This is a genomic window from Rhizobium sp. BK098, from assembly GCF_014193155.1.
In the GTDB taxonomy this organism is placed as follows: domain Bacteria; phylum Pseudomonadota; class Alphaproteobacteria; order Rhizobiales; family Rhizobiaceae; genus Rhizobium.
In genome coordinates this window covers 1-112,030 of sequence record NZ_JACHYY010000010.1, presented here as the reverse complement: position 1 = coordinate 112,030, position 112,030 = coordinate 1, and the positions used below count along the sequence as shown (strand labels likewise).

Below are 112,030 nucleotides of genomic sequence, written 5' to 3'. Positions count from 1 at the left end.
TCCGATAGTGTTCGAGAGCGATCTCGACGATCTCCTGGCGGCTTGGCTCGCGATGACCGGCCAACACGCCCGCATGCCACGGGCGGCCCTGGCAGCCACGGCCGATCATGACGGCATCGGCACCGGAGCGGCGCAAAATTTCCTTGGCGTCCTCAGCCGTTTCGACATCGCCATTGGCAACAAGCGGGATGGAGACAACATCGCGCACGGCGCGGATGGCATCCCAATCCGCCCTGCCCTCATAGAACTGCATGCGCGTACGACCGTGAATGGTGACGAGCTGGATGCCGGCCTCTTCGGCCCGGCGCGCGATATAGGGCGCATTGATGGAATTCTTGTCCCAGCCGAGCCGCATCTTCAGCGTGACGGGAATGTTCACCGCACGGACCGTCGCTTCGATCAATGTCAGCGCATGATCCGGATCGCGCATCAGTGCCGAGCCGGAATAGCCGCCAATCACCTTCTTGGCGGGGCAGCCCATATTGATATCGATGATATCGGCGCCATTGTCCGTGGCGATCTTTGCAGCCTCGGCCATCCAATGCGCCTCGCGGCCGGCAAGCTGCACCATATGCGGCTTCAACCCCGCGCTTCTCAGGCGCGCCCAGGATTCAGCCGTATCCTGCACGAGCTCGCGGCTTGCGACCATTTCGGTAACGACCAGACCGGCGCCATAGCGCAAGGCAAGCTGCCGGAAAGGCAGATCGGTCACGCCCGACATCGGTGCCAGGATCACACGATTCCGGATGGATACGGAACCGATGGAAAATGGGGCTGCAAGCTTGGAAGACAGCAAATGATTATCTTTCGGGCACACCATACGTCTGCACTATTTTTAGACACGCTTTGAAAGTTTGCCAAGGGGTTTCGAAGAATCCCGATATTTTTTGGGCAGATGCTGGAAAATACTCAGTTGAGGCGATAGACCCTGCTTGAGCAGGGTCCCGTTTTGGCGATCTATTTAGCATGTGCTTGTTCAAAAGAAAGCTCTACGCTTTTCAAAGCCATGCCGAGACGGAGCCTTTCATCTTCGGGGATTTATGACGCAAATGCATTCAAAGCAACCGTTGTCGGTGGGAATCGTCATCGTGGCCGCCGGGCGCGGCGAACGGGCGGGTTCTCCGGAAGAAGGCCCCAAGCAATATCGTCCGATCGGCGGCAGAGCGGTTATTGCGCATACGCTTGAAAGATTCGTGACATGGCCGCAGGCATCGAAAATCGTCGTCGTCGCCCATCGCGACGATGAGAAGCTGCTGCGTGCGGCTCTGGAACAGGTTTCAGGCCTGCCTGAGATCAAGATCGCCTTCGGTGGGGCGACTCGCCAGCAGTCCGTGCTTGCCGGGCTGCGCGCTTTGAAAGACAGCGGCGTCACGCATGTGATGATCCACGATGCCGTACGCCCCTTCTTCGATCATGATCTGCTGGATCGTGTCGCCGCAGCGCTTGCAGACGGTGCGCCGGGCGTGCTGCCAGCTATACCCATCACAGACACGCTGAAGCGCGGCAATGCCGATGGACTAGTCGTCGATACGATTCCCCGCACCGGGTTGCACGCCGCGCAGACGCCGCAATCCTTCCGTTTCGCCGATATTCTCGACGCCCATGAAAAAGCCGCTGCCGATGGCAGAACCGATTTCACGGACGATGCGGCAATCGCGGAATGGTGTAACCTACCGGTGACACTCGCGATCGGCAGCGCCGACAACGTAAAACTGACAATCAAAAGGGATATTGCCATGGCCGATGAAAAGCTCAGCGCCGGTCTGCTGCCTGATGTGCGCACCGGCAACGGCTATGACGTCCACCAGCTGGAGCCGGGCGATGGCGTCACCCTTTGCGGCGTCTTCATTCCCCACGACCAGAAGCTGAAGGGGCACTCGGACGCCGATGTCGCCCTGCATGCCCTGACGGACGCGCTGCTCGCCACCTGCGGCGCCGGCGATATCGGCGATCATTTCCCGCCCTCCGATCCGCAATGGGAGGGCGCTCCGTCGCGCATCTTTATCGAGCATGCGGCAAAGATCGTGCGCGAACGCGGCGGCACCATCATGAATGCGGATGTCTCGCTGATCGCCGAGGCGCCGAAGGTCGGGCCGCATCGCGACACCATGCGCGCGAGGCTTTCCGAATTTCTGGGCATCAGCATCGATCGCTGCTCGGTTAAGGCGACGACAAACGAGAAGATCGGCTTCGTCGGCCGCCGCGAAGGCATAGCGGCCATCGCGACCGCCACCGTCGTCTATCGCGGAGGCAAGGCATAATGCATTTTCCCGATGAGATTATCGCGCTCGCGCAAACGATCGTGACGGATTTCACAGCAAAAAGCTGGATGGTCGCGACAGCCGAATCCTGCACCGGCGGGCTGATCGCCGGCGCTCTGACGGAAATTCCCGGCTCATCCGCCGTCCTCGATCGCGGCTTCGTCACCTACACCAACACTGCCAAGATGGAGATGCTCGGCGTTCAGGAGCAGACACTTACGCAGTTCGGCGCGGTTTCAAAGGAAACGGCGCTGCAGATGGTCCATGGCGCCCTCTTCCGCTCCCGGGCTGATTTCGCCGTAGCGGTTACGGGTATCGCCGGCCCCGGCGGCGGTTCGGCAGAAAAGCCGGTCGGGCTCGTCCACCTCGCCGCCAAGGCTCGCAGCGGCGCGCTCCTCCATCACGAAATGCGCTATGGCGACATCGGCCGCGACAAGGTTCGGCTCGCTACGTTGAAGACGGCGCTGGAGATGCTAGTCACACTCGCTCAATGACCGGGCACGGCTTCAAGCATAGATTTTGTTCGCGCGCGTCTCAAAGGCATCCGTGAACATGCGGAAAGCCCGATCGAACATCGATCCCATCAAGGCACCAAGGATGCGGCTCTTGAACTCGTAATCGATAAAGAAATCGATGCTGCAGCCGCCGTTTTCAGAGGGTGCAAAGCGCCAGCGATTATCGAGATACTTGAACGGTCCGTCGATGTATTTCACGTCGATCGCGCGCTCCGCTTTGTTCAGCAGCACCTGTGTGGTGAACGTCTCGCGGATGGCCTTATAGCCGACCGTCATATCGGCAACGAGCAGGCTCTTGCCGTCACGCTCCTTGCGGCTGCGGATCGTGAGCGCCTCGCAAAGCGGCAGGAATTCCGGATAGCGCTCCACATCGGCGACGAGGTCGAACATCTGGTCTGGCGAATGCGGAACGGGGCGATGGGTTTCGAATTGAGGCATGAGCCGCAATTAAGCAGGACGGCCAAGAAGATCAAGGAGCTGACGCATTTCGCCGCGGGATTTCAGCTGCAAAACAGGCACATCGGGGCCATGCTGTGCTAGGCCAGCCAACACACGCGGCGTGAATTTTTCTTCAAATGTCCAGATGAAGCGCAGGAACTCCCAATCGATTTTTTCTGTGCAGCCAGGCGCCATCTCCGGTCGCGTGCGGCCCATCCATTTAATCCAGCGAGAAACGGCACCCCAGATGCATAGTAAGCGAGGCATCCTCACCCATATGACCAAGTCCGTGCGTGGCAGACGCACATCGAATGTCGAGGGATTGGTCCCGTCCATGATCCATCGCTCGCCCTGCACTTTGGCAACGATGATGGCGCGCTGCTCGGCCTTGTCGCGCTCAACCCAGCCTGGCAGCCACAAAACGTCGCGATCGATCGAGACATAGGCAAGGCCGACGTGTGTGGCGATCTTCTGCGACAGGGTCGACTTGCCGCCGCCGGAGCAGCCCATGACGAGGATTCGGTTCGCCTTTTTGACAAGCGCAGCCGCCTCTTCGATATTAACGACACGGACAAGCGCTTGCGGCGCGACGATCTGCTCCACGATTCGGCTCCATATTCGATCTTGACGGGCGCCGGTACGGGCAACAAACGGCTGGCGTGCTTCCTAAATCAAGCGGATGACGATCCTGTGGCAGAGCACGCGAAAACCGTGGTAAGGATCCCTTGGCCAGATCGAGGAGCAGCGCAATGGCGATGGTGCGGTACATAGTAGAGGATGTGGAAGCGGCAGCGGCATTCTATCTGAAGCATTTCGGCTTTACGCTAAAACAACAGTTCGGACCGGCAATGGCGATTCTGACACGGGATGACCTCACATTGTGGCTTGCAGGCCCGATGGCGTCGGCTTCCCGCCCAATGCCGGATGGCCGCAAACCTGAACCGGGCGGCTGGAACCGGTTCGTGCTTGAGATTCAGGAAGAATTGCCCACACTCGTTTCCACTCTGCGCGAACATGGTGTTCATTTCCGCAACGACATCATAGAGGGACCAGGCGGACGACAAATCCTGTGCGAGGATCCGTCCGGGAATGCGATCGAACTATTCGAACCAAAAGGCTCCTGATATCTCCGCGTCGCCGCCCCTGGGGACAAAGAGGCTACTTTTTTCCTATTCCGCTGCCAGCAGCAGCTTCTTTTCGCGGGCAGCACGCAGACGCGCGAAATCGTCGCCGGCGTGATGCGACGAGCGCGTCAGCGGGCTGGAAGCGACCATCAGGAAGCCCTTGGTGTAAGCCACGGTTTCGTAGGACTTGAATTCTTCCGGCGTCACGAAGCTCATCACCTGATGATGCTTGCGCGTCGGCTGCAGATATTGGCCGATTGTCAGGAAGTCGACATCGGCGGTGCGCAGATCATCCATCAGCTGCAGCACTTCATTGCGCTCCTCGCCGAGGCCCACCATGATGCCCGACTTGGTGAACATGGTCGGGTCCAGTTCCTTGACCCGCTGCAGCAGGCGGACGGAGTGGAAGTAGCGCGCGCCGGGGCGAACCGTCAGATAATTGCCGGGCACGGTTTCCAGATTGTGGTTGAAGACGTCGGGCTTGGCAGCGACGACGCGCTCCAGGGCGCCCGGCTTCTTCAGGAAGTCCGGCGTCAAGATTTCGATCGTGGTCGAGGGCGAAGCGGCGCGGATCGCCCAGATGACTTTCTCGAAATGCTCGGCGCCGCCATCTTCCAGGTCGTCGCGGTCGACCGAGGTGATGACGACGTGGCTGAGGCCCATCTGCTTGACGGCCTTGGCGACGTTTTCCGGCTCCGCCATGTCGAGCGCGTTCGGCTTGCCGGTCGCGACGTTGCAGAAGGCGCAGGCGCGGGTACAGATCTCGCCCATGATCATGAAGGTGGCGTGCTTCTTGTCCCAGCATTCGCCGATATTCGGGCAGCCGGCTTCCTCGCAGACCGTGACGAGCTTGTGCTCCTTCACGATCGAGCGGGTTTCGGCATAGCCCTTCGATGTCGGCGCCTTCACGCGGATCCAGTCCGGCTTGCGCATGACTTCCGTATCCGGCCGATGCGCCTTCTCCGGGTGTCGCACGCGCTTGGCGTCCGGGTTGATCGTGTCGAGAATGGTGACCATGAAACGTCTACTTTCCGCCGCTTGAAATGCGGCCCTTCATCGCCGAGCGAATTTGGCGAGGAATATCAGAATGCATGCACCGATGAAACCGGTGATGAAAAAGCCAAGCCGGCCGCCGGGTACGCCGACATGCAGGGCCACCATCAGCGCCGCAGCCACGACCGAGCCGGCAATGCCGAGGATGATGTTCAGGATGACGCCATAGCGTGCGTCCATCAGCTTGCCCGCGAGCCAGCCCGCAAGACCGCCGATGATGATCAGACCCAGCCAACCTACGCTTTCCATCAAACCCTCTTTTCGGGCGCCCTTCAGGACAGTCCTGCCGGGCGTCGCATTGCGTCTTAACGATGATGCTCTAGACGATCAATCTCGCCAACAGCACCACAATGATCGCACCGACCGTGGCATGGATGATCTCCACGACAAGCGCATTTTCAATGCCGAGCGATATCCCGAAATAACGGAAGAGGAAACCGCCCACGAAAGCCCCGATCACACCGCTCACCAGGCAACCGATGAGCCCACCGCCTCCAACGATCAGGCTCGCGAGGAAACCCGCGACCAACCCGATGAGAAGAAAGACGATCCAACCTTCCGCCGTTATAGACATGTTGATTTCCTTTCCTGTTTTCCACCCCCTGGATAAAGGGCATGGCAGGAAATTATCAAGCGTTCAGCACCCGGCCATAGGCATCCAGCACGGCTTCCTTCATCGTTTCCGAAACGGTCGGATGCGGGAAGATCGTATGCATCAACTCTTCTTCGGTCGTCTCCAGGTTCATGGCGACGACGAAACCCTGGATGAGTTCGGTGACCTCGGCGCCAACCATATGTGCGCCCAGAAGCTCACCGGTCTTCTTGTCGAAGATGACCTTGCAGAGACCCTGGTCTTCACCAAGCGCGATCGCCTTGCCGTTGGCGACGAAGGAGAAGCGGCCGACGCGGATATCGCGGCCGAGTTCCTTGGCCTTGGCTTCGGTCAGGCCGACGGAAGCAACCTGCGGCTGGCAATAGGTGCAGCCCGGCACCTTGCTCTTGTCGGTCGGGTGAACATTCGGCAGGCCGGCGATCTTCTCGATGCAGACGACGCCCTCATGCTCGGCCTTGTGCGCCAGCATCGGAGGACCGGCAACGTCGCCGATCGCGTAGATGCCCGGCACGTTGGTCTTGCCGTAGCCATCGATGACGACGCAGCCGCGGTCGGTCTTCACGCCGAGCGCCTCGAGGCCGAGGTTCTCAATGTTGCCCTGGACACCGACGGCCGAGATCATACGGTCGGCAACGATCTGCTGCACCTTGCCGTCTTCGGTTTCGACATGGGCAGTGATCGAGTTGGCAGCCTTATCGACCTTCGTGACCTTCGCCTTGGTGAAGATCTTCAGGCCGCGCTTTTCCAGCTGCTTGCGGGCAATGCCGGAGATTTCGGCATCCTCGACCGGCATGATGGTCGGCATGACTTCAACGACGGTGACGTCGACGCCCATCGAGCGATAGAAGCTTGCAAATTCAATGCCGATGGCGCCCGAACCCATGACGAGCAGCGACTTCGGCAGGAAATCCGGCTTCAGCGCTTCGAAATAGGTCCAGATCAGCTTGCCGTCCGGCTCGATGCCTGGCAGCGCGCGCGGACGGGCTCCGGTCGCGACGATGATATGCTTGGCGGTGTAGGTGCCCTCGCCCTTGACGTTCTTCGGCACCGGATGCTGCGGCTCGACGACCGGCTTGGTCGACTTGCCGACAACGATCTCGCCCGGCTTGGTGATCTTGGCTTCGCCCCAGATGACGTCGACCTTGTTCTTCTTCATCAGGAAGCCGACGCCGGTGTTGAGCCGAGCGGAAACGCCACGCGAACGGGCGACCACGGCCTTCACATCCGCGCTTACCTTGCCTTCGAGAACGAGGCCGTAATCCTTCAGATGGTTGGAATGATCGAGAATTTCGGCCGAACGAAGCAGCGCCTTGGTGGGTATGCAGCCCCAGTTGAGGCAGATGCCGCCCAGGTGCTCGCGCTCGACGATCGCGGTCTTCAGGCCAAGCTGGCCGGCGCGCACGGCGGCGACATAACCGCCCGGACCGGAGCCGATGATAATGACGTCGTAATTCTCAGCCATGTGTTTCCTGCCTTATTGCTGGCGGCGGATCGGAGCCGGCGCCTTGAATCTATCAGAGACCGAGCATCATCCGCACGATCGGCTCGAGGCCGCGACCGAGCGCCCGGGTGTTTTCCGCATCGAGATGAACGCCATCGAGCGGCGTGGTCACAGCGACCGTATTAGCGTCGAAGAAGCCGCATCCGAGTTCGTCCGCCAGATCGCTATAGAGCGTCGGCAGCTTGCTCGATTCCTTGACTGCGCCGAGAAAGCTGGCCGCAAAAGCGGCATTGGCAGTCTCAGTGATTGCCGGCGGGGCGACGACGAGGATATCGGGCACCTCGTAGTCGAACCCCCAGGCATGATTGCGCACCAGCTGGACCAAGCGACCAATGCCCTGCAGAGCGGCAAAGGCCGAACCGGCAACGACGGGCTTCATGTCGTTAGTGCCGAGCATGATGATAACGAGATCAAGGGGATTGTGGGTCTGCAGGATCGTCGGCAGTATCCTCGCACCGTTGCGGTCGCAATCGGCGAGATGATCGTCGAAAGCGGTCGTGCGGCCGTTCAATCCTTCCGGGATCACGCGCACCTGGTTGCCGAGCGCCTTTTGCAGCACGCTCGGCCACCGATCTTCATAGGCATGACGGCCGACCGTTTCGGCACTGTAGCCCCATGTCAGCGAGTCGCCGTAACACAGAACAGTCTTGGTCATTCATGCCTCCGTGTCACAACAAGGCTCAGACGAGCATCCCCATCGGATTTTCGATGTAGCCCTTGAAGGCTGCCAGGAGCTCAGCACCGAGCGCACCGTCGACGGCGCGGTGGTCGGTCGACAGCGTGACGGTCATCACGTTGGCAATCACCATCTCGCCCTTCTTGACAATGACGCGCTGCTCGCCCGCGCCGACGGCCAGGATGGTTGCATGCGGCGGGTTGACGACGGCGGCGAAGTTCTTGACGCCCATCATGCCCATGTTCGACACGGCGGTGGTGCCGCCCTGATACTCCTCGGGCTTCAGCTTGCGCTCCTTGGCGCGCTTGCCGTAGTCCTTCATCTCGTTGGAGATGGTGGAGAGCGTCTTCTGCTCGGCGCTGCGGATGATCGGGGTGATCAAGCCGCCCGGAATGGAGACGGCAACGCCGACATCGGCATGCTTGTGCTTGACCATGGCGCTGTCGGTCCAGGAGACATTGGCATCCGGAACATCGCGCAACGCCAGCGCCAGGGCCTTGATGACCATGTCGTTGACCGAGAGCTTGTAGGCCGGAACACCATCCTTCGACTTCGGAGCGGAATCGTTGAGCTGCGTGCGGAGCGCCAGCAGCGCGTCGAGTTCGCAATCGACCGAAACGTAGAAGTGCGGGATCGTCTGCTTGGATTCCTGCAGGCGCTTTGCAATCGTCTTGCGCATGCCGTCGTGCGGCACGAGCTCGTAGGAGCCCTGCTCGAACAGCTTGAGCACGGCGTCGTCGGACATGCCCTTCGCAGCGGCCGGAGCAGCAGCGGCAGCCGGCTGAGCAGCCGATGCTGTTGCAGGAGCAGCCTTGGCGGTGCCGCCGGAAACGGCAGCTTCGATATCCTTCTTGACCACGCGACCATGCGGGCCGGTGCCGGAAACCGCAGTCACATCGATGCCGGCTTCCTTGGCAAGACGGCGTGCAAGCGGAGACGCGAAGGTGCGATGACCATCGTTTGCTGCTGGAGCCGATGCAACGGGTGCAGGTGCAGCCGCAGGAGCCGAAACGCTTGCCGGAGCCGGAGCTGCCGCAGGTGCGGCTTCCGCCTTCGGAGCTTCCTTGGCTGCCGGAGCAGCAGCGGCACTAGCGCCGGATGCTGCAGCCGCGACATCCTCGCCATCGGCAGCGATCACGGCGATCAGGGCATTGACCTTCACGCCTTCGGTGCCGGCAGGAACGACGATCTTGGCGACCGTGCCCTCATCGACAGCCTCGACTTCCATCGTTGCCTTGTCAGTCTCGATCTCGGCGATGACATCGCCGGACTTGATCTTGTCGCCTTCCTTGACCAGCCACTTGGCGAGGTTGCCCTCTTCCATGGTCGGCGAGAGGGCAGGCATGGTGATGTTGATAGGCATCGATGAGCCCTCCCCTTACTTGTAGCAAACGGCCTTCACCGCATCGACCACTTCGGCGACGCTCGGAAGCGCCAGCTTTTCGAGGTTGGCGGCGTATGGCATGGGTACGTCCTTGCCAGCGATCGTCAGGATCGGCGCATCGAGATAATCGAAGGCCTGCTGCATGACGCGGGTGGCGATTTCCGTGCCGACGGAGGACTGCGGATAGCCTTCCTCGACGGTGACCAGGCGACCGGTCTTCTTGACCGATTCGATGATCGTCGGAAGATCCATCGGACGGATGGTGCGCAGGTCGATGAGTTCGACATCGATGCCCTGGGCTTCCAGCTCGGCGACGGCCTTCGTGGCATAGGTCATGCCGATGCCGAAAGAGACGACCGTCACGTCCTTGCCAGGACGATGAATGCGGGCCTTACCGATCGGCAGAACGAAGTTATCGAGCTTCGGCACATCGAAATGCTGACCGTAGAGGATTTCATTCTCAAGGAAAATGACCGGGTTCGGATCGCGGATCGCAGCCTTGAGTAGCCCCTTGGCGTCGGCTGCCGTGTAGGGCATGACGACCTTGAGGCCCGGAATGTGGCTGTACCAGGCGGCATAGTCCTGGCTGTGCTGAGCGCCGACGCGGGCAGCAGCACCGTTCGGGCCGCGGAAGACGATCGGAGCGCCCATCTGGCCACCGGACATGTACAGCGTCTTGGCGGCGGAATTGATGATCTGGTCGATCGCCTGCATGGCGAAGTTGAAGGTCATGAACTCGACAATCGGGCGGAGGCCGGCCATAGCTGCGCCGACGCCGATACCGGCAAAGCCGTGCTCGGTGATCGGGGTATCGATCACGCGGCGGGCGCCGAACTCCTGCAGCAGGCCCTGGGTCACCTTGTAGGCACCCTGATATTCGGCGACTTCTTCACCCATGACGAAGACGTCTAGGTTGGCGCGCATTTCTTCGGCCATCGCATCGCGCAGCGCTTCACGCACTGTCATCGACACCATTTCCGTGCCGGCCGGAATTTCCGGATCAGCCGCAGCGGCAACCTTCGGCTGGGCCGGGACCGGCGCAGCGGCCGTCGCCGGAGCGACGGCAGGCGCCTCGGTCTTTGCCGGCTCGGCAGCAGGTGCAGCCTTTGCGGACGAAATAGCGTCTGCGGATTCACCGTCCTGCAAGAGGATGGCGATCTTGGTGTTGACCTTGACGCCTTCGGTGCCGGCGTCGATCAGCAGCTTGCCGATCGTGCCTTCGTCGACCGCTTCCACTTCCATGGTGGCCTTGTCGGTTTCGATTTCGGCAATGACGTCACCGGAAACGACCTTGTCGCCTTCCTTCTTGAGCCATTTCGAAAGGGTACCCTCTTCCATAGTCGGAGAAAGGGCGGGCATGAGAATGTCGATGGGCATAGTGTCCCTCCCCGATTTAGAGCAGAATGTCGGTGTAGAGCTCGGATGCATCCGGCTCCGGATCGTTCTGGGCGAAATCGGCGCTGTCTGCGACGATGTCGCGGACATCCTTGTCGATATCCTTCAGATCGTCCTCGGTCGCCCAGCCCTTTTCGAGCAAGCGAATACGGACCTGCTCGATCGGATCGTGCTCGGAGCGCATCTTCTGCACTTCATCCTTGGAACGGTACTTCGCCGGGTCGGACATGGAGTGACCGCGGTAGCGGTAGGTCAGCATTTCCAGAATGATCGGACCCTTGCCGGAGCGGCAATGCGCAACGGCTTCGTCAGCCGCAGCCTTGACGGCGCGAACGTCCATACCATCGACCTGAATACCGGGAATGCCGAAGGAGGCGCCACGCTTGGAGAAATCAGCCTGGGCTGTGGCGCGAGCGGTCGAGGTGCCCATGGCGTAGCGGTTGTTTTCGATCACGAAGATCACGGGCAGCTTCCAGAGCTGCGCCATGTTGAAGCTTTCGTAGACCTGGCCCTGGTTGGCGGCACCGTCACCGAAATAGGCGACGCTGACATTGTCATTGCCGCGATACCAGTTGGCAAAGCCAAGGCCGGTGCCGAGCGAGACCTGTGCGCCGACGATGCCATGACCGCCGTAGAAGTTCTTTTCCTTGGAGAACATGTGCATGGAGCCGCCCTTCCCTCGGGAATAGCCGCCCTGGCGTCCGGTGAGCTCGGCCATGACGCCGCGCGCGCTCATGCCGGTCGCCAGCATATGGCCATGGTCGCGATAGCCGGTAATGACCTGATCGCCATCCTTCAGCGCCAGCTGCATGCCGACGACTACTGCTTCCTGACCGATGTAAAGGTGACAGAAGCCGCCGATGAAGCCCATGCCGTAAAGCTGGCCGGCCTTTTCTTCGAAGCGGCGGATCAGGAGCATCTCACGATAAGCCTTGAGCTCTGCATCACGATCGAAATCTGCGATCGGGCCGCCATTGGTTTCCTTGGCAGGCCTTGATGCTGTTTTACGGCTGGAAACGGTCGCGTTCTTTCGCGGCGCCATTCAACCCTCCCTGTGTGAGTAGCCTCGTTTTTTGGTGAGGCGTAACATAGGGAAGATTGCCCGCCACAGCAATGCTATAATTGCATGGCTCATATTCATTGCAAGTTATTGATATAACTCACAAAAATGCAATTAACCGGAATTCGGTTAATTGTGGCTATTTATTGAAGATGACGATCTCGTTCGCCTTGGAATAGGTCAACTGGTAGCGCGCATATTGATCGAGCATATCCTTATCCAGAGAGCCATCACTCAACAGCGCGACCTCCTTTTCAAGGTGCTCGCGCCTGGCGACAAGATCAGCCAACTCCTTGGCACGGTCGACGCGGCGCTGCTCGAAAACCTCAGTCGCCTTCAGGCCGTAATCGCCATGAATGCAATGATAACCGAAGTAGCTCACAAAAGCGATGGTGATGGCGGGAAGGATGAGACGGCCGAACCTTCTCTTCTTATGATACTTTGTCCACATACTCGCTCGTCACGCTCTGGCTTTGCGCGATCTCCTCAAAGCCCGTTCGGCCCAAACAAGATCACATGAAATCAAATACCTGCAGCCAAGATAACCGGCAGAGATTAACTGTCCGTTGACTCTAACTGCCAGGACCAACAAAAAACCGCGCCCGAAGGCGCGGTTCGATCCAAGCAAACAATCTGGCCGCAGACCCGTGCGGATCCAAGGCTTCGGATATCAGCCACGAAGGATGGAGCGGCCGGCATATTTTGCCTGCGGGCCAAGCGCTTCCTCGATACGGATGAGCTGGTTGTACTTGGCAAGACGGTCCGAACGCGACAGCGAGCCGGTCTTGATCTGGCCGCAGTTGGTGGCGACAGCGAGATCGGCGATCGTGGAATCTTCCGTTTCGCCGGAGCGGTGCGACATGACGGCGGTGTAGTTCGCCTTGTGCGCAGTTTCCACGGCGTCCAGGGTCTCGGTCAGCGAGCCGATCTGGTTGACCTTGACGAGGATCGAGTTGGCTACCCCCATGCCGATGCCATCGCGCAGGCGGGCAGAGTTGGTGACGAACAGGTCGTCGCCAACGAGCTGGGTCTTCTTGCCGATGAGGTCGGTCAGCGTCTTCCAGCCTTCCCAATCGTCTTCAGCCATGCCGTCTTCGATCGAAACGATCGGGTATTTGGCTGCGAGTTCGGCGAGATATTCAGCCATGGCGCCGGATTCCAGCGTGCGACCTTCGCCTTCGAGAACGTACTTGCCGTCCTTGAAGAATTCGGTCGAGGCGCAATCGAGACCGAGAGCGATTTCTTCGCCCGGCTTGTAGCCGGCCTTCTCGATCGACTTCATGATGAAGTCGAGAGCTGCCGGGGCGCTGGAAAGGCCCGGTGCGAAACCACCTTCGTCACCGACGTTGGTGTTGTGGCCCTGCGATGCCAGTTCCTTCTTCAGAACGTGGAAGACTTCCGAACCCATGCGGACGGCTTCGCGGATCGAGTCAGCGCCAATCGGCAGGATCATGAATTCCTGGAAGTCGATCGGGTTGTCGGCGTGGGCGCCACCGTTGATGATGTTCATCATCGGGACTGGCAGCAGGCGGGCGTGAGCGCCGCCGACATAACGGTAGAGCGGCAGGTTGGCGCTCTGGGCAGCAGCCTTGGCAACGGCGAGCGAGACGCCGAGGATGGCGTTGGCACCGAGGCGCGACTTGTTCGGCGTGCCGTCGAGCTCGATCATGATGTTGTCGAGCTGGATCTGGTTTTCGGCATCCATGCCGCCGATCGCGTCGAAGATTTCCGAATTGACGGCTTCGACGGCCTTCTCGACACCCTTGCCATGGTAGCGCTTGCCGCCATCGCGAAGCTCGACAGCTTCATGCGCGCCGGTCGACGCACCCGACGGAACCGCCGCGCGGCCCATGCTGCCATCTTCGAGGTAGACATCGACTTCGACAGTCGGATTGCCACGGCTGTCGAGAATCTCGCGGGCGATAATGTCGGTGATTGCGGTCATGATAGCTCCCTGCTCGCTGGTTTATAAATCGATTTAAATCGTCTTAGTCGAAGGCGCGGAAATTTCAATGGCGATCCGCGCCGCGATTTGGCACTCCTGCAGGCCCGTAACGCAAGTTCATGTCAGCCTGTTGAATGCCGGCTACGTTTCAGGCCTTGGCGATGGCGTCGAAGGCCAGCAGCTTCTCCAGAAGCCGCGGCATATCCTTCAGATAGACCATGTTCGGGCCATCGGATGGTGCATTGTCCGGATCCTCATGCGTCTCGACAAAAACGCCTGCGACACCGACGGCAACGGCGGCGCGCGCCAGCGTCTCGACGAACCGACGATCGCCGCCGGTCGAACCGCCCTGTCCGCCTGGCTGCTGCACGGAATGGGTCGCGTCGAAGATGACGGGCGCGCCCATCGCCGCCATGATCGGCAGCGAGCGCATGTCGGAAACAAGCGTATTGTAGCCAAAGGAGGCGCCGCGCTCGCAAAGAAGAATATTCGGATTGCCGCTTTCGTTCAGCTTGGCAAGCACGTTCTTCATATCCCATGGCGCCAGGAACTGGCCTTTCTTGACGTTGACCACGCGGCCGGTCTTGGCAGCGGCAACCAAAAGGTCTGTCTGGCGCGACAGGAAAGCCGGGATCTGCAGGATATCAACCGTCTTGGAAACGATGGCGCACTGCTCTTCCGTGTGGATGTCGGTCAGGACCGGGAAGCCATATTCCTTCTTCAGGTCTTCAAAAACCTCCAGCGCCTTTTCCAGCCCGATGCCGCGCTTGCCCGACAGCGATGTGCGGTTCGCTTTGTCGAAGGAGGACTTGTAGACGAGGCCGATGCCCAGCTTGCCGCAAAGTTCCTTCAAAACGCCGGCGACCATGAAAGCATGGTCGCGGCTTTCCATCTGGCAGGGACCGGCGATCAGCGACAGCTTTGCAGTATTGGAAAAAAGGACCTTGGAGGCACCCTCGCCGACGGTGACTTCGGAATTTGTGCTCATTTTATCTCCTCAAAGGCGAACAATGCGCCCTGACCGGGCGCCAACCTCGCCAATAGACGATTGTTCTTACGCGTATAGGTGACGCCGTTAGCAGTGAAATGCGACGATGTCACGGAAAGATCGCGCGTTTTGAAAAGGATTGCCCGCGCCCTGAGCCCCGGATCATTCGTGCGAACAGGCAGATCATAGAATGCCTCCATTCCTTCCGGGGTCAAAATCTCGAGATCGGCATTGGCAGTCCTGATCGTCAGGCCAAAGGAATGCTCCATGATGCGTGGGTCGCCGACAACCTCTTCGAAGAAACCGCGATAGACCGCCGGCTTCGGCGCGCAAAGCGCTACCCGCGCGATACCAGTCACGCCGTTCTCGTGACGCTCGAGCGCGCTGCGATCAGCCGGCAGCGGATTGATGCGCTGACAGCAGAAAGCGAGAAAATCCGGCGCGCGCAGATCGGCGGCAAAGGCAAGACGAAAGCCTGCCGTGGTTTCTGTTCCATCCGGCATCTTCATCGGACGCGAGAAATCCAGCATTCGCCCCGCCGAAATCGCCGCCGCGTTGAAACGCTTATCATCCGCCACCGCATCATCCGTACCGAATACCACGGCCGAAAAGCCATCATCCCCCACCCGGAAACGATAAGCCTGATCGCGCGCGACGAAAACATTGCCATCTACGATGCTCTTCTCGCATTGCTCCGGAGATGCGACGCCCAGAGGTTCGAGATAGGTTTTATCGGCAAGGAAGACGCAGGCATTCTGAGTGCCAAAGGGATGGCGCGCATCTGGAGCCACCGTGAAACCGAGCTTGCCTAGGCGTTCGCGCGCCAGAGCGATATTGACGGTCGGCAGCACGAGATGATCCAGCGGATGCGGAGACGAAATCATGGCTTCTCCTGTTTGCTTGCGGAAGCAGATTTGCGCCCATCCCCCAAGCAATTCAAGATGGGAGGATGGAACATCCCGAAGCACACGACATGGATTGAAGGCGATCTCGCAAACGTGATTGCTGATTCTCTCCCATAGCCGGCTTATGCAGTAGTGTGGCACTTTGATCCAAATGCTGGGCGCACGGACTGAACGACAAGGCCCTGGAAGCGAACAGAGCGGCATTTCTCATATTTTTCCATGGGTTAACGCAAGTATGGCGCCTCGATGTTCCGATCCGATCTATTCGCAAATGGTAATTATTTAACTGACCCCACAAGGCTTTACCGAAATTTAAGCACTTGCGGAACACATATGGAACATATAGTGTCCGTTCTGGATTTGTTTCACGGCTTTTCTTGATTCTGAGGTTCCAAGACGATGTTGACGCGCAAGCAGCAGGAACTGCTTCTCTTCATTCACGAACGCATGAAGGAATCCGGTGTTCCGCCATCCTTCGACGAGATGAAGGATGCACTGGATCTGGCATCCAAATCCGGCATTCACCGCCTGATCACGGCGCTGGAGGAGCGAGGTTTCATCCGCAGGCTGCCGAACCGGGCCAGAGCGCTCGAAGTCATCAAGCTTCCCGACGCCTATAATCCGAGCCTGCAACAGCGCCGCGGTTTTTCGCCCAGCGTCATCGAGGGCAGCCTCGGCAAGCCACAGCCCGTTGCCCCGCCCGCTCCGTCGAAAGTGGCAAATGACGATCACAACGGCTCGGCGTCCGTACCCGTGATGGGTCGCATCGCAGCCGGCGTTCCGATCTCCGCCATCCAGAACAATACGCACGACATTACCGTTCCCGCCGACATGCTCGGCTCCGGCGAACATTATGCGCTTGAAGTTCGAGGAGATTCGATGATCGACGCCGGAATTTTCGACGGCGATACGGTCATTATCCGCAATTCGACCACGGCCAATCCCGGCGATATCGTCGTTGCACTCGTCGACGATGAAGAAGCTACCTTGAAGCGCTTCCGTCGCAAGGGTGCCTCCATCGCGCTGGAAGCCGCGAACCCAGCCTATGAAACCCGCATCTTCGGGCCGGATCGCGTCAAGGTTCAGGGCAAGCTCGTCGGCCTTATTCGTCGCTATCACTGACCGGTGAATTGTCCAGAACTGGTGGTGCCTTTGCAATTGGCGCGTCGAATTTGTCGGTGCGCCAATCATAGGTTCGATGCCTGGTCCATGGGCGCTGCGGGTTGTTGAATGCGGCTGAGATGATGGGCTTGTCTACGGAAAGCACCATTTCGATGGAGCCGGTTTTGCGCAATGTCGCACCGGTTATGAGCGTTGCTCCGGAGCGGCAGTGGTCCAGCCGCAGCCGGATTGGCGTCACAACAATGTTCCCGGTGTCGCAAGCCGCGGGCAGATAGGCCGCGTTCTCGATGGTGACCAATATCGCGCCGTTTTCGAGCATGGCGACACACCATGCTCCCTTCTGACAGGCAAAGCTGCCTTGCATGGTGCGGTCTAAAGCTTCTTCCATTGCGGTGCGGACCGCCTTCTGCTCGTCATTGCTTAATCGCTTATGCCGATCCGTCTTGCTGATCTGCGGAAGCCGGCTATCGGTCGGGAGCATGGTCGGCGGTTGATGTTCGGCTGCGACTAGCGCTTTCTGCCATTGCTCGAAGATGAAGGCCTGCGGTCTCTCGCGATTGGTGGCGAGGATATCATCCTGGCGCAAGGCAACGAGAATGCCATCTTCCGCGATCATCAGATCCGGCTTCGGCACACCAGAGCCGAACGCGGCCACACCGACAGATGACAGCAGCAGCAACAGGCCCATATGGCGAAGCCGGGTCCGCAGCATGCTCATGATCAGGAAGCCGGCGATGAAAGTCGGCATCAGCCAGCCGGGCTGGCGGCCGAAGGTAATGTCACCTCCCCACCCAGCCACCGTTTTTGCAATAGCGATCACAAGCTCCAGTCCCTCACCGGTGACTTTCCAGAACGGTCCATCGATTCCGAAAGGCATCAGCAGCATCGCCATCATACCGAAGGGCATGACGATGAAAGAGACGACGGGCATGGCCGCAAGATTGGCAGCAAGTCCATATGTCGCCAACCGGTGAAAATGCTCGATCGAGAAAATGGCCGTCGACGCACCGCCGATGAACGAGGTCGACATCACACCTCCAAAGAAGCGCGTGACGAACAGTAGCGGACTTAACAGACGGATGCGCGGCAGGATGTTTTCGCGATGCCGCCGTCGTTTCCAGAGCGAATAGCCTGATACCAGCGCCAGCGTAGCGGCGTAAGACATCTGGAAACTCGGACCGAGTACCTGAGACGGTGACAAGACTAGGATGACGATGGCTGAGAGCGCCACATTGCGCAAGCTGATGGATGGCCTGTCGAAAAGTACGGCCACCAGCATGATCGCCATCATGATGAAGGCGCGTTCGGCGGAGACGCCGAATCCGGAAATGAGGTAATAGGCCGTTACCGTTAGAAGCGCGCCGAAGGCTGCGAACTTCTTCGTCGGCCAAGCCTGGACGACGCCGGGAAACAGGCTGAACAAATAGCGCAGACCGACATAGAAGATGCCAGCCGACAACGCCATGTTGAGACCGGAAATTGCGATGATGTGGGTCAGGCCGGCAATTCTCAGAGCCTCGGTCGTATCCTTCGAGATCGCACGTCTCTCATCGGTGACAAGCGCTGCCGCAAAGGCGCCGGTATCTCCGGGCAAGGTTTGCCTGATGCGGTCGCCTATGCTGTTGCGCAGGCCAGCGAGCCAGATATCGGCCGCATCCAGTAGCGAGCCGGCAACATTGTCACCGGATGGCGATAATAATTCCGGCGTTCCGTAGGCAAAGCCATTCGCGCCGATGCCGTTGAAATAGGAGCTGAAGGCAAAATCGTTGAGACCCGTCAATGCCGGTCCGGCCGGAGGCGTCAGGCGCGCCCTGCCCCGGATTCGATCCCCCAGATCGAACGGCTCCGCCTGCTTGCGCACGAAGACCGTAACCCGCTGCGGCGCGCGACGGATAGAGGGTTTTTCCGTTGCCTCGACGCGGACGATATAGCGCCAGCGCCCATTGTCATAGGATTCCCGTCGCTCGATCTGCCCGGTCACGGTCGTCGTCACGGCCGAGTCGAGCATGACGGTGGAAACCCGCCAACTTTCCCACTGCGCGAGCGCCATGCCCAGGCAGATGAGCATACCGGCGAAAAGCGTGTGATGAAGCAGCCTGCCCGCATCGCGCTTTAGCAAAAAACCCAAAGCAAACAGAACGAGGCCTGCGAGAAACGCCTGCGGAGGCGGATCGACTTGCGCCTCGAACCAGATAATCGCACCCAAACCCATATAGATCGGCGCGAAAAGAACAGCACGGCCATGGGCCGCGTCCTCCGCAATCAAGCCGAGAACAGCGGTTCCAAGACGCTTCGGGACACGCAGCAAACGCGACGTCAGCGGCGCCTGATCCTGTGTTCGTTCCCATTGTTGCGCTTTGGCGCGGAGGGTAATGGTGGCGGAAAAGGCATGAGGTTGCGGAGACGCGGTGACGTCCCTGCTCTCTTCCTGCTGGTCGGATGCCTCGAAATTAGGCACTCGCTGACTGCCCCCGCGCCAAATTACAGCTTCTGCGCGATTTGTGCCGTCACCATCCAGTGAATTCAACTGAAATCGGCGGGAACAAAGCTCAATTGGACCGGTATCCCGGCGTAGCATACGAAAGGACGCTTCTGCAGTGCCCAAAAGTTGATACTGCATTGCACAATTTGGCGTTAGGATAACTTGGCATTAGGCTCTGGATCATATAGCTAGTCGGTAGTCGCTTAACCTTTTGGCGCTTTTTATGGCGTCAATCCCGCCAAATCTTGGAGGATCAGCATGACGGAACAAAGCGCGAAACTAACTTGGGGTGAAAAGACGGTGGACCTGCCGGTCAAGACCGGAACCATCGGCCCGAGTGTCATTGATATTGGTGCCCTTTACAAGAACACCTCCACTTTCACTTACGATCCTGGTTTCACCTCCACCGCATCGTGCGAGTCGAGCATCACCTATATCGATGGCGACGAAGGCGTTCTGCTGCACCGCGGCTATCCGATCGATCAGCTGGCCGAACACGGCGATTTCCTCGAAGTCTGCTACCTCCTTCTCTACGGCGAACTGCCGACAGCAGCGCAGAAGAAGGACTTCGACTATCGTGTGACCCACCACACGATGGTGCACGAGCAGATGTCGCGCTTCTTCACCGGCTTCCGCCGCGACGCGCATCCGATGGCCGTCATGTGCGGCTGTGTCGGCGCGCTCTCCGCCTTCTATCACGACTCGACCGACATCACCGATCCGCACCAGCGCATGGTCGCAAGCCTGCGCATGATCGCCAAGATGCCGACGCTTGCCGCCATGGCCTATAAGTACCATATCGGCCAGCCCTTCGTTTATCCGAAGAATGACCTCGACTATGCGTCGAACTTCCTGCGCATGTGCTTTGCCGTTCCGTGCGAAGAATATGTCGTCAACCCGGTGCTTGCCCGCGCCATGGACCGCATCTTCATCCTGCATGCAGATCACGAGCAGAACGCCTCGACTTCGACGGTTCGCCTGGCTGGTTCTTCCGGTGCCAATCCGTTTGCCTGTATCGCAGCAGGCATCGCCTGCCTCTGGGGACCGGCTCACGGCGGCGCCAACGAAGCGGCCCTGAACATGCTGAACGAAATCGGCACGGTCGACCGCATTCCGGAATTCATCGCCCGCGCCAAGGACAAGAACGACCCGTTCCGCCTGATGGGCTTCGGTCACCGCGTCTACAAGAACTACGACCCGCGTGCCAAGATCATGCAGAAGACGGCGCACGAAGTTCTCGGCGAACTCGGCATCAAGGACGATCCGCTGCTCGACATCGCGATCGAGCTGGAGCGCATTGCTTTGACGGACGAATATTTCATCGAGAAGAAGCTGTACCCGAACGTCGACTTCTATTCCGGCATCACGCTGAAGGCTCTCGGCTTCCCCACCACCATGTTCACCGTTCTCTTCGCTCTTGCCCGCACCGTCGGCTGGATCGCCCAGTGGAACGAAATGATCGAAGATCCGCATCAGCGCATCGGCCGTCCGCGCCAGCTCTACACCGGTGCTCCGCTGCGCGAATATGTGCCTGTTTCCAAGCGCTAAGCTTCGGTATTGAAACAAAAAACCGGTCAGAGATGACCGGTTTTTTTATGGGCTAGAACATCCAGAACAATCTGCGCCGCCTTATCGCCGGGCGGCTCATCGGTCTGCATTCGCTCCCAGACCAGATCGTAACCCGCCAACATCGCCGTACGCTCCGGCGTCTCGCTCGCCAGCCGCTCCATATAGCGGGCCAGCATGCCCGGCCGCAGAACATCATTGATGAGCTCCGGCAGTACAGCATAGTCGGCGATGAGGTTCGGCAAGGCGGCCGTCCAGATCTTGATCCGCGACAGCACGAATTTCGCCAGCCATTCGGTCTTATAGGTCGAAACCACCGGAACCCCGGCTAGGCCCAATTCCAGGATCACGGTTCCGGAGGCGGCCATGGCAGCATCGGCCCCAGCAAAGGCGCTCCACTTGGCATCCTGACCGACAAAGATATCCGGCTTGACCTGCCATTTTTCGGTCAGCGAACGAACCAACGCCTCCTGCTTCGGCACTGTCGGCAGCAGAAAACGAAGATTATTATTTCTCCGGCTAATCTCTTCGATAGCCTGCTCAAAAACCGGGAGTAGCTGTCGAATCTCCGATGCACGCGATCCAGGCAGAAGCAGGATCGTCTTTTGGGCATCGGGGCCTGCCAGACCGCGCAAGGCGCGCTGACGGCGAGTTTCCAGCAGATTAGCATCGACCGTCAGGCGGTGGCCGACATACGTAGTTGCCGGACCGCCCAGGCGCTCCATGGCAGCAGGCTCGAACGGCAATACGGCCAGTACATGGTCGACGTAAGCGAGCATCTTCTGCGCGCGATATTCCTTCCATGCCCAGACGCTGGGGCAGACGTAATCGATGATTGGCAGGTCGGGCAGTGCCTTGCGCACACGCTTGGCAACGCGATGGGTGAAATCGGGGCTATCGATGATCAGAAGCACATCGGGCTTTGCGGCAACGATCGCATCTGCCGTCTGTCGGATGCGGGCCAGTAGCTTTGGCAGCCGCTTGATGACCTGAATGAAGCCCATGATCGAGAGCTCGGAGTAATCGAAGAGCGAGCGCAGACCTTGCGCCTCCAGCGCCTCGCCACCGACGCCCACCAGCTCGACCGCACCACCGTGACGCCGCTTCAGGGCCGCGACGAGATCGCCACCCAAGAGATCGCCGGAGACTTCTCCGGCAACGACGGCAAGCTTCAAAGGCGCCGCGCTCACATGAAGCCCTCGGCGCTGAGGCCGCGATCGATGCCGCAGACGAAAATGCCGGCCTCGTCGGCAGCGGCAATTACCGCTTGCCGGTCGAGGATCAGCGCTCTGCCGGCTTCGACGGCGATGCCGGCCAGTCCAGCCTTCTTGGCATTCGATACCGTAGACACGCCGATCGACGGCAGATCAGCCCGGATATCCTGCTGCAGCTTGCAGAGTTTGACGAGCACGCCACGACGGCGCGTCGAGATGCGTCCGGCCGCACGCAGTTCGGCAACTCGCTCGATCATCCTGTCAGTACCCTCGGCGCCCTCGAGCGCGACAACGCGGCCTCCGACGCTGACAGCGCCCTGTCCGACATCCAAAAGCCCCAGCGCATCCGCGGCCCTTGCGCCCTGGGCAATATCGCGCAGATCCTCTTTCGCCGGCGAGAATTTTCCAAGTGGCCCCGTCGCCGCCAAAAGATCCGGCGCAATTTCATGCGCACCCACGACGCGAACGCCGCCGGCCTCAATCAGTCGTATGACCATCTGCAGAACGGCATTGTCCCCTCCCGAAAGAAGAGTGCGGATGGTGGAGGGTAATTCCTTGATGACGCGCCAGGTCGGATGCACCTGACGCCACGAAGGACGTCGTGCAACACCGCCCGACATGACAACACGATCGACACCGTGCCGGCGGAACATTGCCTCGAGACCGGCAAAATTGCCGACGCCAAGATTGGCATGATCGAAGGCAGACCAGTCGCGGTCCGCTTCGTCAGTCAAAGCAATAATGACAGGATTCTCTCCGGCGTGGCGGGCGGCATCGGCGACGTAAACCGGCAAAAGCCCACTGCCGGCGATGATCGCCAGTCTGCCCTTGCCGTTTTCGCTGGCCGAAACCACCCTCAGCTCTTGCCGCGATTCGGCGATGAAAGCGCACGGTCGCTTTCGGCAGCAATGAAATCGAGAATTTCCATCACTTCCTTGCAATCGGCATATTCTTCGCGGATAGCCGCTGCATTGTCGCGAATGGATCCTTCGCCTTCGAAGATGCTCTTGTAGGCGCGGCGAACGCGGTGAATGACGGCGCGATCTATCCCTGCGCGGCTCATCCCGACGACATTCAATCCTGACAACACGCCAGGATTGCCGTTCAACATGCCATAAGGGATGACATCGTAGCTGGCTGCCGTAAGCCCCCCAATGAAGGCTTGCCTGCCGATACGCGTGAACTGATGCACAGCACAACCACCACCGAGGATTGCACGGTCTTCAATGGTGACGTGTCCTGCCAGCATCACATTGTTCGACATGATGACATTGTTACCGACGCGGCAATCATGTGCGACGTGCGAATTGGCGAGAAAGAGGTTGTTGTTGCCGACGATCGTCCTGCCGCCGTAATCGGCCGTACCGGTGTTAATCGTCACGCCTTCGCGGATCGTGCAGTTCTCACCGACATCAAGCGTCGTCTCTTCGCCGTGATGGTGGACGCTCTGCGGATCACCGCCCACAACGGCCATCGGAAAGATCTTCGTTCCCTTACCGATCGTCGTGCGGCCAGTCACGACTGCATTATTGAGCAACTGAATATCGTCGTGCAGAACGACTTTGGGACCGACATAGCAGAGCGGGCCGACAACAACATTCTCGCCGACGACCGCGCCGTCCTCGACAACCGCCAGCTTATGAATGCGGGCGCTCTTTGCGATGCTGCTCATGCCTGTTCTTGATCCTTCCGTACGATCATCGCACCGATATCAGCCTCGGCCACCAGAGAACCGTCGACCTTGGCATCGCAATGGAACTTCCAGATGGTGCCACGCTGCTTCTGTTTGACGACGTGGAACTCGACGCGGTCGCCCGGAACAACCGGCCTGCGGAAGCGGGCGTTGTCGATCGTCATGAAGTAGACGAGGTTGCCGCCGATGCCATCCTTGCGGGCGCAGATCGCACCCGCAGTCTGCGCCATACCCTCGATGAGCAATACGCCCGGCATGATCGGAGAACCGGGAAAATGCCCCGTGAACTGCGGCTCGTTGGCCGTCACGTTCTTGATGCCGATCGCGGAATTATCGCTGTCGATCTCAATGATCTTGTCGACCATCAAGAAGGGATAGCGATGCGGCAAAAGCTTCATAATTTCCAGAACGTCAGCCGACGACAACGACGCCTTGGCTTCCTCAGTCATGCTCCGCACTCCCGTCTTTCTTGTCTCTGGCTCCTGACCGCTTTGCGATCTCCGCCGATTCCCTTAGAAAATCCCATAGCGGCCGCGCCGGAAGGCCCGCATAACGCTCGCCCGCCGGGATGCTGTTCATCACACCGCTCTTGGCGCCGATCTGCACGCCGTCGCCGATGTGGATATGCCCATTGAGGCCCGCCTGGCCGCCGATCTGCACGCCATCGCCGATCACCGTGCTGCCGGCAATACCGACCTGACTGACGATAGCGCAATGACGGCCAATGCGGACGTTATGTCCGATCTGGACCTGATTGTCGATCTTCGTGCCTTCGCCGATCACGGTATCATCCATGGTGCCGCGATCGATCGTGGTATTGGCGCCGATCTCGACATTATCCTGGATGATGACGCGGCCGATCTGCACGATCTTGACCATGCCACGCGGTCCCGGCGCATAGCCAAAACCGTCCTGACCGATGCGCGTGCCATTGTGGACGATGACGCCGTTGCCGAGATAGGCGCAGAGCACGCTCGCACCGCCGCCGATGCTGCAATTGCGCCCGATTTTGACACCCGGCCCGATGAGAGCGTTAGGGCCGATATAAGTCCCCTCGCCGATCTCTGCACCCGGGCCAATAATTACACCCGGCTCGATGCCGACATTGGCCTCCAGCTTAGCGGTCGCATCGATCGTCGCGGCGGGCGAAATCGTCGTCGGATTCGCGGTAAACGTAACCGGCCTCATGGCTTGCGGATGCAGCAATGCACCGGCAATGGCGAAATCCGTATGCGGCTTCTTCGACAGAAGTACCGGGATGTGATCGGGGACGAAAGATCTCAGCGCCGGAAGGCAAATGATCGCCGAAGCCTTGCAGGTCTCCAGCTCACCACGATTCTTTCGGGAAAGGATATAACAAATGTCACCTTCGCCTGCCCGGTAGACGGGAGCGATAGATCTGATGACGACCTCCGAAGAGGTCGCATCAGCCAGTTCCGCCCCAAGATGCTCAGCCAGCTGTTTCAAGCTGACGCCACCATGGGGCGGGAAAAAACCAGTATGTTCCATAAGCACCAGCTCCAGAACGGTGTTCAAGCCCGCAGTTCTGGACTGCCGATATCAGAACTGGTTGGCGATGCCAAACCGGAAATTCTCAGTCTTGTCGTAATCTTCCTTCAAGACCGGCACCGCATAGTCAACGCGGATGACACCGAACGGCGACGACCAGATCAGACCGGCACCGAGCGATGCGCGGATCGAGCTGTCGTTATGAAGGGTATCGCCGAAGAGATTCGCCTTGTTGCCGTAGAGCGTGCCCGCATCAGCGAAGGCTGCGATACGCAGACCGATATCCTGAGGAACACCCGGCATTGGCATGCTCGCTTCAGCCGAAGCCGTGAAGTAAGTCGTGCCACCAAGCGGATCGCCATGCGACGAACGCGGACCGATACCAGCATTCTCGAAGCCGCGGATTTCGCGGCCGCCGAGCGTGAACTGATCGAAGACGTTCAGCTTGCCATTCGTCGGCATCACGTAGCCGGCACCCACCGTCAGCGAGCCGATGATATCGGCTTCGTCGCTGATCATCTGGTAGTAACGAGCCTTACCGCTCAGCTTGTAGAAGTCGGAGTCGCCGCCGAGACCCGCAAATTCATGCGTGAACTTGGCGATGATGCCCTCACGCGGGAGGTTCTGATCGTCCAACGTATTGTAGGTGAAGGTCTGCGAAACCGTCGACTGCACCCACGGACCGTTCTCGACGAGATTGAGATACGGAGCCGAAAGATTGTTCTGCCAATCGTTCGTACCGTCGTAGGTCAAGCGCTTGTAGTTGTAGCGCAGCGTCGTTGCCAGGTTCTCGGTGATCGGCGCGGTGACGCGCAGCGAGAAGCCTTCTTCCGAATAGTCGTAGTAATCGTCGCTCGACGTCTGGTTCTTGAAGATATCGAAACCGGCAGCCAGACGATAACCGAGGAAATAAGGCTCGGTGAACGAGATGTTGTAGGTACGATTGCCTTCCGTGCCGGCACCTGCGGCGAGACGGATGTACTGACCGCGACCGAGGAAGTTCTTTTCTTCGACCGAGGCTTCGAGAAGCAGGCCGCCATTGTTGCCGACAGCGTAACCGGCGCCGATACCGAAGGAGCCGGTCGGCTGATCTTCAACATTGACGATAACAACGACGCGGTCCGGAGCGCTGCCCTGAGCCGTCGAGATATCGACCTTGGTAAAGTAGCCGAGCGCATCAAGACGACGCTTGGCGCGCGTGATCATTTCCTGGTTGAAAGCATCGCCTTCGTTCAGGTCGAACTCGCGGCGGATGACGTAATCGCGCGTGCGCGTGTTGCCGCGGATTTCGATACGTTCGACATAGGCGCGCTCACCCTGGTCGACGAGATATTCGATGCCGATGGTATGACCAGACAGATCACGGTTGCCGCGCGGCGTGATGCGGGCGAACGGATAGCCGGCAGCCGCGACGCGCTTGGAAATGTTCTCGATCGAAGTCTGAATATCCTTGGCGCTGTAGACATCGCCCTTGTGGGTGATGACAAGGCCCTTCAGCTCGTCGGCATTGATGCCCTCGACGGTCGAGATGACGTTTATGTCGCCGTAGGTGTAACGCGGGCCTTCATCGACGTTGAAATTCAGTGTGTATTCGTTGTTCTGCTCATTCAGCGTCGCATCGGCACTGACGACGCGAAAGTCGGCATAACCATGATTGTAGTAGAACTGACGCAGCTGATCCTGATCGCCCTGCAGGCGCTCGGGGCTGTAGACGTCCTTACGCGTCAGGAACGAGAGGAAGTTGCTCTTCTTCGTGCCGATGACCGAAGCAAGGCGACCGCTGCCATAGGCCTGGTTGCCCGAGAAATTGATCTTGTCGATCTTGGTACGCTCGCCTTCGTTGATGACGAAGGCCACGTTCAGACGGCCCGGCGCGACCTCGGCGGTCTGCGTGGTCACCTGCACATCGTTACGACCGATGGATGCATAGGCATCCTTGATGGTCTTGACGTCAGCCTGAACGGTCGCCTCGTTATACGGGCCTGCAGCATGCGTCTGGACGATGCCCTGAAGCTTGTCGTCCTTGATCTTGCGGTTGCCGTTGAAGACCACAGCGTTGATGAGCTTGTTTTCGCTGACCGATACAACCAGCGCGCTACCCGAAACGGTAATGTGGACATCGGAGAAATATCCGGTGGCATAGAGCTGCTTCACCGAAGCATCAATGTCACTGGCGGAGAAGCTCTTGCCGGGCTTGATCGTGATATTATCCCGGACGGCCGTCTCGCCGACGCGCCCAGCACCGCGAACGTCAACCCGCTGAATAACAGCTGCCTCAGCGACAGAAGCAGAGGCAAGGGTGATCACACCAGCGCCGGACGCAACAACACCTGCAGACAGCGCTACCGCCGACACTGCGTTCAAAAATTTTGAACCAGCCTTCATTTCACTTCTTACCTTTTTTCAATCGTCCCCAGCCTCGAGCGAACCCGATTCCGGCCACGTGTGTCGTTTTACCCGCTTTTGACATACAAGCAAGGGAGCACGTTAATTTCTGTTTACTTCATTTCAAACCGTGGCCCATTCGCCACTACCGCTTTGAAACATCGTAAATAAATCGTAATTTTCCTCTCGTCGCCCCACTAGCCTATTCGGGAACTAATATCGTTCCAGGTCGCAAACACCATGAGCGAGAGCACCATCGCAAATCCAATCCGGAAAGCGATATCCTGCGCCCGTGCACCCAGAGGTTTTCCCCTTACGGCTTCAATCGCATAGAACATCAGATGGCCGCCATCAAGTACCGGGACCGGCATCAAATTTAATAACCCTATTGAAACAGAAAGTATGGCGGCGAATTGGAGCACCGCGGCAAAACCCAGGGTTGCCATCTGCCCCGAAAGTTGCGCAACCCGAATAGGTCCCCCGAGCTGATCGGCCTTCATGTACCCGCCGATGACGTTGCCGAGATATTCAAAGGTACCGGAAACGATACTGCCGGTCTGTTTCACCCCTTCGGAAAGCGCCCGCAGCGGCCCATAAGCCTCGTAACGCAGCTTGATCGGCTTCTGTCCGTCGCCGATCCCGATCGTGGCAATCTCCGTCCGAGCGCCGAAGACATCGGTCTCCTCCGACTTTTTCGGCGTCACGGCCACTTCGCGTGTCTGGCCGTTGCGCTCCACCGAGAGCGTGATGGGTTTGTCGGCATGAGCTGCAGCGTAACGCTGCACCTCACCGATGGAGCCGATCGCTCGTCCATCCACAGAAAGAATGCGGTCACTGAGCTCCAAGCCTGCCGCCTGGGCCGGGCTGTCAGCACCGATCGACGCAATCAACGGATCGATCGGCGCGATGCCGATGCTGCCGACATCCTTCTTATTGCCGGATGCATCCGTATCCGGCAATGTTTCGGGCGTCATCGTGAAATCGCGGATCACGCCATTACGCTGAACTGTCAGCACGACGCTCTTGCCAGGGTGCTCGGCGATGTAGCGGCCGATATCGTAATAGGTGGCAGCATTATTGCCATCAACGGCAATCAAGTGGTCTCCCGCCTGCACGCCGGCCTTTGCCGCCGGTCCACCCGGCTCCACCGCAGTGACGACCGGATCGACCAGCGCAATGCCGATGCGACCCATTTCCATCTTGTTGCCGAACTGATCCGTGTCCTCCACCAGCTTCGGCACGATTCGGAAATCGCGATTCTGACCGTCGCGGTCGACAGTCAGTACGATAGTACGGCCCGGGCGCAGGCCGACATAGCGCTGCACTTCATCGAAAGTCGTCACTTTGTTGCCATCGACAGCGATCAGGCGGTCGCCTGGTTCAATGCCAGCCTCCGCGGCCGCGCCGTCACGCGTCACCATTGCAACGACAGGATCAGCGACCGTGCGGCCGTAGACGCTGAAAAGAACGGCAAAGATCACAATTGCGAGCAGGAAATTGGCAATCGGGCCCGCTGCCACGGTTGCGGCCCGCTTCCAGAGCTTGGCGCCGGCGAAGGATTGAGCGCGCTCCTCCTCCGTCATCGCCGAGAGCTGATCCACATCGGTCTTGCTGGAGGCATCCTCATCACCGAAGAATCGCACATAACCGCCGAGCGGAATAAGGGAAAGCTTCCAGCGGGTGCCGTGCCTGTCGGTAAATCCGGCAATCTCCGGCCCGAAGCCGATCGAAAAAGCCATAATGCGGATGCCCGACCAACGGCCCACCAGGTAATGGCCCATTTCGTGCACAAAAACGAGCAGCGACAGCACAAAAACAAACGTAATGACGTTGTTCGTCAAGAAACCGATGAAGCCAGCCGCGCTACCCATGCAACGATCCTGTTCGTGTTAGAGTGGTTCAAGCTTTCACGGAAGCTCCGAACCACTCCATCTTTCTGTTTTCTCGCAATTCCGGACGGAAAACCGCTGAGCGATTTTCCTGGAATTGCTCTGGTATCAGACCCCGAGCAGAACGCCGCCCAATGAAAAGGTCTCGCCGCCCATTGTCAGCGATATTACGATAGCCAACAAAAACGCCGCAAAACAAGCAAAAATTAGTCCATCGACCCGATCCATGACGCCGCCATGTCCGGGAATCAGATGGCTGGAGTCTTTCACGCCAAACTTGCGCTTGATGAATGACTCGAATAGGTCGCCGATCTGGCTGCAGACCGAAAGCACCAGGGCAAGGACGGGGATCCACAGGTCTTCAGCTGAAAAGAAGCTCCAGACGACAGCGGCTCCCGCAACGACGGCTGCGACGGCGCCTCCGATTGCGCCCGACCATGTTTTACCCGGCGATATGCGTGGCGCAAGCTTCGGCCCGCCGATAGCGCGGCCAACGAAATAGGCAAAGATATCGGTCGCCCATACCACGGCAAAGATAAACAGCATCAGCACGAAGCCGCGAAAATCGTCATCGCGAATCTCGGCAAGGGCAATCGCCGTCAGTCCGGAATAGAATATGCCGCCCGGCAGCCACCAGCTCTTGCCGCGCGCCGCGACCATGATCGCCGTGACAGCGACGAAGGCAGCAAGAACCTCTATGGAATAGACGGATTCGCTCAACACGGTCGCGCCGGCGATCAATACGAGCCCAAGCCAGCCGAGCGCGTTTCCCTGAGGATCGCGGCCATGCAGATCCGATATCGTCGACCATTCATAATAGACGAGCAGCCCGATTACGGCAGCCAGCAGGCGAAAGCCTGTGCCGCCATACCAGGTAGCAGCAAGAACGACGACAGCGAGAATAATGCCAGAGATAATGCGCAGCCTGAGTTCGCGGCTCATCAGGACCCCACGGCCGCCGCCTGCTTGGCGGAAAGGCCGCCAAAACGCCGGTCGCGCGCAGCATATTTCTCCAGCGCCGAGAAGAAGAGCTCGCGGCTGAAATCGGGCCAATAATCCGGCACGAACATGAATTCCGAATAAGCAGCCTGCCAGAGCAGGAAATTCGAGAGCCGCTCCTCGCCGCTCGTGCGGATAATGAGATCCGGATCAGGAATACCTGCCGTGTCGAGACGGGCATCGACCAGGTCCGCAGTGATGTCCTGCGGGCGCAGCCTTCCGGCTTCGACATCCTTGGCAAGACTTACGAAGGCACGCGTGATTTCGTCGCGCGAGCCATAGTTGAAGGCAATGACCAGCGTCAGGGCCGTATTGTTCCTGGTGGTCTCCTCCGCCTCGAGCAGCAGGGGCAGGATATCGCCACGCAGACCGGTACGATCGCCGATGACGCGGATACGTACGTTCTGGCGATGAAGTTCGGCAAGGTCCCGACGGATGAAGGCCTTGAGAAGGCCAAGGAGATCACTCACCTCCGCCTCGGGCCTGCGCCAATTCTCCGAAGAGAAGGCAAACAGCGTCAGATATTTTATGCCGATGTCGCCCGCCGCCCGCACCGTCTCTCGAACCGCCTCCACGCCCTTGCGATGACCCATGGTGCGCGGCAGGCCGCGCGCATTGGCCCAGCGACCGTTGCCATCCATAATAATGGCAACGTGTTCAGGTACGGCAGACAACGTAGGAGCTGACATATGAGTCCGGTTTCGTTCAGCGGAAAGATGCTATGGTCTGGTAATCTAGGGCGCGGTCGCGGCTTTCAATATTGCGAAAAGCTCGACACTCCCCAGCGTACGATCAGACGTGCATGATTTCCTTTTCCTTGTCGGCTAGCAAGCGGTCGATTTCCGAAATCGTCTCATCCGTCATTTTCTGCACACGTTCGGACAACGAGCGGCTCTCGTCCTGACCGATTACGCCGTCTTTTTCGGCCTTTTTGAGGCCATCCATGCCATCGCGACGCACGTGGCGAATCGCTACCTTCGCCTTTTCCGCATATTCATGGGCGACCTTCACCAGCGAACGGCGCCGCTCTTCGTTGAGTTCCGGCAGCGGGATGCGCAGGTTCTGGCCATCGACGATCGGATTGAGGCCGAGATTGGATTCGCGAATGGCTCGCTCGGCGGCGCTGACCATCGACTTGTCCCATACCGACACGGTCAGCATGCGCGGCTCCGGCACGGTGATGTTGGCCACCTGGTTCAGCGGCATGCGCGAGCCATAAGCTTCGATCGTCACAGGATCGAGAATGTTGGCGGATGCACGCCCGGTGCGCAGTGAGGCGATATCGCTCTTGAATGCCGCAATGGCGCCATCCATACGGCGCTTCAGTTCCTTGAGATCGCTGGCTTCACTCATGTCTATGCTCCCCTGTAATGAGGCGACACCGGGGCTGACCCGACGTCACAGGAATATCAATTGTCTGATACGATGGTCTTGTGGCCGCCGCCGGTCAAGATTTCCGCGAAACCGCCCTTCTCATGAATGGAGAAGACGACGATTGGAATGGAATTTTCGCGTGCAAGCGCAACGGCTGCAACATCCATGACCGCCAGCCCCTTTTCGAGCACCTGGCTATGGGTCAGATGATCGAAGCGCTCGGCATCGGGGAACTTCTTCGGATCGGCGGAATAAATGCCATCGACCTGAGTTCCCTTGAAGATCGCTTGGGCGCCCATTTCGGCGGCACGCAGCGCTGCGGCAGAATCGGTTGTGAAGAAGGGATTGCCGGTACCGCCGGCGAAGATCACCACGCGGCCGAGCGAGAGGTGGTAAAGCGTGGCGCGCTGCGAGAAGCTCTCGCAGATTTCCGGCATGGAGATGGCCGAGAGCACGACGGTATCGATATCAAGCTTGCGCAGCGAGGTCGCCAGGGCCAATGCATTGATGACCGTGCCGAGCATGCCCATGTGGTCCCCGGTCACCCGGTCCCCACCCTTGGAAGCCACGGCTACCCCGCGGAAGATGTTGCCGCCGCCGACGACGACACCGACCTCGACACCCATTTCGCGCGCCTGCGCAATGTCGCCGGCAATCCGGTCCGCGACGGTGACATCGATACCGAACCCCTGACTGCCCATCAGAGCTTCACCGGAGGCCTTGAGCAACACGCGCTTGTAGATCGGCTGGGACATCGTAGCTCCTTGAAGTGATCACCGGGGAATGATTGTGAAAGCCGGATACACGAAGGGCACCGCGTTGTCACGCGATGCCCTGACGTTTTCCCTGATATGGTTTCACCAAACCGGGATATGTCTCTTTTCGATCGGGCTTTTCCGCACGTCTTCAAACTGCGGAAAAGTCGTATCGTTTTGTTTCCTTACGCATTCCGAACGGAAAACCGCTAGGCACTTTTCCTGGAAATGCTCAGATCAGCCCTTGGCGACAGCTGCAACTTCTGCGGCGAAGTCGCTTTCTTCCTTCTCGACGCCTTCGCCGAGTAGCAGACGGGCCATGCCGGTGATTTCGATCGAGGCGCCGGCGGTCTTTTCAGCTTCCTTGAGGGCAGCACCGACCGTCAGGTCCGGATTGATGACGAAAGCCTGCGAGAGAAGAGCGACTTCCTCGAAGAACTTACGCATGCGGCCCTCGACCATCTTTTCGATGATGGCTTCCGGCTTGCCGGATTCGCGGGACTGTTCGATGAAGACGTTGCGTTCGCGCTCGGCGACGGCGGCATCGACTTCTTCGGCACGGATAGCCAGCGGGTTGGTAGCAGCAATGTGCATCGCAATCTGACGGCCGATCGACGTCAGAACGGCCTTGTCACCGACCGACTTCAGGGCGACGAGAACGCCGAGCTTGCCGATACCGTCACCGGCAGCGTTATGGATGTAGGTCGCCACGACGCCGTGCTCGACTTCCAGCTTGGCGGCACGACGCAGCGTCATGTTCTCGCCGATGGTTGCGATCGCGTCCTTGATGGCGTCGGCGACCGGCTTGCCTGATGCGGGATAGGTCGCAGCCGAAATAGCTTCAACCGTGCCGTCGGTGGACAGCGCAACTTCGGCGATACCGCGAGCGAGGTCCTGGAAGGCATCGTTGCGGGCAACGAAGTCCGTTTCGGAGTTGAGCTCGACAACAACGGCCTTGTGACCGGCGCCGGCAATGGCGATCAGGCCTTCAGCGGCGGTGCGGCCGGACTTCTTGTCGGCCTTGGAGATGCCCTTGGCGCGCAGCCAGTCGATCGCGGCTTCGATATCGCCGTTCGTCTCGGTCAGCGCCTTCTTGCAGTCCATCATGCCTGCGCCAGACTTTTCGCGCAGTTCTTTCACCAGTGCAGCCGTAATCTCGGTCATAAGCTTCCTCTTGTCGGTTCATACGGTGCGGCGAAGGGCGTCAAGCCGAAGCGGCACCGATTTGAGGGACGAAATGTACCCGTAAGTATGACAGCGTTATGAAGCAGCGTCATACTGTGGAATTCTTGATTGGAACATGCCTGGATTTTCCGTCCAGGCGAGCTGTTACCAAAAACGCGATAAGGCCGCTCGAACTTGTTAAGTCGCAAACGGCCTTATCCCGGATGTCATTGCGCTTGGGCGGACAGTTTATTGTCCGCCTCTTGGCGCGATCAGGCTTCGGTGCCGTCCGCCAGGGTCGGCTCGACCGGAGCTTCTTCGGAAGCGCCGAGGTCACGGCCCGATGCGCTCTGCTGGCGAGCGATACCGTCGATGGCAGCGCGCGAGATCAGGTCGCAGTAAAGAGCGATGGCGCGCGAGGCGTCGTCGTTGCCCGGGATCGGATAATCGATCAGGTCCGGATCGCAGTTCGAGTCGATGATTGCGACGACCGGGATGCCGAGGCGCTTGGCTTCGTCGATCGCGATCTTTTCCTTGTTGGTGTCGATGATGAACATCAGGTCCGGCGTGCCGCCCATGTCCTTGATACCGCCGAGGGCCTTGTCGAGCTTTTCGCGCTCGCGCTCAAGGTTCAGACGCTCCTTCTTGGTGAAGCCCTGGGCTTCGCCGGAGAGGATTTCGTCGAGCTTGCGCAGACGCTGGATCGAGTTGGAGATCGTCTTCCAGTTGGTCATCATGCCGCCGAGCCAGCGGGCGTTGACGTAGTACTGAGCCGAACGCTTTGCGCTGTCAGCGATCAGTTCGGACGCCTGACGCTTGGTGCCGACGAACAGGACGCGGCCGCCACGGGCAACGGTGTCGCTGACAACCTGCAGAGCGCGGCTCAGCAACGGAACCGTCTGGGCAAGGTCGATGATGTGGATGTTGTTACGATCGCCGAAAATGTACGGCTTCATCTTCGGGTTCCAGCGGTGCGTCTGGTGGCCGAAGTGAACACCTGCTTCAAGAAGCTGGCGCATAGAAAAATCGGGCAATGCCATGCCTTTGTATCCTTTTCCGGTTGAACCTCCGCAAGGCGAACAGCACCCTCTTCGAGAATGCCACCGGGCGGAACAATCCGGATTTCTCCCGGACAATCCCATGCCTTACGTGTGGAATGCGGGTGCCCATACATTCGATTCGCGTGGAATGCAAGGCTTGAGGCTCAAAATAGCCGATTCTTATCTTAATCCATCCCGCAGTGGGCTACTGGCAGGCCTTCGTACCGAGAACTTCAAGCTTTGTGAGCTTACCGGTCAGCACGAAGTCACCATAATCCATGGTGAGGTCGCGCGTGATGCCGTTCTCGTAGAGTTTAAAGGACATACGGTAGACGGGCACGGCGTCGCCTGTGGACTTTTCGTTGAAATAAGCCACGGTCACCGGCCAGAAAGGTGTCTTGGAGAAGGCGCCAGCCTTGTCAGCATCGGGATCATCGGTGGCCGGCGTCTGCTCCTTGCCGACGACGGTGGTGGCGATCAGCGGCTTGTCGCCGTCGTCCGAACCATCGAAGACCTGCGCCTCGAAGAAATTCTTGCCGAGCTTCGCGTTATGGATGATGTCGAGCATATGCTCCGTCGGGAAACGGCTCTCGATGATCTGGACCTGCTTGTTGTGCGGCTGCGTGAGGTCCACCTTGATGCCCTTCTGGTCGTCACTTGCGGCGCCGCGCACATCCTTGTCGAGCTGGCTGTCGGTATAGGATTTGGTTTCGAAGCGGAACAAGCGCTTGCCGAGATCCTCGAAGGTCGTCGTCTGCTGGTCGCTGACGCGCGTTGAGTCACCCGTATCGATCTTCGTCACGAAGCGGAAATTAGTGGTGAATCCGGTACAATCCGAGCCTTCAAACTCATAGACCATCCGGCCGACCATGCCGGAAATGCCGGAGCGATCAGAAGCATCCTTCAGTTCGAGCTCGTAGACGGCGCGATGCGCGATCAGCCCGCTTGGACCGGCCGCATGGGCTGCCGAAGCCCCTAGGGACAGAATGCTCAGGCCCGAAAAAACGGTAGCAGCAAGACTCGAGCGGAACATTCATTATCTCCTGTTGGACTCGCACGCGATGTTATAAGAACGCTTTCGGCTGAAACGAGGCTGCCGATCCTAAGTGACCGAATTTAGTCTTGATGCCGGATTTTTGAAGTTTTTACAACAAAACGGGAGATGAATAATGTCCGACGCTATTGAGGGCCGCCTGCAGGAACTCGGCATCGTTCTGCCGCAGGCTGCAGCACCGGCCGCCAATTACGTTCCCTATGTCATCAGCGGCAATCTTCTCTATCTATCGGGCCAGCTGCCGATGGAAAACGGCAAGATCGGCGTGACGGGCCATCTCGGCAAGGATGTCGATGTAGCCGGCGGGCAGCGGGCGGCAGAGCTCTGCGCCATCAATCTTCTCGCCCAGGCGAAAGCTGCCCTTGGCGGTGATCTCGGCCGGATCAAGCGGCTGATCAAGCTCAATGGCTTCGTTGCCTCGACGCCCGATTTCGTCGAACAACACCTTGTGATCAACGGCGCGTCCAATCTTCTGGCAAACGTACTGGGCGAAGCCGGCAAGCATGCCCGCGCCGCCGTCGGCATGGCCGCCCTGCCGCTCAATGCCGCCGTTGAAATCGATGCCATTCTGGAAATTGCATAATGAGCAAGCTTGCCTGGCTGACCGAGCGCCCCGTCGCTCACCGCGGCTATCATGACATGAACAAAGAAGTCTGGGAGAACACGCTTTCCGCCTTCAATCGCGCTATCGAAGCCGGCTTTGCCATCGAGTGCGATCTCCACTACGCCTCGGACGGCGTTCCCGTGGTCTTCCATGACGACGACCTCCAGCGCGTCTGCAACCTGCCGGGTGAAGTGCGAGAGCGCACCTCGGCGGAGCTCGGCCTGCTTTCTATCGGCGGTACCAAGGACAAGATCCCGACGCTGAAGCAACTCCTGCAGCTCTGCGGCGGCAAGGTGCCGCTCGTGCTTGAGCTGAAAGGACGCGAGGGCGATGACGAAGGCTTTGCGGAATCCGTTCTCGAAGTGCTCGAAGGCTATAAAGGCCATGTGGCCCTGATGAGTTTCGACCATTGGCTGCTCAAGGACCTCAAGGCGCTGGAAGCACCCTACCCTGTGGGACTGACGGCCGAAGGAAACAAGCCTGAGACGTTTTTTCAGCATGACGAAGCCATGCATCTTGGGCTAGACTTCATTTCGTATTTCTACGGCCACTTGCCGAACCCCTTTGTTACGGCGCAACGCCAGCGCGGTATTCCGGTCATCACCTGGACCGTGCGCGACGAAGCGGCCCGCAAACATACATTTGCCAACGCAGACCAGATGACCTTCGAAGGTTTTGATCCGCGCCTGGCCCCGTAAATCGGCATCGATTGAAGGAGAGGCTTTGCGCATACCCAAATTGCCGCTGCGCCGACAGCACGCCCATCGGGCGGATGGCGCAGCGCTGAGAGCCCCTCCCTTCCTTCCAAGCGCAAGAGTTTGATGACAGACGAATTATCCATTCGAGTCGAACGATCCTTCAAGAATATCGCCCCGGAAAGCTGGTCGAAGCTCGCCGGAGCGTCCAGAACCGGCAGCGTCCTGTCCTACAATCCATTTGTTTCGCACGCCTTCCTCTCATCGCTGGAGGAGTCCGGTTCCGCGACCGACAAGACCGGCTGGCTCGGCAGTCATCTGCTGCTCGAAACCGACGGCGGCGAATTGCTTGGTGCCGTCGCGGGCTACCTGAAGAGCCATAGCCAGGGCGAATATGTCTTCGACCACGGCTGGGCCGATGCCTTCGAACGGGCCGGCGGCCGCTATTATCCGAAGCTGCAGTGCTCCATTCCCTTCACGCCCGCCACGGGACCGCGGCTGCTCGTCGCTGAGGGGCAGGACCGAAGCGTGCTGCAGCCGGCGCTTGCCGAAAGTCTGAAAGAGGTCACCCGGCAGCTCGGCGTTTCCTCGGCGCACATCACCTTCCTGCCGGAAGACGAGATTTCTGTTTTCGAAACCGACGGTTATCTGCATCGCACCGACCAGCAGTTCCATTTCATCAACGAGGGCTATGCCAATCACGACGCGTTCCTGGAGACGCTGGCATCGCGTAAGCGGAAGGCGTTGAAGAAGGAACGGCGCGCGGCGGTCGAGCATGGCATCACCATCGACTGGCTGACCGGCAGCGATCTGACCGAAGGCATATGGGACCAGTTCTTCGCCTTCTATATGGATACCGGCAGCCGCAAATGGGGCCGCCCCTATCTCACCCGGAAATTCTATTCGCTGATCGGCGAGCGCATGTCTGACGATATCCTGCTCGTCATGGCGAAGCGCGAAGGACGCTATATCGCCGGCGCCATCAACTTCATCGGCGGCGAAACGCTTTACGGCCGCCACTGGGGCTGCATCGAGGATCATCCCTTTCTGCATTTCGAAGTCTGCTATCATCAGGCGATCGATTTTGCGCTGAGTAAAGGCTTGAAGCGCGTGGAAGCCGGGGCGCAGGGCGAACACAAGTTGGCGCGCGGCTATCTTCCCGTCATCACGCATTCCGCGCACTATATCGGTCATCAGGGCCTGCGACGCGCCGTTGCGGACTATCTGAAGCATGAGCGGGAACAAGTGGAGGAGATGAGCGAAATCCTCACCGAGCACAGCCCCTTCCGCAAAGGTGAACGGCAGGATATCTAACCGTTCGGCATAAACACAAACGCAAGACGAGGAGACACTGGATGACCAGCCCCGCCTATGACGACAACAATATCTTCGCAAAGATCCTGAAAGGCGAGATCCCTTCCTACCGCGTCTACGAGGATGAGCATACAGTAGCCTTCATGGATGTGATGCCGCAGTCGCCGGGCCATACGCTTGTCGTGCCGAAGGTGCCCTCCCGCAATATTTTCGATGCCGAACCGGCTGCATTGCAGCAGGCTATCACCGTGGTACAGAAGATCGCCGTCGCCGTTCGGGAAGCCTTCGACGCGGACGGCGTCTATATCGCGCAGTTCAACGAGCCCCCCGCGGGGCAAACCGTCTTCCATCTGCATTTCCACGTTATTCCGCGCATTGAGGGTGTCGCGCTGAAGCCGCATTCGGGCAAGATGGAGGATGGCGCCGTGCTGGCGGAAAACGCTAGAAAGATCATCGAAGCGCTGGCTTGATGCGCTGAGCTCCTCAAGTCCTCTCTGAGATTTTTCTTATAACCATATAAAAACGGCTGCATTATTTCTAACGCAGCCGTTTCATTTTTTCAAATCACCGATCGGCGACTACTTACTTACGCGGAACCTTCGGAACAGTGCCACCGCCCTTGCGCGGTGACTTGCCTTCGGACTCGCCGCTTTCACCTGATGTCGCAGCTTTAGCCGAGCGGCGGCTATCGGCTGCCGTCGCAGCCTTACCGACGCGGCTTCTGGCCTTGACTGTCGTGTCGCCGTCATCCTCTTCCACCTCGGCCGGCACATCGCCCACTTCGGCTTCCGGCTTCGGCCGGATCGGAGCGGTGTCGGCGATCGCCTCGAGCAGGATGCCGGTCGAGCCGTCTTCCTTCTTGCCGACCGTGACGGTGACGACGCCGCCCTTCTTCAGCTTGCCGAAGAGGATTTCGTTCGCCAGCGGCTTCTTGATGTTTTCCTGGATGACGCGCGCCAGCGGACGGGCGCCCATCTTGTCGTCGTAACCCTTCTCGGACAGCCATGCGATTGCGTCCTCATGCAGGTCGAAGGTAACGTTCCGTTCGGAAAGCTGCGCTTCCAGCTGCATGATGAACTTCTGCACGACCTTGTGGATAACGGTCGTCGGCAGCGGTGCGAAGGGAATGACCGCATCCAGACGATTGCGGAATTCCGGGGTGAACAGGCGGTTGAGAGCCTCTTCATCCTCGCCGGTCCGCTTGGACGAACCGAAGCCGATCGCAGCCTTGGCCATTTCCGAAGCGCCCGCATTGGTCGTCATGATAAGGATGACGTTGCGGAAGTCGATCTTCTTGCCGTTGTGGTCGGTCAGCGCGCCGTGGTCCATGACCTGCAGCAGGATATTGAAGATATCCGGATGCGCCTTCTCGATTTCGTCGAGCAGAACCACGCTGTGCGGATGCTGATCGACGCCGTCGGTCAGGAGTCCGCCCTGGTCGAAGCCGACATAGCCGGGAGGTGCACCAAGCAGACGGGAAACCGTATGGCGCTCCATATATTCAGACATGTCGAAACGCAGCAGTTCGACGCCGAGCGAGGAAGCAAGCTGCTTGGCGACTTCCGTCTTGCCGACGCCGGTGGGGCCGGAGAAGACATAGCAGCCGATCGGCTTGTTCGGTTCGCGCAGGCCGGCACGTGCCAGCTTGATCGAAGTTGAAAGTGCTTCGATCGCCGTATCCTGGCCGTAGACGACCGAACGCAGTTCCTGCTCGAGGTTGGCGAGAACCATCTCGTCATCCTTGGAAACCGTCTTCGGCGGAATGCGGGCCATGGTGGCGATCGTCACCTCGATCTCGCGCTCGGTGATCAGCTTGCGACGCTTCGAGGGCGGCAACAGCATTTGCGCGGCGCCGGTTTCATCGATGACGTCGATCGCCTTGTCCGGCAGCTTGCGGTCGGAGATATAGCGGGCCGACAACTCGACTGCCGACTTGATGGCGTCGTTCGAGTAGCGCAAGTGGTGATACTCTTCGAAATAGGGCTTCAGGCCCTTCATGATTTCGATGGCATCCTCGATGCTCGGCTCGTTGACGTCGATCTTCTGGAAGCGGCGGACGAGAGCCCGGTCCTTCTCGAAGAACTGACGGTATTCCTTATAGGTGGTCGAGCCGATGCAACGGATCGCGCCAGAGGAAAGAGCAGGCTTCAGCAGGTTCGACGCATCCATCGCGCCACCGGAGGTGGCGCCTGCACCGATAACGGTGTGGATTTCGTCGATGAACAGCACGGCACCCGGATACTCTTCGAGTTCCTTGACGACCTGCTTCAGGCGTTCTTCGAAATCGCCGCGATAACGGGTGCCGGCAAGCAGCGTGCCCATATCCAGCGAAAAGATCGTGGCATCGGCCAGAGCTTCAGGCACCTTGCCTTCTACGATCCGCTTGGCAAGACCTTCGGCAATGGCCGTCTTGCCGACGCCGGGATCGCCGACATAGAGCGGGTTGTTCTTCGAGCGGCGGCACAGCACCTGGATGGTGCGGTTGACCTCAGAGTGGCGGCCGATCAGCGGATCGATCTTGCCGCTCTTGGCCTTCTCATTGAGGTTGACGCAGTAGGCCTTCAGCGCATCCTGCTGCTTCTTGCCGTTGCCCTCCTCCTGCTCGCCGCGGGAGGTCGGCTTGCTCTCGGATTCGCTTTCCTCGGCGCCGCGCGGCGTGCGGGTCTGGGAGGAACCCGGGCGCTTGCCGATGCCGTGAGAGATGTAGTTGACCGCGTCGTAGCGGGTCATTTCCTGCTCCTGCAGGAAAAAGGCAGCATGGCTTTCCCGCTCCGCGAAAATCGCGACGAGAACATTGGCGCCCGTCACTTCCTCGCGGCCGGAAGATTGCACATGGATCACGGCGCGCTGGATGACGCGCTGGAAGCCGGAGGTCGGCTTCGAGTCCTCATCATAGCCCGTGACCAGGTTGGAGAGTTCATTATCGACGTATTCAGTCAGAGTCTTACGGAGCGCGTCGAGATCAACATTGCACGCGCCCATGACAGCTGCGGCATCGGCGTCGTCTACCAGCGCCAAAAGCAGATGTTCCAGCGTGGCATACTCGTGATGCCGCTCGTTCGCGTAGGTCAGTGCCTGATGCAGCGCCTTCTCAAGACTAGGCGAAAATGTTGGCACGTTCAGATCCTCACTTCTTTTCCATAACACATTGCAGCGGATGCTGGTGCTGCCGGGCAAAATCCATCACCTGGCTCACCTTCGTTTCGGCTACTTCATATGTATATATCCCGCACTCACCCACGCCATGGTTGTGGACATGAAGCATGATACGGGTGGCGCCTTCGAGATCCTTTTGGAAGAAACGCTCCAGGATATGGATCACGAAGTCCATGGGCGTATAGTCGTCATTCAGAAGCAGCACGCGGTACAGGTTCGGTTTTTTGGTTTTGGGCTTGGTGCGTGTAATCACCGAGGTCCCACGGTTTCCGTTGTCCCCGTTCCTTTCGCTGTTGTTTTGCATCCGGATCGGCTCAGCGATCATTTCATTCATTCCTCAAATCATCCGGCAGAAGCTATCGCATTCCGACTTGGCACTGGGGGGTTGGGTTCTTCACTTGGTCGGGCCGGATATCCGAACCTCTAACTTAGTTCATATTGGCGGGATTTTAAGCCCCTTGCAGGACACTGCAATCATAATTCGCTGACAAAGCGGGCTGCGGTCAAAAAAGTCGCTGCATATCTTCGCCTTTGGTTCGATGCACCAAAACGCAAAAGACCGGCCGCGCATCGCGCAGCCGGCCTTTTCGGAAATTTTGCCTTTCGGCGAAAGCTTAAGCGGCGGTCGCCGTAGCTGCTGCCTTGCTGGCAGCCTTCGTTGCAGCCGCGACGGGCGCCTCGTAGGGCTTGTAGGCGTTCTTGGCGAGATCGGCATACATTTCACCGAGCTTGGTGGCTTCGGCAACGAAATTTTCGTAGGAGGACTTCACATAGCTGCTCTGCAGTTCGAAGGCAGCTTCGAAGCTCTTGACGCCGGCGAGCGTTTCGAAGTGCGCAACACCATCCTGGAAAGACTTCTTGGAGTATTCAGCAGCTTCGGCGGCGATCGCCTGAAAACCCTTGGTGACATCGGAATAGCTCTTCAGCGCCGTGTCCATGGCTTCCTTGCCCTTCTTGTTGGCTTCATCGAAATTGAACATGCTTCTCCGTCCCTTGTTGGCCGACCGGTGGCCGGTTTACAGGGGTAAAACTTAAATGCAATGCACAAATAGTCAAGTAGTCTTGTGCGTCGCAATAACCCCTTTTAGTTGTATTTTAGATAACACCCTAATGCCGCTAGTGATGAGTGCAGCGCATCATTTTGTTTTTTCTAAAATATATCATCGGGTCTGCAACCACAGGCTTTGATTAAAATATTGGCATTTGGTCAGAAAGAAGCCGCAAGAGATCAAAACGGTGGCGGAATGATCAAATCGACAACTGCCAAAGAAAAAGGCCGCATTTCAATGAAATACGGCCCGAATACTCGATTACTATACGAGATCGATGGAATCAGAGATCGACGTCCAAAATGGCCATCGAGAAGTTATAGGAGCGGTCGCCATCTTCATCGTCGATATAGACGACACCCAGAAACTCTTCGCCGAGATAGACTTCCGCAGAATCGTTCTTGCGCGGGCGGGCCTTCACCACGACCTGAGGGTTGAACGTGCGCTTGAAATAGGCGTCGAGCTTCTTAATTTCTTCAGGCTTCACAATGCTTCTCCGTGAGGATCTCGGTTGGCCGCTTCTTGCATAGGAAAAGCGGCGGTGTAAAGACCGGAACCGCGCATACCCCCTCAGCGGCAGCACAAGCCTCCGAAAGTCACACGGGATTTTTCTAGATTCCCGCGCCCATGATCTGATCCACGACCAATTGCTCGGCCAACAGCTGGTCCATCGAGCGTGAAGGTTCCGAACACCCTGCTTCTCCGACCACCTTGGCCGGAACGCCGGCAACGGTGGTCTTGGCGGGCACTTCCTTGAGCACCACCGAGCCTGCGGCGATACGTGAGCAATGGCCGATCTGGATATTGCCGAGAATCTTGGCGCCCGCACCGATGAGGACGCCATGGGCGATCTTCGGATGGCGGTCGCTGCCCTCCTTGCCGGTGCCGCCGAGCGTGACCCCGTGCAGGATGGAGACGTTGTCGCCGATCACGGCCGTCTCGCCGACGACAAGACCGGTCGCGTGATCGAGGAAGATGCCCTTGCCGATGCGCGCGGCGGGATTGATATCTGTCTGGAAGACGCTGGAGGAACGGCTCTGCAGATAGAGCGCGAAATCGCGGCGGCCGCGATTATACAGCCAGTGCGCAAGGCGATGCGTCTGCAGCGCATGGAAACCCTTGAAATAGAGCACCGGCTCCAGGAACCGCAGGCAGGCAGGGTCGCGATCATAGACGGCCTGGATATCGACGCGCAGAATCGATCCCCACTCCGGCCAGTCTGCCAGCATTTCCTCGAAGGTCTGCCGCAGGAGGATGGCCTGCAGGTCCGGATGGTCGAGCCGCTCGCAAATGCGATAGATAACGCATTCTTCCAGCGAACGATGGTTGATGATCGTCGAATAGAGGAAGGCAGCAAGGAGCGGATCCTTTTCGGCAGCGGCGCGTGCTTCCTCGCGCATGCTGTCCCAGATCGGGTCCATGACCTTCACTGCGCCCAAGCCCTCTACCTGGCGAATATCCATTGCTGCGACCATTGGCGGTCTCCCGATTTTCTGTCAGGGGTGCATTATATAGAATAAAAGCCACACAAGACAAATGGGTTGGTCGCATATGATTTTCGAGCATGACTTTGCCGGCGGTCTCATTCGCGCGACATGCAGCGATGGCATAGGCATGATCGCGATCAGCAACCCCGACAGAAAGAATGCGGTGACGGCCGCCATGTGGCGTGCGATCCCGCAAGCAGCGCGCATTCTGACCGATGAAGCCCATGCGCATGTGATTGTTCTGCGCGGCACGGGCGCGGATTTTTCAGCCGGTGCCGATATCAGCGAATTCGACAGCGTTCGCAAGAATTCCGAGACCGCGGTCGCCTATGAAGCGCTGAACAGCCGGGCTTTCGAGGCTATCCGTCACTGCCGCGTACCGACGATCGCCGCAATCCGCGGCATCTGCTATGGCGGCGGCTTCGGGCTCGCGGCCGCCTGCGATCTGCGGATCGCCGAAAAAGGCGCGCGGTTTTCCGTTCCCGCCGCTCGCCTCGGCATCGCCTATCCCGCCGACGCCGTGCAGGATATCGTCAACGCGCTCGGGCAGCAGATGGCGAAGGTTGCCTTGTTTACCGGTGCCTCCATGTCGAGCGAGAAGATGGCTGCCGTCGGCTTTCTTCTGGAGGAAGTCGAGGCAAGCGTATTCGATCAGGAAGTATCCGCCCTCACCCATGCGATTGCGGCCAATGCGCCGATCGCGCTGCACGCTTCGAAACTCGCGATCCGGGCCGTCATCGAGCAGGATGGCGACCTGTTGCGCGAGGCGGAAGTAATCGGCGCCGAGACTTTTGACAGCGCCGATTACGCCGAGGGCCGTGCCGCCTTTGCCGAGCGGCGGAAGCCGCATTTCACCGGCAAGTGACCTGAAACCTAGCGCTTGTCCAGGCGCTGATAGAATTCCAGAACCGCAGCCTTGAAGACCTTGTCGCCGACGGCGAGCATATGATCGCGGTTCGGAATGTCTATGGCCTCGGCATTCGGCATCAGTGCAGCCAACTCCTGCCCGGAGCCGGCAATATCGTCCTTGGTGCCGACGGCGATCAATGTCGGCGCCTCGATCTTCGCCACATCGTCCCGTGAAACCAGATCGCGCGAGCCCTGGATGCAGGCGGCCAGCGCCTGACGGTCGCTTTTCGTCTGTTCGGCAAAAGCACGGAACATGCGCCCGCGCGCATGGGTGACATCATCGAGCGACGGCGCCACCAGCGCATCCGCAATCGGATCCCAATCGCCGACGCCCTCGACCATGCCGATACCGAGGCCGCCGAGAACCAGTGAGCGGACACGATCCGGATGAGCGATCGCCATGAAGGCAGAAACGCGCGCGCCCATGGAATAACCCATGACATGCGCCTCTGAAACGTCCAGATGATCGAGGAGTGCCACGGCATCCTCTGCCATGATCCAAGGGTGATAGACATCGACATCGTAAGGTTTGTCGCTCGAACCGTGACCGCGATTGTCGATGGCGATGACGCGACAACCCGCCTCGCCGAGCGTCTTCAGCCAGCCGGGATTGACCCAATTGGTAATCGCCGTGGAGGCGAAGCCGTGGATCAGCAGCACCGGCGGGCCGTTCGGATCTCCTTCGTCGAAAAAGGCGAGCTTCAATCCATCTCGGACAAAGTGGAGCATCTTGGGAGCATTCAAATTCATGGCTTCGTCTTTATAAAAATTAGGTCCTCTTGGCGGCGGACCATATTTTATCGGCGATATCAAATGAACCCTGCGCTTGCGAAAATCTCTGCATCAAGCCGGACTTTCGCACTACACAATCGGGAAGAAGGATTATAAAGAGGGGCTACCAAGTCTGGCGCAACATTCATGCCGCTCACGGCAAGACGCATTCGGAGATCATCATGGCCGGCCACAATATTCCCCATTTCCAGAACGACGGCGGACATCGCGTCATCGAAATCGGCGTGAAGGAATTCATGTGCACCGGCGCTTCGGTTCCCTATGATCATCCGCACATCTTCATCGATCTCGGAGATGAGAACGAGAAGGTTTGCTCCTACTGCTCGACGCTCTATCGCTACAATCCGTCGCTGAAGGCGGATCAGACCAATCCGGCCGGCTGCGTCTTCCATTTCAAGGCTGCCTGACGCCATAGCGTCCGATCGGACACAAGAAATGCCGATCAAAGCAGCCGCAATCATCGGCGCCGGAATAGCTGGATTGACGGCGGCGCTGGCGTTGGCGCGACATGGCATTGCCTCCGACATTTTCGAACAGGCAGAGGTGCTGACCGAGGTTGGCGCCGGCCTGCAGATTTCGCCAAATGCCTCCCGCATTCTCGATACGCTCGGCGTTCTCGACAAGCTTCGATCCGTCTGGCTGGAGCCGGAGGAAGTCCGGCTCGTGTCCGGCTCATCCCTGCGTCCCGTTGCATTGGTTCCCTGTGGAAAATTTGCAAGAGAGCGATGGGGTGCGCCCTATGGGACCGCGCATCGGGCGACCCTGCAAAAGGCGCTTCTGGATGCGGTGACGGGCAATACCCTATGCAGGCTGCATCTCGGCCGGCACATCGACATCAAAAACAAGCTGGCGCTGGAAGAGATCGCCGGAAAGAAGTTCGATCTCGTCATCGGTGCCGACGGCGTCTGGTCGAAGGCGCATGCGATGGTGCCAGGCGCGCCCTCGCCGCTCTTTTCGGGCAATATTGCCTGGCGTTTCTCTATTCCTGAGGCGGCCGCCCCTTCCGTCCTGAGCAAGACAAGCGTTACGGCCTTCCTCGGGCCATCGAGCCATCTCGTCTGCTATCCCATTCGGGAAAATGCCGCCTTCAATATTGTCGCGATCGTCTCCGGCAGCGGCACCAGCCGCGATTGGGGCGTAGCCGGCAACAGAACGCAGCGTGAGCAGATGCTGCGCGGCTTTTCCGGCTGGAACAGAACGATCCTGCAAATGCTCGAAGCCCGGGAGCAGGCCAGCTTCTGGCCGCTCTACGAGATGAAGGCGGGCCGATGGCATAATGGCAGCGACACTATTCTGATCGGGGACGCCGCGCATGCGATGATGCCGTTTGCGGCCCAGGGTGCGGCCATGGCAATAGAGGACGCCTTCGAGCTTGCCGGCATGCTTTCGGGACGCGAGCCCGCGGAAGCTTTCGAGCTCTACGAGAGGCATCGAGCCCCGCGGATATCCCGTCTGCGCCAGCGCGCCGCCTTCAACCAGTTTGCCTATCACGCACGCGGCCCCATCCGTCTGGCGCGCGATCTCGTCCTCTCGCTGCGCCCGCCGCAAAGTCTCGCGGCGGACATGGATTGGATCTACGGCTATCGCGCCATCGGCTGATCAGACCTGCCGGACGGCAGCAAAGCCGTTTTCGATATCCGCCTTGATGTCGGCGACGTCTTCCAGGCCGATTTGCAGCCTGATAACAGGCCCCTCCGTCGGAGCCTTGGTCACGCGCCGGTCACTGAGGTTGACCTGCAGTGCAAGGCTCTCGAAGCCGCCCCAGGAATAGCCGAGACCGAAAATGCGCAGAGCATCCAGGAAGGCATGCGCCTTCACCTTGAATTTTTGCGGATCGTCGACGGCCAGAACGAAAGAGAAAATTCCACTCGCTCCCTTGAAATCGCGCTTCCACAAGTCGTGGCCCGGGAAGCTCGGCAGGGCCGGATGCAGCACGCGCGCAACTTCTTCCCTGCCCTCGAGCCATTGTGCGATCGCAAGCGCGCTTTCCTGATGACGCTCCAGACGCAGGCCCATGGTACGCAAGCCGCGCAGGACCTGATAAGCATCGTCAGGCGCGCCGCAGAGACCGAGCTGCCCATGCGCGGCGATCAATTGCTTCCAATGCGCTTCATTGGCCGAAACGGTTCCCATCAAGATATCGGAGTGGCCGGCCGGATATTTCGTCACGGCATGAATGGAAACGTCGACGCCATGGTCGAGCGGCTTGAAATAGAGCGGCGTCGCCCAGGTATTGTCCATGGTGACGACGCAGCCATGACGATGAGCCGCCGCCGAAATAGCCGGAATATCCTGCATTTCGAAGGTGTTGGAGCCCGGCGCTTCAGTATGGACCAGCCTGGTGTTCGGCTTGATCAGCTGTTCGATGCCGGCACCCACCATAGGATCGTAGTATTCGACCTCGATACCGAGGCGCTTCAGCATCGTATCGCAGAAGAATCGCGTGGGGCCGTAGACCGAATCGACGATCAAGGCATGATCGCCGGCAGACAGATAAGCGAGAAACGTCACCGTCACCGCTGCAAGCCCGGAGGGAACGATTACCGTTCCGGCGGAGCCTTCCAGCGCATTCATCGCCTCGCAAAGCGCATCCGTGGTCGGCGTTCCACGCGTACCGTAGGTGTATTTCTGGTCATGCGTCTCCATCACGCGCGCATTGGGAAACAACACCGTCGAAGCATGCACCACGGGCGGATTGACGAATCCATGGAAATCGAATGGCGAATTGCCGATGTGGGACAAACGCGTGTTGATGCCGGCGTTCTGCAGGAAGTTGTCTTTGTCTTTCATGTCCGGATATGCCTTTGGCGCTGCGAGAAAGTGGATTTGTGGCGACCAAGCCTCGCCTGGTCAACCCCGATGCTTCCATCCGTTCACGTTATTCGAAGGCTAAAATAACAAAAATTGCAGAGAGGACCGCATTTTCGTGCAGATTTTTGGCAAAACGCCGCTCATTTTGACGCCAAATGCCCAGTTTTCGGCCGGGGCGGGCGAAAATGCCGAATAAATCCGCAATAATTAGGGCGATCTCTTGACCGCTACACCTTTTACGACTGTGATAGCGCCACTCGCTCCGGGAAGGAAGGAACGTGGTTCCCAAGGGACCTGCTTCGGAGGCGATACTCTTTTAATTATAAAACAAATAGACAAAGGTAGGGAAAATGAAAAAGTTTGCTCTCTCCGTATTCCTCGGAGCCGCAGCATTGGCTTACACCGCGTCCGGTGCGTCGGCTTCGACGCTGAGCGACGTAAAGGCCAAGGGCTTCGTCCAGTGCGGCGTGAATACCGGCCTTCTCGGCTTTGCACAGCCTGATGCGGCCGGTAACTGGGCCGGTTTTGACATCGACTTCTGCAAGGCTGTCGCTTCCGCTGTCTTTGGCGATCCGACCAAGGTGAAGTACACGCCTCTCAGCGCCAAGGACCGCTTCACCGCGCTGCAGTCCGGCGAAATCGACGTACTTTCCCGTAACACCACCTGGACCATTAACCGCGACACCGCGCTCGGCCTCAAATTCCGTCCGGTCACCTATTATGACGGCCAGGGTTTCATGGTTCGCAAGGAGCTGAACGTAAAATCGGCGCTCGAACTTTCCGGCGCGGCAGTTTGCGTCCAGTCCGGCACGACGACCGAGCTGAACCTGGCAGACTATTTCAAGACCAACAACCTGCAATACAATCCGGTCGTCTTCGACAAGCTCGAAGAAGTCAACACCGCCTATGATTCCGGTCGTTGCGATGTCTACACGACCGACCAGTCCGGTCTCTACGCTCTGCGCCTGACCTTGAAGAACCCGGACGACAACGTCGTTCTGCCGGAAATCATCTCCAAGGAGCCGCTCGGCCCGGCCGTTCGCCAGGGCGACGACCAATGGTTCAACATTGTCAGCTGGACGGCCTATGCGCTCGTGAACGCCGAAGAATTCGGCATCACCCAGAAGAACGTCGACGAGATGAAGAACTCGGCTAATCCGGACATCAAGCGCTTTCTGGGCGCAGAACAGGGTTCGACAATCGGCACCGACCTCGGCCTGACCAACGACTGGGCCTATAACATCATCAAGGGCGTCGGCAATTACGGCGAAGTCTTCGACCGCAACATCGGCGCAGGCAGCCCGCTGAAGATCGCTCGTGGTCTCAACGCTCTGTGGAGCAAGGGCGGCATCCAGTACGCACCGCCGGTACGCTAAGTCGCAAAGAGCCTAGCTTTAAGAGAGAGGCGGCTTCGCCTCTCTCCCCTCAAGAAAACAAGCCTGAAACAGGCACATTGGGGAAAAACTCTATATGGCAATTACTGTAAACTCGCCTGAAGGCGGGCGCTCAGCACTATCAGCGGCGCTATACGACCCCAAAGTTCGGGGTGCCTTCTATCAGGCGCTTACTATCATCATTCTCGCGGGACTCTGCTGGTTTGTCGTCACGAACACCATCGATAATCTGCGCGCATTGAACCGCTCATTCGGCTTCGGCTTTCTCGAAGGGCGCGCTGGCTTTAACCTGGGACAAGCGCTGATTCCCTACTCCAGCGATTCGACCAATGCCACGGCCCTTCTCGTCGGCGTGCTGAACACACTCCTGATTTCGGTGGTAGGCATCGTCGCGGCGACTATCGTTGGCTTCCTCATCGGCATCGGCAGGCTTTCGCATAACTGGCTGATTGCGAAACTTTCCCAGGCCTATGTCGAAATCTTCCGCAACATCCCGCCCCTCCTCGTCATCTTCTTCTGGTACAGCGGCGTTCTGGTGCTGCTGCCGCAGGCGCGCGATGCCGTGCACCTGCCCTTTTCCAGCTATCTCAGCAATCGCGGCCTTGCCTTTCCGAGCCCGATCTTCGGCGCGGGTATGTGGGCCGTCGGTATCGCCTTTATCATCGCCATAGCCGCCGTATTTTTCGTGGCGCGCTGGGCGCACAGGCGTCAGGCGGCAACCGGTCAGCAATTCCATACGGTGTGGGTATCAATCGGCATCCTGATCGGGCTGCCGTTGCTGGTCTTCCTGGTAACGGGCATGCCACTTTCTTTCGACTATCCCATTGCCGGCAAATTCAACCTGACGGGCGGTACGGTCATAGGGCCGGAATTCCTTGCACTTCTCCTCGCCCTCTCCCTTTATACCGCATCCTATATTGCCGAAATCGTACGCGCAGGTATCCGTGGCGTGCCGAAAGGGCAATCGGAAGCTGCAGGCGCACTTGGTCTGCGTGCATCAGCCATCAACCGGCTGATCGTCATACCGCAGGCAATGCGCATCATCATTCCGCCGCTGACGAGCCAATATCTCAACCTGATCAAGAACTCGTCGCTTGCCATCGCGATCGGCTATGCCGATCTCGTCGCTGTCGGTGGCGTGATCCTCAATCAGTCCGGCAGAGCCGTCGAAGTCGTCATCATCTGGATGATCATCTATCTCGCCCTGAGCATCGTAACATCGCTGTTCATGAACTGGTTCAACGCCAAGATGGCTCTGGTGGAGAGATAAGATGTCGAGCGTAGATCAACACTTCGTCAGCAAGACATTGCTTATGGCGCAGCCGGCGCCCGCTAGCGAAAGAGGCGCGTGGCACTGGTTGAAAAAGAACCTGTTTGCCACGCCGAAGGACATCGTCCTGACTCTTATTGCCATCACCTTCCTTGCGTGGGTGATCCCGCACCTGGTCGACTGGCTGTTCATAAATGCAGTCTGGAGCGGGACCGACCGCACCTTCTGTGCCACAACCGTTCAGGGCGGAACGCAGCCGGATGGCTGGAACGCCGCCTGCTGGGCCTTTGTCCGCGCAAAATTCGCCATCTTCATGTTCGGCCTTTATCCGCCGGACGAGCGCTGGCGACCGATCCTCGTCTGCATCCTGATGATCGCCAGCTTCGCTCCGTTGCTGATACCATCGGTTCCCCGGAAGGGGTTGAACGCAATCCTTGCATTTTTCGTGCTGCCAGTCGTTTCGTTCTTCCTGCTCCACGGAGGCTTCGGCCTTCAGACGGTGGAAACAGAACGATGGGGCGGCCTGCTGGTAACGCTGGTGATCGCGTTCGTCGCCATCGCAGTGTCGTTCCCGTTCGGCATCGTGCTTGCGCTCGGCCGCCGTTCCAAGATGCCGGTTTTGCGCATGCTGTGCGTGATGTTCATCGAGATCATCCGCGGCGTGCCGCTGATCACCGTGCTGTTCATGGCAAGCTACATGCTGCCACTGTTCATGCCGCAGGGCTGGACGGTAGATAAGCTGCTGCGTGCAGTGATCGGCGTTGCGATCTTCACCTCGGCCTATATGGCCGAAGTCATTCGCGGCGGTCTGCAGGCCATACCAAAGGGCCAGTTCGAGGGCGCCGATTCACTCGGCCTCGGCTATTGGCAGAAGATGCGGCTGATCATTCTGCCGCAGGCGATCAAGCTGGTCATTCCCGGCATCGTCAACACCTATATCGGCATGTTCAAGGACACGTCGCTGGTTGCGATCATCGGCATGTTCGACCTGCTCGGCATCGTCCGCCAGAACTTTTCGGATGCGACCTGGGCAAGTGCGGTGACGCCAGTAACGGGTCTTGTATTCGCCGGATTCGTTTTTTGGCTGTTCTGCTTTGGCATGTCGCGCTATTCAGGTTTCGTGGAACGCCATCTCGACACCGGCCACAAGCGATAAAATTGAGGGAAATATAAAATGGCTGAAGCCCAATCGAAGAAAATGACCGTCTCCGAGACCGAGGTCGCGGTCGACATGATCAACATGAACAAGTGGTACGGCGATTTCCACGTGCTGCGCGATATCAACCTGAAGGTCATGCGCGGCGAGCGCATCGTCATCGCCGGCCCCTCCGGCTCGGGCAAATCGACGATGATCCGCTGCATCAACCGCCTGGAGGAACACCAGAAAGGCCAGATCATCGTCGATGGCGTCGAGCTCACCAACGATCTGAAGAAGATCGACGAAGTGCGCCGCGAAGTCGGCATGGTGTTCCAGCACTTCAATCTCTTTCCGCACCTGACCATTCTGGAAAACTGCACGCTGGCACCGATCTGGGTGCGCAAGATGCCGAAGAAGCAGGCGGAAGAGATCGCCATGCACTTCCTCACCCGCGTCAAGATCCCGGAGCAGGCCAAGAAATACCCCGGCCAGCTTTCCGGTGGCCAGCAGCAGCGTGTGGCGATTGCCCGCTCGCTCTGCATGAACCCGAAGATCATGCTGTTCGACGAGCCGACGTCTGCGCTCGACCCCGAAATGATCAAGGAAGTGCTCGACACCATGGTTGGCCTTGCTGAAGAAGGCATGACCATGCTGTGCGTCACCCACGAAATGGGCTTTGCCCGCCAGGTCGCCAACCGCGTCATCTTCATGGACCAGGGCCAGATCGTCGAGCAGAATTCGCCGAAGGAATTCTTCGACAACCCGCAGCATGAGCGCACAAAGCTGTTCCTCAGCCAGATCCTGCACTGATTTGGAACAGATCGAATGAACAAAACCCGCCGCTGCGTCGCAGCCGGCGGGTTTTTCCATAGGCCTCCGGTTCAGTGACGGTTATCGGCGTTAGGTGAGGATATCGCGGACTGTCTTCTCCTGATTGCCGCCTGGCAATTGGTAGCGTGAGCAAGCCCTGTAGCGCTTCGCAAAAAACGCGATATATTCTTTTAGCCGCGAATAATGCGGAATTCACGAGACGTCGAGGGAAGCGGGCCGTGAAAAAAAGCGACAGGATCATCGGCGGGCTCGCACTCTTAAGCGCCGCCATCATCGTCATAAAACTGGCCGGAGCAATGTATGGCCACGATCTCATTCAGATGGCGGTCGATGCTACAAGGCCCGTAGGCGCCGGCGGCTGGTCAACGACGGCGAACTGAGCATAAGGCGGGCTGATCGCGCGTGATCAGCAGCACGCTATCTGATCGGAAAATGGCGACCCCTGCAGGATTCGAACCTGCGACCACATGCTTAGAAGTATGGGGTATGACAAGCAATTTCAAATACTTACGTAGTTAACAGGCGACTAATTTTGACGATGTTTTCCGCCGCTTGCCTGCGGGTTTCTGCCTCTCGCGTGCCGGGGATACGAACCGCCGATCCTGTCAATTCAATCCGAGTAGGCGCATGTTTCGTCGCCGTTGTTCCTGACCTTGTTCGGCTTTTTCTCGCCACTCACATTGCTCGACCAGGCCAGGGAAAGCCACTCGCATCTTTTCGACCTGGTCGCGGTAGCTTATCCCTCTAGCGACGGCGCAAGTCTGCAGCTCGAGTTGTCCGTCGTCGCAACTAAAACCGCCGCCCATGTGGGCGGCGTGATAGAGCGGGCAGAAGCGGATATCCTTGTGCGGGCAGCCTACGTCGCGCTTTCCCATGGCGGTGCTCCTAGCGGCTTTAGTTGGATGAAGTATCGGACGGGAAAGGCATCCTCATCCCTCGCTCGCATGAAGTCTTTTCCGTTGTGACAGCGCCGGCCGAGGTTGTCGACGCAGATGGCGTTTAGCTCCTCGCCCACAGATCCCTCGAACCCTGTCAGCGCCCGCGTGGCGTGGTTCAGCCAATCTTCAAAGGTATCGAACTGGCCAAGGATATCGGGCTCGAGATGCGGGCATGGCGTGCCCTTGTGCCAAGGGCGGCTCACGGGCTCATCTCCTTTAATGCGGCCGCGATCACGGCTGCGGCCGAGCTGGCGCGGACGATGTGAAAGCCGATCGGCGTCTCCGGATACCATTGCAGGGTCCACACAGAGTTCGTGGTGATCGCCTTCTCGCGCTCCTCGGGCGAGATCCAGCCCCGATCCCAATCCGGATTGCCGCTGAAATACTCAGCGGCCGTTTCATAGTTGATGCTGTGCTCGTCATTGAAGGTGAGGTGAAAACAGGTGTGTTCGCCACGTAGCAGCTTCGCCGGCAGCTGCTCGAGCGCGATCGTCGTCTCGTGCGGCTCGACCTCGCACACCTGGATCGCCTGCTTGCCCCAGCGATCGCGGATCTCGGTTCGCTTGCAGCCTGGAGATAGGCGTGCACCCGCCGCCATCAATTCGGCAGAGTGGTCATAGTCGGCCCAGCCGATGACCGTCTTTTCCGGAAGCGGCCAGCCAACAGCGCTGATCTCGTATCGCTGGCCCTGATCTGCCGTGGGTTTTAGGCTCATGAGCGATCCCCTCCCGCCCGAATGATATCATAGCAGCTGATCTTCAGCGTCTTTCCCGTGCGCTCGTTGAGTGCAAATAGGTAAGGGCCGTAGGCATGAAGCTTGACGCTACCCGTCTGGACATGAACGTCTCGCTTCCATCGGATCGGTGTGCCTGGCTGAAACAATCGCCGGAATGTCTTCTCGAATTCTATGCGCGCGTTCTCGGCCGCTTGATATGCGCCGACCAGCAGCTCCAATCGTGCGTGATCGCTCATCTCGTTCATGCTGTCTCCTTCTCGTACCAGGCCGTGAGCTTGTCGATCGCGCTGTCGGCCATGGTTTCATCCAGCGCGAGGTAGTGTTTCAGGATCTCTGTAGCGGTCTTGAAGCTGTGCCCGGTGATGCTGCAGATCTCGGGGACGGTGGCGCCGGCGCGGGCAAGCCAGGTGACGGCGGTGTCGCGGAAATCCTGGTCGGTCAACGTCATGACGCTGGGCATCGGCTCGATCGTCGGCTTCCCGTGCGGATCCGGCAGGCCGGCGGCGAGCGCGTTGCGGATATCCAGCAGGCGGTGGCTGTAGTAGCTGCCCTGGAACGGCGCCTTGCCGTGCTCGTTGAAGACGACATAGTCGGTCTCGATGTTTTTTTCGGCGCGCCTGGCCTCGGCTGCCTCGAGGCGTTTGACCAGTTCGGGCGCTTTCTTGATCGAGACGATCGCGCCCGTCTTCGCCTGCCTGAAAAACAGCCGACCATTCTTTTCGCCGTTCTTCTGGAAAAGCAGCCGGTCGCCCTGGCGCTGGCCGCTCCATACGGCGAAGACGATGCTGTCGCCGATCTCGGGCCAGCCCATGGCGTCGGCCGCCGCGACCAGGCCGTCGATCTCCTCGATGGAGCCGACGCGCAGGCGTGGCGGTGGCGTCTTCATTTTCAGCTTGTGAGCCGGGTTGACTTCCATGCCGCGCAGCTTGCCGCGCGACATGCCCCATTCGAGCGCCGTGCCGAGCATGCGCAAGGTGCCGTGGGCAGTCGCCAGGCCGGAGTTGAGACGGATCCTGTCGTAGATGCCCCGGCAGATTTCCTTGTCCAGCGCCAGCGCCTCGGCGGCATAGACATCCGGGCAGTGCTTCTTGATGGCGTTGATCTTGTAGCCCCATTCACGCACCGTCGCCTTGGCGTAGTCGGCACTGTCGGGATTGTGGATCGGGTGCAGCCATTCGAACAGAAGCTGGCTGACCGGATAGATGCGGGCGCTCGGCGCCGGCAGGCCGACGGCAACCTTCTTCTTCGGTTTGCGGCCGGCCGCGCGCCGCTGCGCCTGCAGCTGCTGCTCGAAACTGCGCGACCACTCCAGCGCCTGACCGGCGGTCATCCACATTCCGTCCGCGTTGCGCAGATCCTCGCCCTCATAGCCCTGCTCGCGCAGGGACTGCGACGGCGAGAAGCGCGGGCGGCCGTTGCGCCAGGTGACGTATTTGATTTTGGGGTCGGTGCTTTTCGGCTTTGGGGAACGCATGAACTCTCTCCTGAAAACAATGAGGCCCGGCGATCACGCAAAACAAAGATCGCCGGGCCTGGTACCGCCGACGCCGTGGGTGGCATTGCGGCGTCGGCTGATATGCGCTGCGCGGTTTAGACGGGGGGTTCAGCGCATATCCGGTTCGAATTGGTGGGGCAGCCGCTTGCGGCGACGGCTGCCCCTACACATCGCCGCCGAGACGCGAGACTGCGGCGACATGTCATTTGCGCCGGCGCCTGACGGCGGCGCGGACCATGGCTGGCACCTTCGAAAACAGAAGCCAGAAAAACAGCACGGTCAGCACGGCGCCGGCGGCGATGGCGCAAGCAAAAATCACCCGCCTTTTCTCCAGCGCTCGCCGAGATCCGGACGCAGCGCGAGGAGCGACAGGATCGACCAGGCGCCGACGATGGTGCCGACGCAGAAGGCGGAAAGGAGAAGGCCGGTCATTGCACCGCTCCAAAGCCCATGCGGCGCAGCAGCGCCTTGCGACGCTTCGAACCGCCGATGTCCTGCAGGGCAAAGGCCGCCTCGACGACCAGCGACGACGCGGCGCCCTGCTGCTCGAGCCGGCGCAGCTCCAGTTGCTCGATGTCGCCCTTGATGGCCTCACGCTCCTTGAGCGCTTCGATCAGTTGCACGGTCAAGGCATCCTGCTCGAGGCCGAGGGCTTCCAGCTTGGCGATCAGCTCATGCGGTTCCATCGCGGCCTCCGTTCTTGAGCTTTTCTGCGACCAGCTTGCCGGCCATCGTCAGGGAAAGTTTCTGGCGGCCGCGATCGTAGCCGCGCTGCACGAGCTGATAATTCTCGATCGCGCGGATCGTCCGGAACGAAAAGCGCTTCGTGCCGATCGTCACCTCACCGCCGTCGATCCGCTGATGCCGAAAGAATGCGAGAGAGGAAATTGCATCTCTCTGTGGGGCAGTCAGGGTCCGCATCGGATCGACGACGGCCGGGTTCTCAGTGAGGGGCGTTGTCATCGGCCGGCCCTTTTGTCCAAGAGAAACACAAGCGACATTTCGGCATGCCGGACGTATTCTTCATCGACGATCGATTTGAACATTTCCGCGACGTCCCGAAAGTGGGCTCGCTTGACAAGCTGCGTCGCTAGTCCCGAGTGGGTCCTGACGAACATGCTCATCATGGCTTGCATCAGATGGGACGGCTTCTCGCCGCGTTCCAATTCGGAATTTACCCAGGCCTGCATCTCCTCGACCCAGCGGCTGGCACCGGCTCTTGCGATCATGCGGACGATGGGGTCATCGCTGACCAATGCCTCCTCAAGGCCACGGTGAATAACGCGCCCGCTCATGCCCCTGCCCTTTCATTGTCGACGATCAGGCGCGGGCCGGAATTGCGGACATAGTTCTCGCGAAGCTGGGCACGGTCGGTGGCGATGCTTCGGATTGCCCGGGCTTCGAGCTGCTGGGTGAGCTTGCGATCGCCATAGCTGGCGATCCATGCGTCGATCGCGGTGCGCGACCAGCGACGGCGGCCGGGCAACGGCGCCGGCATGCCTTCTGTCTTGATGAGCCGAACCACCTTCTTCGCGAAGGTGGCGCGGGCAAGGCCGAGCGCAGCCGCGATATCAGCCGCCCCGATCGTCGTTTCCTGCAGGTTCATGTTTCGCGTCTCCACAGTTGCAAATCGCTGCGGATGACAAGTTGTGCCCGCAGGCACATAAAGTCAATGATTAATCCATGGAAAATTGCTTTGTTGTGACATGCCTCTTTGTGAGGCAACACAAATCAACAGCAAATTGTGACCTCGGCAGGAAAATTCGCGTAATTGAACGCGCCCGATTGGGCGTCCAAGAATTCACTGTGGATAAGCAGACTTGGGCGTCCAGCAGTTCAATGCGAAGTTGAAGGCGTGGGCGTCCAATAGTTCAATGCGCAAGCCAAAGATTGGGCGTCCAAAAATTCAGTGCGGAGAGAAAAAGGGATCAGGCGACGCGGCGCTGCCTGAATGAGGCGGTCACCACACCGCGAACCACCACCCGCTCGTTATCTATGAGCAATGGCTTGAATAGGCTCGGATCGGTTGTAGCCGCAACCAGGAAGGGATGCTCGTAAATTCGGAAGATCGTTTTGGTGCCGCCGGCAAGGTCGTAAACCTGCGCACAGACAAGATCGCCAGGCTGAGGCCTAGCGCTCATGTCGACGATCAAGGTATCGCCCGGCAAGTAGCCGGCCAACTCCGCCGCTCGAGAGCCTAGCTCCCAGGCATCGATCTCATTGCGCTCGCCCTTCAGGGCTCGCACGGCGTCGCTGAGGCCTCCGGACGGACGGGCCTCGAACTCTTCGCTCTCCCGTTCGGCCAACCCTCTCGGAACCTCTGCGATAGAGGTCTCAAAGGCCGGAACGCCAGAGGCTTTCTCGATCTTTTCGACTGAGTAGCTATTGAGCGTGCGCGTCTTGCCCGGGTCCTTCAGGAGCCGGGACAGAGTAGAGGGATCGACCTCTGCCTCACTGGCGAGCCGGTTCGTGCTCCATCGCTTGTGCTTAAGGATGAAGTCGATCCAGTCGACGTGTTTTTGGTGCACATTTTCCACAACGCAAAACATACAGTGGACGTGCCTTGATTACATTTTGATCTTGATCACTTGACAGAGCACAGCAAATCACAACTTGTCACGAATAATCAATGGAGGAATTCATGTCCCTCACGTGGCGAACTGTGGATAAATGGCGCGAAGAGAAAGGCATGCCGAAAGCGGATCTCGCGCGGGCTGCCCATATCGGCGAAAGCACGATGTATCGCGGGCTGCGGAATAACAGCAAGTTGCAGCCGAGCACCCGCCGCCTATTGCAAGACGTCTTTCCCGACAAGTTCAACGAGAAGACGGGCGAGGTGCTGCGATCGGGCGAGGTGCTGCGATGAAGAGGCCCCTCGATATCGCCGAACTCAAGCGCCTAATCGACGTCGTCGAGATGCAGCTTTGCATGGTGCCTGACGTAAAGGTTGGCGATCGCGACGGCTGGGAACGGCGCAACGCGGCGCTGCGCAAGATGGCCGATTACCTGACTGAGTGCGAGGGCGCCAGGATTGCATTGCCCTTCGATGCCAAAGGTATGAAATTGGGCGGCGTCAGCACCTCATGCACCGCCGGCCTTGGCGGGCTGTTCCGGAACTGGCTCGTCGCCGCGCGTCGTGCGATCGCCAAGCTTGAAAGTGACCGGCCATGAGCACGGCGCTGCAGATCTGCACCGCCTTCAAGGCGCCTGTCGAGCCGAGCCCGGACGAAAACACCTGCTTTCACGAGACGTTCCTGTCGAGCCTCAATGCCGAGGCCGAGGCGCGCGGCTGGGATGGCTCGGCCGTCTGCCAGTATGTGCGCATCGACGGCTATCTCTCGATCTCGATCGAGCCCGGTAAGGGCTGGGCAAGCATGAAAGACCTGCGCGCTTTCCGCGAGCGGCAGCGCCAGGCGCAGCGTGAAGAACCGGAACAGGGGAGATTGGTTTGATGGATGCCGCAATCAATTTGGATCTTGGCGAACTGCCGGAATTGCAATGGGTCCACCTATCGCAGATCCGAGTCGATAGCAGCTACCAGCGCCCAGTGAAAAAGAAACGCATTGCACAGATCCTTCGCGATTTTCGTTGGGCGCAGTTCGGTGCCCTGCAGCTCGTCGACCAGGGCGACGGCACTTTCACAGTCTATGACGGTCAGCATCGCTTCGAGGCGGCCAGGCTGCATCCGTCGATCGAGGCGGTGCCCTGTGTCATTGTCCGCCTCGACCAGGCTTTCGAGGAAGCGCAGAGCTTTCTTGGCGTCAACATCAACCGCTCCGCCGTCTCTACCGTCGAGAAATATTGGGCCGGCATCGAGGCCGGTGACGAGATGATGATGCGGATCTGCTCCGTGCTCGAGGAAGCTGGATGCGAAGTTGTGCCTGCTGGTACGAAATCGCCGGCGCCGAACCGTACAAGTTCGATCTCGGCTATCCAGCGCTCGATCGAGCGCTACGGCGAAGAGGCTACGACAGAGGCTTGCCGCACGCTGGTCGCTGCATGGCCGAAGGATAATTCCGCGCTCGCAGGCGTCATGATCCAGTCTCTCGCGCGCCTCTATCGCAACAACAAAAAGATCATCGATCGCGACCGCATGATCACCAAATTGCACGGCAAGGACCGAAAGATCCTCGCGGCCGATGCCAACGCGATGCAACGGATCGGCGGCGGCGACGGTGCGCTCTCCCTCTCGAAGGTGCTGGTCGAGGCCTACAACAAGGGCCTGCAGCTCAACCAGATCCAGATCGGCGCCAAGGCCTGACGGCCGGCGCTGACATCCGAATTCCCAACCCAAGCCGATTTGTATTTCGTACGGCCACCATAGCCCGGCGGCCCATGCTGAATTTTACTGAGCTAGATCTGATGATGAAGGCGGCGGAGATCTCGGCGAATGCAGTGACCCGCATGGCCGGTCTGCATCCGCGCTATATCGCGCGGCTTCGCGCCGGCGAAATCACGCTGACGCCAAACACGGCGCGGCGCATCCAACTGGCAATCTCCCGCCTGAAGCGCAGCGAGAACCATGCGGATAGCGCCCTGCCCTCCGCCTGCTACCGCCTCGCGGTCGCCTATGTCGCCCATGCCCGAGGCCGCACGCCGGATTTCGTGCTTTCGGCCGATCCAGGCAAGCGGGCGACGGCGGATCCTCTGTGGATGGAAGCCGCGCAGCTGCGGCGCTGGGCCATCTACATCGCAAACCAGTATTTGAACCTCCCGCAAGCCGAGCTGGCCCGCGCCGCCGGCATGAGCAAGGCGGCCGTCAGCTACGCCATGAACGACGTGGAAGACGAGCGCGGAAATCCGGAGCTCGAGCGGCTGCTTTCGGCGGTAGAAGGGGCGTTTTCGATATGAACATTCTCGATCGCGCCGACGAAAAGCTTTCCGGATCTTCCGCCATGAGTGGCGCCATCGATGAGCGCCAGGCGCTGGCGGCGATCGTGCTCTGGAATTGCGGTCACTTCGACACGCTCGACATCGGCGAACTGCTCGGCGTGAAAGAGGATGCGATCGTGCGGACGTTGCATGCCGCGCGCCACGTCGTCCAGGGAGGCCGCGCATGAACCGCCGCGACGATACCGCCGATATCAAGCAAGGCCTGAAGGATCGCATCGTCGATCTTTGCGGCCGGTTGTTGCCCGATGGGCAGATGCAGGGGCGGCTTTGGGTGGCGCATAATCCCGTCACCTGCGATCACCATAAGAGCGCGGAATTCAAGGTGGCGCTGACGCGCGATATCGGCGCCTGGAAGGATTACCGCACCGGCGAGAAGGGCGACGTCGTCCGCCTCATCGAATATTGCCGGCAGTGCAGTTTCCGCGAGGCGATGGATTTTGCCCGTGATTTCCTCGGCATCCGGCAGATGACGCGCGAAGATTTCGCGCGCTTCCAGCAGCGATCGGCCGAGGCGCGGGCGAAGGCCGAGCAGGAAGCCGAGAAAAAGCGGCTGCAGAACATCGCCTTTGCCGAAAAGCTGTTTCACAAGGGCTATCTCGACGGCGCCGGCTCGACGGCCGAGGCACATGCGCGGGCCTATTTCGCAGCCAGGCGCATTCCGCTCGACCAGATCCCGAAACGTGACACCGCGACGATGCGCTTCGCGCCGGCGCTGGAATATTGGCGCCGGGCGAAATTCGAGCGGCGCGACGGCAAGCTGATCAAGATCTCGGAGGGCCCCAGCTTTCCGGTCATCCTTTCGGCCATGCGCGCGCCGACCGGGCAGATCGCCGCCTGCCATTGCACTTTCCTGTCACCGCTCGGCCCGAAAAAGCTGCCGGTCGGGGAGGATGAGAACGCCAAGCTGATGCGCGGCGAGGCCAAGGGCGCGATGATCCGGATCAGCCACGGGCCGGAAGGCGTGCCGCCGGAGCTGGCACAGCAAGCGTGGCCGCTGCTGCTCGGCGAAGGCATCGAGACGACAGCCTCGGTTTCCATCGAGGCGCCCGAGGCGCGCGCATGGGCTGCCGGCAGCCTTTCGAACATGGGCAACGCGCCGATCGACCTGCCCTGCATCTCGGCCGTGATCGTGCTGAAGGATCACTTCAAGTCCAAGACCACGGAAAAGCAGTTTGCCGATGTGCTGGAAAAGCTGGCCGCGCACGGCAAGCCCGTGACGGTGATCGAAAGCATCGCCGGCAATGATTTCAACGACCAGCTGCAGGAAGGGGATGAATGATGCCAGAAAGTAACTACAGCCGCGCGATCGACGACGTCGTTGCAGCCGATGATGATCGCTGCCCAGTCTGCGCGGAAATCATCAAACCAGATGACATGTGCTCGACCGATATCGAGCTGGGCATCTGCCATGCCGCCTGCCTCGAGGGCTCGCCACATGTCGATCTCGAGACCGACGAGCAGCTCGACGGGCCGATCCCGACCTATCGCTACGGCGATCTCGACCAGCCGAAGGGGGCCGAAGATGGAAAAGCCGACTAACGACAACCGCCCTGATGTCATCGATCTCACGGTGGCGGAATTCTCTTGGGTCATCTCCCGTGCTCCCTCCCAACAGGAACGCGAGATCCGCATCCCTGACGGCGCGATCCTGCGCCGCTTCAGAAATGGCGGGTTTGCCTGCTGGCGCAACCGCCAGGAATGGTTGCACTACCATTTTGAGCGCGGCGGATCCTTTGTGAGCTTCATCGTCATCTATGCCACCATCCTGTTCGTCCAATGGATGTTCTCATGAGCGATATCGGTCACAACAGCGACGTCGAGAACGTCGCCGGCGCCGAGCTGCGCCAGTTCATCGAGCGCATCGAGCGCCTGAATAAGGAAGGCGCCGCCATCAATGCCGATAAGGCCGACATCTTCGGCGAGGCCAAGGGCCGCGGCTACGACGTGAAAGCCATCAAACGCATCATTCGCGACCGCGCGAAAGATACCAACGAGCGCCTCGAGGAAGAGAGCATCTACGAGACCTACAAGGCCGCGTTGGGCATGCCGTGAGTGCAACCTAGACAAGGAGAAAGAGCATGACACAATATCGTTTCAAGCCGTATCCCTACAGCGCTTTCCGCTTCACTTATCCCGCCGATCATTCGGTGTTCCCCGACTGGCTCCTCGAGGCAGCGCGCGCCGATCAACTGAGCTTGCGGGAAGACGGCAAATATCAACTCAATCAGCTGGATCACTCTTTCACGATCGTCGATGACGGCGAATGGATCGTGTGCAGCGAAGACTGCGAGATCGTCGTGATGAGCGATGACAGTTTCCAAAAGACATTCGAACCGATCCCCGCCTAGCGGCGATCGCGCATGCCCTGCCGTTGCGGCCGGCAGGATTTTCACGAAACCAACGAGGAGTTTCAACATGCCTCCGAAAGGAAAATCCGATGAAAAAGTGCAGGCAGCAGCAGGACAGGCAGCGGGCGAAGCGTCGGCGGCACCTGCAGATGCAGCGCTTGAAAATGGTGCGGGCGGGCTCGACGGCCTGGCCGGGGCAGATCCGCAAGGCCTCGCCGGAGCAACGGGCGAGAATGGCGGCGACGACGCAACGATGGCAGAAACGGGCGCGTCGCTGGCGTCTGCCGAAGCTGGAAAGGACGGCGCTGGCGCTGGGGAGGCTTTAGGCGATGGAACGGGTGACGACGGTTCGGATCTCAACCTCACTTCTGGAACCGGAACTTCCGGAGCTAGAGCTGACGTCGGAACAGGCGCTGAAAATGCAGGAACTCACGACCAGGATGGCGCGGGATCTGCAGGACGCGATGGCCTATGCGATGCTGGGAATGATCCGGCCGGCGTCGCCGACCAGGGCGCAGCTGATGCAGAGCGCATACGACCTAAAACACCGCCGCCAGCAGGTATACCGGGCATTGCTGGAATTGATCCAGGTGAGGCCGATGCCGACGCTGATCGTTCCGAAGGACGCGACCAGTCCGAAGGATTGGATCATCCAGCCGCCGCAGGAGACGCCGGAGGAAACGAAGGCGCGCTCGATGCTGGCGGATCTGACGGTGCAGCTGCGGCGAGTGCTGCTGCAGCTGGCGGATCTGCAGGGGATGCCGGAGGCGGAACGGCTGCAGATGCTGCAGCGGGAGATGATGCTGTAGAACTTCTCGACCCTGCCGGCCTTCGTGCCTTGAGCGTCCTCAATGGCGTCTTCGTTTGTGCCGAGGATCTGGCTGCCATGCGCTCCGGCATCATGTGCTCCTATCCTCCCGAATATCTGCTGCGTTCTGACGACCCAGCGGCGCACGAGCTGGTGAGGTTCACCAGGCGGCTCCGATCGGAAGCCACGCCGCAAATTCTGGCGCAGCACCTGGTCATCACCAAGCATTGGGAAACCAACGAGATCGGCTGGCCGGCCGAGACCGCGCTGAAAAGCTTCATCAGCACGCTTGTCGCATTCGACGACATGATTGCCGCCGATGAGGCCAGGAAGCGGGCCGTCGAAACGCCGGCGCCGAGGCCCGTGCCGATCGAGGAGACCACGCTCGAGCTGACGGACGGGCCGCTCGACACCTGGTGAAACCAGACCACTGCCCGCCGCGCCGTAGGAGATGGCGCGGCGGCCATATTCCAGCATGACAGGGCGCATCGTGGCGAAAACTCCAAAAATACAATCCGGCAAAAAAGCAGCACGCGCCATCTTCGAAGACGCGCTGGCCTCGATCGACGAGCAGACGCAGCGTCGGGATCCCGACCCGAACCTTTTGCGCAACGGCATCAAGGCCGGCACATGGGAAGGCTATCCGCACGATAACATGCCGCCCGACTGCCCGATCAACGTGCTCGGCATGAAAGGCGAGACGGTCTATGTGATCGCCGCCAATGGCGAGCTGCATGAGGTGAGCCGCTGGGATCATCCGACGCTGGTCAAGCTGTTCTCGCCCTATACCAACTACCTGAAATGGGCTTGGCCGGCCTGGACGAAGGCCAAGATCGATCCGGAGACGGAAAAGGTGATCGAACCGAAGGTCGATCGCGTTGCGCGCGACAAGGCGGTTGAGGCGATCATCACCGAGGCCGGTCGCAAGGGGCTTTTCGACCCGAAAGACAATGTGCGCGGCCGTGGTGGCTGGAAGGCGCAGGATAAATTCATCTGGCATAGCGGCACGATGCTGTGGAGCGTCGATGTCGAGACCGACCAGGAGAACAAGGCCAAGGGCTGGAAGCTGCAGGCTTCGCGGCCGGCCGACTATGACGGCTTCTTCTACAAGCGCGATAGCGAGACGTTGCAGCCCTGGCGCACGCCCGTCAGCCGGCAGGAAAGCCCGGCGCATGAGCTGCTGCAATCGCTGCGAACCTGGAATTGGGAGCGGCCCTATCTCGACCCGCTGCTGCTGCTCGGCTGGATCGGCTCGGCCTTCCTCGGCGCCGCCCTCGATGTGCGCCCGATCGTCTTCACCACGGGCGGCCCCGGCCGAGGCAAGACGACGCTGCACAATTTCATCAAGGCCATCTTTGGAGCCGCGCTCTATTCGACCGCGAACACCACGGCCGCCGGCATCTATCAGAATATCGGCCAGGATAGCCGGCCGGTCGCCGTCGACGAGCTCGAGCGCAAGGGCAACAGTTTTAAGGAACAGGCGATTATCGAGCTTGCCCGCCAGTCCTATTCCGGCGCCAAGCTCTATCGTGGCGGATCGAACCATGAGGGCGTCGAATTCGAGCTGCGATCGAGCTTCCTGTTTTCCGCCATCATCCACCCGCCGCTCGAGCACCAGGACCGGACGCGCATGGCGATCCTCAACCTGGACAAGCTCGACAAGTCCCACGGCCGGCAACCGATCATCAAGGAAGAATATGGCCGCATGATCCTGCGGCAGATCATGGACGGCTATCACGACTTCTATTGGCATATCCTGCCGAAATGGAAGAAATGGCTTTCCGACCCTCGCCTGCCCTTCGATGCGCGCGCGATCGACACCTACGGCACGCTGCTGGCCTGCGCCGAGCTGCTGGTCGGCGAAGCCGGCATGATCGAATGCGGATTGCGCGCCGACGACCTGGTCGAGGATGGCATCGATATCGATCACCTGGTCGACACAATGAAGGCGGCCACGCTCGAGGACATGTCGGAACAGAAGGAAAAGTGGCAAGTCGTCATCGAGCGGATCATGGAAACGACGATCGACCACTGGAAGGGTGGCGAAAAGATAACCGTCGGCGGCGCGTTGACCGCCCTCGAGGGCGGCTTCAACACCCTCGACGAGACGCGATCGCTGCTGGCGAGCGTCGGCCTCGGGATCCGCGATCGCCACAGCCCCCGCCCCGGTTATTGCCTGGCGGTGCCATTCTCCTCGAGCAAGGTCGACAGGATCTTTGACGGCACGGACTATCATCGTGGCGGCTGGACGGTGGCGCTGAAACAGGCGCCGGAGAATATCGTGCTGCGGCGCATCGAGCGAAAACACCTGCAGGTGAAGATCAACCGCATCAACCAGATGTGCTCGATCATCGATCTTGAGGCCTATGACGAGATCTCGGCCGAGATCGACGAGGCGGCCTAATGCGCGCCATCGATCGAACGACACGTCAGTTTGTCGCTTCGCTCAAAGCCGCCATTCCGGACTTGCACGTGTCCGTCGAGCGCTCCGTCACCGATTACGGCCGATCGAACTACATTCATATCCGCGACCAGGCTCAGCGGCGCTATTGGAAGGTGCGGATCTCCGATCATCCGATCGGCATGCGACGCGCGCTCAGCGGCCGCGAGGATCTCTATATCACTGCCGGCACCAGGCCACCGAGCTGGGCGGTGTGGATCGGCGAATTCAAGCGCCTAGTGGAAGCCGTGGCTTAGGCCTTTCACGCTCATCAGTTGCGTGCTCAAATCGCGGTTGAGAATCAACCATGAGCAATTCATGCCGACGCGTGCCCTGCTATTCCTGTCCGTAACGCTGCTGACGTCGCCGGTGATCGCCGCCGATCTCGTCGGCCGTGCTAGCGTCATCGATGGCGATACGATCGAGATCCAGGGCGCAAGGATCCGACTGCAGGGCATCGATGCACCGGAGAGCTGGCAGATTTGCGTCGACCAGGCCGACCGCAAGTATCAATGCGGCCGCGCCGCTGCCCTCGCCCTGGACGCATGGCTGGCGAGATCCCGGCCGACCAGGTGCACGCCTTCGGGACATGATCGATATCGGCGCACGGTCGCAACCTGCTTTCGCGCTGACGGCGCCGAGGTGAACCGCTGGCTGGTGCAGAGCGGCTATGCGGTGGATTGGCCCAAATATTCGCACGGTCTCTACCAGGAGGCGCAATACGAGGCGATGGCGGCCGAGCGCGGCATCTGGAACGGATACTTCGACCTGCCCTGCCAGGCGCGGGCGAAGCGGGATCATGGTGAGGCGAAATGCTAGAGTTTAACGCCTAGGGCTCTAACGAACTCAGTAGGCGTCAGCTTTTGGAAAGCTGATCGTTTGCCATTCGGCCGAAGAAAGGTTCTCACGTCGCTGGGATCTACAAAGAAAGCGAAATCGCTTTGAAAGGGAATATCGAAGACGTCCCTGTAAAGGATTGTTCCAACGATCAGTAACCGCTCATTTTCAGAAAACAGGCCGTTTATCAACTGCTCCACGGCGGACGAGCCAGTATCCGGTGTCAGCTTCGCGAAGAGTGATCTTCCTGCAGCGATCGCGGGCCAGGTCTTTCGAGGCGGCGTCTCCGGTCTGTTCACGAGAACATTGTACATTCTCGTTTCATGTACTCGAATGGCTTCCAGTCCAACTCCTACAAGAAGACTGGGCGTTTGCCCCGAGTTCTGGCATTCGACGACGATATCGCCTTTATCCTTGCTGTACTCAAGCTTAACGGCCTCGACGTAGGCCCTCATCTGCGCTTCTCCAAGCGTTCGGGTGTCCGTTACTGCCTGGCGAGTTTGCAACAGGCTAAAGTATAGGCATACCAGCGCAGCAATGCTGATCACCAGCGAGACACACGTCAGCCAAACCGAAAGCTTGGCCCAGTGAGCCTGCTCCACGGCTGCAAACGCGCTCATCTCAGTAAATTGGTCGTCCGCTATGGCAATGCTCACCGCCGCCAGCAGGAAACCCAACGATGCAATCATCAATCTCATGCTTCCCCCCGCCCCAAATAGCACCGCGCATTTAACTCTCTTACCCCCGCCCCGGAGAGAAAGAAAGCGGAGCCCGCGCTCTGCCGGCGCAACGCGAGCGGAGCCAGTTGAAGGCCTGAATTGCCTCAATGGCCGCTCGCTTCGATGGCCCGAGTTTGCTTGCGCGCGGGCACTTAACGCAGCGGGAACCGTGTGAGCTTCGGGGGCGGGACGGATTTTCGTCTCGCCTTCAGGACCCGGTAGACGGGTAGACGATCGGTAGACGGCATTGTCTACCGCGTTTCTTCAAGGAAAACATAGGCTTATCGTGGCGGTAGACGAGTAGACGCAATATAGAGGGTTTTCATACGCGCGTGCGCGCGCGTCACGTGAGAATAATATTCGTCTACTTGTCTACCGATAGGTCTATATTCCTGAAAAGATTAAAGAAACGCGGTAGACAAAACGGTAGACGGCGGTAGACGGCGTCGACCGGAATAAAGAAACAGGGAAATATTCGATGACCGGCGACGACAGCGACAATTTGGGGCATCCAGTGGCACACACGCCGGAGCGCGCCGAAAAAATCGGAGCAACGGCAGCCGCCACCGAAGCCGCAATGGCCGACCTGGCCGCCCAGCTCAAGCCCGAGGCCGAACCCGAACAGCAATCCCTCATGCTCGATGAGATGGATGAGCAGCACTGCCTCTTTCGCGGTCCCGTCGAACACGTCGCGTCAATTCTGGATGACGCTAAACGGGCGCGGGGGAGGCCGAAAGGCAGTCAGAACAAGGCGAACCGGCAATTCTCCGAGACGCTGATGCGCATGGGCTTCAAGCATCCTGGCCTCAACCTCGCAGCGATTGCCAACGCGGATCCGCTCGAGCTGGCCGCCGAGCTATCGCAACCGTACCGCCCGAAGAAAGGGCCGCATGCCGGCGAGCTGGTCGAGCAGAGCGTATCGCCGGCCGACGCCCTGGCGCTGATCCTCAAGGCCAACGTCGAGCTGCTGCCCTACTTCGAGAGCAAGAAGGCGCAGCCGACCGACGACGGCGGCGATCGACCGCTCGGCAACGTCATGATCATCGGCCAGATGGTCGTTGCCCATCCCGAGGAACGACGCACAATCAACCTCACCAGCTTCGATGCGCCGGATGAATGATATCAATGGCTTAGCCGTGCGACATTTAGAGCGCAATGTCGCACGAACCGCAAGCCATTGATTTCATTGAATGTACACATGATGAAAAATCACGTGCATCATAGACCCTACCCCCTCGCGCACGCGTGAGGCCGGCGCCGAGGCAGCAATAGCCGAGGGGGTACCCTCCTCATTTTGCGGCGGCCGGTGCCCAAAACGGATTTCAAAACTCGCGGTCGGCCCTCCCCCACGGGGGTCGCAAGACACACACACCGGCCCTTTCGGCCATGCCCGACTGAACCACCCTCGGCCGAACTTAAGGTTTGCCTCTCGATGGAGGGCGCGGGCGCGCGGGCTCCGGGTTATCTGAGGGCTTTGGGTTATGAATTTCGACGTCAAGCATTACGAGCCGCCGGGGCCGATAGGTTGGGCCTTCATCAAGTCGCGCGGCCCGATCAATGCGATCATGGGGCCAGGCGGTTCGGGTAAAACCGTCGCATCCTGCGTCAAGGGCGTGATGCACGCGGCGGAATTCATGCCGGTCTGCAAGGATGGCTGGGTGCGGGTTAAGACCCTTTGCGTTCGCGACACCTATCGCAGCTTCGCTCGCACGGCGCTCGCCAGCTGGTACAACATGTTCCCTGAAAAGCATGCCTGGACGGTAAAGCACGAGGGCGGCCAGGACAGGCCGGTCGTCCATACGCTGCAGTGGGAGGCAATCCGCGGCCGCGACAAGATCAAAATCGAATATGTGATGGAGACGGGGGCAATCGGCGACAACGATCTCGAGACTTTTGCAAAGGGCTATGAGATCTCCATGGCGTGGGGAAACGAGTATGACCTGCTGCCGGAAAACACCTTGCCGATTTTTTTCCAACGCTGCGGCCGCTATCCTCCGATGGAGATGATCGCTCCGTCGGAAATCGAGCGTGTCTCGCGAGAGGGCCGGAAAGCCATGCAGGTGATGGGGCTCGAGGTCGACGACAGCGAACCCGTCCTGCCGCGCATCGTGTGGGGCGACATGAACCCTCCGGACAGCCTTGAGCATCCGGCCTATACGACGCCATTCGGCGAAACCTCTAAGCCGGGCGCGATGGTGGAAAACATCACGCCGGGATGGCATGGCTTCTGGCAACCCGGAGGTCTTTCTCCGAACGCTGAAAACCGCAAGGGCAAGCCGCGCAGTTCTTACGAGCTTGAGGCGGCCACGACGAAGGACAAGCGCCTCGTGCAGCGTATGGTGCATTCGCTTCCGGCGAACTCTGCCGCCGGCGCGCCCGTCTACCCTGAATTTAGCCGTGTGCTGCACCTGGCCGACCAGCCGATCGAGCCGACGCCCGGTCTCGGCCTGACGATTGGCGTCGACGCCGGCGGCTCGCCTGCTGCGACGATTGGTCAGCCGCAACCGAATGGCCAGGAGCGGTTGCTCGCCGAACTGGTCACGGATCCCGGCACCGGGCCGACGCGCTTCGGCAACATGTTGATCGACTTACTGATCCGACGTTTTCCGAACCTGCCTATCCTCGGCGTTTGGGGCGATCCTGCCGCTTTCATGGGCGGCGATACCCAGACCGGCGAATTCAACTGGATCCAGGTGGTGCAAGGCATCATCCGGACAACGATCCAGGTGGCGCCCTCGAATGAGCCGCATATTCGCCAGGAAGCGGTGCGCTTCCATCTGACCAACCTTATCGACGGGCAGACGCCGGGCTACCTCGTCGATCCGCGTTGCAAGGTGATGGTCGGCGGCTTTGAGGCCCACTACATGCTGACCAAACAGGCGACCGCCGGCGCGACCGACAATCTGGCCGTCGTCAAGAACAAGCACTCGCATCCTCATGATGCCGAGCAATATCGCATCCTCGGCTATCGCGGCCTGGCCGCCGTGATCGGCGAAGCTGCCAAGGCGTCCCTGCCGGGGAATGTGACCAGCCTGCAGCAGCGGCGTCAGGAGCGAAACGCCAGGCAGCAGCAATATCGGCAGGGTGATTTCAACGTATGGGACGTCTGACCGTCCGCTCACCGGCCACCTGGTCGGATTGCCTCGAGATGGGTGCCTCTCGCGCGTGCACGCGTAAGGCCAACATTTACATGCGGTCGATCGGCCAGAGCGCCGCCATTGATTTCGACGAGCAGCTGCTCGCCCTATCCTTCCTTTGCCCCGTCGACGGTGGCCTCGAGTTCACGCTCGCGATCCGTCCGGAAGCCGCCGCGCATATGCGCGCGCTCTGCCGCCTCGCCCACTTAACCCTGCAGCGCATCGCCGAGACTGGCACGGTCGTCACCTGCCACGTGATGACGGGGAACAAAACCGGCGAGCGCATGGCGCGCCTGGTCGGCTTCATCCCCTCTGAAGGCATCAAGTGGATTTTTAGCGGGGAACGCGATGTCACAAATGTTCCAGGGGCTGTTCGGCGGCGGCTCGAACAAGGCGGCGAGCAAGGCGGCAGCTCAATCGCAGCAGCTGCAGCAGGTGGCGAATGATCGCCAGTTGGCGAGCCTTCAGCAACAGGATGGCGCTGTCGCCTCGACGCGGAAGCAACCGCGTGGCCGTCGCCTTTTCGAAGATGGTCCGGATAGCGCCTCGGCGGTGCTCGGCTGATGGCGGGTCCGGATCTCGCCTCCGTCAAGCGTCGATCGGAACGGGCGTGGCTGCAGCGTTCGCCGTGGGATGCGCTCTATTGCGAAGCCTATGAATTCGCCATTCCCATGCGCCGGCCCGGTGGCAACGGCAAGCCCAAGTCCTCGCCGGATCGCCTCTTCGACATGACCGCGCCGATGTCTGCGATGTATTTCGCTGGCAATCTGCAGCGCGATCTCTTCCCCGCCGGCCAGCCCACCTTTGTCCTCGAGACCGGGCCGCTCGCCGCTATGCTGATCGGCCCGAAAGGGGTCGAGCAGCTCAATCGTCAGCTCGATACGATCGGCAATCTCATGCACCCGTTCTTCAATGCGGGCGATTGGGATACCGCCCTGCATGAGGCGTGCATCGATCTCGCCGTCGGGACGGCTGCCATCATGCCGGTGAAAGGCACGCGCAACAATCCTGTCATGTTCGTGTGCATTCCCTTCGATCAGCTGGCGATCGGCGTCGACGCCTTCGGCCGGGTGATCTTCATCTCCTGGAAACAGATGGTCACGCTCGAGCAACTGTTCCTCGCCTTCCCGAAGGGGGAGTATCCGGACGGTCTCTCGGACAAGGCTAAGAACCATCCGAACACGGAAGTCGAACTGATCCAGGACTTTTGGGCCGATAGCGATCCGGACGGCGGCTGGCATTTCGGCGCCTATCTGAGGGAGTGCAGCAAGTTCATCGACACGGCCCGCTACCGCACGCAGCCGATCGCCGTGCCGCGCTACTACCGCGTTCCGGGCGAAGCCTATGGCCGTGGCGTCGTGCTCACTGCCCTGCCCTCGATCAAGACCCTGAACAAGGCGCAGGAACTGACGCTGAAATCGGCTGCCATCAGCATGCTCGGCATCTGGGGCTTTCGCGCCGGCGGCACCTTCAATCCGAATACTGTGCGCCTGGCGCCAGGCGAATTCTGGGCCATGCAGGCGACCGGCGGCATGCTGGGCCCCGACGTCACCCGCCTCGATCCCGCTTCGGGCAATCTGCAGATCGGTCAGCTGGTGACGCAGGGCCTGCAGGAACAAGTCAAACAGGCCATGTTCGACGAACGGCTGCCGGACTATACCGGCACGCCGCGCTCCGCCTCGGAAATGACCGGCCGGCTGCAGCAAAAGGCAAACGTCCATATCGGCGCGTTCGGCCGCCTGGTGCATGAGATCATGCCCGTCATCGTGCCGCGCGTCGCCGAGATCCTGTATGATTTCGGCGTGCTGCCGCTGCAGGCGAAGATCGATGATCTCCTCGTCACGGTCAAGGTGCGCTCGCCGATGATGGCCGCTCTGAACGCCGACCGTCTGGCCGCGATCGCCAATTACCATGACCTGGTGCTGGCGTTCGCCGGCCCTGAAAAACAGGCGCTCTACCTCGACCAGGATAAGGTGATGGGACGCATTGCGGACGGCCTGCAGATCGACAAGGATCTGATCCCGGATGAGGACGCCAAGCAAAAGGTTCTCGACAACATGGAGGAGCAGCGCAAGCAGCAGCTCGCCATGATGTTCGCCTCGAGCGCGGCAAACAAGGCGCCTGATGTCATCGGCAACGCCATTACGCAATCTCTTCCGAAGGCGGCCTGATGAGCGAACCCTTTGTAGCCGAGCGCTTTGCGCAGCCTCTCGACCTGCTCGAAAAAGGCCTCGCCGGCGATGGCTGGCCGGGTCTCGAGGGATTGGTGCCGCCGACGCAGCTCGCCGAGCTCGCCCCGAAAGACCCGGTCGCCATGTTCCTCTACGGCATGACGCTCCAGGCCGGCGGCCGTGAGGTCATTGAATGGCTGATGGACATAACGGTCCGGCAGCCCCTGCGCTGCACCGCGTCGACCATCGAGAATACCGCGCTGATGACGGCCACCCGCCAGGGCATCAATGGCGTGGGTGAAGCGGTCCTGAAGGCGATCGCCAAGGGCAGAGAGCTGGCGGAACAACCGAGATCCGAAACCCCGAACGGAGAGCAGTCATGAAATTCTTTCTCGAAAACCTATTGCGCAACGCCGATGGCGCGGGCGGCGGTGGCGGCGGCGGAGACGGGGCCGCCGCTGCTGCTGCTGCCGGCGCCGGCGGTGCGTCGGCTGCGGTGGATCCTCCCGCCAATGCAGCCAATCCGGACGGCGCGGCTGCGGCTGCTGACAATCCGGGCGCGGCGGCCGCTGCTTCTCCTGCTGCGGCCGCCGCCGAACTCTACAAGCCGCAAGGCCTGGCCGATCATCTCGTTGGAAAGACGAACAATGAGACGATGGACAATATGGCAAAGGCCCTGGATGGCTACCGCGCCCGCGATGCGCAGAATAAGGTTCCGGATAAGGTCGAGGCCTATTCGGAATTCACCAATCTACCCGACACGATCAAAACGCAGATGGAAACCTTGAAGGGCGACAAGCTATTCGAGCGCGTTTCCGCGAAGGCGCTGGAGCTGAAAATGCCCGTGCCCGCGTTCCAGGCCCTGACCACGGAAATGATGTCTGCGGCCGCCGAGATCGGCCTGCTCGAACCGCCGATCGATTTCGAGGCCGAGAAAACCGCATTGATCCCGGACAACGCCAAACATTTGCCGCCAGCCGAGCAGACGGCCGCGCGCGAACGGCGCATGAACGAAAACTTCGCCTATATCGACGCCATGGTGGCGCGCGGCGCCGACAAGGGCGGCCTGTCCAAGGAAGCGGCCGATTATGCTAAGGCCATGCTCGGCGACACCGCGCGCGGCCATCAGTTCCTCGAATGGATCCGCTCGAGCATCGCCACCAATGGCGCGACCCCATTTATGGGCGGCGGCGCTGCTGCCGGCGGAGATCCGCGCGCGGCGTTGCGCGAAAAACTCGCCCTGCCCGAGCACCAGGTCGGCAACGCGAAATTCAACCGCGCCTCCTATGAAGCGCTGCAGAAAGAATACCAGGCGCTGCTCGGTAACAGCTGACGCACTGAACGGCTCCCGCCCGATGGCAGGCTTTGCCTTGCTTACCGGACGGGAGCGACCTGGACAATGCATCGGCTATCCTTGACCGGACCCGAGGCCAGCTCCGGCTAATCGGCCCTCACGGTGATTTCACTATCACTCCTATCCGAGGGTCAATTCCATGTCAGTACAAAGCTGGTTTATCGAAATCATCCGCGACAAGACGCGCCTGCGCTATTCCCAGCAGGGCGGCTATTTCGACGATACCATGACGCGCGGCGACGGCCATGCCGGCGAGATTAAATTCCCGGTCGCCGGCGGCGTCATCCAGATGTACGAGCTTTCCGGTGCCATCCAGGAGATCGACGCCTCCGAAATCAATATGGACACGATCAGCCTGTCCATCCGCGATTTCGAGGCCTCCGCCTTCTTCCGCCAGCAGGACGTCCGCAAGATGGGCCCCAGCCAGCAGGATGCGCTGGCGAAGCTGATGGCGCGCGCCGTCCGCACGAAACGCGACAATCTGAAGTTCGATGCGCTCAATGCGTTTTCGACCGCGACGTCGCCGTTGACCGACGCGCCCGTCACCGTCGAGACGATCGGCGATGGCTCCGCCGTTATCGATCTCGATACTGCCGTCTACATCGGCGACAGCATCGCCGGCTCCGGCGGCGAAGACGATCTGTTCTGCCCGATCCCCTATGCCTGGTTCTCGCAGCTCATGATGTACAAGCAGTTTTCGAACTCGCAGTACCAGGGGCCGACCGATCAGTGGTGGGCGAGCAGCTCCAAGGTGCGGTTGAAGACATTCCAGGGCGTCCACTTCATGGCCGTTCCCAATTCCGTCTTCCGTTTCGGCACGGGCGCCTATGGCACCGGTACCGGGAACAATCCCTTCGATCCCAATGGATACATCGACACATTCGCTTGGGCGAAAGACGCCGTCGGCTCCGAGATCGAATGGGATCAGGAAAACATGACGATCGATCCTGTGCCCACACTGAAGGGCACGCCGAACCTCTGCAAGGTGCAGCTGTCCGGCAACTCGGTCGGCATTCTGCCGGAAGGCGTCAAGCGGATCCGCATGAAGGCGATCAACAAGGCGGCGCTGGCTACGGCCGGCGGCGGCTAATCGGCTCCAAACTTGGCCGCGCCTGGCGGTGCGGCCCGCTCCTCCACTTACGTTGAAAGGGTATCATAATGCCTGCGATCAAATACGATCTCGTCACGGCCGGCCGCTCGGTCACGCTGTCTAACACGCGCATCATCAAGTTCTTCAACTTCGCAACCGATGACGCGCTCGCGCAGGTCACGACGGCCGGTTACTTCGACCCGTGCATCGCCGACCTGTCCGTCAATTCGATCATCCATGCGGTCGTCGATTGCGACGGCACGCCGGCGTATGCGGATCTCCGCGTCGCGACCATCCCCGCGAACGGTACCGGCATCACCGTCGTCAATCTCAGCGCCTGACCGCGCTGATATCAGCCGCGGCCATATCCGGCCGCGGCCATTTTCCAAAGCCGGGGCGGCCGCATGAGCATCGACAAGACGACCATCATCAATTGGGCTCTCACCGATATCGGCGCCGGGCCGATGTTTTCCGTCGACGACGACAGCGATCTTGCCATGCAGATCGCCAACACATGGGGTCGCACCGTCGACCACGTGTTCGGCATGCATGACTGGACGTTTCTTTGCGTCACGGCCAGGCTGCGCCGCCTCGCGGATCCGCTCGATAACGGCTGGAAATACGCCTATGACCTGCCGAGCCCTCGCCTCTCAAACCCGCTTGCCTATCGTTGCGGGCCGCGCCGATCGGATCACGTCATCCGCGATTTCACGCTTGAGCAGGACAAATTCTGCTGCATGGAGCCGCAAGCCTGGGCCGTCTACAAGACCTATAAGGATCCGGACTATTGGGACCCAGCTTTTCGCTCCGCCTTCGTCGTGGCGCTGGCCGGATACCTCGCAATCCCGGTCTGGCAAGATGACAACCTCCAGAACGAAAAGCTGCAACAAGCTTTCGGCACCCCGTCGCAGCAAGGAACCGGCGGCATGATCGGCCGGCTGATGGCGCAGGACAAGGCCTCCCGCCCGGTCGGTGAGGAGAGCCTGCTCTCAGAGGATCCGTTGACGAGTGTACGTCCGACCGGGGCGACACGGCACGTTCCCTGGCATGGGAGTTGGTGATGCCGAAAGCCGCTGGTCCCCTCAAAAGCTCTGCCAACGCCGGCCAGCTCTCGGCCGATCTCGCCGGCAAGGTCGGCATCAAGCAATACTACTCCGGCGCCTTGCGCATGCAGGGCGCCGAACCGATCCCGCAATCCGGCTTCGATCTCCTGCCGGGCTCGGCCCATGTCGGCACGGTGGCGTCGACCAACTGCCGTAAGGGCGTGCTGAAGGTCAATTCGACGCTATCCTATGTCCTGATCTTCACGCCTGGCGCCGTCGATATCTGGCGCAACGATCGCGTCAAGGTCGCGACGATCGCGCTCGCGTCGATCACGGCCGACATGGTGCCCGCCCTGACCTTCTATGGCGAGGCCGATACCTTCGGAATTTTTCATCCGTCTCTCCCCTTCGGAATTCGCCTGCTGCGCAATTCAGCAAATGACGCGATTTGGAGCGTGAGCGACTGGCCGTTCAAGGATGTGCCCGACGTCGACCTCGGGGGCACATACGGGACGACAGACGATTATTGGTCGCTTTATGTGCGCTGGGTCGACGATGCTGCCGCCCTGGTCATGAACATTCAGATTGAAGGCAATCTCACCGCAGCCGTGCGCCTGGTCAGCGCGTCCAGCGGAGCGCCGATCGCGCCGAACGATGCCACGGATCCTGATTGGGTGAACTTCGCCACGCTGCTGCGCGCCGAGATCCGCGCGCTGCCCGGCATGAATGCCGATGTCGATATCCAATTCGATCCGCTCCAAAGCGCCAACAATTATCGCGCCTTCAACATCGTCTTTCACGACAGTCTCGCCGGCCAGGAATATGAGGTGACGGCGAACGTCGTGAACACCTCGGATGCATCCGTCATCGCTGGTCACATCGAAGTTGGCGATACCGAAGGTGAGCCGCTGATCTCGGTAGCGCGCGGCGGCTTCGCCGGCATGGAACTATACCAGGATCGCGCCGTCTATGTCGCGCCGGCCGCCAAGCGGGGTGCCGTCGCCATGTCTCAGCCGGGCGAATATTTCAACCTCAACATCAAGAGCAAAGCGGACAACGGCCCGCGCCTCGAGGCGCTGCGATCGCAGACATCCGAAAGCATCCTGCATGCCCTGGACAATACCTATCTCCTGCTCTTCACCGATCAGGCCGAGTGGTTCGCCAGCAATCGCACCGTCAGCCGCAACGATCCACTGAATTGGGTTCGCGCATCGGAAATCGGCTCGAAGGCGAACTGCAGGCCCATGGTGATGGAAGGCGAAGTTTATTTCTCGTCGCCGGACGGCGGCAAGCTTTACTCAATCTCTTACGACGCTGTTTCAACCACTTACACGCCGGATTCAAAGAACGATCTGAACAAGGATCTGGTCGAGAACATGCGGCGCCTGGCGGTGCAGCGCAAGATCGCGTCCACCACGTCGAACCGCCTCTGGATCGTGCGCGAGGACGGCCGCCTCGTCTGCTGCGTCGTCAACAAGACGCAAGAGATCATGGCGGCCTGTGAGTGGCCCATCGGCGGCGGCCTGGTCAAGGACATCGTCGTCGACGGCCAGGAGCAGGTATGGATCACGGTCGATCGCGCCGGCCAGATCTCCGAGGAAATGCTCGAGGAGCAAAGCGTCAACCTGTTCCGCCAGGCCTACAGCGTCACCACGGACCTCACCGGCCGTGTGACGGGCCTTGCCGCCCTCGAGGGAAAAACCGTGTGGGGCGAGCTGGCCGGCGATGTCTATGGTCCCTTCACCGTCTCCGGCGGCATCGTCGATACAGGCGTTGCTTCCGCATCCGGCAAGATCGGCCTCTGGGCGCCGCCGGTCTATGAAAGCATGCCCTTCGTCCTGGTCAATCCGGATGACAGCGTCGTGCGCCGCCCTGGCGCGGTCAAGTGGCTCAAGCTGTATGTCATGGATGCGACCAGCCTCGCGATCGGCGTCAATGGCCGGCCGCCCAGGGACGTCCCACTGAACCGCACGAGCGACGATCTTACACTGCCGCGACAGCCATATACCGGCCACGTCGAGCTGACTGGCCTCATGGGCGCCTGCATGGATCCGACAGTGGTCATTACGCAGGTGCGGCCGGGCCGGTTGCGGTTGAGGGATTACGTTCCGGGGGTCAAGCTCTGATGGTGCAGGCAGTAATTGGTTTGTTCAGCTCGGCGTTGGGTGGCGGTACGGCGGCTGCAGCCGGCGGTGCGGCTGCCGGCGCCGCCGCCACCGGCGCTGCTGCAGCTACAGGGGCCGCCGCGACCGGCGGCTTCTCGCTCGCCTCCATCCTGCAGGGCACGGCGAGCGTCCTCGGCGTCGCGAATGCGATCTCCGCCGGAAACCAGCAAGCCCAGCAGCTCGAGCTGCAGGCGGAAGATCAGCAGCGGCAAATCCCGCAAACGATGCTGAAGGGCATCGCCGATCGAACCTCGATCAAGGCGCAGCTGGCCGACGCGATCGGCAAGCAGGACGTGGCCTACGCGGCCTCGGGTGCGGATCTCTCCTTTGGAACGCCCGGCCAGGCCCGCAAGGATGCGTTTCGTGAGGCGGACAATGCCATCACGACGCAAGAGGGAACCGAGCAGACGACGATCGCCCGGCTCGACGAACGCGCGAAGAACTATCTGCAGATGGCGCAAAAGGCGAAATCGAGCGGACTGTTTGACGCTGCCCTCATCGGTATCAAGGGTCTTACTTCCTTCTCGAAACGTGGTGCAGCGTAATGGCTAACACACGCATGCAAGAGGTCGGATATCGGCCTTTCGAGGCCAATCCGATCCTGTCCGATGGCCTTCTCTCCGTCCAGCGCGACGACGGCGCGCTCGAGCGGAAGGTCGCGCAGGGCCTCGCCAATCTCGCCGACCAGTTCGGCCAGCAAGCCGATCAGCAGGCCGCCGAGGCCGGCGCCAAGCAGGGCGCGATCGACGCGATGAACGGCGCGCCTGGCGCATCGACTGTCACCGGCGGGCAGATGACCGGCACGACGGCGAGCGTCAACGGCCAGGCAGGGCACATCGCCGGCGCGCAAGGCGGATATCGCGTGTTGGCCGGCGACGGCGCCAGCCAGGCCGCGCAAGTCCTCCGCCATGAAGAGGGTTTTCGCGATACCCCTTATTGGGACGTCAACGCCTATCGCATCGGCTATGGATCCGACACGATCACGCGGGCCGATGGTACGGTTCTGACCGTCCGTCCCGGCATGACGATCGGCAAGGATGACGCCGAGCGCGATCTGCAGCGTCGCATCGCCAGTGGTGAAGGCGCTCGGGCACGCAACCAGATCGGCGCCGATGTCTTCGACAAGCTGCCCGCCGGCGCGCAAGCCGGCCTGATTTCGACTGCCTATAATTACGGCTCGCTTCCAGATGCTGTCGTCACGGCCGCGCAATCCGGCGATCTCGCCGCGACCGCTCAAGCTGTACGCAGCCTGGACACGAATACGGAACGGCGCGGCCGTGAGGCCGATCTCATCGCCGGCACGATCGGCCAGGCGCCGGCCGCCGCGCCGTCATCCGGCTATGTCGATCCGCTGGTCGTCACCAACAGCATTTCGCCGGCGCCGACCGGAACGCCGGCTGGTCTCGTCGAGGCTGGCAACATCGACCTGACGAAGCGGCCACAGGTCAAGAGCGTCGACGGCACGATCAGCACCGTGCGCTCCATGTCGATCGAGGAAGACGGCAAAGAGGTGCTGATCCCGACCGTTTCGCCTGACGGCAAGATCCTGAGCAACGATGACGCCATCAAGCTCTATCACGAGACCGGCCAGCATCTCGGCAAGTTCGACAATGTCGACGATGCCAACAAATACGCCGAGGATCTGCACCAGGCGCAGCAGCGCTTCTATAGCCAGAGCAAAAAAGAGCCGGCCTACACGCAGCTCCCGTCGCCCGCCTCCGTCGCGCCGATCTCGGTCACGCCCGTCCGCGCGCCGGTGCAGGTGACGCCCGGCAAGGCCGGCACGTTTCGGCCGCGCAACGACGGCACGATCTACGGTCGTGCCTATGACGTCGCCGGCACGAGAACCTATCTGCAGATGCTCGACAACGCCATGTTGTCCGACCAGGCGCAGGTCTATGAGGCCTACAAGGATGATCCCGTCCAGCTGAGCCAGGCGCTCGGCGAGTTGAAGGCGCGCCACCTGCAGGGCGACGTCTTTCCGGAGATCGCGGCGGACTATACCGTCTCCTTCGATCGCCAGGCGAACGAGCTGGTGCAGCGATCGCGCGCCGCCTTCGATCTGCGCAAGAAAGAACAGGACAAGGTCGATTTCCTCGATCGCGTCCAGACGCTCGAGGATCAGAAAAGCCAGCGCCTGGCCGGCCTGCAGGCGAATGATCCCACGGCCGCCGCCTCGCTTGCCAATCAGCAGAGCCTCATTGACGAGCACTACAAGACGGCGGTATCGCGTGGGCTGCTCTCGCCAGAAGAGGCGCAGGCTTATATCCGGAAAAGCCGCTCGGATACCGTTACCAGCTTCTATACGAAGCAGGCGGCCAACAAATCGCCCGAGGATATCCTGCAATTGCGAAAGGATATGACGCGGGATTATGCCGCCGGAAATCTCGCCGGCGTCACGCCGGACGATTGGGAGCGCATCGACAAGGGCCTGGTCGCCGCTGCCGCCGCCCGCAAGACGCAAGACGACAAGGCGAATGAGGATCTGAAGACGCGTGGCGACGACATCGCCGATCGCGTCGCGCGGGGCCTGCCCGTCGATCCCGCCAATCTCGCCCGCTTCCAGCTCGACGCGGCGACCGCGCCGAAGGGCAAGGAAATCGTCGGCTCGACGCTGACGCGCATCAGGTTCGCCGAGGCCCTGCGCACGCAAACTCTTGCGGAGGTGCAAAAGCAGCTCCCGACCCTGCTCGCCAACGGCACGCCCGACGATTACGACTACGCGCAAAAGACCATGGAGAGCTACAAGAAGGATCTGCAGACGGATCCGCTCGGGGTCGCGGAGCGCTTCGGTGTGCTGCCGCCCTCACCTGGCCTGCCGCTTGATGGCGATCCGGATCCGGGCGCGGTCGCCGGCGCCTTTTCGGAGCGCGTCAATGCCGCTCGAGCAGCTGCCCAGCATTTCGGAGTGCAGCCGAAATATTTCCGTCCAGGCGAAGCGCAGCAGATCTCCGATGCGGTGAAAGAGGATCCGCAGCGCGGTCTCGCGATCGCGGCCGGCCTGGTCGCCGCCGGCGGCCGGGACGCAAACAAGGTGCTGGCCGAGCTTGGAACTGACGCGCCGGCGATCAGTCAGTCCGGCGAAATCATCCGCCTCGGCGGCGATCCGAAAGCGGCGCTGGATCTGATAACCAGCTACGGCAAGTCACCGGATGGCAAGAATTACGCTGACATGCCGGTGACGCTGCGCATGCCGATCGCGACCGAAGTCGCCGGCGGGGCGCTTGCCTTCACGCCGGACCAGCAAGTCCAGGTGGACGCGGCCGCCAACGCGATTGCCCGCAAGCGGCTCTACGACGCCGGCATAAAGAACACGGATAGCAGCGCCACAAAGCCGATCTACGAGCGCGCCTATAACGAGGCCGCCGGCGCGATCTACGCGAACAATGTGCAATATGGCGGCTTCGGCAGTTACGATCCCGGCGTTTGGTGGCGCAGCCGCAAGGTGCTCGTGCCGAACACGATCCGCGCCGATCGCTTCGAAGATGTCGTGCAATCGCTCAACGACGGCGACGTCGGCCAGGTGAAGGCCCAGAACGGCCGCACCTGGACGGCGGCCGATTTCAAGAAGGCGCTGCCCGTCGCCGTCAATGGCGGCTACGTCTTTGCACTCGGCGATCCTCAAGGTCCCTCGCCGCAATTCATCGCCGACGACAAGGGCAATCCCGTCGTGCTCGATATCGCCGGCATGCAGGACAAGCTCTCGGCGCGAAATCCGGGGGCTTTCCGATGAACCTGATCGACCCGGCGGACCTGCCGAAAAGCGCGGCCGATGGCCCTCAGAGCTGGGGCGAAGCCTGGACGAACCTGGCATCGACGACGTCGTCCGCCCAGCAGATGATCGAAAACACGACGTCCGATCGATCGATGCTCGAGGACATCTACGCGCGTCGCATCAAGACGATCGAGGACTTGACCGGACAGACGCTAGAAAACCCGATCCGCAGCGATATCGGCGTGCCGGGCTTCCTGCAGCCGCCGTTCCGCGCCGCCTATGCCAAGAACGAGGAAGAATTTTCAAAGCGTGTCTCGACGCTGGCGCAGCAGTATCCGGAACTTTCCAATCAATTCCAGTCGCTGAGCGGCGGGGTCGACGATGAAATGAACCGCATGCGCCGTGAAGCCGAGCAGGCAACCGGACAGGCGGCGCTCAATCCGAACCTCGATCCGATCAGCCGCTTTGCTGCCCAGATGGCCGGCGGCCTGGCCGGCGCTGCGCGCGATCCGTTTCAATGGCAAATGGCGATCGCCGGCGGCGGTGGCGCCTCGGCCGGCCAGTCCGTCGCAGGTCGCATCGGCAAGACGATGGTTTCCGAGTTCATGCTGAATGGCGGCCAGGAAGCCGTGCTGCAGGCTGCAAGCCAGCCGCGAAAGAAAGCCGCCGGCCTGGAATATGGCCTCGGCGACGCGCTTACCAATATCGGAGTTGCCGGCACATTTGGCGCGCTGTTCGGCGGCACGCTCGAGGCCGGACATGCGCTCGCCGGCCTTTATCGCATGGGCGACGGCGGCGCCGAGATCGCGACCCGCGTGCTCGAGGGAAAACCACAGCCGGGCGATGTAGAGACGATGGCGAAGGCCATGGGTGTCGAGCTGCAGCCAGAGCAGCTGCAGCAGCTGAACCGCTCCTTCGAGGAGAAGGTTCTTGACGATCACATGATCGGCGCCGACGCGACGCCCGAACAGCAACGCGTTTTCGAGGCGGCGCTGCGCTATGCCGAGGATCCCGACAATCATCCGCCGCCCGAGATCGTCGAGCGCGCGATCGCCGACGAGCAGGCCGGCCCGGCGCGCACGCTGACAGCCGACGATTACGAGCGGATCTATGGCGGAGATCCGAACGCGATCGACGATCTCAGAGGCGTCATGCAGGCGGAAAGCCTCGACGATGCTGCTAGGATCATCGACGACCAGACGCGGCAGCCTTCGCAACAGACAGTCGCGGCGGTCGCGCCGGCGGCCGTCGAGCCTGAAGTCGCCGCGCAAGCCGTGCTCAAAGCCGACGGCGAGAATGTCCTTTTGAAAACGCCGCAGGAAGATGCGCATCTTTCGCTGCGCCGCGACGGCCAAAACCTCAAGGTGGGGATCACTTCGGTTTCCAAGGCATCGCGCGGCCAGGGCAAGGCACGGCAGCTCTATGAGGAGGCCGTGCGCCTGGCCGACGAAAACGGCGGCGTGCTGCGCTCCGATATCTCCGTCTCCAACGATGCGTTGCGCGTCTATAACAGCTTGAGCCGGCGCGGCTATGACGTGCGCCGCAACCCGGACGCCGTGCGGACAGACAAGGGCTGGATAGCGCCAGACCAGCCGGGCCAGAATTGGGTTTTCGAGGTGCGGCCGCGCCCGGACCCGGGCGCGATCGTCGATCCCCTCGAGGGGCAAACCATTCGGCCGCGCACTGCGCTCGAGCCGACCGACGCCGAGGCCATGCGCATCGCCGAGGAGCAGGCCGGCGTCGTTGGCGAGCCCGTCATCGATGCGAACGGCAATCCGCAATCGCTCTTAGATTTCATTCCCATCACCGATCGCGACGGAAACGTCCGTCTGGTCTCCCCGTCTGAAGCGCTCGAGATCGCCGAACAGGGCAATATTCTCGCCGATCTATTGGAGGTTTGCCAAGTATGAGCCTGCGAAACTGCCTGCGCTCCGCCGTCGAACAAGGCGTGATCAACAGCCGCGACGCCGAGGAGCTGTATCGCTACTACGAGGCTCGCCAGCGCCAGAAAAACCCGAACATGACGGACGCCAAGGCGCGTGTCGCCGCGCGTGATGAGGTGGTCGCCTCGCTGCGTGCCGACGCCAAGGAAGCGCGCCGGCGGGCGCTGCTCTCTGAGGCCCGGCGCAAGGAGAATGCCGCCTTTATCGAAAACTACCGCAATCTCAAGGGCAAGCCGGACAAGCTCGACGCGGTGCTCTCGCTGATGATCCACAACGGCTACAAGGGCACGCAATCCATGGCCGGCAAGGCGAACGCCATCGTTGCTATGGCCCAGCGGGATCTTGCCGAGGCCATGCATCATTTCCGTCGCTCCCGCGTTTCCGGCCGCCATATCAACAAAGTCGATCTGCCCGACCTGGTGCGCGCCCTGCATGGCGAGCCGACCGGCAACGGCACGGCAAAGGCCATGGGCAAGGCGGTGCGCAATGTCTTCGAGGATCTGCGCCAGCGCTTCAACGCCGCCGGCGGCAACATTCCCAAGCGCGAGGACCACGGCCTGCCGCATAGCCACGATCGCTCGAGCATTCGCGATCTCGGCTATATCGGCCGCACCAAATTGGGCGGCAAGCGTTTTGACATGGATCTCGCTCGCACGCGTTGGAAGGAATTCATTTCGCCGCTGCTCGATGCCGAGCAGATGACCAATCCGCGCACGGGCGAAGTGATCGGCGCCGACAATCTCGACGCCAGCCTCGATTATGTTTTTGACAGCATCATGTCGGACGGCTGGGCGCATCGCCGGCCGGAAGCGCGCAAGTTCGGAACCGGCAATGTCGCCAGCCGCTACCAGGATAGCCGCTTTCTCATCTTCCGCGACGCGGAAAGCTGGCTCTCCTACAACGAAAAATTCGGCCAGTCGGACCCGATTTCGGCGATCTTCAACCATGTCAACGGCATGGCCCGCGACATCGCATCGATGGAACGTTTCGGGCCAAATCCAGACGCCGCGGTCGAATGGCTGAAGCAGGCCGTCCAGGTCGATATCGGCAAGCGTCAGTCCGGCGCCATGAATATCGAGGGCCTGAAGCTGCCCGGCCTCGATGCCGCCAAATGGGCGGAGTGGCGCATCAACAATCTCTGGCGGGCTCTGCGTGGCCGTGAGACGGTTTTGAGTGCGCCGGCACAATTTGCCGGCGATATCAGAAACGTCGCGACAGCGGCCGCTCTGGGCTCCACAAGCATACTTGCGGCCGTGACCGACCCTTTCGTGTCGCAAGCGGCCCGCCGCCTGGCCGGCCTGCCGATCACCGCGACCATGCACAAGATCGTCGGCGACCTGGTGAAGTTCGCGGCCGATAAGAGCGATGATGCCGCCATGGCTCGCAAGGCGGTGATCTGGGATGACTACTTGCATACGATGAATGAGCAGGCTCGCTTCGTCGACCAGATGTTCGGCCATGAATGGAGCCGCTACCTGGTCGACCGGGCGCTGACCTTCAATGCCCTGAAGCCATTGACCGAAGCCCGCAAGCGCATTGAGGCGGCGGCCTGGCATGACACGCTCGGCGGCCTCGCCCGCAAGGATACCGACTGGATCGACATGCCGCCGTTGCTGCAGAAGACGATGGAGGGCTTCGGCTTCACGCCCGACGACTGGCACAAGATGCGTGCGGGGATCGACGAAATGGGTTTCCTAGATCCCGGTGGCGTTTTCGACAAGACGGGCGATCGTAACCTCGCCGAAAAATATGCCGAGATGATTGCACAGTGGGGCGAGCGATCGGTCCCGGCTGGAGATCCGCGCGTGAAAAGCGTGGTGACCGGTCTCGCGCCGCGCGGCACGATCGCCGGCGAGCTGCTGGACTTTGCAACGCAGTTCATGAGCTTCGGTTTCAGCTTCACCGCTCGCCAGCTCGAGGCGCATTACGTCTATTCGATGATGGCAAAATCCAGCTCCGGCCGTGTTGCTCGAGGTGCCTATTACTTCGGCGCCATGGCCGTGCCGCTGACGATCGGCGCCGCCTTCTACGTCCAGGTGCTGAACGTGCTCAACGGCAAGGATCCGGAAGATATGCGTTCGTTTCCCTTCTGGCTTAAAGCCTTCGTCAAGGGCGGCGGCGGCGGCCTCTTTGCCGATTTCATCGACAAGGCGGAGAACCGCTACGGCCAGAATTTCGCGCAGACGCTCGGCGGCATCGGCGGCGCCTTCATCGGCGACAGCATGGATCTGACGCTGCGCACCATCCAGGAGATCATGGGCGCCGCCAACGTCAACCTGTTCGGCGGCAAGCCGGCCGAAGGCAAGGATCGCCCGCAGGCGGGCCGCGCCGCGGTGAAATATGTCGGCCGCTACATGCCAATCCTCTCATCGCATCCCCTCACCCGTGCCTGGTACCGGCGAATGTTCGTCGACAATCTGCAATGGGCCGTGGATCCGGACGCTGACAAGAGCTTCAAGGCGCAGGCCGGCAAGAGCACCTGGTGGTGGAAACCCGGCGAATTGACGCCGGCCAGGCTGCCGAACCTCTCGACGGCGCTCGGCACGCCGTAGCGCCGCACTGAACCATCGCGAGCTGCTGCGATCCTGCTGCAATTCCAGCAGTGGGGACGCGCCATGACCGAACCTTTCCCTATTCCGAGGCAGCTCCGGCAGACTGACGTCTTTGTCGGCAACGGCGGCGCGACCTATTCCGGTTTCAATTTCAAGATCTTCGACATTGATGACGTCGAGGTCTGGACGAAGACGGCATACGAGACGGCCTTCAGCAAGCAAGCCGTCGCCGTCATCAAACTCAACAATCAGCCTCTTGACGACTTCTCCGTGACGTTCTCGGTCGGCCAGCCTGCCACGACGGCGATCGTCGTCCGCTCTGCTCGCCTGGCGGAGCGAACCGCCGGTGTCGACAATGGCACCAAGATCGGCATGTACGCGCTTGAAAAGGAGCTTTCCAAGCAAGCGACGGTGCAACAGGAAGTGCGGCGCGACCTCGGCCGCACGGTCATGTCGGACTTCGGCGAAGACGGTATGACGATCGACGGCGGTATTGCCGATGGCCGCACGCTCATGAAACAAGGTGATCGGCTTGTCGAGGGTCCTGATATCGTAGCTGAGGCAGATCGCGCCGAGGCGGCGCGCGATCTCGCCGAAGGCTATGCATCCGACGCGATCAGCCAGGGCAATGTACCTGTCTATTCAACGATCGATGGCATGCCGGCGATCAATGTCCCCGCCGGCATCATCGCGGTTCAGGTGAATGGCAAGTCATCGGCCGGCGACGGACTTGGCGGGCGGTTTGTCAAGATCGATAGCGACCCCGGCGCGACGATCGACGCCGTCGGAAAATTCCGCTCGGGCGATGGTCGCTGGTGGCTGCGAAAACCTTTCGAAAACCTCGTCTACGAAAAGGAAATCGAGCTTAGCAACATTCCTGGCCTCGACACAGTTGGCGCGACAGATAGCTCCGTCACTGTGCTTGCTCTTCAGGCGGAGCACGCCGCAAGCGGCTTCGTTATGAAGCTGCCGCAGTCATCCAAGATCCGTCTTGATCAGAACCTTGCCTTAAACTTCGGCCAGAAGATCCGTGGCTCGCTCAACCCGAATGATGCAACCGGTGCCAGCTTCAACTATGCCAATATCGGTTCAACTTTTATTCTGGGTGGCGGAGCAACGATCCGGCTCGACAACGGCGCCGTCATCGAGAACTCTTTGGTTTATCGTCGCGGCCTTGTATTCAACGCTGATCAGGGCGACTTCTCGAGCTGGGCAGGCGCCGGCATAACGCTCGGCTACGGCAACGATCAAGTCGTTCGCAATGTCATGTCGCTTGGCTTCCTCTATGGCGTCCGCTCTTTGAATGATCGCGGTCTCAATGGACCTGGGCGCATCGTTCTTGATCGCGTCTATGTGGACGCCGTAAATGCCTTCTACCTTAGCGGTTCTTACGATACCGCTTTTATTGATAAAATCCGAGCATTCTGCTTCGTCACCCAGGCCTATGCGGGCAACCCGGCGCCGGGCGAAAGCTATGATCCGCGGAAGGACCGCCGGCCAGGTACTGGTTTGAAACTGGTCGATCGTGCCGACGGCACCAAAATCATGTCGGCAGAGATCTTTGGCTATAAGACGGGGATCGACGCCAATACCGCAAGCTGGATGATTGGTGATATCACTGTCGATTATCCGACAACCACAACCTATAATACTGGCGGCGGATCCGGGGTGATCGGTGCACTCTTGCACGCTGACACAGACCCTACGGTCCCGCGCGCCGTTGACTATGATCCCAGCCAGATCGGCAATCTGCAAATTTGGTCTGTGGAAACCGGGCTGAAAATAGTTGGCAATGCTGGTAGAGTTTCGCAGATCGCTACCCTTGCGATCCGCAATACCTACGGCGATGCAATTCAGATTGATGGCGGCGGCTTGATTGCCCCGAACACGACCATCGAAAACTGCACCGGAACTCCGGTGCGGTTCCTATCTGCGCCAAACACCAAATCCATCATTAGGGGCAAGGCAACTCATTTTGGTGCGGCTAGAAACAGCAGTGGCGTGCCCGCAGTTAAATTGCCAGCGCTCAGCAGCGCCAACCTGGTTGACGTCAAGCTTAACACTGATCAGAGCGCCGGTTCGGGATATTTCGATAATCATCCAGCTCTGTTGGGCGTCGCTAGCGGAAACCCTCTAAATCTTCCAGCCTACAATGGCGGTGAGGTTGAGACGTTCTTTGTGACGGGCAGCAACAATCTTGCGGGCATTTACGGGCCGCGTCCCGGGCGGGTTAGGTTGTTCTTCGAGAACGCGATCACCATTTTTGCCGCCAGCGAGGACGGCGGTATCCGACTGCCGGGTGGTGCGGCATCGCTCAACGTGACGACAAACACTTGCCTGACCTTGGAGTACAACGGTACGGCGAAGCGCTGGTGTGTCGTCTCGGTGACGTAGGTCTTATTTATATAGTGCTCGTTGAAAATTCTGATCGTACTTAATCCCCGAAGGGTTGCATTGCCCTACCTGTATTATGTACAGGTAAGCTAAATACTACTCTTGGGGGAGTGTAGATGATCGTAGTCGCGGAAAACGATGACTGTCGCATCCTGTTTCAGGATGCCGATAGCAACGGCTGCATCCTCAGTTTTTCCTATATGGATTTCCATCTCGAGGTCGCGCCGTTTTTCGGATATCAGACATTTAGCAAGCTGGGTGTCGCCGCCCTCGGCATCACGGCAAAAAGCAACAACTGGTTTCCGTCCTCCGTTCGCGCTCTTGCTGAGCTGTCGCGCCGTTTCACGGACCGTTTTCCGATCAGAATGGCATACGGCTTTTCGATGGGCGGCTATGGGGCCCTGAAGCATAGTCGTGCCTTTGGCGCCACTCATGTTCTCGCGCTTTCACCGCAATATTCGATCGATCCGGAGGACGGCGACGGCCGCTACGCCAACGCGTTCAAGCGCGAGGAAGGTTATCGTTCGGCCATTTTGCGCGAAGATGTTTCCGGGCAGATCACGTTGGTCGTCGATCTCAACTTTGATCCTGATCTGGATGCGGTACGCCGCATTGTTGCGATTGCTCCTGGAACCACGATCTGGCCGGCGGATATGGGTGCCAGTCACTTCACGATCTCCTTCGCCAAGGGAAGTCTGCGGTTCGCCGAATTGTACCGGCGTTTGACCGGCGATCGTTTGACCGGCGCCGCCAATGAAACATTGGGCTTCGGCATTTCCTAGCGGACACTTGCCTGCGCATTTGACCCTATCCTTGCGGTCCTAAACTCGGCTCCAATCACCGCTGGAGCCGTTCATGTTCAACGCAACTATCCTCGCCGCAATCCGATCGGTCGCCATAGATCACAATATCGAGCCTGCCGCCCTCTCCGCCGTCGTCGATACGGAGAGCGACGGCATTGCCTCCACCAACGTAAACGGCGTCGAGCTGCCGTTGATCCGGATCGAAGGCCACTACTTCGATCGCCTGGTGCCGGCCGATAAACAGGCGGCAGCCCGCGCCGCCGGCCTCGCCTCGCCAATTGCGGGCAAGGTCAAGAACCCTGCCAGCCAGGCCGACCGCTACAAGATGTTTTCGCGCATGTGCGATATCGACAAAGCGGCCGCCATCATGTCGTGCAGCTGGGGCGTCGGCCAGGTCATGGGCGCGCATTGGAAGTCGCTGAACTTCTCCTCGGCCGAGGAATTCTTGGCCTTCGTCAAAGCGGGCGTCGGCAACCAGGTTGAAATCATGGTGCGCTTTATCGAGCGCAACGGCCTGGTCGACGACATCAAGCGGCAGGATTGGGCCGGCTTCGCGCGTGGCTACAATGGGCCGAACTATAAGGCCAATGACTACGACAACAAACTTGCCCGCGCCTTTGCGGCCTATGGTGGCCGCCCGTCGATCTCGCCGGCATCCGGCATGCTGCGCCTAGGCTCGTCCGGTGCCGGCGTCCGCGAGCTGCAGGCGCTGCTCGTGCGCGCCGGCGCGTCGATCCAGGTCGATGGCGATTATGGTCCCGCTACCCGCGATGCTGTCCGGAACTTCCAGATGGCAAAGGGTCTTACGGTCGACGGCGTTGCCGGCCCGGAAGTTCAGGCCGCCTTGAAGGCCTACCAGGTGACGCCGAGCGAGAAGCCTGGCGCCCTGCCCGTCTCGCAAGTGCCGGCCGTTCAGAAGGCTGCCAAGGCCATGGCGCCGGTCGCCCTGGTGACGACGATGCGCGGCCAGATATCCGACGCGGCGGCGAACCTCACCGGAACCGGCGTTCACGCCGCCGACATTGCCTCACAGGCGCTTCTTGGCGTCGCGGCGATCATCGGCGTCGGATTAACGTGCTACGCGCTCTACGGCTGGTTTAAGTCGACGAAGACTGTGGAGCAAGGTTGATGCCGGCGCTCCTCGTCCTCTTCCTGAAAAAGAACTGGTTGCCGATCGTCATCGGCCTGGCCGTCGTGGCGATCGCCGGCGGCCTCTATCTCAGGGGCCGATCGGACGGCCGCGCGATCGCCGAGGCGGACGCAAGGCAGGCCACCTTCAATCAGCTCAAGGAAAGGAGCGCGACGGATGCCAAGGTTAAGGACATGTCTGACGCTGATCTGTGTCGCGCTATTGGCGGCGAGCTGCGCGATGGCCGGTGCGAGTGATGGCGCCGGCTATGCGGCCTTGCATCCCAGCTCGGCGACCCGCGCTTTCATCTTTGCCAACGATCGGCCGTTTGTGAAGGAAGTTGCCGCGCACAATATCCAGTGCGGCAAGGATCCTATGTGCAGGAAGTGAAGGCGCGCCGTGACGGAAGAGAACGGAGACGATGCCATGCAGATCAGGGAACGTGCAAGGAAGATGGGGGTCAATCTCAACACCTACGTCGGGATCGCCGTCGGCGTACTATCGATAGCCTCGAGCGTCGGCATGTGCATTTGGGTGACGGCAAACAAGAGCCGCGATGTCGAGGATCTGCAGAACTGGCGAAAGGACTACATTGTCCAGAGCGAGGCAAACGCCGCGCGCTTCGACCAGCGGCTGAAGACGGTCGAGGATAAGCAGGCCGTCGGCGAAGGCGACGTAAAGGCGCTGACCTACCGCATGGGCACCAACGAGCAGAATGTCGGAACGGTGCTCGCCTCGATCAAGGATCTCAGCTCAAACGTCAATGAGCTGACGGGCGACGTAAAGGTCGTTCGCGAGATCCTGCAGCGGCAGGACCGGCAAAGCTCGACCGGCCGCTGATCTGCGCCTTAGAATAGATCGGGCTCCGGATCCGGATCGATCTCGTTCAGAACATCCGCAGCCTGATAGCTCGCCTTGCCCATGTCTCTTGTCACGGGCCACATTTTCATCTCGTCGCTAGGATATTGCGCCAACAGGTCGGCCGGATCCGGTTCGTCAGATAGCCAGCGATCGTAGTCCTCCGGCTTCAGGATCACCGGCATTCGGTCATGAATGCGAGACATCATCTCGTTGGCCTCTGTCGTCACGATCGCAAACGTCCTGATGGTGAGATCGGTTTCCGGATCCCGCCAGGTCTCCCATATGCCGGCCATGGCAAATGGCTTGTCGCTCTTCAGGCTGATCGCATAGGGCTGCTTCTTCTTGCCCTTCGGATCCAAAGCCTGCCATTCGAAATAGCCGTCGACGGGCACAAGGCAGCGCCGCGACCGGTAGGCCGATCGGAACATCGGTTTAGTTTTGATGGTGTCAGCCCTGGCATTTATCTGTGGATTGAGTGGCGGCTTCATCCAGGACGGAACCAGGCCCCATTTGGCGCTGATGAAAACCGGCCCGACCTTTCCGGATCTGTCCTCGTCCTTGATGATAATCGGGTAGTCAAGGCTGGGTGCGCCATTGAGCCGGGGAAACTGATTGCCCATCCGCAAGATCTCGTCCTGCCTGGCAAAGCCGAAATTTCGTAGCAACGTCTCGAAATCGGATCGGATAAAAACGCGTCCGCACATGAAAAGTCCTCCGTCTTCTGTTGTTATCATGCCAGCCGGCGCATCCTCGAGTCAATTGATGTTCTTATTTTGTTCTGTTATCGATCCTCCATGGTCGAGACATTGGGACAAGCATGGAATTTAGACTGGCGCCTGGTCGCCCGATGCATGCACGGTCGCGTCGATCAGGGCCGAGGATCGACCAAATGCGATTGGAGCTATGAGCTGGACATGATGACACTCGTCTCGACGCGCGGCCGCGATTTCCCGCTTGCCGATATAGGGAAACGTCTTCGCTGCCCTCGGTGCGGCTGCCGCGAGATCCGCGTCATCTACGTCCTGCCTGGCGAGCGCGTGCCGCAATTCGGGAAGGCGGCGATCGGCAAATGGTGATTTGCCCACGCCATAGTGCGCGCAAAAGCGTGCGACTTCTGTGCGATATTTCGTGCGATCTTGTCGCACATTTCTACGGTCGCATAATTAGTCGCATGCTTTAACAAATCAGTCTGAATGATTGATTTCCATATGGAAAATGGCGACCCCTGCAGGATTCGAACCTGCGACCACATGCTTAGAAGGCAAGTGCTCTATCCAGCTGAGCTAAGGGGCCGTAAGGCCTGGCCGCACCTTAAGTGCGGCGGGCAACACATGCCTGAAACCGCCGCCAAACTCAATGGGCGGCGTTCAATAAGTGCCTGGCTTCAGTGAGTCCAGGGCTGGATGCGGTTGAAGCGGAAGTTGTCGGAATAAGACAACGTCTGCCGGATAGGATCCTTCGGCGGGACGACGCGGTAATCGATGCCGTTGCGCTTGGCGTAGTCTTCCGCCTGCTCCTGCGTCTCGAAGGTCAGCTTGAGCTGCTGGCGCATATCGCCTGAGGAGGTATAGCCCATGATCGGATCAATCTTGCGCGGCGTTTCCTGATCGAACTCCAGAACCCAGATATTGGTTTTGGCCTTGCCGGATTGCATAGCGGTTTTTGCAGGACGATAAATCTTGGCAGGCATTGCTGCAGCGCCTCCGAATCAAGCGGGAATGATCCGCCTTCTTGCTTCTCTTGCTTAGCGCGATCCGTTGCAGGTCACGCGAACACGACTTTTGCTTAGCCGCGAATTCCTTTGTTTTCAAGCGAAAAGGCAGCCCCTATCAGGACGAATTCAACGACTTCTATGAGGGGGTATTAAATGGTCGGAGTGGAGAGATTCGAACTCCCGACCCTCTGGTCCCAAACCAGATGCGCTACCAGACTGCGCTACACTCCGTACCGTCAGCATGACCCAAACGGGATCATCAGTTGATTTCCGCCGAACGCTTGATCCTGCGGAACGAGTGGGGAGATACACGGTTCATCTCCCCGCTGCAACAGGTAAAATCTCGGCCGGCACATCTTCCCCGGTGAAAATTTACTTGCCGAGCTTTCTTGAAATGGTGGCACTCGTCACCGTATCGCCAACGGCAAGGCCGAGTTTGCGAACAATGCCGGCGTTCAGCTCGATGACATAGGCAACCGGCCCACCGGAGCTGATGATCGCTTCGGAATAGGGCACGGCGTTTTCCTGGATATGAGTGACGACACCGTTTTGATCCAGAAACAGCATATCGAGCGGCAACTTGGTGTTCTTCATCCACATCATGACGGGCCGCGACGTGCCGAAATCGAACAGCATGCCATGATCGGCCGGCATGCTGTCGCGATACATCAGGCCGAGTTCGAGCTGTGGCGGCGTCAGGGCCAGTTCCACGCTAAATTTATGCGTCTGGCCCTTGGGCGATGCGATTGAAAGCGGTTCCGAATCGAAAGCCATCGACTGCCGGCCCACAGTTTGTCCCGCAAAGGACACCGGGATTACGGCCCCAACGAGAAAAAGCGCCAAAATGGCGCTTTTCAAAATTCCGGAAAAACCAGCTTTGCTCATATCAGTGCGGCCGTGTCACCGGGCTCGGCGCATCCGGGTGGATTTCGGCCGCCATCAGGCCTTTCTCGCCCGGTCCGAAGCGAACGAGCACCACCTGCCCCGGCCGAAGCTCGGCGAGACCGAAGCGGCGCAGCGTTTCCATGTGCACGAAGATATCCTCGGTGCCCTCGCCGCGCGTCAGGAAACCAAAACCCTTGGTGCGGTTGAACCACTTGACCAGCGCGCGCTCAAGGCCGCTTGTCGCCGTCACCTGCACATGTGTGCGGACAGGCGGCATCTGCGAGGGATGTACCGCCGTCGATTGGTCCATGGAGAGGATCTTGAAGGCCTGGTAGCCGCGCTCGCGGCGCTGAATCAGCGCAACAATGCGAGTTCCTTCGAGAATCGTCTGATAACCGTCACGGCGCAGACACGTCACATGCAGCAATACGTCCTGCATGCCATTGTCAGGCACGATAAAACCGAAGCCCTTGGCGACATCGAACCACTTGACGACGCCTGAGATTTCGATGAGCTCGACGGTATCGCCGGACATCTCCTCGAAGTCGACAACTCCCTTCGATGAAATTCTGTCACCCATCCTAGTCAGCCCTCGATTACGCGTCACACTGTTACGGTTAACTGATTCCCTGATATCAAGATTAACATCTTGGTAACGGAAAAGCGCAAGTCCTAGTTTTCGTTTATTCCCACCCTAAGATTATTGCTCCAAGACTTGCGCGAAGCTGGTGCCGCGATCGAAGATCCGTCCAGCTCAACATTAAGAGAGGAAATAGAATGCGTTATCTCCATACGATGGTCCGCGTCACCGATCTCGACGCCTCGTTGCATTTTTATAGCACCCTATTCGGGCTTATCGAAACCCGCCGCTACGAAAACGAGAAAGGCCGCTATACGCTCGTTTTCCTTGCGGCCGACGGGGATGCCGAATCATCCCGCAGCAACGGCGCCCCCAGCCTGGAACTGACCTATAACTGGGACCCGGAAGAATATAGCGGAGGACGCAATTTCGGCCACCTCGCCTACGAGGTCGACGATATCTATGCGACCTGCCAGAAGCTGATGGACAACGGCATCACGATCAACCGCCCGCCCCGCGATGGTCACATGGCTTTCGTGCGCTCTCCGGACGGCATTTCGATCGAGATCCTGCAGAAGGGCGCCAATCTTCCCTCGACCGAGCCCTGGGCTTCCATGGCCAATACCGGCTCCTGGTAAGGCCCAAGCTTTCGCGAGGCTTACGGCACGCGCGGAGCCATCCGTTTCGCGCTTGCCGCCCATGCCCATCCTCCGGCATGCTTGGACGACTCGAAGCATCATGCATCGGATATCGCGCGGTCATCGTTCCCAGTCGGCGCGTGCGATATCATCGTCCCTCGCAGGAGGCCGTTCCGATGCAAACCTTTTGCAGGGAACGTCCTATGTGCGATCAGCAGATTTTATACGGCAGGAAGAAGCTAGCAAGCACAATTGCCGTTCTTGCCTCATTTGTGATGATTGCGGGCTGCGCGACCAAGGGTCAAAAGCCGACCGAGACATCAGACATTGCGCCCGCTGTTCAACCGACGGCAGCCGAACAACTCGCGACCGATATGAACAATAAGGCCGACGCCCGGCGACGCAACGCCGACCTCGCCTATCGCGACCCGCTGGTGCATAGCGTCAACGGCACGCGCCAGCAGATCGTCGCGCAGCAGAATCAGGCGCTCTATCCGGCGCCTGTGGAAACTCCCCCCGAGGGGCAAACCGGTATTGCGGGCCTGGTCACGCAGCCGACCGGCGTCAATGCGAGCAGAAGCAGCATCTTTTCCGCACCGCCGCCCATTGCCGTCAATCCGGATGGGACGCTTGCCAAGGCCGGAGCCAACGGAGCTCAGCCCATTACGCCGATGATGCGCAGTGTCTACAGCACACCGCCAACGGCAATGCAGGCAGGGGCACCGCAGGCGATGGATACCGCCGCGCCGAACGGCCGCACCTCGGCAGACATGCTGCCACCGCCCGTCATCCGCAATGCAACCTCGCCGGCTGCGGGTTCGCCACAGCCGATTGCCCAGGTAACGGCGTCCGGAGCGGCAGCAACGCCGAGCCCGAATGTCCATGAGTTGAACGGCAGACAAGCGGCCGCCCTCGCGCAATTCATCGCCTCGAAGAACCAGCCGCAGAACGGCAAGCTGCTGGTGCAGCCGGTGCAAAGCGCGACCGGGCAATAAAGAGCCTACGTTTCAAAGGATTCTTCACTGTCACTGGCAAGAGCCTGTTAAGGCTTGCTTATTCAGCGTCGGCGGCAGTTTCACTCATCTGTCATTTTTTCCACAAAAAAGCAAAATTGCCGCTTGCGGGAATGAAATCACCCCGCTATAAGCGCGCCACACAACAGCTGAACGCGCCCTTCGTCTATCGGTTAGGACGACAGATTTTCATTCTGTAAAGAGGGGTTCGACTCCCCTAGGGCGTGCCACTGTTGTTCTTCCCCCACAGCCAATCATTTTAGCTACCGCTTGCGGACGCAATAGGCTATTCCTATTTACACCGCGCAGCATGCGCCCTTCGTCTATCGGTTAGGACGACAGATTCTCATTCTGTAAAGAGGGGTTCGACTCCCCTAGGGCGTACCAATCGCGCGGCTCGACGTTTTCCACAGTTCCCCGAAAAATTCTTCGCCTAGTCATGGATTTTTCTGCGATTTTTCTCGTTTTTCCGCTTGCGGGAATGAAAGGTGCTGACTATAAGGGCGCCACAGCACGCGCCCTTCGTCTATCGGTTAGGACGACAGATTTTCATTCTGTAAAGAGGGGTTCGACTCCCCTAGGGCGTGCCACTGCCTCTCCCCTTAAATTGATGTTTCTGCTCGCTAAACGCAGATCACGGCAGACGCGTATCTGGCGTAATCTGCATTACGGAGCTTTCGCCGCATCCGTGACCCGCAGCTGTACGCGGCGGCTGCCCTGCCAGTGATCGGCGCCAAGCGTGCCGGCGACGTGGATCTGCGCGCCGCGCGACGACATCAGCAGCTCACCCAGAGGCGTCTCAGCCGCACGGAAGGCGATGCCATCCACTCGGCCGCCGTCCTGCGCCTCCAGCGTGATCTTGATGTGCGACTGGCCGACAAGACGAGAATCGCGCAGGCGGTGGCTCGGAAGGGCGAAGACGGGCTGTGGATGGCCCGAGCCATAGGGACCAGCTGTCTCCAGCCTATCGATCAGCTCCACGGTCGCGCCGCTTGCGCCGAGCGCACCGTCGATCTTCAACGTTTCGTTGGCAACAAGCCCTGCTACCTGTTTCTCCGCCTTCTCCGTGAAGAAGGCCCGCAGCTTTCCGAGATTGCTTCGCTCCACCGTCAGGCCGGCAGCCATCGCATGGCCGCCGCCTTTGACCAGCAGACCGGCATCAACGGCTGCGCGCACCATGCGACCCATGTCGAAGCCGTTGATGGAGCGACCGGAGCCTGTGCCCTTGCCCATAGGATCAAAGGCGATAGCAAAGGCCGGCCGGCGGAACTTGTCCTTCAATCGTGAGGCAATCAGACCGACGATACCCGGATGCCAGTTCTCGCGCGCTGTGATGATGACGGAGGCGCCATCGCCATTGCCATATTCCGCCAGCGCCTCGGCCGCCGCCTCCTGCAGCATGGCGGCTTCCATGGCCTGTCTCTCGCGATTGAGTTCGTCGAGCTTCGCAGCGATCGTGTCGGCTTCGCCCCCATCGGCCAGCGTCAGCAGGCGTGCGCCAAGAGCGGCATCGCCGATACGGCCGCCGGCATTAATGCGCGGACCAATCAGGAAGCCGAAATGATAGGGCGTGACGGGACCATTGAGGCCCGCCTTGCGAAAGAGCGCTGCGAGCCCGAGATTGCCCTGATGGCGGGCAGCGATCAGCCCTTTGACGACATAGGCGCGGTTCAAGCCCTTCAGCGGCACGACATCGCAGACGGTCGCGAGCGCGACGATATCGAGCCAGGCAAGCAGGTCAATGGATCGCACGCGGGAATCACCCGCCTCGCGCAGCAGCCGCAGCGCCGCGACAAGAACCATGAAAACCACCCCGGCGGCGCAGAGATGCCCCTGCCCCGAAAGATCGTCTTCACGGTTCGGATTGACCAGCGCATGGCATGGAGGCAGCTCATGCGCCACCTGGTGGTGATCGATGACGACGACATCGATACCGCGTGCCTTCGCCACTTCAAGCGATTCGAAGCTGGTGGAGCCGCAATCGACCGTCACGATCAGCGTCGCGCCATTATCGATGAGCTGGCCGATAGCTGTCGGATTAGGCCCGTAGCCTTCGAAGATGCGATCGGGAATATAGATGCTGGCCGGCGCGCCGAAATGGGTGAGGAAGCGATAGAGCAGCGCCGAGGAGGCAGCGCCGTCGACATCATAGTCGCCGAAGATCGCAACGGTCTCGCCCTTACTGATCGCAAGCAGGAGGCGTCGCGCGGCCCTTTCGCAATCGGTCAATAGATGTGGATCCGGCATCAGGCCGCGGATGGTCGGATCGAGGAAGGCCATGGCTTCGTCCTGCCCGACGCCGCGGCCGGCAAGCACGCGGGCAATCAGTTCCGGCAGGCCGTGCGTCTGCGCGATGGCGAGCGCCCTGTTCTGGCCGGCCTGGTCGAGTCGGGACACCCAGCGATTGCCTGATACCGAGCGCTCGACACCCAGAAATGCCCGCTGAACTGGATCGACCGGTTGCTCCACCATCTCTCCCGGAATTTGAGTGCGGCGTCCCTTTGAGGCACGCCGCCGCTGATCAGACTATTCTTTCGGCCGTTCGATGCGAATAACCTGCGGCTCGCCGACGAGATAGCCCTCGTTCTTGATCGAGGCAACCGCCTTACGCACCGAATCCTCCGTCGTCGCATGGGTGACGAGGATGATCGTCTGGTGATCGGAAGGTGCCAGATGCTGCTTCGAGCGCTGGACGATCGATTCGAGCGAAATATGGTTTTCCGCCATGCGGGTCGCCACGCTAGCGAAGACGCCGGTACGGTCGAGAACGGTGAGGCGGATGAAATAGCCGCCTTCATGGCTCTGCATCTGCGCCTTGCGGTAAGGCTCCAGCGCCTTGGCCGGATGACCAAGCACAGGTACACGCTGCTCGCCCGGGCGGCTCTTGGCGATATCGGCGATGTCACCGAGGACGGACGAGGCCGTCGCATTGCCGCCGGCGCCGGGGCCGACCATCAGCAATTCGCCAAGGATATCGGATTCGATCGCCACGGCATTGGTGACGCCATCGACTTGGGCGATGACCGAATCGAGCGGCACCATGGTCGGATGCACACGCTGCTCGATGCCGCTTTCGGTGCGCTGGGCGACGCCGAGCAGCTTGATGCGGTAGCCGAGATCGGCGGCGGCGCGAATATCCTCGATGGAGACGTTGGTTATGCCCTCAAGGTAGATATCATCGGCCGCGATGCGATTGCCGAAGGCGAGCGTCGTCAGGATGGCAAGCTTGTGGGCCGTGTCATTGCCCTCGATGTCGAAAGCCGGATTCGCCTCCGCATAACCCAGACGCTGTGCTTCCTTTAAGCAATCAGCAAAGGACAGGCCTTCTTTCTCCATCCGGGTCAGGATGTAGTTGCAGGTTCCGTTCATGATGCCGTAGACGCGCGAAATCGTATTGCCGGTCAGGGATTCGCGCAGCGCCTTGATGACCGGAATGCCCCCGGCAACGGCCGCTTCGAAATTCAGCAAAGCGCCCTTCTCTTCGGCGATCTGCGCGAGTTCGACACCGTGATAGGCAAGCAGCGCCTTGTTGGCGGTGACGACATGCAGGCCGCGTGCAAGCGCCGCGCGCACAGCTGCATTGGCCGCGCCCTCGGAACCGCCGATCAGCTCGACGAAGACGTCGATATCGGCCTTCTGCGCCAGATCGACCGGACCGCCGAACCATTCGATGCCCGTTAGATCGATGCCGCGATCCCGCGTGCGATCGCGCGCCGTGACGGCGACGATCTTGACGGGACGACCGCAGGTAACGGCAAGCTCGTTAGCGCGGCTCTGGATGATGCGGACGAGCGAGGCACCAACGGTACCCAAGCCCGCAATGCCGATTTTGAGGGCATCTGCCATGGAAAATTCCTGATCAGTATTGGGACGGCAGCCGCGGAAACGGCTGCCGCACGATATTATGAACGATGAGCGTTCAGCGAAATGACATTGTGCATCGTCTCGTCCGCGGTGGAGAGGAAGCGCTTTAGATTGCGCGCCGCCTGACGGATGCGATGCTCGTTTTCAACAAGCGCTATGCGCACGTAATCGTCGCCCTGCTCGCCAAAGCCGATGCCCGGAGCGACCGCAATGTCAGCCTTCTCGACCAGAAGCTTGGAGAATTCCAGCGAGCCAAGATGACGGAATTTTTCCGGGATCTTCGCCCAGGCAAACATCGTCGCCGCCGGCGGCGGCACGTCGAAGCCGGCTTTGCCGAAGCTGTCCACCAGAACGTCGCGGCGACGCTTGTAGATGTTGCGCACTTCGGCGATGTCGGAGCCATCACCGTTCAGCGCATGCGTCGCCGCCACCTGGATCGGCGTGAAGGCGCCGTAATCGAGGTAGGACTTCACACGCGTCAACGCCGCAATCAGCCGCTCGTTGCCGACGGCAAACCCCATGCGCCAGCCGGGCATGGAGAAGGTCTTCGACATCGAGGTGAATTCAACCGTTACGTCGATGGCGCCTGGAACCTCCAGCACCGACGGCGGCGGCGCATCGTCGAAGTAGATTTCCGAATAGGCCAGATCCGAGAGCACGATGATGTCGTGCTTCTTCGCGAAAGCGACGACTTCCTTGTAGAAATCGAGCGTCGCGACATAGGCCGTCGGGTTTGACGGGTAATTCAGAATCAGAGCCAGTGGCTTGGGGATCGAGTGGCGCACGGCCCGTTCCAGCGGCGGGAAGAAGCTATCGTCCGGCTCGACCGGGATCGAACGGATGACGCCGCCGGCCATCAGGAAACCGAAGGCGTGGATCGGATAGGTCGGGTTCGGGCAGAGGATGACGTCGCCCGGCGCCGTGATCGCCTGCGCCATGTTGGCGAAGCCTTCCTTGGAGCCGAGGGTGGCGACCACCTGCGTATCCGGATTGAGCTTCACGCCGAAACGGCGGGCATAATAGGCGGCCTGCGCACGGCGAAGGCCCGGAATGCCCTTGGAGGAGGAATAGCGATGCGTGCGCGGGTCCTGAACCACTTCGCACAGCTTGTCGACAATCGCCTTGGGGGTTGGAAGATCTGGATTGCCCATGCCGAGGTCGATAATGTCCGCCCCGCCCGCTCGCGCGCTCGCTTTCAAACGATTGACCTGTTCGAAAACGTAGGGCGGCAAACGCCGGACTTTATGAAACTCTTCCATTTCTTTCCCCATGGGACAGCGGCCCTCAAAACCGCGCTGAAGTTCGTTGATCTCCCGGCCAGCCGCGATACGAACTTGGGACTCGCGGCGCCGTATTCATGCTATCTCGAAAGATAAGGTGAATCTTGGGCGCTTATGCACGCAAAATACAATCCGCCGGTCAGATACATCCAAATTCGGCCTATCCGAACGCTTTGCGGCCAAATCGCCTGAAACGCAAGGCTAATTCTGCGTCTGTGCCGGCGGCGTGCCGCCCTCTTTTTGAATTTCCTGCAGCGTATCCTGGCCATGTTCGGCAGCGAGCTTGCGCATTTCGGCAACACGCCTCTGGTACTCGGCCTCGGAGATCGTGCCAGCCTTACGCTGCGATCCAAGTGCCGTCAGCTGCTTGACCAGATCGCCAGCCTGCTGATCGTTGATCTGGACGTTTGCAGCGGTCGGCGGCGCATTGAAGGAAGGATAGCCGTCCTTGTAATATTGCTGCGTGCTGGTTTCCACCACCGGCGTGCCCCTGGCGGGCTTTACGATGACAGCCTGAGGCGGCTGCTTGCGCTTGGCGAAGGCCGCCTTTTCCTCGGGCGTCGAGCAGCCCGCGAGCGTCAATGCGAGAATTCCGCACATTGCACCGCAGAGTACGGAATACCGGTTCAGTCTTGCCACCATGCCGCCGCCCATAATTGTCTTCCTGCGCTATTCCTTGCTGTGGGTTGCGACTGTTAAATTTGTCGCAGCAGCAAAGCAAGAGCAGGGTTGCGTTTCATTCGACTTGTATTCCTTTTCCCGCAAGATGTACAAATGGAAAACAAGACACGAGCTGCCGCCGGGAGGATGAGCGTGACCGACAGCAAGCGGGACAAGAATGAAGGTAATGGCGGCTTTCCCGGCTTTGATCCAAAGTCAGTCGAGCCTTACATCGTAAGGGATCCCGAAGCGATGGCCGTCAACTTTGCCCGTGCGCTGGAAAATCTCGGCAAGGCGGCCTCAGCCTGGCTTGCGCCACGCGAGCGCGGCGAGAAGGTCGATACGGTTGCCGATCCCTTCACCGACATGGTCAAGACACTCTCCAAGGTCGGAGAGTACTGGCTTTCCGATCCCCGCCGCACACTGGAGGCGCAGACTCATCTGCTTTCCGGCTGTTTCGGCCTGTGGACGAAGACCATGCAGCGCCTCAGCGGCGATTCGTCAGCCGAAGCCGAACCAGTGAAGGACAGGCGCTTTGCCGATGAGGACTGGCAGACGAATCCTTTCTTCGACTTCCTGAAGCAGACCTATCTTCTGACATCGAACTGGGCTGAAAAGCTGGTCGGAGATGCGGAAGGACTGGATGAACACACACGTCACAAGGCGGCGTTCTACACGAAGCAGATCACTGCCGCCTTCTCGCCGACCAATTTCATCGCGACGAATCCGCAGGTCTACCGCGAAACCATCGCCTCCAATGCCGAGAATCTCGTGCGCGGCATGAAGATGCTGGCGGAGGATATCAGCCTCGGCCATGGCGAGCTGCGTCTGCGGCAAACGGACATGACGAAATTCGCTGTCGGCCGCGACATGGCGCTTACGCCAGGCAAGGTGATCGCGCAGAGCGATGTCTGCCAGGTGATCCAGTATGAGCCGGCGACGGACAAGGTATTGAAGCGGCCTCTGCTCATCTGCCCGCCCTGGATCAACAAATTCTACATTCTCGATCTCAACCCACAGAAATCCTTCATCAAATGGTGCGTGGAGCAGGGTCACACGGTCTTCGTCATCTCCTGGGTCAATCCCGATCAGCGGCATGCCGCCAAGGACTGGACCTCCTATGCCCGCGAAGGCATCGATTTCGCTTTGGAAACGATCGAGAAGGCGACGGGCGAGCAGGAGGTCAACGCCGTGGGCTATTGCGTCGGCGGCACGCTGCTCGCGGCGACGCTTGCCCTCCATGCCAAGGAAAAGAACAAGCGCATCCGAACGGTTACCTTCCTGACGACGCAGGTCGATTTCACCTTCGCTGGCGATCTGAAGGTTTTCGTCGACGAGGAGCAGATCGCAGCGCTCGAAGAGCAGATGAATGTGCTCGGCTATCTCGAAGGCTCGAAGATGGCGACGGCTTTCAACATGCTGCGCGCCTCCGAACTGATCTGGCCCTATTTCGTCAACAACTATCTGAAGGGGCAGGAACCCATGCCCTTCGATCTTCTATTCTGGAACGCCGATTCCACGCGCATGGCCGCGGCCAACCATTCATTTTACCTGCGCAACTGCTACCTCAACAATGCATTGAGCCAGGGCAAAATGGTGCTCGACGGCAAGACGCTGTCGCTGAAGGACGTTCGCATCCCCGTCTACAATCTGGCGACGCGCGAAGACCATATCGCGCCGGCCAAATCGGTCTTCGTCGGCAGCCAATGTTTCGGCGGTCCGGTGGAATTCGTGGTGACGGGCTCCGGTCACATTGCCGGCGTCGTCAATCCGCCCGACAAGCACAAATACCAGTTCTGGACAGGCGGCCCGTTGGGCGGCGACTATGAGGATTGGCTCGCGGAGGCAAAGGAGACGCCTGGTTCCTGGTGGCCGCATTGGCATGCCTGGATCCTCGAGCAAGATCATCGCATGACGGCTGCGCGCAAACCCGGCGGCAAGGCCCTCAATGCGCTGGAAGAAGCCCCCGGCAGCTACGTCCTGGAACGGGCGTAGGCAGTCGCCCGATTATGCAATTTCCTTCGCCTCTCGTCCCCGCTCGCCTGATTTCCCGCTACAAGCGCTTCCTCTTCGATGCCGAACTGGAGGACGGCACCTTCATCACCGGCTCCTGCCCCAATACCGGCTCGATGCTTGGTCTGACGGCGCCGGGCTCGCGAATCTGGCTCTCCGAGCACGAGGGCGCGAAGCGAAAATACCGTCATGTCTTCGAATTGATCGAAGCCGACGACACCACGGTCGGCGTCAACACCGCCATGCCAAATCGCATTGCGGTGGAAGCGATTGCGCTTGGGCAAGTCTCCGATCTCGGGGAGTACACGATGGTCAAACGCGAGCAGAATTACGGCCGCAACTCTCGCATCGACCTGCTCTTGACCGACCCTTTGCGGACAACCACCTATGTCGAGGTGAAGAACGTCCATTTCATGCGGCAGCCGGGTCTTGCAGAGTTCCCCGATACGGCGACGGCACGCGGCGCCAAGCATCTGGAAGAACTCGGCGACATGGCCGAGGCCGGCTACCGCGCCGTCATGTTGTTTGTGATCCAGCGCAATGATTGCCATCGCTTCCGCATCTGCGGTGATCTCGATCCGGTCTATGCCAAGGCCTACCATCGCGCTTTGGCGCGTGGGGTTGAAGTCTATGCGCTGAAATGCAGGGTTTCGCCGACGGAAATCGCGCCTGCCGGGTTGATCCCGATAGACGAACCCGGCATAGCTGCATTAGAACAGTTTAAGATCTCGATCGAAGGCTAGTCATGGTGAATTACATCGAAGCGGCAACGGCGCCGGCGAAGAATACGGGGGCCATCCGCATCTATGGAGAGGACGCCTTTGCCGGAATGCGCAAAGCGTGCCAACTGACCGCCCGCTGCCTCGATGAACTCGCCGCGATCGTCAGGCCCGGCGTGCCCACCGATGTCATCGACCGTTTCGTCTTCGAATTCGGCATGGATCACGGCGCTTATCCCGCGACGCTGAACTACCGCGGCTACATGAAATCCTCCTGCACGTCGATCAACCACGTCGTCTGCCATGGCATTCCCAATGACAAGCCGCTGCGCGACGGCGATATCGTCAATATCGACGTGACCTACGTGCTCGATGGCTGGCACGGCGATTCCAGCCGCATGTACCCCGTCGGCGAAATCAAGCGCTCGGCCGAACGCCTGCTGGAAGTCACCTATGAATCTCTGATGCGCGGCATTGCCGCCGTGCGTCCGGGTGCCCGTACCGGCGCGATCGGCGAAGCGATCCAGACCTATGCCGAGGGCGAACGCTGCTCGGTCGTGCGCGACTTCTGCGGCCATGGCGTCGGCAGCCTCTTTCATGACTCGCCGAATATCCTCCATTACGGCCGGGTCAATGACGGCCCGGAACTGCGCGAAGGCATGATCTTCACCATCGAGCCGATGATCAATCTCGGCAAGCCGCATGTGAAAGTACTCGGCGATGGCTGGACCGCCGTCACTCGCGACCGTTCGCTGTCAGCACAATACGAACATACGGTCGGCGTCACGGCCACGGGCTACGAAATCTTCACCCTGTCGCCCGGCGGCCTCGACCGCCCCGGCCTGCCGCCGCTGCAGGGATAATTCATGGCGAAACGGCCCGCTTCTTCCAACGGACATGGTGACATGCCCCTCGAAAGAGGCGGGAAGCCGGAGACTTTGGAAGAGGCTGCGCTGCTCGACGAGCGGCTGTTCTTCCCCCAACAGACTGTCAAGCCGGCCTCGCAGACCACAAAATCCGCCCCGGCTGGCAAATCCGCGCCGCCCAATGTCGAAGCCCATTATCATGGTCACCGCGAACGGTTGCGCAATCGCTATCGCGACGGTGGCGACGCGGCGTTGGCCGATTACGAAATCCTCGAGCTGCTGCTCTTCCGGCTGATCCCGCGTCGCGACACGAAACCCATCGCCAAGGCCTTGCTCGCCCGCTTTGGCTCGCTCGGCGGCGTATTCGGCGCGCCGGTCGGCCTGTTGACCGAGGTCAGCGGCGTCGGCGATGCGGTCGCGCTCGACCTGAAGCTGGTCGCGAGCGTCGCACAGCGCATGCTGAAGAGCGAATTGACGGGCAAGCCGGTGCTCTCCTCCTGGAAGGCGCTCATCGATTATTGCCATGCCGCCATGGCGCATGAAGCCCGCGAGCAATTCCGCCTATTGTTTCTCGACAAGCGCAATGCCCTGATCGCCGACGAGGTGCAGGGCTTCGGCACCATCGATCATACGCCGGTCTACCCGCGCGAGGTCGTCAAACGCGCACTCGAACTCTCCGCCTCGGCGGTGATTCTAGTGCATAATCACCCATCCGGCGATCCGACACCCTCGCGCGCCGATATCGAGATGACCAAGACCATCATCGATACCGCCAAGCCCTTGGGCATCACCGTTCACGACCATGTTATCATTGGAAAAAACGGCCACGTCAGCTTCCGGGCATTGCGATTGATCTGAAATCGCCGAACGCTTCCTAAGATTTCTAGTTAAAAATGCTACCCAAACTTTTGATATATTTATTATTTTTTAAATTAGCTGACGCTTCCGATTTTTCGAAGCGGCTGTGAATCGCCAATCCCCGTCAGTTACCATTTTTCAGTTCAGCGTCAGGATCATCTGGCAGAAGGATCGCGGCTATCGCAACGGCAGGCCTGCTGGCGGAAGCTGCTGTTTTGATTTGACCAATCCGCCTCGGTGGTCGACCCGGTCCGGAGATCGCATGCAGAAGACATCGCCGACACTTGCCTCTCGCCTTCGCCGTTTTGGCCGTGGCGCGTTCGTTGCCTCGATCGGTTTCGCGGCAAACGCCGGCGGCTTCTATGCTCACATGCTCTGGACGACGAATTTCCATCCGGTCATCGCCGGCGAGCTCTACCGCTCCTCGCAGCCCTCGGCCAGCAACATCGCCGAGTTTCAGAAGCAATACGGCATCAGGACCATTATCAACCTGCGCGGCGACAATAGCGGGCACCATTGGTATGATACCGAAGTCGCTCAGGCGAAAGCGCTCAACATCGACCATATCGATTTCCACATGTCTTCGGGTCGCGAACTGACGCAGGAGCAGGCGGCCCAACTCGTCGATATCATGCGAAATGCGCCGAAGCCGATCCTCATTCATTGCCAGGCCGGAGCCGACAGAACCGGCCTAGCCTCGGCACTTTACCTTGCCGCCATTGCCAAGACGAATGAGGCTACCGCGGAGGGCCAGATGTCGATCATCTATGGTCACCTGCCGTTCTCCTTCACCCGTGCCTATGCCATGGACCGTACCTTCGAGAAGCTGGAACCCTGGCTCGGCCTTTCGGCGTCCTGAGCGCCAAACTTCCCGTTAGATAATCTGTAACATTGAGCCGCTACCGGTTGACGGAGTGCATGTTGCATTGCGACATTGATTCCCTAGTCCAGTCATCCGAGGCTTCCCGATGGACCAATTCGATCTCCTAGTCGTGGGTAGCGGCCCTGCCGGCCGCAGAGGCGCTATCCAGGCCGCCAAACTCGGCAAAAAGGTGCTCGTCGTCGAGCAAGGCAAACGGGTCGGCGGCGTCTCGGTCCACACCGGCACCATCCCCTCCAAGACGCTACGCGAAACGGCGCTGAACCTTTCGGGTTGGCGCGAACGCGGCTTCTACGGCCGCGCCTATCGCGTCAAGCAGGAAATCAGCGCCGAAGATTTGCGCCGCCGCCTGCTGATCACTCTCGACCACGAGGTCGAGGTGCTTGAGCATCAGTTCGCCCGCAATCGCGTCCAGCATATTCGGGGCAAGGCGAGCTTCGTCGATCCGCAGACGATGCAGATCGTCAAGGATGATGGCGAGGTCGTTACCGTGTCCGCCGCCAGCATCCTGCTTGCAGTCGGCACCAAGCCTTTCCGTCCGGATTACATGCCGTTCGACGACAAGACGGTTCTCGACAGCGACGAACTCCTCGATATCCAGGATCTGCCGCGATCGATGGTCGTCATCGGCGCCGGCGTCATCGGCATCGAATACGCCACAATCTTCAGTGCCCTCGACACGCAAGTGACACTGATCGATCCGAAATCGACCATGCTCGATTTCATCGACAAGGAGATCGTCGAGGATTTCACCTATCAGCTTCGTGACCGCAACATGAAGCTGCTGCTCGGACAGAAGGCCGAAAAGGTGGAGCGCCTGCCGAACGGCAAGGTCGAGCTGACGCTCGATAACGGCCGCCGTCTGACCACTGACATGGTGCTGTTTGCCGCCGGCCGCATGGGTGCCACCGACACCCTTAATCTCCCCGCTGCCGGCCTCGAGGCCGATGCCCGCGGCCGTCTGAACGTCAATCCGGAAACCTTCGCCACCAAGGTTCCGCATATCTTCGCCGCCGGCGACGTCGTCGGCTTCCCGAGCCTTGCGTCCACCTCGATGGAACAGGGTCGCATTGCGGCACGCGTCGCTGTCGGCGCGATCGCCAAGGAGCCGCCGAAATACTTTCCCTACGGCATCTATGCCGTGCCGGAGATTTCCACCTGCGGCCTCTCCGAGGAAGAGGTCAAGGACCGGCACATTCCCTATGAATGCGGTATCGCCCGCTTCCGCGAGACGTCGCGCGGCCATATCATGGGCCTCGATACCGGCCTCTTGAAGATGATCTTCTCGTTGAAGACACGCCGCCTGCTCGGCGTCCACATCGTTGGCGAAGGCGCCACCGAACTCGTGCATATCGGCCAGGCCGTGCTGAACCTCAAAGGCACCGTCGAATATTTCGTCGAAAACACCTTCAACTATCCGACGCTCGCCGAAGCCTACAAGATCGCCGGCCTCGACGCCTGGAACCGCATGGGCGACATCAAGTCGGAGATTTGATGCCACTGTGATGGCATCTGTGCGAATCCCGAGCAAGCTAGGCGTGCGGAAGGCTAGCGCCCTGGATGCTGAGGCGGAAGTCCGTCGGTGTCTGGCCGTTGATTTCCAGAAATGCGGCGTTGAACGCCGATAGCGATGCGTAGCCGACCGAATATGCTGCCTCGGTGATAGTCATATCATTCGCTCCGAGAAGTTCCATAGCGCGAATGATGCGCAACCGGCGCAATGTCTGACGCCAGGTCATGCCCATCTCGTCCGAGAAACGCCGAGCAAGTGACCGCTCCGTCATTGCGACGTCGCGCGCAATCGAGGCGAAGTCCGGCGCTTCGGCCATCCGCTGTTCGGTCAGTCGCATCGCCGCAGCGACGCCACTCGAACGGGGTAGCGGCATGGCGGCATTGGACGGCGTAGCGGCGAGTTGGCTGACGACCGCCGCTAAGGTCGCGAAGAGTTGCCGCGCATAGGGATTGAGCGGCTTATTGACATCAGTCCAAACACGGCAAGCGAGGATTAATTCGCGCGCAAGAGGAGTCACATTGATGACCGTAAGAGCCTCTGCCGGAGCGGGAATGAATGTTTGAGCGAAGAGAGTTGAACAAGCCATTACCGCCTGCGGTAAGGTCACATGAATACTCCGACCCGCTTCAATAATGGCGGCCCGCGACGGGGGCAATGACCAGACCTTGCCCTCTGCCTCCAGACGCATCGTGCCGGCCGTACAGTAAAGCAGGTAGTGCCGGTCGAAACGCAATTCAGCACGGTCGGCTGGAGGAAACAGCCGGGAAACGCTGTAAGCTTCGGCTGCTTCGCCCATCAGTGTGCGCCTCAGGCGATCGTCTCAAGAGCTTCGGACATCATCCGTCGGCTAATCGGCGGCGCCTTCATCAATGGGCGCAGCACAAGGCCGAGCTGCTTAAACACTTCCGACGCCGTATAGGTGCGGAAATGCTCAACATCTCGCCATTCGTGCCAAATGCGAACCGCCCCGTCATCGACAGGGTCGATATAGGGACTAAATGCGAGGTTTCCTTCCATGGTGCGGATAACATCGCTATCTTGAAGCAGCCTTGCGATGACTGCGACGCGGCTTTCAGGTTCAACAGTAAAATCGACGATTGCGATGAACATTTGGCTATCTCCTTGCCTTTAACGCTCGGGAGGTTAGTCGAACATAGTGATTGATGGCTGCCGCGCATCGGTCAAATGTACGCGTCTAAAGGACAAAAACAATTCATATCCGGCCGGCACTAGGGGCTTCCGGTTGCGCATTTACGGAGCTTTGGGGAGGTACGCTCGGCAGCGACCGTGATACGTCTTTGCAAGCGAGCCATCATCGATCGTCTTCCTAGGTCCTGTTGACAAAGTCTGTGACTGAGGTGAACTTCTCGCAATGCAGTTTCGCAACATCATTGAGCCTCCCGTTCAGGGGCAAGCATACCG

At 59.9% G+C, this 112,030-nt stretch carries 119 protein-coding genes, 5 tRNA genes and 1 pseudogene (1 of these 125 cut by a window edge); 65 read left to right on the top strand and 60 right to left on the bottom strand.

The annotated features are described in order from the left end of the window. Positions 1–820, bottom strand: partial view of a tRNA dihydrouridine synthase DusB gene (gene dusB / locus FHT73_RS23485; protein ID WP_183715178.1) — the 5' portion only. It extends 209 nt beyond the left edge of the window; only the first 820 of its 1,029 coding nucleotides appear in the window; it begins with the start codon at positions 818–820; the stop codon falls past the left edge of the window. A gap of 220 nt (positions 821–1,040) precedes the next feature. Here dusB and FHT73_RS23480 point away from each other — a divergent pair, with 220 nt between their 5' ends. Beyond that, positions 1,041–2,261 carry a bifunctional 2-C-methyl-D-erythritol 4-phosphate cytidylyltransferase/2-C-methyl-D-erythritol 2,4-cyclodiphosphate synthase gene (locus FHT73_RS23480; protein ID WP_183715176.1) on the top strand — a complete coding sequence of 407 codons (1,221 nt, stop codon included), beginning with the start codon at positions 1,041–1,043 and terminating at the stop codon, positions 2,259–2,261. Then, the gene (locus FHT73_RS23475; RefSeq protein WP_183715247.1) at positions 2,258–2,755 is read left to right on the top strand and encodes a CinA family protein; all 498 of its coding nucleotides are present in this window, start codon (positions 2,258–2,260) and stop codon (positions 2,753–2,755) included. Before FHT73_RS23480 ends, FHT73_RS23475 begins: the two co-directional genes overlap by 4 nt. 12 nt (positions 2,756–2,767) lie before the next feature. Here the strand turns inward: FHT73_RS23475 and FHT73_RS23470 are convergent, their stop codons facing one another. Both FHT73_RS23470 and FHT73_RS23465 read right to left on the bottom strand, forming a co-directional pair. Next, the gene (locus FHT73_RS23470) at positions 2,768–3,214 is read right to left on the bottom strand and encodes a type II toxin-antitoxin system RatA family toxin (RefSeq protein ID WP_112338338.1); all 447 of its coding nucleotides are present in this window, start codon (positions 3,212–3,214) and stop codon (positions 2,768–2,770) included. A 9-nt stretch (positions 3,215–3,223) separates the two neighbouring features. Further along, on the bottom strand, positions 3,224–3,817 hold the full coding sequence (locus tag FHT73_RS23465; protein ID WP_183715174.1) for an AAA family ATPase: 594 nt from the start codon (positions 3,815–3,817) through the stop codon (positions 3,224–3,226). A 146-nt stretch (positions 3,818–3,963) separates the two neighbouring features. Here FHT73_RS23465 and FHT73_RS23460 point away from each other — a divergent pair, with 146 nt between their 5' ends. Beyond that, complete coding sequence (locus FHT73_RS23460) at positions 3,964–4,338, top strand: VOC family protein (RefSeq protein ID WP_183715172.1); 375 nt, start codon at positions 3,964–3,966, stop codon at positions 4,336–4,338. Between the two features lie 45 nt (positions 4,339–4,383). On the opposite strand, the gene lipA is transcribed toward FHT73_RS23460, so the two are convergent. The 12 genes from lipA to FHT73_RS23400 all read right to left on the bottom strand — a co-directional run bounded on the left by lipA (position 4,384) and on the right by FHT73_RS23400 (position 15,837). Further along, positions 4,384–5,355: a lipoyl synthase gene (gene lipA / locus FHT73_RS23455; RefSeq protein WP_112338334.1), complete on the bottom strand. Its 972-nt coding sequence runs from the start codon at positions 5,353–5,355 to the stop codon at positions 4,384–4,386. Between the two features lie 36 nt (positions 5,356–5,391). Beyond that, the gene (locus FHT73_RS23450; protein WP_015339819.1) at positions 5,392–5,640 is read right to left on the bottom strand and encodes a GlsB/YeaQ/YmgE family stress response membrane protein; all 249 of its coding nucleotides are present in this window, start codon (positions 5,638–5,640) and stop codon (positions 5,392–5,394) included. 70 nt (positions 5,641–5,710) lie between these two features. After that, the gene (locus FHT73_RS23445; protein WP_015339818.1) at positions 5,711–5,965 is read right to left on the bottom strand and encodes a GlsB/YeaQ/YmgE family stress response membrane protein; all 255 of its coding nucleotides are present in this window, start codon (positions 5,963–5,965) and stop codon (positions 5,711–5,713) included. A gap of 55 nt (positions 5,966–6,020) precedes the next feature. Then, a complete protein-coding gene (gene lpdA / locus FHT73_RS23440) occupies positions 6,021–7,466 on the bottom strand; it encodes a dihydrolipoyl dehydrogenase (protein ID WP_112415153.1) in 1,446 nt (481 codons plus the stop codon). Positions 7,467–7,518: 52 nt separating this feature from the next. Next, complete coding sequence (locus tag FHT73_RS23435) at positions 7,519–8,160, bottom strand: SGNH/GDSL hydrolase family protein (protein ID WP_183715170.1); 642 nt, start codon at positions 8,158–8,160, stop codon at positions 7,519–7,521. A gap of 25 nt (positions 8,161–8,185) precedes the next feature. Beyond that, positions 8,186–9,544, bottom strand: a complete 1,359-nt coding sequence (locus FHT73_RS23430; RefSeq protein WP_183715168.1) for a pyruvate dehydrogenase complex dihydrolipoamide acetyltransferase — start codon at positions 9,542–9,544, stop codon at positions 8,186–8,188. Positions 9,545–9,559: 15 nt separating this feature from the next. Continuing rightward, a complete protein-coding gene (locus FHT73_RS23425) occupies positions 9,560–10,942 on the bottom strand; it encodes a pyruvate dehydrogenase complex E1 component subunit beta (protein WP_183715166.1) in 1,383 nt (460 codons plus the stop codon). A 16-nt stretch (positions 10,943–10,958) separates the two neighbouring features. After that, positions 10,959–12,002 carry a pyruvate dehydrogenase (acetyl-transferring) E1 component subunit alpha gene (gene pdhA, locus FHT73_RS23420; RefSeq protein ID WP_015339813.1) on the bottom strand — a complete coding sequence of 348 codons (1,044 nt, stop codon included), beginning with the start codon at positions 12,000–12,002 and terminating at the stop codon, positions 10,959–10,961. Between the two features lie 157 nt (positions 12,003–12,159). Next, positions 12,160–12,471: a septum formation initiator family protein gene (locus tag FHT73_RS23415; protein ID WP_015339812.1), complete on the bottom strand. Its 312-nt coding sequence runs from the start codon at positions 12,469–12,471 to the stop codon at positions 12,160–12,162. 219 nt (positions 12,472–12,690) lie between these two features. Next, complete coding sequence (gene eno, locus FHT73_RS23410; RefSeq protein WP_112338330.1) at positions 12,691–13,965, bottom strand: phosphopyruvate hydratase; 1,275 nt, start codon at positions 13,963–13,965, stop codon at positions 12,691–12,693. Positions 13,966–14,113: 148 nt separating this feature from the next. Next, positions 14,114–14,953: a 3-deoxy-8-phosphooctulonate synthase gene (gene kdsA / locus FHT73_RS23405; RefSeq protein ID WP_112338329.1), complete on the bottom strand. Its 840-nt coding sequence runs from the start codon at positions 14,951–14,953 to the stop codon at positions 14,114–14,116. Next, complete coding sequence (locus tag FHT73_RS23400; protein ID WP_183715164.1) at positions 14,950–15,837, bottom strand: VOC family protein; 888 nt, start codon at positions 15,835–15,837, stop codon at positions 14,950–14,952. Before FHT73_RS23400 ends, kdsA begins: the two co-directional genes overlap by 4 nt. A gap of 420 nt (positions 15,838–16,257) precedes the next feature. Here FHT73_RS23400 and lexA point away from each other — a divergent pair, with 420 nt between their 5' ends. Continuing rightward, positions 16,258–16,980 (top strand): transcriptional repressor LexA, encoded by a 723-nt coding sequence (lexA, locus tag FHT73_RS23395; RefSeq protein WP_112338327.1) that lies wholly within the window; start codon positions 16,258–16,260, stop codon positions 16,978–16,980. On the opposite strand, the gene FHT73_RS23390 is transcribed toward lexA, so the two are convergent. Beyond that, positions 16,961–19,192 (bottom strand): ComEC/Rec2 family competence protein, encoded by a 2,232-nt coding sequence (locus tag FHT73_RS23390; RefSeq protein WP_246712208.1) that lies wholly within the window; start codon positions 19,190–19,192, stop codon positions 16,961–16,963. The two genes, lexA and FHT73_RS23390, sit on opposite strands and share 20 nt — an antisense overlap. A 528-nt stretch (positions 19,193–19,720) precedes the next feature. Between FHT73_RS23390 and gltA the strand changes: the two genes are divergently transcribed. Then, entirely contained in the window at positions 19,721–21,010 is a 1,290-nt protein-coding gene (gene gltA / locus FHT73_RS23385) for a citrate synthase (RefSeq protein ID WP_015339806.1), read from the top strand. 26 nt (positions 21,011–21,036) lie between these two features. On the opposite strand, the gene lpxB is transcribed toward gltA, so the two are convergent. The 14 genes and pseudogenes from lpxB to FHT73_RS23315 form a co-directional block, all read right to left on the bottom strand. After that, positions 21,037–22,218 (bottom strand): lipid-A-disaccharide synthase, encoded by a 1,182-nt coding sequence (gene lpxB / locus FHT73_RS23380; RefSeq protein ID WP_183715160.1) that lies wholly within the window; start codon positions 22,216–22,218, stop codon positions 21,037–21,039. After that, positions 22,215–23,096, bottom strand: coding sequence for an LpxI family protein (locus FHT73_RS23375; RefSeq protein WP_183715158.1), 882 nt, complete (start codon positions 23,094–23,096; stop codon positions 22,215–22,217). Before FHT73_RS23375 ends, lpxB begins: the two co-directional genes overlap by 4 nt. Before the next feature lie 2 nt (positions 23,097–23,098). Continuing rightward, entirely contained in the window at positions 23,099–23,914 is an 816-nt protein-coding gene (gene lpxA, locus FHT73_RS23370) for an acyl-ACP--UDP-N-acetylglucosamine O-acyltransferase (protein WP_015339803.1), read from the bottom strand. Then, positions 23,911–24,384 carry a 3-hydroxyacyl-ACP dehydratase FabZ gene (gene fabZ / locus FHT73_RS23365; RefSeq protein ID WP_112610215.1) on the bottom strand — a complete coding sequence of 158 codons (474 nt, stop codon included), beginning with the start codon at positions 24,382–24,384 and terminating at the stop codon, positions 23,911–23,913. The genes lpxA and fabZ overlap by 4 nt, the downstream gene beginning before the upstream one ends. Further along, the gene (gene lpxD / locus FHT73_RS23360) at positions 24,377–25,444 is read right to left on the bottom strand and encodes a UDP-3-O-(3-hydroxymyristoyl)glucosamine N-acyltransferase (protein WP_183715157.1); all 1,068 of its coding nucleotides are present in this window, start codon (positions 25,442–25,444) and stop codon (positions 24,377–24,379) included. Before lpxD ends, fabZ begins: the two co-directional genes overlap by 8 nt. A gap of 51 nt (positions 25,445–25,495) precedes the next feature. After that, the gene (bamA, locus tag FHT73_RS23355) at positions 25,496–27,829 is read right to left on the bottom strand and encodes an outer membrane protein assembly factor BamA (protein WP_112610211.1); all 2,334 of its coding nucleotides are present in this window, start codon (positions 27,827–27,829) and stop codon (positions 25,496–25,498) included. Between the two features lie 197 nt (positions 27,830–28,026). Further along, complete coding sequence (rseP, locus tag FHT73_RS23350; RefSeq protein WP_112610209.1) at positions 28,027–29,700, bottom strand: RIP metalloprotease RseP; 1,674 nt, start codon at positions 29,698–29,700, stop codon at positions 28,027–28,029. A 126-nt stretch (positions 29,701–29,826) separates the two neighbouring features. Further along, the gene (locus FHT73_RS23345; RefSeq protein ID WP_183715155.1) at positions 29,827–30,660 is read right to left on the bottom strand and encodes a phosphatidate cytidylyltransferase; all 834 of its coding nucleotides are present in this window, start codon (positions 30,658–30,660) and stop codon (positions 29,827–29,829) included. Further along, positions 30,660–31,409, bottom strand: a pseudogene (locus FHT73_RS23340) (isoprenyl transferase); the annotation flags it as partial. The pseudogene FHT73_RS23340 and the gene FHT73_RS23345, both read right to left, overlap by 1 nt. Before the next feature lie 100 nt (positions 31,410–31,509). Then, the gene (gene frr / locus FHT73_RS23335) at positions 31,510–32,070 is read right to left on the bottom strand and encodes a ribosome recycling factor (protein ID WP_015339796.1); all 561 of its coding nucleotides are present in this window, start codon (positions 32,068–32,070) and stop codon (positions 31,510–31,512) included. A 56-nt stretch (positions 32,071–32,126) separates the two neighbouring features. Further along, positions 32,127–32,846: a UMP kinase gene (gene pyrH / locus FHT73_RS23330; RefSeq protein WP_183715153.1), complete on the bottom strand. Its 720-nt coding sequence runs from the start codon at positions 32,844–32,846 to the stop codon at positions 32,127–32,129. A 237-nt stretch (positions 32,847–33,083) separates the two neighbouring features. Next, positions 33,084–34,010: a translation elongation factor Ts gene (gene tsf, locus FHT73_RS23325; protein WP_112338316.1), complete on the bottom strand. Its 927-nt coding sequence runs from the start codon at positions 34,008–34,010 to the stop codon at positions 33,084–33,086. A 272-nt stretch (positions 34,011–34,282) separates the two neighbouring features. Further along, a complete protein-coding gene (gene rpsB / locus FHT73_RS23320; protein WP_069612086.1) occupies positions 34,283–35,050 on the bottom strand; it encodes a 30S ribosomal protein S2 in 768 nt (255 codons plus the stop codon). Between the two features lie 205 nt (positions 35,051–35,255). Next, a complete protein-coding gene (locus FHT73_RS23315) occupies positions 35,256–36,083 on the bottom strand; it encodes a cell envelope integrity EipB family protein (protein ID WP_015339792.1) in 828 nt (275 codons plus the stop codon). A gap of 136 nt (positions 36,084–36,219) precedes the next feature. Between FHT73_RS23315 and FHT73_RS23310 the strand changes: the two genes are divergently transcribed. The 4 genes from FHT73_RS23310 (at position 36,220) to FHT73_RS23295 (ending at position 39,187) form a co-directional block, all read left to right on the top strand. Then, positions 36,220–36,687: a RidA family protein gene (locus tag FHT73_RS23310; protein ID WP_183715151.1), complete on the top strand. Its 468-nt coding sequence runs from the start codon at positions 36,220–36,222 to the stop codon at positions 36,685–36,687. After that, positions 36,687–37,406 carry a glycerophosphodiester phosphodiesterase gene (locus FHT73_RS23305; RefSeq protein ID WP_183715149.1) on the top strand — a complete coding sequence of 240 codons (720 nt, stop codon included), beginning with the start codon at positions 36,687–36,689 and terminating at the stop codon, positions 37,404–37,406. The genes FHT73_RS23310 and FHT73_RS23305 overlap by 1 nt, the downstream gene beginning before the upstream one ends. 123 nt (positions 37,407–37,529) lie before the next feature. Then, entirely contained in the window at positions 37,530–38,717 is a 1,188-nt protein-coding gene (locus tag FHT73_RS23300; RefSeq protein WP_183715147.1) for a GNAT family N-acetyltransferase, read from the top strand. Positions 38,718–38,758: 41 nt separating this feature from the next. Further along, entirely contained in the window at positions 38,759–39,187 is a 429-nt protein-coding gene (locus FHT73_RS23295; RefSeq protein ID WP_112610199.1) for an HIT family protein, read from the top strand. A gap of 112 nt (positions 39,188–39,299) precedes the next feature. Here the strand turns inward: FHT73_RS23295 and clpA are convergent, their stop codons facing one another. The 5 genes from clpA to cysE all read right to left on the bottom strand — a co-directional run bounded on the left by clpA (position 39,300) and on the right by cysE (position 44,397). Further along, on the bottom strand, positions 39,300–41,834 hold the full coding sequence (gene clpA / locus FHT73_RS23290) for an ATP-dependent Clp protease ATP-binding subunit ClpA (RefSeq protein WP_112338310.1): 2,535 nt from the start codon (positions 41,832–41,834) through the stop codon (positions 39,300–39,302). A gap of 10 nt (positions 41,835–41,844) precedes the next feature. Next, the gene (gene clpS / locus FHT73_RS23285; protein ID WP_041677877.1) at positions 41,845–42,198 is read right to left on the bottom strand and encodes an ATP-dependent Clp protease adapter ClpS; all 354 of its coding nucleotides are present in this window, start codon (positions 42,196–42,198) and stop codon (positions 41,845–41,847) included. A gap of 289 nt (positions 42,199–42,487) precedes the next feature. After that, on the bottom strand, positions 42,488–42,853 hold the full coding sequence (locus FHT73_RS23280) for a phasin family protein (protein WP_075852495.1): 366 nt from the start codon (positions 42,851–42,853) through the stop codon (positions 42,488–42,490). 352 nt (positions 42,854–43,205) lie between these two features. Further along, positions 43,206–43,409: a DUF3126 family protein gene (locus tag FHT73_RS23275; RefSeq protein ID WP_015339784.1), complete on the bottom strand. Its 204-nt coding sequence runs from the start codon at positions 43,407–43,409 to the stop codon at positions 43,206–43,208. Between the two features lie 124 nt (positions 43,410–43,533). Continuing rightward, entirely contained in the window at positions 43,534–44,397 is an 864-nt protein-coding gene (gene cysE, locus FHT73_RS23270) for a serine O-acetyltransferase (RefSeq protein ID WP_112400491.1), read from the bottom strand. 76 nt (positions 44,398–44,473) lie between these two features. Here cysE and FHT73_RS23265 point away from each other — a divergent pair, with 76 nt between their 5' ends. Further along, on the top strand, positions 44,474–45,274 hold the full coding sequence (locus FHT73_RS23265; RefSeq protein ID WP_183715145.1) for an enoyl-CoA hydratase-related protein: 801 nt from the start codon (positions 44,474–44,476) through the stop codon (positions 45,272–45,274). An 8-nt stretch (positions 45,275–45,282) separates the two neighbouring features. Here FHT73_RS23265 and FHT73_RS23260 read toward each other — a convergent pair whose 3' ends face one another. After that, complete coding sequence (locus tag FHT73_RS23260) at positions 45,283–46,068, bottom strand: alpha/beta hydrolase (protein WP_183715143.1); 786 nt, start codon at positions 46,066–46,068, stop codon at positions 45,283–45,285. A gap of 203 nt (positions 46,069–46,271) precedes the next feature. On the opposite strand from FHT73_RS23260, the gene FHT73_RS23255 reads away from it, so the two are divergent. Both FHT73_RS23255 and FHT73_RS23250 read left to right on the top strand, forming a co-directional pair. Continuing rightward, a complete protein-coding gene (locus FHT73_RS23255) occupies positions 46,272–46,517 on the top strand; it encodes a zinc-finger domain-containing protein (RefSeq protein WP_015339780.1) in 246 nt (81 codons plus the stop codon). 28 nt (positions 46,518–46,545) lie between these two features. Further along, on the top strand, positions 46,546–47,709 hold the full coding sequence (locus FHT73_RS23250) for an FAD-dependent monooxygenase (RefSeq protein ID WP_183715141.1): 1,164 nt from the start codon (positions 46,546–46,548) through the stop codon (positions 47,707–47,709). Here FHT73_RS23250 and FHT73_RS23245 read toward each other — a convergent pair whose 3' ends face one another. Beyond that, positions 47,710–48,900, bottom strand: a complete 1,191-nt coding sequence (locus tag FHT73_RS23245) for a cystathionine beta-lyase (RefSeq protein WP_183715139.1) — start codon at positions 48,898–48,900, stop codon at positions 47,710–47,712. 371 nt (positions 48,901–49,271) lie between these two features. Between FHT73_RS23245 and FHT73_RS23240 the strand changes: the two genes are divergently transcribed. The 5 genes from FHT73_RS23240 (at position 49,272) to FHT73_RS23220 (ending at position 53,934) form a co-directional block, all read left to right on the top strand. Then, on the top strand, positions 49,272–50,297 hold the full coding sequence (locus FHT73_RS23240; protein WP_112610193.1) for an amino acid ABC transporter substrate-binding protein: 1,026 nt from the start codon (positions 49,272–49,274) through the stop codon (positions 50,295–50,297). A 94-nt stretch (positions 50,298–50,391) separates the two neighbouring features. Next, entirely contained in the window at positions 50,392–51,585 is a 1,194-nt protein-coding gene (locus FHT73_RS23235) for an amino acid ABC transporter permease (RefSeq protein WP_112610191.1), read from the top strand. Between the two features lies 1 nt (position 51,586). Beyond that, on the top strand, positions 51,587–52,741 hold the full coding sequence (locus FHT73_RS23230) for an amino acid ABC transporter permease (protein WP_112610189.1): 1,155 nt from the start codon (positions 51,587–51,589) through the stop codon (positions 52,739–52,741). An 18-nt stretch (positions 52,742–52,759) separates the two neighbouring features. After that, a complete protein-coding gene (locus tag FHT73_RS23225; protein WP_015339774.1) occupies positions 52,760–53,533 on the top strand; it encodes an amino acid ABC transporter ATP-binding protein in 774 nt (257 codons plus the stop codon). A 239-nt stretch (positions 53,534–53,772) separates the two neighbouring features. Beyond that, positions 53,773–53,934, top strand: a complete 162-nt coding sequence (locus FHT73_RS23220; RefSeq protein ID WP_165915190.1) for a hypothetical protein — start codon at positions 53,773–53,775, stop codon at positions 53,932–53,934. 225 nt (positions 53,935–54,159) lie between these two features. Here FHT73_RS23220 and FHT73_RS23215 read toward each other — a convergent pair whose 3' ends face one another. From FHT73_RS23215 to FHT73_RS23170, 10 genes are all read right to left on the bottom strand, one after another. Next, the gene (locus tag FHT73_RS23215) at positions 54,160–54,429 is read right to left on the bottom strand and encodes a hypothetical protein (protein ID WP_183715137.1); all 270 of its coding nucleotides are present in this window, start codon (positions 54,427–54,429) and stop codon (positions 54,160–54,162) included. Beyond that, the gene (locus FHT73_RS23210; RefSeq protein WP_183715135.1) at positions 54,411–54,695 is read right to left on the bottom strand and encodes a hypothetical protein; all 285 of its coding nucleotides are present in this window, start codon (positions 54,693–54,695) and stop codon (positions 54,411–54,413) included. The genes FHT73_RS23215 and FHT73_RS23210 overlap by 19 nt, the downstream gene beginning before the upstream one ends. Continuing rightward, positions 54,692–55,207: a hypothetical protein gene (locus FHT73_RS29565; protein WP_246712204.1), complete on the bottom strand. Its 516-nt coding sequence runs from the start codon at positions 55,205–55,207 to the stop codon at positions 54,692–54,694. The genes FHT73_RS23210 and FHT73_RS29565 overlap by 4 nt, the downstream gene beginning before the upstream one ends. Beyond that, the gene (locus FHT73_RS23200) at positions 55,204–55,473 is read right to left on the bottom strand and encodes a hypothetical protein (protein ID WP_183715133.1); all 270 of its coding nucleotides are present in this window, start codon (positions 55,471–55,473) and stop codon (positions 55,204–55,206) included. Before FHT73_RS23200 ends, FHT73_RS29565 begins: the two co-directional genes overlap by 4 nt. Then, the gene (locus FHT73_RS23195; protein ID WP_183715131.1) at positions 55,470–56,702 is read right to left on the bottom strand and encodes a hypothetical protein; all 1,233 of its coding nucleotides are present in this window, start codon (positions 56,700–56,702) and stop codon (positions 55,470–55,472) included. Before FHT73_RS23195 ends, FHT73_RS23200 begins: the two co-directional genes overlap by 4 nt. A gap of 449 nt (positions 56,703–57,151) precedes the next feature. After that, a complete protein-coding gene (locus tag FHT73_RS23190) occupies positions 57,152–57,409 on the bottom strand; it encodes a hypothetical protein (protein WP_183715129.1) in 258 nt (85 codons plus the stop codon). Next, entirely contained in the window at positions 57,396–57,686 is a 291-nt protein-coding gene (locus FHT73_RS23185; protein ID WP_183715127.1) for a hypothetical protein, read from the bottom strand. The genes FHT73_RS23190 and FHT73_RS23185 overlap by 14 nt, the downstream gene beginning before the upstream one ends. Beyond that, positions 57,683–58,018: a hypothetical protein gene (locus FHT73_RS23180; protein ID WP_183715125.1), complete on the bottom strand. Its 336-nt coding sequence runs from the start codon at positions 58,016–58,018 to the stop codon at positions 57,683–57,685. Before FHT73_RS23180 ends, FHT73_RS23185 begins: the two co-directional genes overlap by 4 nt. Then, entirely contained in the window at positions 58,015–58,329 is a 315-nt protein-coding gene (locus tag FHT73_RS23175; protein WP_183715123.1) for a hypothetical protein, read from the bottom strand. The genes FHT73_RS23180 and FHT73_RS23175 overlap by 4 nt, the downstream gene beginning before the upstream one ends. Positions 58,330–58,651: 322 nt before the next feature. Continuing rightward, on the bottom strand, positions 58,652–59,251 hold the full coding sequence (locus FHT73_RS23170) for a hypothetical protein (protein ID WP_183715122.1): 600 nt from the start codon (positions 59,249–59,251) through the stop codon (positions 58,652–58,654). Positions 59,252–59,352: 101 nt separating this feature from the next. Between FHT73_RS23170 and FHT73_RS23165 the strand changes: the two genes are divergently transcribed. From FHT73_RS23165 to FHT73_RS23085, 17 genes are all read left to right on the top strand, one after another. Next, the gene (locus FHT73_RS23165; RefSeq protein WP_210298817.1) at positions 59,353–59,589 is read left to right on the top strand and encodes a hypothetical protein; all 237 of its coding nucleotides are present in this window, start codon (positions 59,353–59,355) and stop codon (positions 59,587–59,589) included. Continuing rightward, positions 59,586–59,894 (top strand): hypothetical protein, encoded by a 309-nt coding sequence (locus FHT73_RS23160; protein ID WP_183715118.1) that lies wholly within the window; start codon positions 59,586–59,588, stop codon positions 59,892–59,894. Before FHT73_RS23165 ends, FHT73_RS23160 begins: the two co-directional genes overlap by 4 nt. Further along, the gene (locus FHT73_RS23155) at positions 59,891–60,175 is read left to right on the top strand and encodes a hypothetical protein (protein ID WP_183715116.1); all 285 of its coding nucleotides are present in this window, start codon (positions 59,891–59,893) and stop codon (positions 60,173–60,175) included. The genes FHT73_RS23160 and FHT73_RS23155 overlap by 4 nt, the downstream gene beginning before the upstream one ends. Further along, positions 60,175–60,984, top strand: coding sequence for a DUF6551 family protein (locus FHT73_RS23150; RefSeq protein WP_183715114.1), 810 nt, complete (start codon positions 60,175–60,177; stop codon positions 60,982–60,984). The genes FHT73_RS23155 and FHT73_RS23150 overlap by 1 nt, the downstream gene beginning before the upstream one ends. A 74-nt stretch (positions 60,985–61,058) precedes the next feature. Further along, the gene (locus FHT73_RS23145) at positions 61,059–61,574 is read left to right on the top strand and encodes a hypothetical protein (protein WP_183715112.1); all 516 of its coding nucleotides are present in this window, start codon (positions 61,059–61,061) and stop codon (positions 61,572–61,574) included. Further along, entirely contained in the window at positions 61,571–61,783 is a 213-nt protein-coding gene (locus FHT73_RS23140; RefSeq protein WP_210290456.1) for a hypothetical protein, read from the top strand. The genes FHT73_RS23145 and FHT73_RS23140 overlap by 4 nt, the downstream gene beginning before the upstream one ends. Continuing rightward, on the top strand, positions 61,780–62,895 hold the full coding sequence (locus FHT73_RS23135) for a toprim domain-containing protein (protein WP_183715110.1): 1,116 nt from the start codon (positions 61,780–61,782) through the stop codon (positions 62,893–62,895). Before FHT73_RS23140 ends, FHT73_RS23135 begins: the two co-directional genes overlap by 4 nt. Continuing rightward, the gene (locus FHT73_RS23130; RefSeq protein WP_183715108.1) at positions 62,892–63,155 is read left to right on the top strand and encodes a hypothetical protein; all 264 of its coding nucleotides are present in this window, start codon (positions 62,892–62,894) and stop codon (positions 63,153–63,155) included. Before FHT73_RS23135 ends, FHT73_RS23130 begins: the two co-directional genes overlap by 4 nt. Next, positions 63,139–63,408, top strand: coding sequence for a hypothetical protein (locus tag FHT73_RS23125; RefSeq protein ID WP_183715107.1), 270 nt, complete (start codon positions 63,139–63,141; stop codon positions 63,406–63,408). The genes FHT73_RS23130 and FHT73_RS23125 overlap by 17 nt, the downstream gene beginning before the upstream one ends. Beyond that, the gene (locus tag FHT73_RS23120; RefSeq protein WP_183715105.1) at positions 63,405–63,668 is read left to right on the top strand and encodes a DUF2312 domain-containing protein; all 264 of its coding nucleotides are present in this window, start codon (positions 63,405–63,407) and stop codon (positions 63,666–63,668) included. Before FHT73_RS23125 ends, FHT73_RS23120 begins: the two co-directional genes overlap by 4 nt. Before the next feature lie 26 nt (positions 63,669–63,694). Further along, on the top strand, positions 63,695–63,964 hold the full coding sequence (locus tag FHT73_RS23115; RefSeq protein ID WP_183715104.1) for a hypothetical protein: 270 nt from the start codon (positions 63,695–63,697) through the stop codon (positions 63,962–63,964). Positions 63,965–64,053: 89 nt separating this feature from the next. After that, positions 64,054–64,290: a hypothetical protein gene (locus tag FHT73_RS23110; RefSeq protein WP_183715102.1), complete on the top strand. Its 237-nt coding sequence runs from the start codon at positions 64,054–64,056 to the stop codon at positions 64,288–64,290. Between the two features lie 3 nt (positions 64,291–64,293). Next, entirely contained in the window at positions 64,294–64,773 is a 480-nt protein-coding gene (locus tag FHT73_RS23105; protein ID WP_183715100.1) for a hypothetical protein, read from the top strand. A 29-nt stretch (positions 64,774–64,802) separates the two neighbouring features. Further along, complete coding sequence (locus FHT73_RS23100; protein ID WP_183715098.1) at positions 64,803–65,192, top strand: hypothetical protein; 390 nt, start codon at positions 64,803–64,805, stop codon at positions 65,190–65,192. Positions 65,193–65,262: 70 nt separating this feature from the next. Beyond that, complete coding sequence (locus FHT73_RS23095; protein WP_183715096.1) at positions 65,263–67,176, top strand: hypothetical protein; 1,914 nt, start codon at positions 65,263–65,265, stop codon at positions 67,174–67,176. Continuing rightward, positions 67,176–67,469 carry a hypothetical protein gene (locus tag FHT73_RS23090; protein ID WP_183715094.1) on the top strand — a complete coding sequence of 98 codons (294 nt, stop codon included), beginning with the start codon at positions 67,176–67,178 and terminating at the stop codon, positions 67,467–67,469. The genes FHT73_RS23095 and FHT73_RS23090 overlap by 1 nt, the downstream gene beginning before the upstream one ends. 61 nt (positions 67,470–67,530) lie before the next feature. After that, positions 67,531–68,031, top strand: coding sequence for a thermonuclease family protein (locus FHT73_RS23085; protein ID WP_183715092.1), 501 nt, complete (start codon positions 67,531–67,533; stop codon positions 68,029–68,031). Here the strand turns inward: FHT73_RS23085 and FHT73_RS23080 are convergent. Further along, a complete protein-coding gene (locus tag FHT73_RS23080) occupies positions 68,028–68,747 on the bottom strand; it encodes a hypothetical protein (RefSeq protein WP_183715090.1) in 720 nt (239 codons plus the stop codon). The two genes, FHT73_RS23085 and FHT73_RS23080, sit on opposite strands and share 4 nt — an antisense overlap. 499 nt (positions 68,748–69,246) lie before the next feature. Here FHT73_RS23080 and FHT73_RS23075 point away from each other — a divergent pair, with 499 nt between their 5' ends. The 19 genes from FHT73_RS23075 (at position 69,247) to FHT73_RS22985 (ending at position 93,104) form a co-directional block, all read left to right on the top strand. Beyond that, on the top strand, positions 69,247–69,888 hold the full coding sequence (locus FHT73_RS23075) for a hypothetical protein (RefSeq protein ID WP_183715088.1): 642 nt from the start codon (positions 69,247–69,249) through the stop codon (positions 69,886–69,888). Positions 69,889–70,249: 361 nt separating this feature from the next. Next, complete coding sequence (locus FHT73_RS23070) at positions 70,250–71,878, top strand: hypothetical protein (RefSeq protein ID WP_183715086.1); 1,629 nt, start codon at positions 70,250–70,252, stop codon at positions 71,876–71,878. Beyond that, positions 71,866–72,351, top strand: coding sequence for a hypothetical protein (locus tag FHT73_RS23065; RefSeq protein ID WP_183715084.1), 486 nt, complete (start codon positions 71,866–71,868; stop codon positions 72,349–72,351). The genes FHT73_RS23070 and FHT73_RS23065 overlap by 13 nt, the downstream gene beginning before the upstream one ends. A gap of 117 nt (positions 72,352–72,468) precedes the next feature. Further along, positions 72,469–74,076, top strand: coding sequence for a portal protein (locus tag FHT73_RS23060; RefSeq protein ID WP_183715082.1), 1,608 nt, complete (start codon positions 72,469–72,471; stop codon positions 74,074–74,076). Further along, positions 74,076–74,459 (top strand): hypothetical protein, encoded by a 384-nt coding sequence (locus FHT73_RS23055; RefSeq protein ID WP_183715080.1) that lies wholly within the window; start codon positions 74,076–74,078, stop codon positions 74,457–74,459. The genes FHT73_RS23060 and FHT73_RS23055 overlap by 1 nt, the downstream gene beginning before the upstream one ends. Further along, the gene (locus FHT73_RS23050) at positions 74,456–75,409 is read left to right on the top strand and encodes a hypothetical protein (protein WP_183715078.1); all 954 of its coding nucleotides are present in this window, start codon (positions 74,456–74,458) and stop codon (positions 75,407–75,409) included. The genes FHT73_RS23055 and FHT73_RS23050 overlap by 4 nt, the downstream gene beginning before the upstream one ends. Positions 75,410–75,569: 160 nt before the next feature. Beyond that, positions 75,570–76,520 carry a phage capsid protein gene (locus tag FHT73_RS23045; RefSeq protein ID WP_183715076.1) on the top strand — a complete coding sequence of 317 codons (951 nt, stop codon included), beginning with the start codon at positions 75,570–75,572 and terminating at the stop codon, positions 76,518–76,520. A 68-nt stretch (positions 76,521–76,588) separates the two neighbouring features. Beyond that, positions 76,589–76,861: a hypothetical protein gene (locus tag FHT73_RS23040; protein ID WP_183715074.1), complete on the top strand. Its 273-nt coding sequence runs from the start codon at positions 76,589–76,591 to the stop codon at positions 76,859–76,861. A gap of 63 nt (positions 76,862–76,924) precedes the next feature. Next, positions 76,925–77,581 carry a hypothetical protein gene (locus tag FHT73_RS23035; protein ID WP_183715072.1) on the top strand — a complete coding sequence of 219 codons (657 nt, stop codon included), beginning with the start codon at positions 76,925–76,927 and terminating at the stop codon, positions 77,579–77,581. Then, on the top strand, positions 77,581–79,689 hold the full coding sequence (locus FHT73_RS23030) for a hypothetical protein (protein ID WP_183715070.1): 2,109 nt from the start codon (positions 77,581–77,583) through the stop codon (positions 79,687–79,689). The genes FHT73_RS23035 and FHT73_RS23030 overlap by 1 nt, the downstream gene beginning before the upstream one ends. Next, entirely contained in the window at positions 79,689–80,273 is a 585-nt protein-coding gene (locus tag FHT73_RS23025) for a hypothetical protein (RefSeq protein ID WP_183715068.1), read from the top strand. Before FHT73_RS23030 ends, FHT73_RS23025 begins: the two co-directional genes overlap by 1 nt. Continuing rightward, positions 80,273–83,461, top strand: coding sequence for a hypothetical protein (locus tag FHT73_RS23020; protein WP_183715066.1), 3,189 nt, complete (start codon positions 80,273–80,275; stop codon positions 83,459–83,461). Before FHT73_RS23025 ends, FHT73_RS23020 begins: the two co-directional genes overlap by 1 nt. Next, on the top strand, positions 83,458–85,353 hold the full coding sequence (locus tag FHT73_RS23015; protein WP_183715064.1) for a hypothetical protein: 1,896 nt from the start codon (positions 83,458–83,460) through the stop codon (positions 85,351–85,353). Before FHT73_RS23020 ends, FHT73_RS23015 begins: the two co-directional genes overlap by 4 nt. Beyond that, entirely contained in the window at positions 85,350–87,938 is a 2,589-nt protein-coding gene (locus tag FHT73_RS23010; RefSeq protein ID WP_183715062.1) for a hypothetical protein, read from the top strand. The genes FHT73_RS23015 and FHT73_RS23010 overlap by 4 nt, the downstream gene beginning before the upstream one ends. Positions 87,939–88,001: 63 nt before the next feature. Then, the gene (locus FHT73_RS23005; RefSeq protein WP_183715060.1) at positions 88,002–90,332 is read left to right on the top strand and encodes a hypothetical protein; all 2,331 of its coding nucleotides are present in this window, start codon (positions 88,002–88,004) and stop codon (positions 90,330–90,332) included. 116 nt (positions 90,333–90,448) lie between these two features. Beyond that, positions 90,449–91,114 (top strand): hypothetical protein, encoded by a 666-nt coding sequence (locus FHT73_RS23000; RefSeq protein WP_183715058.1) that lies wholly within the window; start codon positions 90,449–90,451, stop codon positions 91,112–91,114. A gap of 73 nt (positions 91,115–91,187) precedes the next feature. Next, positions 91,188–92,264 (top strand): N-acetylmuramidase domain-containing protein, encoded by a 1,077-nt coding sequence (locus FHT73_RS22995; protein WP_183715056.1) that lies wholly within the window; start codon positions 91,188–91,190, stop codon positions 92,262–92,264. Continuing rightward, positions 92,264–92,521 (top strand): hypothetical protein, encoded by a 258-nt coding sequence (locus FHT73_RS22990; protein WP_183715054.1) that lies wholly within the window; start codon positions 92,264–92,266, stop codon positions 92,519–92,521. The genes FHT73_RS22995 and FHT73_RS22990 overlap by 1 nt, the downstream gene beginning before the upstream one ends. Positions 92,522–92,690: 169 nt before the next feature. Continuing rightward, positions 92,691–93,104 carry a hypothetical protein gene (locus tag FHT73_RS22985; RefSeq protein ID WP_183715052.1) on the top strand — a complete coding sequence of 138 codons (414 nt, stop codon included), beginning with the start codon at positions 92,691–92,693 and terminating at the stop codon, positions 93,102–93,104. Between the two features lie 8 nt (positions 93,105–93,112). Here the strand turns inward: FHT73_RS22985 and FHT73_RS22980 are convergent, their stop codons facing one another. Next, positions 93,113–93,829 (bottom strand): SOS response-associated peptidase, encoded by a 717-nt coding sequence (locus FHT73_RS22980; protein WP_183715050.1) that lies wholly within the window; start codon positions 93,827–93,829, stop codon positions 93,113–93,115. 210 nt (positions 93,830–94,039) lie between these two features. On the opposite strand from FHT73_RS22980, the gene FHT73_RS29560 reads away from it, so the two are divergent. Next, a complete protein-coding gene (locus FHT73_RS29560) occupies positions 94,040–94,201 on the top strand; it encodes a hypothetical protein (RefSeq protein WP_246712203.1) in 162 nt (53 codons plus the stop codon). A gap of 140 nt (positions 94,202–94,341) precedes the next feature. Here the strand turns inward: FHT73_RS29560 and FHT73_RS22970 are convergent. From FHT73_RS22970 to FHT73_RS22950, 5 genes are all read right to left on the bottom strand, one after another. Further along, positions 94,342–94,418, bottom strand: a tRNA-Arg gene (locus FHT73_RS22970). A 91-nt stretch (positions 94,419–94,509) separates the two neighbouring features. Then, positions 94,510–94,815, bottom strand: a complete 306-nt coding sequence (locus FHT73_RS22965) for an ETC complex I subunit (protein ID WP_112338303.1) — start codon at positions 94,813–94,815, stop codon at positions 94,510–94,512. A 178-nt stretch (positions 94,816–94,993) separates the two neighbouring features. After that, positions 94,994–95,070 (bottom strand) — tRNA-Pro (locus tag FHT73_RS22960). A gap of 141 nt (positions 95,071–95,211) precedes the next feature. Beyond that, entirely contained in the window at positions 95,212–95,613 is a 402-nt protein-coding gene (locus FHT73_RS22955) for a DUF192 domain-containing protein (protein WP_246712202.1), read from the bottom strand. Positions 95,614–95,725: 112 nt separating this feature from the next. Next, on the bottom strand, positions 95,726–96,304 hold the full coding sequence (locus tag FHT73_RS22950; protein WP_015339721.1) for a cold-shock protein: 579 nt from the start codon (positions 96,302–96,304) through the stop codon (positions 95,726–95,728). A 197-nt stretch (positions 96,305–96,501) separates the two neighbouring features. On the opposite strand from FHT73_RS22950, the gene FHT73_RS22945 reads away from it, so the two are divergent. The 5 genes from FHT73_RS22945 to FHT73_RS22925 all read left to right on the top strand — a co-directional run bounded on the left by FHT73_RS22945 (position 96,502) and on the right by FHT73_RS22925 (position 98,545). After that, positions 96,502–96,942: a VOC family protein gene (locus tag FHT73_RS22945; RefSeq protein ID WP_183715044.1), complete on the top strand. Its 441-nt coding sequence runs from the start codon at positions 96,502–96,504 to the stop codon at positions 96,940–96,942. Between the two features lie 374 nt (positions 96,943–97,316). After that, positions 97,317–97,937: a hypothetical protein gene (locus FHT73_RS22940; RefSeq protein ID WP_246712201.1), complete on the top strand. Its 621-nt coding sequence runs from the start codon at positions 97,317–97,319 to the stop codon at positions 97,935–97,937. Between the two features lie 173 nt (positions 97,938–98,110). Then, a tRNA-Glu gene (locus tag FHT73_RS22935) sits at positions 98,111–98,185 on the top strand. An 82-nt stretch (positions 98,186–98,267) separates the two neighbouring features. After that, a tRNA-Glu gene (locus FHT73_RS22930) sits at positions 98,268–98,342 on the top strand. Positions 98,343–98,470: 128 nt separating this feature from the next. Further along, positions 98,471–98,545, top strand: a tRNA-Glu gene (locus FHT73_RS22925). 76 nt (positions 98,546–98,621) lie between these two features. Here FHT73_RS22925 and recJ read toward each other — a convergent pair. The 4 genes from recJ to FHT73_RS22905 all read right to left on the bottom strand — a co-directional run bounded on the left by recJ (position 98,622) and on the right by FHT73_RS22905 (position 103,753). Continuing rightward, positions 98,622–100,424, bottom strand: coding sequence for a single-stranded-DNA-specific exonuclease RecJ (gene recJ, locus FHT73_RS22920; protein ID WP_183715040.1), 1,803 nt, complete (start codon positions 100,422–100,424; stop codon positions 98,622–98,624). Positions 100,425–100,481: 57 nt separating this feature from the next. Further along, positions 100,482–101,801, bottom strand: a complete 1,320-nt coding sequence (locus FHT73_RS22915) for a homoserine dehydrogenase (protein WP_183715038.1) — start codon at positions 101,799–101,801, stop codon at positions 100,482–100,484. A gap of 56 nt (positions 101,802–101,857) precedes the next feature. After that, positions 101,858–103,078, bottom strand: coding sequence for an LL-diaminopimelate aminotransferase (locus FHT73_RS22910; RefSeq protein WP_095434780.1), 1,221 nt, complete (start codon positions 103,076–103,078; stop codon positions 101,858–101,860). A 222-nt stretch (positions 103,079–103,300) separates the two neighbouring features. Further along, positions 103,301–103,753 (bottom strand): hypothetical protein, encoded by a 453-nt coding sequence (locus FHT73_RS22905; protein WP_112338298.1) that lies wholly within the window; start codon positions 103,751–103,753, stop codon positions 103,301–103,303. Positions 103,754–103,912: 159 nt separating this feature from the next. On the opposite strand from FHT73_RS22905, the gene phaC reads away from it, so the two are divergent. The 6 genes from phaC to sthA all read left to right on the top strand — a co-directional run bounded on the left by phaC (position 103,913) and on the right by sthA (position 110,590). Further along, positions 103,913–105,754, top strand: a complete 1,842-nt coding sequence (gene phaC / locus FHT73_RS22900; protein ID WP_183715036.1) for a class I poly(R)-hydroxyalkanoic acid synthase — start codon at positions 103,913–103,915, stop codon at positions 105,752–105,754. Positions 105,755–105,768: 14 nt separating this feature from the next. Then, a complete protein-coding gene (gene sfsA / locus FHT73_RS22895) occupies positions 105,769–106,515 on the top strand; it encodes a DNA/RNA nuclease SfsA (protein WP_112610179.1) in 747 nt (248 codons plus the stop codon). A gap of 2 nt (positions 106,516–106,517) precedes the next feature. Then, positions 106,518–107,354, top strand: coding sequence for a type I methionyl aminopeptidase (gene map / locus FHT73_RS22890; protein WP_112610177.1), 837 nt, complete (start codon positions 106,518–106,520; stop codon positions 107,352–107,354). Positions 107,355–107,396: 42 nt separating this feature from the next. Continuing rightward, entirely contained in the window at positions 107,397–108,215 is an 819-nt protein-coding gene (gene radC / locus FHT73_RS22885) for a DNA repair protein RadC (RefSeq protein WP_246698821.1), read from the top strand. A 262-nt stretch (positions 108,216–108,477) separates the two neighbouring features. Continuing rightward, positions 108,478–109,074 (top strand): dual specificity protein phosphatase family protein, encoded by a 597-nt coding sequence (locus FHT73_RS22880; protein WP_183715032.1) that lies wholly within the window; start codon positions 108,478–108,480, stop codon positions 109,072–109,074. A gap of 109 nt (positions 109,075–109,183) precedes the next feature. Next, positions 109,184–110,590: a Si-specific NAD(P)(+) transhydrogenase gene (gene sthA / locus FHT73_RS22875; RefSeq protein WP_112610173.1), complete on the top strand. Its 1,407-nt coding sequence runs from the start codon at positions 109,184–109,186 to the stop codon at positions 110,588–110,590. 37 nt (positions 110,591–110,627) lie between these two features. Here the strand turns inward: sthA and FHT73_RS22870 are convergent, their stop codons facing one another. Both FHT73_RS22870 and FHT73_RS22865 read right to left on the bottom strand, forming a co-directional pair. Continuing rightward, positions 110,628–111,404 (bottom strand): AraC family transcriptional regulator, encoded by a 777-nt coding sequence (locus FHT73_RS22870; RefSeq protein WP_112610171.1) that lies wholly within the window; start codon positions 111,402–111,404, stop codon positions 110,628–110,630. A gap of 11 nt (positions 111,405–111,415) precedes the next feature. Further along, the gene (locus FHT73_RS22865; RefSeq protein ID WP_112610169.1) at positions 111,416–111,718 is read right to left on the bottom strand and encodes an antibiotic biosynthesis monooxygenase; all 303 of its coding nucleotides are present in this window, start codon (positions 111,716–111,718) and stop codon (positions 111,416–111,418) included. Between the last annotated feature and the right edge of the window lie 312 nt (positions 111,719–112,030).

Bases quoted from the DNA above. Each gene is read 5' to 3' on its own strand.
- FHT73_RS23305 (WP_183715149.1), top strand. From the start codon at position 36,687: ATGAGCAAGCTTGCCTGGCTGACCGAGCGCCCCGTCGCTCACCGCGGC.
- FHT73_RS23120 (WP_183715105.1), top strand. From the start codon at position 63,405: ATGAGCGATATCGGTCACAACAGCGACGTCGAGAACGTCGCCGGCGCC.
- eno (WP_112338330.1), bottom strand. From the start codon at position 13,965: ATGACCGCAATCACCGACATTATCGCCCGCGAGATTCTCGACAGCCGT.
- FHT73_RS23460 (WP_183715172.1), top strand. From the start codon at position 3,964: ATGGCGATGGTGCGGTACATAGTAGAGGATGTGGAAGCGGCAGCGGCA.
- FHT73_RS23295 (WP_112610199.1), top strand. From the start codon at position 38,759: ATGACCAGCCCCGCCTATGACGACAACAATATCTTCGCAAAGATCCTG.
- FHT73_RS23155 (WP_183715116.1), top strand. From the start codon at position 59,891: ATGAGCACGGCGCTGCAGATCTGCACCGCCTTCAAGGCGCCTGTCGAG.
- FHT73_RS23480 (WP_183715176.1), top strand. From the start codon at position 1,041: ATGACGCAAATGCATTCAAAGCAACCGTTGTCGGTGGGAATCGTCATC.
- lpdA (WP_112415153.1), bottom strand. From the start codon at position 7,466: ATGGCTGAGAATTACGACGTCATTATCATCGGCTCCGGTCCGGGCGGT.
- rpsB (WP_069612086.1), bottom strand. From the start codon at position 35,050: ATGGCATTGCCCGATTTTTCTATGCGCCAGCTTCTTGAAGCAGGTGTT.
- FHT73_RS22985 (WP_183715052.1), top strand. From the start codon at position 92,691: ATGCAGATCAGGGAACGTGCAAGGAAGATGGGGGTCAATCTCAACACC.
- FHT73_RS23180 (WP_183715125.1), bottom strand. From the start codon at position 58,018: ATGAGCGGGCGCGTTATTCACCGTGGCCTTGAGGAGGCATTGGTCAGC.
- FHT73_RS23110 (WP_183715102.1), top strand. From the start codon at position 64,054: ATGAAAAAGTGCAGGCAGCAGCAGGACAGGCAGCGGGCGAAGCGTCGG.
- lpxA (WP_015339803.1), bottom strand. From the start codon at position 23,914: ATGAGCAGCATCGCAAAGAGCGCCCGCATTCATAAGCTGGCGGTTGTC.
- FHT73_RS22865 (WP_112610169.1), bottom strand. From the start codon at position 111,718: ATGTTCATCGCAATCGTCGATTTTACTGTTGAACCTGAAAGCCGCGTC.
- FHT73_RS23030 (WP_183715070.1), top strand. From the start codon at position 77,581: ATGCCGAAAGCCGCTGGTCCCCTCAAAAGCTCTGCCAACGCCGGCCAG.
- FHT73_RS29565 (WP_246712204.1), bottom strand. From the start codon at position 55,207: ATGAGCCTAAAACCCACGGCAGATCAGGGCCAGCGATACGAGATCAGC.
- kdsA (WP_112338329.1), bottom strand. From the start codon at position 14,953: ATGAGCACAAATTCCGAAGTCACCGTCGGCGAGGGTGCCTCCAAGGTC.
- FHT73_RS23160 (WP_183715118.1), top strand. From the start codon at position 59,586: ATGAAGAGGCCCCTCGATATCGCCGAACTCAAGCGCCTAATCGACGTC.
- FHT73_RS23200 (WP_183715133.1), bottom strand. From the start codon at position 55,473: ATGAACGAGATGAGCGATCACGCACGATTGGAGCTGCTGGTCGGCGCA.
- FHT73_RS23005 (WP_183715060.1), top strand. From the start codon at position 88,002: ATGACCGAACCTTTCCCTATTCCGAGGCAGCTCCGGCAGACTGACGTC.
- FHT73_RS23435 (WP_183715170.1), bottom strand. From the start codon at position 8,160: ATGACCAAGACTGTTCTGTGTTACGGCGACTCGCTGACATGGGGCTAC.
- FHT73_RS23065 (WP_183715084.1), top strand. From the start codon at position 71,866: ATGGGACGTCTGACCGTCCGCTCACCGGCCACCTGGTCGGATTGCCTC.
- FHT73_RS22980 (WP_183715050.1), bottom strand. From the start codon at position 93,829: ATGTGCGGACGCGTTTTTATCCGATCCGATTTCGAGACGTTGCTACGA.
- tsf (WP_112338316.1), bottom strand. From the start codon at position 34,010: ATGACCGAGATTACGGCTGCACTGGTGAAAGAACTGCGCGAAAAGTCT.
- FHT73_RS23025 (WP_183715068.1), top strand. From the start codon at position 79,689: ATGGTGCAGGCAGTAATTGGTTTGTTCAGCTCGGCGTTGGGTGGCGGT.
- FHT73_RS23140 (WP_210290456.1), top strand. From the start codon at position 61,571: ATGAACATTCTCGATCGCGCCGACGAAAAGCTTTCCGGATCTTCCGCC.
- FHT73_RS23020 (WP_183715066.1), top strand. From the start codon at position 80,273: ATGGCTAACACACGCATGCAAGAGGTCGGATATCGGCCTTTCGAGGCC.
- FHT73_RS23280 (WP_075852495.1), bottom strand. From the start codon at position 42,853: ATGTTCAATTTCGATGAAGCCAACAAGAAGGGCAAGGAAGCCATGGAC.
- FHT73_RS23260 (WP_183715143.1), bottom strand. From the start codon at position 46,068: ATGAATTTGAATGCTCCCAAGATGCTCCACTTTGTCCGAGATGGATTG.
- bamA (WP_112610211.1), bottom strand. From the start codon at position 27,829: ATGAAGGCTGGTTCAAAATTTTTGAACGCAGTGTCGGCGGTAGCGCTG.
- FHT73_RS23245 (WP_183715139.1), bottom strand. From the start codon at position 48,900: ATGAAAGACAAAGACAACTTCCTGCAGAACGCCGGCATCAACACGCGT.
- pyrH (WP_183715153.1), bottom strand. From the start codon at position 32,846: ATGTCCCAGCCGATCTACAAGCGCGTGTTGCTCAAGGCCTCCGGTGAA.
- FHT73_RS23070 (WP_183715086.1), top strand. From the start codon at position 70,250: ATGAATTTCGACGTCAAGCATTACGAGCCGCCGGGGCCGATAGGTTGG.
- radC (WP_246698821.1), top strand. From the start codon at position 107,397: ATGCCCCTCGAAAGAGGCGGGAAGCCGGAGACTTTGGAAGAGGCTGCG.
- fabZ (WP_112610215.1), bottom strand. From the start codon at position 24,384: ATGACTGAGGAAGCCAAGGCGTCGTTGTCGTCGGCTGACGTTCTGGAA.
- FHT73_RS23235 (WP_112610191.1), top strand. From the start codon at position 50,392: ATGGCAATTACTGTAAACTCGCCTGAAGGCGGGCGCTCAGCACTATCA.
- FHT73_RS23430 (WP_183715168.1), bottom strand. From the start codon at position 9,544: ATGCCTATCAACATCACCATGCCTGCCCTCTCGCCGACCATGGAAGAG.
- FHT73_RS22870 (WP_112610171.1), bottom strand. From the start codon at position 111,404: ATGGGCGAAGCAGCCGAAGCTTACAGCGTTTCCCGGCTGTTTCCTCCA.
- FHT73_RS23085 (WP_183715092.1), top strand. From the start codon at position 67,531: ATGCCGACGCGTGCCCTGCTATTCCTGTCCGTAACGCTGCTGACGTCG.
- FHT73_RS23105 (WP_183715100.1), top strand. From the start codon at position 64,294: ATGGAACGGGTGACGACGGTTCGGATCTCAACCTCACTTCTGGAACCG.
- FHT73_RS23050 (WP_183715078.1), top strand. From the start codon at position 74,456: ATGAAATTCTTTCTCGAAAACCTATTGCGCAACGCCGATGGCGCGGGC.
- FHT73_RS23240 (WP_112610193.1), top strand. From the start codon at position 49,272: ATGAAAAAGTTTGCTCTCTCCGTATTCCTCGGAGCCGCAGCATTGGCT.
- FHT73_RS22945 (WP_183715044.1), top strand. From the start codon at position 96,502: ATGCGTTATCTCCATACGATGGTCCGCGTCACCGATCTCGACGCCTCG.
- FHT73_RS23000 (WP_183715058.1), top strand. From the start codon at position 90,449: ATGATCGTAGTCGCGGAAAACGATGACTGTCGCATCCTGTTTCAGGAT.
- lexA (WP_112338327.1), top strand. From the start codon at position 16,258: ATGTTGACGCGCAAGCAGCAGGAACTGCTTCTCTTCATTCACGAACGC.
- FHT73_RS23060 (WP_183715082.1), top strand. From the start codon at position 72,469: ATGGCGGGTCCGGATCTCGCCTCCGTCAAGCGTCGATCGGAACGGGCG.
- FHT73_RS22910 (WP_095434780.1), bottom strand. From the start codon at position 103,078: ATGGAAGAGTTTCATAAAGTCCGGCGTTTGCCGCCCTACGTTTTCGAA.
- FHT73_RS23135 (WP_183715110.1), top strand. From the start codon at position 61,780: ATGAACCGCCGCGACGATACCGCCGATATCAAGCAAGGCCTGAAGGAT.
- cysE (WP_112400491.1), bottom strand. From the start codon at position 44,397: ATGGTCGCAGCAATGGATATTCGCCAGGTAGAGGGCTTGGGCGCAGTG.
- FHT73_RS23250 (WP_183715141.1), top strand. From the start codon at position 46,546: ATGCCGATCAAAGCAGCCGCAATCATCGGCGCCGGAATAGCTGGATTG.
- clpS (WP_041677877.1), bottom strand. From the start codon at position 42,198: ATGATCGCTGAGCCGATCCGGATGCAAAACAACAGCGAAAGGAACGGG.
- FHT73_RS23255 (WP_015339780.1), top strand. From the start codon at position 46,272: ATGGCCGGCCACAATATTCCCCATTTCCAGAACGACGGCGGACATCGC.
- FHT73_RS22955 (WP_246712202.1), bottom strand. From the start codon at position 95,613: ATGGCTTTCGATTCGGAACCGCTTTCAATCGCATCGCCCAAGGGCCAG.
- FHT73_RS23035 (WP_183715072.1), top strand. From the start codon at position 76,925: ATGAGCATCGACAAGACGACCATCATCAATTGGGCTCTCACCGATATC.
- FHT73_RS23315 (WP_015339792.1), bottom strand. From the start codon at position 36,083: ATGTTCCGCTCGAGTCTTGCTGCTACCGTTTTTTCGGGCCTGAGCATT.
- frr (WP_015339796.1), bottom strand. From the start codon at position 32,070: ATGAGTGAAGCCAGCGATCTCAAGGAACTGAAGCGCCGTATGGATGGC.
- FHT73_RS23175 (WP_183715123.1), bottom strand. From the start codon at position 58,329: ATGAACCTGCAGGAAACGACGATCGGGGCGGCTGATATCGCGGCTGCG.
- map (WP_112610177.1), top strand. From the start codon at position 106,518: ATGGTGAATTACATCGAAGCGGCAACGGCGCCGGCGAAGAATACGGGG.
- FHT73_RS23075 (WP_183715088.1), top strand. From the start codon at position 69,247: ATGACCGGCGACGACAGCGACAATTTGGGGCATCCAGTGGCACACACG.
- FHT73_RS23115 (WP_183715104.1), top strand. From the start codon at position 63,695: ATGACACAATATCGTTTCAAGCCGTATCCCTACAGCGCTTTCCGCTTC.
- FHT73_RS23470 (WP_112338338.1), bottom strand. From the start codon at position 3,214: ATGCCTCAATTCGAAACCCATCGCCCCGTTCCGCATTCGCCAGACCAG.
- sfsA (WP_112610179.1), top strand. From the start codon at position 105,769: ATGCAATTTCCTTCGCCTCTCGTCCCCGCTCGCCTGATTTCCCGCTAC.
- FHT73_RS22880 (WP_183715032.1), top strand. From the start codon at position 108,478: ATGCAGAAGACATCGCCGACACTTGCCTCTCGCCTTCGCCGTTTTGGC.
- FHT73_RS23090 (WP_183715094.1), top strand. From the start codon at position 67,176: ATGCGCGCCATCGATCGAACGACACGTCAGTTTGTCGCTTCGCTCAAA.
- FHT73_RS23215 (WP_183715137.1), bottom strand. From the start codon at position 54,429: ATGGGAAAGCGCGACGTAGGCTGCCCGCACAAGGATATCCGCTTCTGC.
- FHT73_RS23450 (WP_015339819.1), bottom strand. From the start codon at position 5,640: ATGGAAAGCGTAGGTTGGCTGGGTCTGATCATCATCGGCGGTCTTGCG.
- FHT73_RS23010 (WP_183715062.1), top strand. From the start codon at position 85,350: ATGAGCCTGCGAAACTGCCTGCGCTCCGCCGTCGAACAAGGCGTGATC.
- FHT73_RS23125 (WP_183715107.1), top strand. From the start codon at position 63,139: ATGGAAAAGCCGACTAACGACAACCGCCCTGATGTCATCGATCTCACG.
- FHT73_RS23165 (WP_210298817.1), top strand. From the start codon at position 59,353: ATGGAGGAATTCATGTCCCTCACGTGGCGAACTGTGGATAAATGGCGC.
- FHT73_RS22950 (WP_015339721.1), bottom strand. From the start codon at position 96,304: ATGGGTGACAGAATTTCATCGAAGGGAGTTGTCGACTTCGAGGAGATG.
- lipA (WP_112338334.1), bottom strand. From the start codon at position 5,355: ATGGTCACCATTCTCGACACGATCAACCCGGACGCCAAGCGCGTGCGA.
- FHT73_RS23310 (WP_183715151.1), top strand. From the start codon at position 36,220: ATGTCCGACGCTATTGAGGGCCGCCTGCAGGAACTCGGCATCGTTCTG.
- pdhA (WP_015339813.1), bottom strand. From the start codon at position 12,002: ATGGCGCCGCGAAAGAACGCGACCGTTTCCAGCCGTAAAACAGCATCA.
- FHT73_RS22940 (WP_246712201.1), top strand. From the start codon at position 97,317: ATGAACAATAAGGCCGACGCCCGGCGACGCAACGCCGACCTCGCCTAT.
- FHT73_RS23390 (WP_246712208.1), bottom strand. From the start codon at position 19,192: ATGGGTTTGGGTGCGATTATCTGGTTCGAGGCGCAAGTCGATCCGCCT.
- FHT73_RS23415 (WP_015339812.1), bottom strand. From the start codon at position 12,471: ATGTGGACAAAGTATCATAAGAAGAGAAGGTTCGGCCGTCTCATCCTT.
- FHT73_RS23055 (WP_183715080.1), top strand. From the start codon at position 74,076: ATGAGCGAACCCTTTGTAGCCGAGCGCTTTGCGCAGCCTCTCGACCTG.
- FHT73_RS22905 (WP_112338298.1), bottom strand. From the start codon at position 103,753: ATGGGCGGCGGCATGGTGGCAAGACTGAACCGGTATTCCGTACTCTGC.
- FHT73_RS23445 (WP_015339818.1), bottom strand. From the start codon at position 5,965: ATGTCTATAACGGCGGAAGGTTGGATCGTCTTTCTTCTCATCGGGTTG.
- FHT73_RS22995 (WP_183715056.1), top strand. From the start codon at position 91,188: ATGTTCAACGCAACTATCCTCGCCGCAATCCGATCGGTCGCCATAGAT.
- FHT73_RS23080 (WP_183715090.1), bottom strand. From the start codon at position 68,747: ATGAGATTGATGATTGCATCGTTGGGTTTCCTGCTGGCGGCGGTGAGC.
- sthA (WP_112610173.1), top strand. From the start codon at position 109,184: ATGGACCAATTCGATCTCCTAGTCGTGGGTAGCGGCCCTGCCGGCCGC.
- FHT73_RS23130 (WP_183715108.1), top strand. From the start codon at position 62,892: ATGATGCCAGAAAGTAACTACAGCCGCGCGATCGACGACGTCGTTGCA.
- FHT73_RS23300 (WP_183715147.1), top strand. From the start codon at position 37,530: ATGACAGACGAATTATCCATTCGAGTCGAACGATCCTTCAAGAATATC.
- FHT73_RS22990 (WP_183715054.1), top strand. From the start codon at position 92,264: ATGCCGGCGCTCCTCGTCCTCTTCCTGAAAAAGAACTGGTTGCCGATC.
- FHT73_RS23045 (WP_183715076.1), top strand. From the start codon at position 75,570: ATGTCAGTACAAAGCTGGTTTATCGAAATCATCCGCGACAAGACGCGC.
- FHT73_RS23145 (WP_183715112.1), top strand. From the start codon at position 61,059: ATGCTGAATTTTACTGAGCTAGATCTGATGATGAAGGCGGCGGAGATC.
- FHT73_RS23225 (WP_015339774.1), top strand. From the start codon at position 52,760: ATGGCTGAAGCCCAATCGAAGAAAATGACCGTCTCCGAGACCGAGGTC.
- FHT73_RS23425 (WP_183715166.1), bottom strand. From the start codon at position 10,942: ATGCCCATCGACATTCTCATGCCCGCCCTTTCTCCGACTATGGAAGAG.
- FHT73_RS23345 (WP_183715155.1), bottom strand. From the start codon at position 30,660: ATGAGCCGCGAACTCAGGCTGCGCATTATCTCTGGCATTATTCTCGCT.
- FHT73_RS23040 (WP_183715074.1), top strand. From the start codon at position 76,589: ATGCCTGCGATCAAATACGATCTCGTCACGGCCGGCCGCTCGGTCACG.
- FHT73_RS23185 (WP_183715127.1), bottom strand. From the start codon at position 57,686: ATGACAACGCCCCTCACTGAGAACCCGGCCGTCGTCGATCCGATGCGG.
- FHT73_RS23190 (WP_183715129.1), bottom strand. From the start codon at position 57,409: ATGGAACCGCATGAGCTGATCGCCAAGCTGGAAGCCCTCGGCCTCGAG.
- FHT73_RS22915 (WP_183715038.1), bottom strand. From the start codon at position 101,801: ATGGCAGATGCCCTCAAAATCGGCATTGCGGGCTTGGGTACCGTTGGT.
- FHT73_RS23400 (WP_183715164.1), bottom strand. From the start codon at position 15,837: ATGATTTCGTCTCCGCATCCGCTGGATCATCTCGTGCTGCCGACCGTC.
- rseP (WP_112610209.1), bottom strand. From the start codon at position 29,700: ATGGGTAGCGCGGCTGGCTTCATCGGTTTCTTGACGAACAACGTCATT.
- FHT73_RS23150 (WP_183715114.1), top strand. From the start codon at position 60,175: ATGGATGCCGCAATCAATTTGGATCTTGGCGAACTGCCGGAATTGCAA.
- FHT73_RS23195 (WP_183715131.1), bottom strand. From the start codon at position 56,702: ATGCGTTCCCCAAAGCCGAAAAGCACCGACCCCAAAATCAAATACGTC.
- FHT73_RS22965 (WP_112338303.1), bottom strand. From the start codon at position 94,815: ATGCCTGCCAAGATTTATCGTCCTGCAAAAACCGCTATGCAATCCGGC.
- FHT73_RS23230 (WP_112610189.1), top strand. From the start codon at position 51,587: ATGTCGAGCGTAGATCAACACTTCGTCAGCAAGACATTGCTTATGGCG.
- lpxD (WP_183715157.1), bottom strand. From the start codon at position 25,444: ATGGAACATACTGGTTTTTTCCCGCCCCATGGTGGCGTCAGCTTGAAA.
- FHT73_RS29560 (WP_246712203.1), top strand. From the start codon at position 94,040: ATGATGACACTCGTCTCGACGCGCGGCCGCGATTTCCCGCTTGCCGAT.
- gltA (WP_015339806.1), top strand. From the start codon at position 19,721: ATGACGGAACAAAGCGCGAAACTAACTTGGGGTGAAAAGACGGTGGAC.
- FHT73_RS23015 (WP_183715064.1), top strand. From the start codon at position 83,458: ATGAACCTGATCGACCCGGCGGACCTGCCGAAAAGCGCGGCCGATGGC.
- FHT73_RS23265 (WP_183715145.1), top strand. From the start codon at position 44,474: ATGATTTTCGAGCATGACTTTGCCGGCGGTCTCATTCGCGCGACATGC.